Origin of the sequence: Mameliella sp. CS4 (assembly GCF_019392335.1) — a bacterium.
In the GTDB taxonomy this organism is placed as follows: Bacteria; Pseudomonadota; Alphaproteobacteria; order Rhodobacterales; family Rhodobacteraceae; genus Antarctobacter.
In genome coordinates this window covers 55,388-167,179 of sequence record NZ_JAHXRQ010000001.1, presented here as the reverse complement: position 1 = coordinate 167,179, position 111,792 = coordinate 55,388, and the positions used below count along the sequence as shown (strand labels likewise).

The window sequence follows — 111,792 nt, the reverse complement described above, 5'->3', positions numbered from 1 at the left end:
CCGCAGGATCGGCGAGGTACTGCTTGGCCTGCTCGACGGTCAGCTCGGCCTGGTAGTTCTCCAGGTCCTCGTCCTCGACCACGGTGCGGACGCGGGTAAAGGTCGCCTTGCCGGTGCGGCGGTCGATCGACACGCGGATGTCCATCTCGGCGCCGTAACGGGACTTGGCCGCCCGGGCGAGGCTTTCTTCCATCGCTTCGACGACCAGACCGGGGTCGATCATCTTCTCGCGCGCCACCGCCTCGGCGGTCTGCAGGAGTTCCAGCTGGTTTGCAGAGGTGATTGCCATTGTTATTGCTCCTCGTCCCGAGCCTGTTCGGTCTCGATCTCGTCAAACTTGGTCTCGTCCAGTGTATCGTTTCCGCCCTGGGCGTCGGCCTTTTTGCGGGCCTTCAGCATGAGGCGGATCAGGTCATCCGTCATCACCAGCTTGGCGTCGGTCAGCCAGTCGAACTGCAGCCCGATGGTGCCCTCGTCCAGGTTGATCAGTACCTCGCCGTCCTCGACCCCGGCCAGCACGCCGCGAAACCGCTTGCGCCCTTCGATCATCTCCGAGGTTTCAAGCCGGGCTTCGTAGCCTTCGTAGGTGTCGAAATCCTTGAGCCGCGTCAGCGGGCGGTCGATGCCGGGGCTGGAGACCTCCAGCGTGTAGGTGTCGATGATCGGGTCCTCGACGTCCAGCACGGCGCTGACGGCGGTCGAGATCTCGGCGCATTCATCCACCTCGATCCCGCCTTGGGGGCGTTCGGCCATGATCTGCAGGGTGGGCACCTGGCCGCCCATCAGTCGGATGCGCACCAGGTCGAATCCCATGTCCTCGATCACGGGCTGCACGATCTCCGCAAGACGCTTGTCCATGCCGGTCTTTGCGATCAGGTCGGTCATCGGTCACTTGCCTTTCGGGCACAAAAAAACGGGCCAGCGGCCCGTTGTCGAAAGAACGATGGGCGCCGGGGCTGAACCTCGGCGCGCCGCTGTTGAGGCGCGTATAGGCGAGGCGCTGGATGGACGCAAGCAGATTCGCGAATGGCCGGGACCGTGGCCGGGCAGGCCGTTTCGAAACGGCTTGGTCAAGCGGCTTCCAAGCCGCTTGCCAACGCGCTTGCAAGCGCGTTGCTCCCCGCCCGGACCGGCGCGTTCGCAGGAAATGTTAACGAAACCTTGCCGCTTTGTACAAAATGCCGGAATCGCCGTACGTTTTGTACAAAACGTACCAAACCTCCGCGTCAGGTCATCACGTCCGGGGCCTCGCGCCCGGTGCGTTCCGACAGACCGGTCAAGGCGTTCACCGCCGCCGCCAGATCCCGCAGCGCGGCCTGCGTTTCGACGTTCAGATCGCCCCCGGCCGGTTCGTAGCGTTCCAGGTAGACCCGGATCGTCGCGCCCTCGGTGCCCGTGCCCGACAGGCGGATCACCGCCCGGCTGTCGTCCTCGAAAAAGATCCGCAGGCCCTGGTTTCGGCTGACCGACCCGTCCACCGGATCGGTATAGGAAAACTGGTCGGCGCGGGCGATCACCTTGGGTGGATTACCCACCTCGGTGCCGGGAAGATCGTCCAGCCGGGCGTTCATGTCCGCCATGAGCCCCTCCGCAGCGGAGGAGTCCACCGCCTCGTAATCATGCCGCGAATAGTAGTCGCGGCCATAGCTGCGCCAGTGGTCCTGCAGGATCTCCGCCACGGAAATCTTTCGCACGGCCAATATGTTGAGCCACAGAAGCACCGCCCACAGCCCGTCTTTCTCGCGCACATGATCGCTGCCCGTGCCGGCGCTTTCCTCTCCACAAAGAGTCGCGCGGCCCGCGTCCAGCAGGTTGCCGAAGAACTTCCAGCCGGTCGGGGTCTCGAAGCTCTCGATGCCCAGTTTCGCCGCGACCCGGTCGGCGGCGCGGCTGGTCGGCATCGACCGGGCCACACCCGCCAGCCCGCGCGCATACCCCGGCGCCAGCTGCGCATTGGCCGCCAGCACCGCAAGGCTGTCCGAGGGCGTGACATAGACGCCCTTGCCCAGGATCATGTTGCGGTCTCCGTCCCCGTCCGAGGCGGCGGCGAAATCCGGCCCGTCGTCGCGCATCACCATGTCGACCAGCGGCTTGGCCCAGATCGGGTTCGGGTCCGGATGCCCCTTGCCGAAATCGACCGAGGGCACGCCGTTCAGCACCGTCCCCTCTGGTGCGCCCAGCATTCCCTCAATAATTGCAGTGGCATAGGGCCCCGTGACCGCGTGCATCGCGTCGAATTTCAGGGCAAAGCCTCCGGCGATCAGCGCCCGGATCGCGTCAAAGTCAAAGAGTTCCTGCATCAGCGCGGCATAATCGGCCACCGGGTCCAGGATCTCGACCGTCGTCTTACCCAAGGCCACCTCGCCCAGCAGCGCCAGGTCCACGTCCGGTGTCTCCAGCGTAAGATATTCCGAAACGGTCTGCGTTGCCTCGTGGATCGCGGCGGTCACGCTTTCGGGCGCCGGGCCGCCGTTGGAGATGTTGTATTTCAGCCCGAAATCCGCATCGATCCCGCCGGGATTGTGGCTGGCCGACAGGACCAGTCCGCCATCGGCGCCGCGTTTGCGGATCAGGTTCGAGGCGGCGGGCGTTGACAGCAGTCCTTCCCGCCCGACGATGCAGCGCGCGGCGCCTTGCGCTGCGGCCATGCGCAGGATCGTCTGGATCGCCTCGGCGTTGAAATAGCGCCCATCCCCGCCGACCACGAAAGTTTTGCCCGAGACACCGCCGATGGCGTTGAAGATCGACTGGATGAAGGCCTCGACATAGCCGTCCTGCATGAAGACCCGTGTCTTCTTGCGCAGGCCCGAGGTGCCGGGTTTCTGACCGTCGAAGGGCGTCAGGGGGCGGGTGATGGGCGTCATGGAAAAGGTCCTTTCTAATCGGTCCCGCTGCGGTCCGCAGGCATGAAAGCGCGAATGCGGCTGGCGGGCAATGCCTGCTTGAGTCCGTCGACCGCCACCGGCAGGCGGCGGCGCCAGTTCGGATGTTCGGTGACGGTGCCGGGCAGATTCTGCGCCTCGAGACAGCCCAGAAGATCGTCCAGTTGCAGCGCCACCAGGGTCGAGGGCGCGGTGCAAAGCCGGGCCTGGACCGCTTCGGCGATCCTGTCCGGTCCGGCCTCGGGCGGCAGGTCGCACAGCTTGCGCAGGCCCGCGCGCTGGCGGGCGCGTTCATCGTGGCGGGCGCGGGTCTGGCCGCTGGTCAGCCAGCCCATGCGCTGCCACCAGTCGATGTCCTGCCCGTACCAGAAGCCGCGCAGCGTCGGCGTGTCATGGGTGCCGAAACAGGCAAGCGAGAAGGCGCGCAGATCCTTGGGATCGCAAAGCGTGCCGTCCGCCGCCGTCTCGTATTGCCAGACGGCATAGCTCAGCAGGCCGGCGCCATTCAGGGTTTCGCGAAACCCGTCGGGCACAAGCCCCAGGTCCTCGCCCACCACAAGGCAGCGCGCCCGCGCCGCCTCGATGGCGATCACGGCCAGAAGGCTTTCGAAGGGCTGCGAGACATAGCCGCCCGGGCTGCCGTCATCGGGAATCCAGAAGCTGCGCAAGAGGCCCAGCGCGTGATCGACCCGCAGGATACCCGCCTTGGCCATCAGCTTGCGCAGCATGGCGCGCAGCGGGCGGTATTGCGCGGCACGCAGCCGCGCGGGCGCATGGGCGGCCAGGTTCCAGGATTGGCCTTCGGGGTTCAGATGGTCGGGCGGGGCGCCGATGGTGACGCCATGCGCGATGGTGTCGCGATGCATCCAGACCTCGGCGCCGCCGGGCCGCGCGCCCACGGCCAGATCCAGGTACAACCCGAAGTCCATCCCGGCCTCACACGCGGCGGCCTGCGCGGCCTCGATCTGCATCTCGGCCCGCCATTGCAACCACTGGTGGAATTCTACGTCCTCGGCGGCGGCACGTGCGGCCTCGGGGCCGGGACGGCGAAGATGGGCGGGCCAGTCGCGGAAATCCTCGCCGTGCAGGGTGCTGAGCGCCTCGAACTGGGCAAAGGTATCCAGCCGCGCGCCGCCCTCGGCCCGGAAGCGCTGAAAGGCGCGGCGTTCAGGGTCCGGCGCGGTCTCGAACCGCAGGTATTCATTGCGCAGCGCGCCGCGCTGGCGGCGGCGATAGGTGGCATAGTCGATCAACTCGGCGCGGGGCGTCGGACCCAGTCCGGCACGCGGGGCAATGTGATCGGTGCTGAAAAAGCCGCGATGCGTGGGCGAATAGGGGCTGGTCATCTCTTCGGCGGTCCAGCCCAGCGCATGGATCGGGTTAAGCCCCAGGAACTGCGCCCCCGCCTGCGCCAGTGCGCGCAGGGCGGCGGGCAGGTCGCCATAGCTGCCCAATCCGCCGTTGTGCCCGGAACGCAGGCCATAAAGCGCGCCGCAGACACCCCATCCCTTGGCCCGCCCGGTGACATCCTGGACGGTCGGTGCATGGGCGGGCGCGGCGAGCACCAGCGATTCGGTGTGCCGGTCCGGTGCGGCGACATGCAGGGTGAAATACCCCATGTCCAGCGGCCCGAGGTCGATGCTTTCCCCGGCCCGGCCCGTCTGAACCTCGGCGCCGGTCTCGTCCAGCAGCATCCAGTCGCAGGGCGCCGAAACGGGCAGCGACAGGGGCGCGCCCGCGCGGGCCAGGATCTCGGGCGGCACATGTGTCTCTTTTTGGCGGGCGCGCAGGTGGTCCAGCGCCTCGGTCACCGCAGCGGGTGAATCGGCCTCGACGCCCATGCCCCCCAGAAGCGCGCGCAGCGTTTCCGGCGCGGCGGCATGTTCGTGACCTTGCAAGTCGTGAAAGCCGAGGTGAACGCCATAGGCCTTGGCCAGGTCGCGCAGGGCCTCGTCGGCTCCGGTCATGTCGGTGTCTCCGGATGGCGGACAAAGCCCGCGACGCTGAATGCGGCGACGGTGACGGTCGCCTCGGTGATGTCCTGCGGGTGTTGGCGGGGCGCCGAGCTGTCGATTTCGCGCCGCCATGTCCCGGCGGGTGCGGGCAGTTCCAGAACCTGATCCCCACCCTCACGGTTGAAGGCCAGCAGGACCTCGCCCGAACCGTCGCAGTCCGCCGGGCCCTCGGCGCAGCAGCGCAAGAGAAGGCAGAGCGAGGACAGGCCGGGATCGCGCCAGTTGAGCGCGCTGCCGTCGAAGCCCCGCCATTCCACGTCGGGCTTGCCGTCCGCGCGCTGAACCCCGTGCAGGAACCGTCCTTGCCGCAGCACGCCATGCGCCTTGCGAAACCCGATCAGCGCCGCGACAAAGCCGATCAGCTCGTCGTCCATCGTGGCCCAGTCCAGCCAGCTGGTCTCATTATCCTGGCAATAGGCGTTGTTGTTGCCGCCTTGCGAATTGCCGCCCTCGTCGCCCGCAAGGATCATGGGCGTGCCCTGCGACAGCAGAACCGTGGCCAGCATGTTGCGGACGCGCTGGCGGCGGGCAGAGAGGATCGCCTCGTCCGAGGTCTCGCCTTCTTCGCCCAGGTTGTCCGAGTGGTTGGCGTTGTGGCCGTCGCGGTTGCCTTCGCCGTTGGCCTCATTGTGGCGTTTCGAATAGGCGGTGACATCGGCCAGCGTAAAGCCATCATGGGCGGCTGCGAAATTGACCGAGGCCCAGGCGCGCCGTCCGCGCGCGTCGAACAGGTCCGCCGTGCCCAGAAGGGCAGAGCCAAGGTCCTGCGCCGCGTGCCCGTCACCGCGCCAGAAGCGCCGGACAGTGTCGCGAAAGCGATCGTTCCACTCGGCGAATTCGGGCGGGAACTGGCCCAGTCGATAGCCCCCGTGCCCAAGGTCCCAGGGTTCGGCGATCAGCTTGACCTCGGCCAGCAGCGGGTCCTGCCTGAGCGCGTCCATAAAGCCGCCGTGCCGGTCGAACCCCTGGCGTTCGCGCCCCAGCGTCGTGGCGAGGTCAAAGCGGAACCCGTCCACGCCCATGCACTCGACCCAGAACCGCAGGGAATCCAGGATCATCCGCAGGACATAGGGATGGTCGGTGTTCAGCGTGTTCCCGGTGCCGGTGTCGTTGACATAGAACCGGGGCTGTCCCTCGACGAGGCGATAGTAGGAGGCATTGTCCAACCCCCGAAAGGAGAAGGTGGGACCAAGGTGATCGCCCTCTGCCGAGTGGTTGTAGACCACGTCGAGGATCACTTCGATCCCGGCGGCGTGGAAGCGTTCGACCATCTGGCGGAACCCGGCCACGCCTTGCGGGCCGAGGTAACGCGGTTCGGGAACAAAGAACCCGGCCGTGTTGTAGCCCCAGTAGTTCACCAGCCCGCGCCCGGTCAGCGCGTTTTCCGACCGGATCGCCTGTACCGGCAGCAGTTCGACCGTGGTGATGCCGAGACGGGTCAGGTGATCCAGCATCGGCTGGCTGGCCAGCCCCTCGACGGTGCCGCGCAGGGCCTCGGGCACCTTGGGGTGGCGCATCGTGCCGCCCCGGACGTGGGTCTCGTAGATGACCGTGTTGCTCCACCCGCGCCGTAGCCTATGGGCGCCGGTGGGGTAGTCTTCGGGGTCCCAGACCACGGATTTCGGCGTATGAGGCGCGCTGTCGGACGAGTTGAACGACAGGTCGCTGTCACCCGAACCGGGGCTGTAGCCAAAGGTGGCCGGATGTGTGCTGAACGCGCCGTGCAGGGCGCGGGTATAGGGATCGACCAACAGCTTGTTGGGATTGAAGCGGTGGCCGCGCTCGGGGGCAAAGGGGCCGTGGACGCGGTATCCGTAAAGGGCGCCGGGCTTCAGTCCCGGAACATACCCGTGCCAGACCGGGCCGCGCCGTTGGGGCAGCGAAAGGCGCTGCACCTCTGTCTTGCCGTCGGCAGAGAAGAGGCACAGCTCGACCCGCTGGGCGTGTTCCGAGAAAAGCGCGAAATTGGTGCCTTCGCCGTCAAAGAGCGCGCCCAGCCGGTTCGGCCGGCCCGCGCCGATCCCGTATGTGCCGCCCGATTTCCTGGTCATGCGCAGAGCGTCTCGTACATCCGGACATAGTCGCGGGCGGAGCTTTCCCAGCCCACGGGCTGACGCATGGCCGCTGCCTGCATCTGTTTCCAGAGGTCCCGGTCGGCATGGGCGGCGATGGCGCGGGCAATCGCCCCCTCGATCCCGGCGATTGAAACGTCGTCAAAGACAAAGCCGGTGGCCACGCCCGCCGCCAGTGCTGCATGGTTGGCGTCGATCACCGTGTCGGCCAGACCGCCGGTCCGCGCCACCACGGGCAAGGTGCCATAGCGCAGCCCGTACAGCTGGGTCAGGCCGCAGGGTTCAAAGCGCGAGGGGATCAGGATCGCGTCGGACGCACCCTGCATCAGGTGTGAGAGCGCCTCGTCATAGCCGATCTCGACCCCGATCTTGCCCGGGAACCGCGCTGCGGCGTCTCGAAAGGCCTGTTCCAGCTCCGGCTCGCCCGAACCCAAGAGCGCAAGCTGTCCGCCACCCGCGACCAGCGCGGGCAGGGCACCGGCCAGCGCGTCCAGTCCCTTTTGCAGGGTCAGGCGGCTGATGACACAGAAGAGCGGGCCGTCATGGTCCGGGTCCAGACCCAGACGTTCGGCAAGGGTGGCGCGGTTCTTGGCCTTGGCGCCCAGCCGTTTCAGCCCGTAAGTCGCCGTCAGGGCCGGGTCGCTCTTGGGGTTCCAGGCCTCCAGGTCGATGCCGTTCAGGATGCCGGTCAGGTTTGAGGCCCGGCCCGCAAGTACCCCATCCAGCCCCATGCCGAATTGCGGGGTCAGGACCTCGCGCGCGTAGGTCGGGCTGACGGTGGTGATGTGATCGGCATAGACCAGCCCCGCCTTGAGGAAACTGACGTCGCCGTAATATTCCAGCCCTCCGGGGTGGAACCAGTCGCTGCGCAACTGCAGATCGCCCATGACCTGGGGGCCGAAACGGCCCTGGAAGGCGATGTTGTGGATGGTGATGACCGACTTGGGCGGTGTGCGTCCGTCCTGTTTCAGGTAGACCGGTGCCAGCCCCGCTTGCCAGTCATGCGCGTGCAGCACGTCCGGCACCCAGCCGTCCAGACCGTCAAAGGAAACCCGCGCCGCCGCCTGCGCCAACGCGCCAAAGCGGCGGTGATTGTCGGGCCAGTCCTTGCCATCGGCGCCTGTGTAGGGCGCGCCGGGCCGGTCGAAAAGCTGCGGCGCGTCGAGCAGCAGCAGAGTCAGTCCCTCGGCCTGAACCTCGACCAGCCGTCCGGGACCACCGGGCAGGTCGCCAAAGCTGGCCACCTCCTTGCCCTTGGCCAGCAGGGGAAACAGCGCCGGGTAGGCGGGCAGGACGGTCTTGACCTCGACCCCCAGCGGCGCCAGCGCGCCCGGCAAGGCACCCGCCACGTCCGCCAGCCCCCCGGTCTTGACGAAGGGCGCGCATTCCGAGGCGACCATCAGCACCTTCATGTGATCACTCCAGTTCCTCGATCATCTTGCGGGTGATGAGGCAAATGCCGTTTTCGGTCCGGCGGAACCGTTTGGCGTCCAGCTCGGGGTCTTCGCCCACGACCAAACCCGGCGGGATTTTCACGCCACGGTCGATGATCGCGTTCTTGATATGCGCCCGCCGTCCGACCTCGGAATAGGGCAGGGCGACGACGCCTTCCATCTGTGAATAGGAATGCGTCTTGACGCCGGTAAAGAGCAGGCAGCGATAGAGCGACGAGCCCGAGATGATGCAGCCGCCCGAGACCATCGAGGACACGGCCTGCCCACGGCGGCCCTCCTCGTTGTGGATGAACTTGGCGGGGGCCGTCAGCTCGGAATAGGTCCAGATCGGCCAGTCGGTGGCGTAGATGTCCAGTTCCGGTTCAAAGTCGGTCATGTCGATATTGGCCTGCCAGTAGGCATCAAGCGTGCCGACGTCGCGCCAGTAGGGTTTCTTTTCCAACCCCGACATGACGCAGGACCGGCCAAAGGGATGGGCGACGGCATCGCCCGAGGCGACCAGCCCGGGGATGATGTCCTTGCCGAAGTCATGGCTGGAATTCGGGTCTTTCGCATCCGCCTCCAGCAGTTCGCACAGGAAATCCGTCTCGAAGACATAAATCCCCATCGAGGCCAGCGAGCGCGTCGGATCGTTCGGCATGGTGGGCGGGTCGGCGGGTTTCTCGACAAAGTCCAGGATCTTGTCGTTCTCGTCCACCGCCATGACGCCAAAGCCCTTGGCCTCTTCGCGCGGCACCTCGATACAGCCGACCGTCACCTTGGCGCCGGATTCCACATGCTGTTCGATCATGTAGGAATAGTCCTGCTTGTAGATATGGTCCCCGGCCAGGATCAGGATGTACTTTGGTTCGTACCCCTTGATGATCGAGATGTTCTGCGTGACCGCGTCGGCGGTGCCCTTGTACCAGTTTTCCTCGTCCACCTGTTGCGAGGCCGGCAGGATATCCAGCCCCTCGTTGCGCTCTGCCCGGAAGAAGGACCAGCCGCGCTGCAGGTGTCGGATCAGGCTGTGCGCCTTGTACTGGGTGGCGACGCCGATCCGGCGGATGCCGGAATTGACCGCGTTCGACAGGGCAAAGTCGATGATCCGGGTCTTGCCGCCGAAATAGACCGCGGGTTTGGCACGGATGTCGGTCATCTCTTTCAGGCGTGACCCGCGCCCGCCTGCCAGGACATAGGCCATCGTCTGCTGGGCCAGTCTGAACCTGTCGTATTCCATGTGATCCTCCCCCGTCATCAGGCGTCCGGTCACTCCCCCCCGGACAGTTGAAAGAACACCGTCGCCAGCGGCGGAACGGTGATTTCGATCGAATAGGCGCAGCCATGTGCCGAGTCCGCCGTTGCGGTCACGCCGCCCGGGTTGCCCTGGCCGCTGCCGCCATAAAGCGGCGCATCGGTGTTCAGGCGCTCGTCCCAGTGGCCCGAAAGCGGCACACCGATCCGGTAGCCATGCCGCGTGACGGGCGTGAAGTTCGACACCATCAGCACCGGTGCCTCTCCCTCTTCGCCCATGCGAACCCAGGAGAAGATCGACTCTGCCGCGTTACCGCCGTCGATCCAGCGAAAGCCCTCTGCCTTGCTATCAAGCTGATAGAGCGCGGGCGTGCCCCGGTAGAGCGTGTTGAGATCGCGGACCAGCCGCTGCATGCCCTTGTGGGACTCCTGCTCCAACAGGTGCCAGTCGAGGCTGCGGCTGTGGTTCCATTCCTCCCACTGGCCGAATTCCCCGCCCATGAACATCAGCTTCTTGCCCGGGTGGCCGTACATGAAGCCGAAATAGGCGCGCAGGTTCGCGAATTTCTGCCAGTCGTCGCCCGGCATCCGCGACAGCAAAGACCCCTTGCCATGCACTACCTCGTCATGGCTGAGCGGCAGCACGAAGTTCTCCGAAAAGGCATAATGCAGCCCGAAGGTCATCTTGTCGTGGTGGTATTTGCGGTTGATCGGGTCCTCGCCCATGTACCGCAGGGTGTCGTTCATCCACCCCATGTTCCACTTGAAGCCGAAGCCCAGCCCGCCGGTATCTGTGGGCGCGCTGACGCCAGGAAAGGCGGTGGATTCCTCGGCCACGGTCATGATGTCCGGGTGCGCGGCATAGACCTGTTCGTTCATGCGCCGCAGAAAGTCGATCGCCTCCAGATTTTCGCGCCCGCCGTGTTTGTTGGGGACCCATTCCCCGTCCTTGCGGGAATAATCGCGGTAGAGCATCGAGGCCACGGCATCGACGCGCAGCCCGTCGATGTGGAACTCTTCCAGCCAGTAACGGGCGTTGGCGATCAGGAAATTGGACACCTCGGTGCGGCCATAGTTGTAGACCAGCGTGTTCCAGTCCGGGTGATAGCCTTCCTTGGGGTCGGAATGCTCATAGAGGGCCGACCCGTCGAACCGCGCCAGCCCGTGACTGTCGGTGGGGAAATGGCCCGGCACCCAGTCGATGAGCAGGCCCAGTCCCGCGCCATGCACGGCCTCGACCAGGGCGCGGAAATCCTCTGGCGTGCCAAAGCGCGACGTGGGGGCGTAAAGGCCCACGGGCTGATAGCCCCAGGACCCGCCGAAAGGGTATTCGGAAATCGGCGTCAGCTCGATATGTGTGAACCCCATGTCGGCGGCGTAGCGCACCAGTTCCTCGGCAAGTTCGCGGTAATTCAGTGGGCGGTCGCCGTCCTCGGGCACGCGGCGCCAGCTTTCCAGGTGGACCTCGTAGATCGAAATCGGCTGGTCGATGCGATGCTTCTGCCAGCGCGTCGCCATCCAGCCGTTGTCCATCCACCAATGCTGGCCCAGGTCGCGCACGACAGAGGCGGTATTGGGCGGCAGTTCGGACCCGAAGCCCACCGGGTCGGCCTTGAGCGGCAGGAGCATCCCGTTGGCGTCCAGCAACTCGAACTTGTAAATCGCGCCCTCGGTCACGCCGGGGACGAAGATTTCCCAAATGCCAGTCGGGCCGCGGCGGCGCATGATGTGGCGGCGTCCGTCCCATTCGTTGAAGGCCCCAACCACCGACACGCGCGAGGCATTGGGCGCCCAGACGGCGAAATGCACGCCCCATGTCCCGGCGTAAGAGGTCAGATGCGCGCCCAGAGCGCGCCAGAGCTGGCCATGAGTGCCTTCGCCCAGCAGGTATTCGTCAACCTCGCCCAGCACGGTGCCAAAGGCATAGGCGTCTTCTTCTTCCCAGCTGTCGTTGCCGCGCGACAGGCGCAGGCGATAGTCATAGCGCCCGGCGATTCCCGGCAGGATGCCATCGTACAGCCCAGGCGCGCCCTCGACCGGGTCCAGCACCGCCAGCAACATGCCGCTGTCACGGGCCAGGACCTCGACCCGGTCCACGTTTGGATGGAAGACGCGCACGCACTGGCTGCCATCGGGAAGGGTGTGCTGACCCAGGACCGAGAACGGGTCGCCGTGGCGCCCTTCGACGATATCTCTTGCGGTGCGTTGGTCGAGAGGGGCTGTCATGCGCTTTGCTCCAGTTGGCCGTCAATGGCGCTATGCACGTTCCAGATGTCACGCGCATAACCCCTGATCGTTCTGTCGGAGGAAAACCAGCCGACGCTGGCGGTGTTGCTCAGCGCCATTGCCGCCCAGGTCGCCTGGTGTTTGAAGGCCTCGTCGGCGCGGCGCTGGGTGTCGAAGTAGCTGTCGAAATCGCAGGACACCAGGAAATGGTCGTGGTCCCAGAGGTTGCCGACCAGCCCGTGATACCGTCCCGGCTCCTGCGGCGAGAACCGGCCTTCGGCGATCTGGGCCAGCACCTTTTGCATCCGCGGGCTTTGTTCGATGGCGGCGCGGGCATAGCCGTGGTGGCTGCGGCGTTCGATCACTTCCTCGGCGGTCAGGCCGAAGAGAAAGAAATTCTCCGCCCCCACGTGCTCGCGGATTTCCACGTTGGCGCCGTCCAGGGTGCCGATGGTCAGCGCGCCGTTCAGGGCGAATTTCATGTTGCCGGTGCCGCTGGCCTCTTTGCCGGCGGTCGAGATCTGCTCAGACAGGTCCGCCGCCGGGATCAGCAGCTCGGCCATCGTCACGTTGTAGTTGGGCGGATAGACGATCTTCAGCAGATCCTTTGTCAGCGGATCATTGTTCACCACCGCCGCCACGTCGTTGATCAGGCGGATGATCTCCTTGGCGACGTGATACCCCGGCGCCGCCTTGCCGCCAAAGATCTTGACCCGGGGCGTCCAGTCGGCGTTCGGATTGGCATGCATCTCGTTCCAGAGCGCGATGGTTTCGAGGATGTTCATCAACTGGCGCTTGTATTCGTGGATGCGCTTGATCTGGACGTCGAACATCGCGTCCGGGTTGATGGCGAGGCCGCAGTGATCCTGCACCCAATTTGACAGACGCTCCTTGTTGGTGCGCTTGGCCGCCATGAAGGCGCGCAGGAACTCCGGGTCGCCGGTGCGCGCCCGCAGCGCGCCCAGTTGTTCCAGGTCCGCGGCCCAGCCTTCGCCGATTTCGCCGCTGATGAGCGCGCTCAGCGCCGGGTTGCAGCCGTGCAGCCAGCGGCGCGGCGTGATGCCGTTGGTCTGGTTGACGATGCGGGTGGGATGGATGCGGTGCAGGTCGGCAAAGACGGTGGATTTCACCAGGTCCGTGTGCAGCGCCGAGACGCCGTTGACCTTGTGCGCCATGATGAAGGCCAGCTCGCCCATGTTGACGTTGCCGTGGTCCAGGATGCGCGGGCTGCCGGGGTATTGCGCCTGTTGTCCGGATTCGATGGCGCGGATGATCTCCAGGTGCCGGGGCAGCACGCGCCCCAGCAGCCATTCGGGCCAGCGTTCCAGCGCCTCGGGCAAGAGCGTGTGGTTGGTGTAGCCCAGGCATTGCCGCGCGAGGTCGATGGCCTCTGTCATCTCCAGCCCATGTTCGTCGGCCAGGATGCGCACCAGCTCCGGCCCGGCAATGGCCGGGTGGGTGTCGTTGAGCTGGATCGCGGCGGCCTGGGGCAGCTGGCGGATGTCGTCGTGATCGGTGAAAAACCGGCGCAGCAGGTCCTTGATCGAGGCGGCGGTAAAGAAATACTCCTGCTTCAGGCGCAGTTCCTTGCCGCTTTCGGTGGTGTCATCCGGGTAGAGCACGCGGCAGATCGTGCGCGCCAGCGCCTCGGACCGGCTGGCGGCGAGGTAGTCGCCCCGGTTGAAGCTGGCGAGGTCGAATTCCTTTTGCGGCCGTGCCGACCACAGGCGCAGCGTGTTGCCCCAGCGGCCCTGCCAGCCGACGACAGGCGTATCAAAGGCGGTGGCGATCACCGTTTCATGCGGGTCCCATTGCGCCTTGCCCTCATGGTGGTGGACATGACCGCCGAACCCGACCTTGTAGTTGACCTCGGGGCGTTCGAATTCCCAGGCGTGGCGCTGTTGCAGCCAGGTTTCGGGCTTTTCGATCTGCTGGCCCTCGACGAAATCCTGTTCGAACAGCCCGTGTTCATAACGGATGCCATAGCCCATCGCGGGAATGCCGAGCGTGGCGAGACTGTCCATGAAGCAGGCCGCCAGACGCCCCAGCCCGCCATTGCCCAGGGCCGCGTCCGGTTCATCCTTGACCAGGAGGTCATAGTCCTGGCCCAGCTCTGCCACGGCGGCGCGGGCTTCTTCGACGAGGCCCAGGTTGGCGGCCACGTCCTCGACCAGGCGACCGATCAGGAATTCCATCGACAGGTAATAGACGCGCTTGGCGTGCCGGTCGTAGCTGGTCTTGGTGCTCTGGAACCAGGAGTCCATCATCCGGTCCCGCAAGGCCAGCGACAGCGCCATGCGCCAGTCGTAGATCGCGGCATGCCCGGCGTCCTTGCCAAGCGAGTAACGCAGATGCGCGAGGATGTCGTCTTTCATAGGATCGGTCCTGTCCTTCGGGCGGCGGTGCGCGCGCCACTTACCCGTGCCACGCCTGTTATCGCTAACGACAGTTTCCCGACATTGGCCAGACCCGACAGGGGGCAGCGTGAACCCGCGAACGCCCTGTTGCAAGCAGGTCCCAGTAAAGGGGCCGCCCCCGGCCTGTTTCGGGGGCGGCGATGCCGGGTTTATGCCGCGGCCTTGGGCACAAGCTGCTGTTCCTCGACCGGGGGCGGTTCCATCGCACCGGTCATGATGGCCACCGCTTCGGACATCGAGATCTTGGCCGGGTCGACCACCGCGTGCCGTTTGCCCAGCCGGTGGATGTGGACGCGGTCCGCCACCTCGAAGACATGCGGCATGTTGTGAGAGATCAGGATGATCGGAATACCCTTGGAACGCACGTCCTGGATCAGTTCCAGAACCCGGCGGCTTTCCTTGACCCCCAAGGCGGCGGTGGGCTCATCCATGATGATGAACTTCTTGGCGAAGGCCGCGGCGCGGGCCACGGCCACCCCCTGGCGCTGACCACCCGAGAGGGTCTCGACCGCCTGGTTGATGCTCTGCACCGTCATCAGGCCCAGTTCCGTCAGCTTGTCGCGGGCGAATTTCTCCATCGCCTTCTTGTCGAGCTGGCGAAAGACGCTGCCCATAACGCCGGGTTTGCGCAACTCGCGCCCGGCGAACATGTTGTCGGCGATCGACAGGGCGGGCGAGAGGGCGAGTTGCTGGTAGACAATTTCGATCCCCATTTCCCGCGCCTGCAGCGGCGAGGTGAAATGCACCGGTTTGCCTTCGATCTTGATCTCGCCCTCATCGGCCTGGACGGCGCCGCAGATCGCCTTGACGATCGAGGACTTGCCGGCGCCGTTGTCGCCGATCACCGCCAGCACTTCGCCGGGGTAAAGATCGAAGTCGGAGTGGTTGATCGCGGTGACGTGGCCATAACGCTTCACGATTCCGCGGCCTTGAACGATGGGTTCGATGGTCATTATGTCGAAACCTTTCTGATCCACTGGTCGACAGAGACGGCGGCGATGATCAGCACACCGATAAGCAGGTAGGTCCATTGTGCATCCGCGCCGAGCAGGCGCAGGCCCAGGGTAAAGACCCCCACGATGAGCGCCCCGAAGAGCGAGCCGAGCACCGAGCCGCGTCCGCCGAAGAGAGAGATGCCCCCGATCACCACGGCGGTGATGGATTCGATATTGGCAAGCTGGCCGGACGTGGGGGACACCGATCCGATCCGCCCGATCAGGGCCCAGCCCGCAAAGGCGCAGATCAGGCCGGAGAGCGCGTAGACCGAAACCAGGACCTTGTTGGCTTCCATGCCCGAAAGCTCGGCGGCTTCCTTGTCATCGCCGACGGCATAGACGTGTCTGCCCCAGGCGGTCTGTGTCAGCGCATAGGTCAGCACGGCGAAGAGCAGCAACATGAAGATGATGCCATAGGTCAGGCGGGCGCTGCCGATCTGGATCACGCTGCCGAAGAACTGCAGGATCGGGGCCTTCTCCGAGATCTCCTGCGAGCGGATGGTCTCGTTCGCGGAATAGAGGAAGTTGGCGGCCAGCACGATTTGCCACATGCCCAGCGTCACGATGAAGGGCGGCAGTTTCATCCGCGTGACCAGCAGCCCGTTGATGGCGCCGATGCCGGTGCCGACGGCCAGGCCGCAGACCACCGCGATTCCCGGGGGAATGCCGTAGCGAAAGGTGAACTGGCCCATGACGACCGAGCTCATGACCATGATGGCGCCGACGCTGAGGTCGATCCCCGCGGTCAGGATGACCAGCGATTGCGCGGCGGCCACGATACCGACGATCTGAACCTGTTGCAGGATCAGGGTCAGGGCGAAGGGGGAAAAGAACTTCGATCCCAACAGTACGCCGAAGACGACGATGGAGAGGACCAGCACGATCAGCGGAACAAGGGCGGGGTTCGTGTGCAAGCCATGCTGAAGCTTGTAGACAAACCCCTCACGCTTTTCGAACTCGGCCACTTGATGGGTGGCTGCGGACAACGACGACTCGTAGTCCTGCCCTTTCGAGGCAGACTCTGACATGGGGGTCCTCCCGTCTATGTGGGTGCGTTCTGATGCGCGTTTTCAACCAGCCTAGTCGATCGGGTGGCAACGCGTCCATTGGCAAGGGGGCGGGCGTCGCCCCCTTGTTCTTGTTTCACGGGTTGGGGATCAGCCCCAGCAGAGGTCCAGGCCTTCCTTGACCGAGATCGAGTCGACGCCTTCGACGGGCTCGTCCGTGACCAGGGCCACGCCGGTGTCGAAGAAGTCCTTGCCCTCGGTCGGCTCGGGCTTCACGCCTTCGTCGGCCCATTTCTTGATGGCCTCGATGCCCAGGCTGGCCATCAGCAGCGGGTACTGCTGCGAGGTGGCGCCGATCACGCCGTCCGCAATGTTCTGAACGCCGGGGCAGCCGCCGTCGACCGAGACGATCAGCACGTCATTCTCGCGCCCGATGGCCTTGAGCGCCTCGTAGGCACCGGCGGCGGCGGGTTCGTTGATGGTGTAGACCACGTTGATGAAGGGGTCCTGCGCCAGCAGGTTTTCCATCGCGCGGCGGCCGCCTTCCTCGTTGCCCTGCGTCACGTCGTTGCCGACGATGCGCGAGTCGTCCTCATCCCCCCATTTGCTGGGGTCGCCCAGGTCGATACCGAACCCCTGCAGGAAGCCTTGGTCGCGCAGGACGCCAACTGTCGGCTGCGACACGGCGAGGTCCAGCATGCCGATCTTGGCGTCGGCTGCGTCGTCGCCCAGCTTGGCTGCGGCCCACTTGCCGATCAGCTCACCGGCCAGGAAGTTGTCTGTCGCAAAGGTGGCATCCGCGGCGTCGGTCGGGCTCAGCGGTGTGTCCAGCGCGATGACCAGGATGCCCGCGTCACGCGCCTGTTGCACGGCGGGAACGATGGACGAGGTGTCCGAGGCGGTCAGCAGGATGCCTTTGGCGCCATCGGCGATGCAGGTCTCGATGGCCTGGACCTGGGTTTCATGGTCGCCGTCGATCTTGCCGGCAAAGGTCTTGAGGTCGATGCCAAGCTCTTCGGCCTTGGCGGAGGCACCTTCCTTCATCTTGACGAAGAAGGGGTTGGTGTCGGTCTTGGTGATCAGGCAGGCGCTGATCGAGTGGCTGGCGGCGCTAGCCCCGCTGGCCAGAGCGGCGGCGGTCAGGGCAATGGCCGTGCCAGTCAGAAGCTTTTTCATGGTATCCTCCCAGAGTGTCTCTCGACGTATCGCGGGGCTCCTCGCGTGGTGATCCAAGCCCGAGGGCAGGGATCGCCGGCCCCATGACCTCTAGAAAGCCGATTCGGACCGAGTCTGTCAACATTAATAAATCCACTTTATTTATTATTGACAGATGGCCGTCCAGCGTGGAGTCTTTCAGGCAGCCACTACTGGCCGGAAAACGAGAACAGATCCGATGAAACTGGACAGCACCAAGGGAGAGGGAGAGGCGGCGATGCCCGCCGATGGCGTGCGCGGCTCTAACCAGAGCGGGGTGCGGGCCCATAACGAACGCCTTGTCCTGTCGCTTGTCCGCCAGTTCGGCCCGCTGGCCAAGGCCGAGATCGCCCGGCGCACGGGTCTTTCGGCCCAGACCGTGTCCGTCATCATGCGGGCCCTCGAAAAAGAGGGGCTGCTGGAAAAGGGAGAGCCGGTGCGCGGCAAGGTCGGCCAGCCCTCGGTGCCGATGGGCCTGGCGCAAAGCGGTGCCTTTTTCCTGGGGCTGAAGGTCGGTCGCCGGTCGCTGGACCTGATCCTGACCGACTTCCACGGTCACGTCGAAGGCCGGGTGCACCTGTCGCATCGTTATCCGACGCCTGAAAGCGTGGTGACCTTTGCCAACACCGCCATTGCCCAACTGCTGGATCAGCTGACGCCGGAAAACCGCAAGAAAGTGTCCGGGCTGGGAATCGCGACGCCCTTCCGCCTCTGGGACTGGGCGCGCCCACTGGGCCTGACCAGTTCCGAAATGGAGGCCTGGCGCGAGCGCGATATCGCCGCCGAGATCGCCGACACCTGGGACTTCCCGGTCTACCTGCGCAATGACGGCTCTGCCGCCTGCGGCGCAGAGCTGGTCTTTGGCGACCAGAGCAAGCCGCGCGATTTCCTGTATTTCTTTGTCGGCTTCTTCGTCGGCGGCGGGCTGGTGATCGACAACACGGTGTTTACCGGGCGCAGCGGCAACGCGGCGGCCCTCGCCTCTATCCCCATCGGAATCAAGGGTGCGAAGGTCCGGCAACTGGTCGACGTGGCCTCGATCCACACGCTGGAGCAGATGGTGATCGAGGAAGGGGGCGACAGTCGCCTGATCTGGGACAATCCGACCGAATGGAACCTGCCGGGCAACGTGCTGTCCACCTGGGTGCAAAAGGCCGCCGATGGGCTGGCCTATGCCACCCTGTCGGCCTCTTGCCTGATTGATTTCGAATGCGTGGTGATCGACGGCTGGCTGCCCGATTCCGTCCGTACCGCCCTGGTCGACCATACCCGCCGGCGACTGAACGAGATTCGCGTCGCGGGAATCGAGGTGCCAGACCTGCGTGAAGGCAGCATCGGCCGCGACGCGCGCGCGCTGGGCGCCGCGAGTCTGCCCCTGTCAGACAAGTTCCTTGTCGATCGGAACGCGTTTCTTAAAGGTTAGGCGCGCTCCCCGGGAGTGCCAATCGTCAAGGTCGATCCCTCTGGCGGATGATCCGGCTTGATCGCCAGGGCGCAACACTGGCCAGAACCTGAACGGAATTCGCTATGATTTCCATATCTTGGGAAATGGTGCCAGGAGAGGACTCGCGAAAATGTGGCAATCGTTTGAAATCAGATAGTTAATCGCCGTGTGGTTTTACGATCTACCCCAGTGCGTACCCCAGGGACTGAAACAAATTGTGAGGTTCGAGTGCCGAACCCCGGCTTTGAGGGCGAGCGTCGCCGCAGGCGGCGCGAGGTTCACCTGCGAGAGCAGGTGAAGTCACGGTCGCAGAACAGGTGTTTTCGGTCAACTATGTTATGGGATGTTCAGGAGTATAGGTCAGTTGTATTGACATAATATGAAATTTATGATATAAAATAATGGGTTAATTCAAAAATAGTCCTTTGCTGCCCAGTGCGCCCGATCGTCGGACGTACTGATCAAACAAAGGACTATTCAGATGCAAACAATCGATCTCATAGAAGACTACCCGATGGACCGCTTTGAAAGACTTTGGGAGGAGAATGCAGAACGTATTCTGGGCAAAGGTCTCGATGGTGCGAGAAGCAAGTTTTCCAAATGTCCCGAGGCTTTCGAACTACTTTGCCGGGCCGACGAACTGAACAATGAAAACTCATCTCCGGTCGTGTTCCTGGTATTCCTCGACGGGTTGTCGAAGAAGAAGCGCAAGCAAGTTCGTGATACATGGAGATCTGTCGGCGCAGCGAATTACACAGTTCCAGAATTCTACAGCTACATCATCATCGCCGCTTTTGACAAGTTCTTCTTTTCTGAAATCTATATGAGAGAAGTTGGGAAGACCTTATCTGATGAGATAAAGATGATGTGAGGCAACTCTCTCGGAGAACACACCCCTGGCCAACGGCCCGGGGTGCTTTTTTGTCTTCAACCTCTCGGTCAAAGATGAACAAAGAGTAGGGAGAGATCGGAAGCTGAGGCCGATCGACTCCGTCGCATCGAGCGCCGCCCCCGGCGGCGCGAGGTTCACCTGCGATAGCAGGTGAAGTCACGGTCGCAGAGCAGGTGACTTCGGTCAACTATGTTCCGGCATGTTCAGCTACGTTTCCACATACATGACCCCCATACGGGTTGGGGGTGTCGTATGGGGGTCAAAGGCGGTCAAATTCCGACCATCAGGGTCATTCGCATTTCTTGAAAACGGGGTTTGCCGAGGTGCCGAGATCGAACCCGCGAGTGAGGGGCGGCGAGCGAAGGGGTGAAACCCCGTTCGCCCTCACGCGGCCTCGAGCCCCGTAGCGGCAAACCCCGTTTTCAAATCCCAAGTAGGGGTATTTTCGCCGATCTGGCGACTCCGTGCCAGACCCGCTCAGTTGCACCAGGTGCAGCTCAACCGCCCTACCGACCTGGGCCACTGATTCATACAATGGGTCGATGACACCCGACCCGTTCCTCACACGTCACCTCGAACTCTGCCAGCGCAGCTTAGAAGACATGCTGCGTGACGGTTCTTGGCCGTGGCTGGATTCGCCAAATTCTGAGGATCTGGTAGAGTCCGAGGATAACAACCGCGATGTATGAAGCCGTGTTATGGATACATCCGAGTGTCCTCCCAGAAGCAAGGCGACGGGGTGTCACTCGAAGCCCAGAAAGATGCCATCACGGAATTTGCGAGTCGCGAGAACCTCGCCATCATCAAGTGGTTTGAAGAAAAGGAAACCGCCGCCAAGGCAGGCCGCACCGTGTTCAGCCAGATGATGAAGGAGCTGAAGCGCGGCGGTGCGGCGGGTCTCATCATTCACCGGATTGACCGCTCCGCCCGGAACTTCCGGGACTGGGGTGCCATCGGCGAGCTGTCCGACGCCGGGATCGACGTGCACTTCGCCACCGAAAGCCTTGATTTCCGGTCTCGTGGTGGCCGCCTGGTTGCTGACATTCAGATGGCGGTCGCCGCCGACTACTGCCGCAATCTTTCTATCGAGGCGCGCAAGGGTATCAACGGACGCCTGAAGCAGGGTTTCTATCCGTTCTATGCGCCGATTGGCTACCTGAACCAGGGTGGTGGGCAGGTGAAGAGTCTGGACCCGGTGCGGGCGCCGCTTATCAAGCAGCTCTTCGAGCTCTACCTCACCGGCGAGCATTCGATCAGATCGTTGCACCAGGAAATGGTCGCCCGGGGTCTCACGAACCGTGGCGGCAAATCGATCTCCCGCCGCACGGTCGAGAACATCCTCCAGAACCGCTTCTACTGCGGCCTGACGCAGAACGGACGTACTGGTGAGATCTTCCAGGGCAAGCACGAACCGCTGATCTCGGTGGCGGACTTTGAGCACGTCGAGGCGATCAAGCAGGGCCGGTACACCAAGAAGAAGACCAAACATGATCACTTGCTGCGGAAGCTCTTTGCCTGTGCCTCCTGCAGCACCGTGCTGACGCCAGAGCGGCAGAAAGGTCACGTCTATTACCGGTGCCATACCGCCGGGTGTGTTGGGAAGACGGTGCGCGAGGATCAGCTGGAGATGGCTATCGTTGGACAGCTGACCCAGCTGCAGTTTGCCGAGAAGGACATCGAGAAGCTACGTCGTCAGTATGAAACGTGGAATGTGCCCGAGAAGCTACAAGACGAGCGAAAGCACCTGGAGTTGCAACTGGCGGACGTGACGGACCGCCAAGCCAGGCTGACCGACTTCCTGCTGGATGGCACGCTTGATCGCGATGCCTTCACGGCCAAGAAGCGGGCGCTCCAAGTCGACATCGCGCGACTGGAAGAGGAGCTGCGAAACTTGGACAACAAGGCGCTGTCGACGGCTGACGTCGAGAAATTCTTCGAACTCATGAAAAGCCTTGCGGGGCTTTATATTACGGCAAAACCACCGATCAAACGGGGGATCGTTGAAAACTGCTTTTCGAACCGGACGTGGACCGGGAAAAACGTTGAACTAAAGCCGTCTGATCGTCTGGTGCGGGCAAAAACTGACGTGCTTGCCCCATGTGGCGGGGGCACCCGAGACACTTTTCGAACTTTCATCCAACTCTTTGACAGCTGCGACAATTGCAAAACTCTAGCTGGCCAAGAAAATGTCTGGTAATGTTGGGTAAAGAATTGTGGGAAAATTGACATGAAAAAGCTGAAAATTAGTCTTGAAAATTGCTATGGTATTGGAAGCTTCAATCACCTTTTCGATTTCTCAAAATCATCAACGTTCATAGTGTATGCGCCAAATGGAACGATGAAGTCCTCGTTAGCTCGGACTCTTCGCTTTTTCGCCGACCGAAAGACAGATCCGCCATGCGACCGATTTTTTCCGGATCGAGTTTCCAAATTCGAATTGATCCTTGATGATCAACTGACTGAGGATAACGTCGACATCTTAGTTGTTGATCCGGAGCAACCTGATTATGATGCCGCACACAAAATAAGCTCATTCGTGGCAAGTAAGGAGCTGAAACGTGCGTACGACGCGATTTACGAAGAGCTGGAGCGGAAAAAGACTGAGTTTGTTCGCAAATTGAAAAGGGCATCACAAAGTACTGACTGTGAAAATGAATTCTTTGACGCCTTCCAAAATGATGATCAGCAGAATTTCTTCGATTTGTTGACGGTGGCCCTTCAAGCGCTCGGCGAAGATACCAGGCTTTACAAGTTCAGGTACAACGATGTTTTCGACAAGAAAGGGAACGTGAAGAAGTTCCTTGAGAAAAACCAAGAATATCTAGATCAGTACATTGACTTATATACAGGGCTGCTTCGTCAATCGACAGTGTTCAATAGTTCGGAGAGATCTTTTGGGACCTATCAAGCAGATCAGATTGTTAAGTCCATTGCCGATAACTCGTTTTTTGAGGCAGGCCACAGAATTGAACTGGCTGGAAACAAGGTCGTGAAGTCCTCTCAGAACCTGCAGGAAATTGTTGCCGAAGAGATCAATCGAATCGTTGATGACCCTGAACTAAAGGTAATATTTGACAAGGTTGACAAAGCTATCGGAGCAAACGCCGAGCTTCGCTCGTTCAAAGCACTGATTGAAAGGGAAAACCTTCTTCTTGTTGAACTCAGGGATTACGAAAAGTTCAGAAAAGATGTTTGGCTTGGTTATCTCATTGAGCTGAAATCAGATCTTCAGGAGATCTGTGAGTTCTACGAGGCTCAGAAGGAAGAACTCAAGAAGATTTTCGACGAAGCCAAGAAAGAAGTGTCGATCTGGCAGGAGCTAGTCACGACATTCAACTCTCGATTTTATGTGCCGTTTGAAGTTTCTCTCTCCAACCAAGAGGATGTAATCCTCAAGGAAGATGCGGCAAATTTGGAGTTTGCTTACTCCGATCGAAATCAAGAGTCGGTAGCCTGTGAAAGAAATGCACTTCTAAACACAATCAGCAAAGGCGAACAGCGGGCGTTCTATATTCTTCAAGTGCTGTTTGATATCGAATCGCGAAGAGGCAGCGCAGCAAGCTGTCTTATCGTATTCGACGACATTGCGGACTCTTTCGACTATAAAAACAAATACGCGATCATAGAATACATCAAGGATCTGCACGAATCTTCGGGCTTCAATATCGTAATTCTTACCCACAATTTTGATTTCTACAGGACTGTTGCGTCGCGCCTTTACTTAAGCAGACGACATGCGGTTCTTATGGGAGCGAAGGATGATGATGGCGCCGTACAACTTCTTCAGGGACAATACGTGAACGATGCTTTTGAGCATCTTTCTGGCCGAGTTTCCGAAGAAAAGGTATTTGTGACGTTGATCCCGTTCCTGAGGAATCTTGTGCAGTATTCGGGGCAAGAAGATTCTGAAGATTTTCTGAAGCTCACTAAGTGCCTTCACTTGAAGGATGGATCCGGAGCAATACTGGCTCAAGACGTTGTTCAGATTTGGCGGGATCGGTTTGGCCGATTCCAAGCCGACGACTTCGAATTTGCACAAGAACCCGTCATAGACATGATATACCGTCTAGCCGACGCGATTGTTTCGGAAGGTGACGCAGCTGACGAAATAGTCCTCGAGAACAAAGTAACACTGGCGATAGCAGTTCGACTGAAAGCGGAAGGCTTCATGATCGCATCCATTGAAGACTTAGACCTCGATAAGGTTGCTAACAATCAAACCGCCGAGTTACTAAAGCAGTACAAGGACTGCCCGTCATATGACCTTGAAGCAGGCAAAATTTTGAATAAGGTCTCCCTGATGACCCCGGAGAACATTCACCTGAACGCCTTCATGTATGAGCCACTGATTGATATGTCGGTCAGGCATTTGACCGATCTCTATGATGAGATGAAGACATTGGGAGCCTAGTGGTAAGTATATGACAAGATTGAAAAACCTATCTCATATCGACTTCGAAGAGTTATGCCGAGACATCATTGGAGCAGAAACTGGGGTGCGTTTTTCCGCATTTGGACCAGGCCCAGACGGCGGCGTTGATGGCAGGCACTCAAAAGGAGAAGAGGCCACAGTTCTCCAGTGTAAACACTATGCAGGTTCAACATTTTCAAATCTCAAGGCTTCAGTGCAAAAAGAGATTCCGAAGTTGTCGGCATTGAAGCCAAAACGATACTTGTTGTGCACATCGCACTCACTCACACCGCAAAAAAGCGATGAAATCGGTGAATTGATTGGTAAATATCTTCAGAGCCCGGAAGATGTTTGGGGACAAGAAGACCTCGAGGAGGCTATTCGACGCCACCCCGAAATTGAAAAATCTCATATGAAGCTATGGCTGTCGAGTACTGCCGTTTTGGAGCGGATTCTGCATTCCGGATTGGAAACATACACTCAAGCCACAAAGGACGAAATTCTAGGCGATCTCAAAGTTTACGTCCGCAACCCTAGTTTTGACGAGGCTGTGAAAAAACTCGAGCGCGAGAAAATCTTGATAGTCTCAGGTCCACCTGGTGTTGGTAAAACCACGTTGGCGCGGATGGTGGCCTATCACTACCTCAACGATGGCTGGAACTTTTATGCGATTAATTCACTGGAAGATGGATTCTCGAAGATCGATGACAGCAAGCCAACGATCTTCTTCTTCGACGATTTTCTAGGACGAATTGAACTGGATCGGCAGTCACTGCTTCAAAGAGACACCGCGTTGGCAACCTTCGTTCGAAGGGTAAGAAACTCAAAAAACGCTCGTTTCATCCTTACTACCCGCGCACACATTTTCGAAGAAGCACGGAACTTGTCTGATCACGTCGATGACCGAAGGCTACAACTGGCGAAATACTTGCTTGATGTAGGTACTTATACGCGGGAGATTAAGTCCTATATCCTATTTAACCACCTGTCTGTGTCCAGCCTAAGTCAGGATCATTTTTCGTCACTCCTGGAAGGCGATTGGTTGAAGAAAATAGTGGACCACAAAAACTATAACCCCCGTTTGATCGCCTCTGTATCGAGCGATTGCCTGGATGATGTTGTTGCACTCGACTACCCACAGTACATCTATCACGCACTAGAAAATCCTGGTCTAGTTTGGAGTAAGCCATACAGATCTCTAGATATGAGGTCGCAGAACCTTCTGGTAGCTCTTTTTTTTGGAAATCAGTTCGGTCAGGAAATTGACGAACTGAGGGAAAACTACTCAGAGCTACACAGAACAGTCAGCGCTTACTACTCCCAGCCAACAAAACCGGGAGATTTCGAGACGGCGCTTCGGGCGCTTGAATCAGGTTTTATCTCAATCTTTGGCAAAAGAGTGAACTTTATTAATCCGTCTGTAAGGGATTTTCTGAAAGCTTACCTGACTGAAAGAGAGTACTTGAACCTACTCCCCCAGACGGCTCGACGTGTTGACTGGGCCGCTTCGGTTTGGAGGCACGTCAAGGGCCAACTAAAAACGCACCCTCCAGAGCTTAAGCAGTTTGTACAGTTGTTTAAGGGTGTCGCCAATCGCATTGAAAAGACGCCATCACAGCGACATGTCAAATCCAGCAGCAACTTCCATTCAGTTTCGTCAGATGATCTTTCTCTTTCAGACAGAATTGAACTGCTATTTGATTGGTGGCAGCAATCCGGGGACGAGTATTTTCTCGATAGATGTCTTGAGGTTCTAGCGTCTGGGAAAGTAGAGCTGGTACCATGGCACGACGGTCGGACATTAGCTGAGTTGCACTGGCAGGTATCCAACTTTGTTGATTCCGAGATCACCCAGAAGGACAAACTCTTGAGGCTGATCGAACAGAGACTTGTTCATGCAATTGAAGGAGGGCTGCCTATTGATGAAATTATGTCGGTCGTCGAGGCGGTGGACGAATTCATGGCTGACACGGCTCCCGACGAGGTTACCGAAGCACTCGAAGGTGTCGTTGGATACGAGTTCAGTGAGACCGAAGAGGCAATAAGTCACCTCAATACGGAAAGCGAGCTTTCCGAACACATGGAACACCTTGAACAGTTGGCAAAGGTAACAGGTATTAGTCCAGATTCTGCGCTTCAGGTCGTGTCGGAGAAGCTGGTTCAGTACGAAAGGCCTGACTACGATGAGCATAAGGGAAGCTACACCCGTCCACAGCAAAGCCAGCGCGCTGAGTTCAGCGATGAGGCCTTGGTCAGTCTATTCTCGAACCTAGTTGATCGTTGAGGGCTCCAGATCCGAGTACTGTTTTTCAGAAAAGAGAAGTGTCCCAGGAGTTGTTAGACATCCGTGATTTTGAAAGCTTCGAAAAGACCCGCCCACTCCCGCATCAACTTCACCCGCTGCTCCCAGTACGTCGCCCGATTATACGTGCGCCTGATCGCGTTCTTGTCCTGATGGGCCAAGGCAGCTTCGATGACGTCTGGGTCATAACCCCGGTTGTTGAGGATGGTGCTCGCGGTTGCGCGGAAACCGTGGGCGGTCACTTCGTCTTTCGTGTATCCCATGCGACGCAGCATGGAGTTGAATGCATTCTCAGACAACCACTTCCGGTTGGAATGGATCGACGGGAACATCAGTTCGACGCCGTCGATCATCGGCCAGTTCCGCCCCACAATGGCCATGGCTGGCTCTGAGAGCGGTACGACGTGCTCACGGCGCATCTTGGTGCGTTCAGACGGGATCGTCCATGTTCGCTTGTCTCGGTCGATTTCCAGCTTCCTAGCGCCTCGCACTTCGCCGGGACGGGTCATGGTGAGGATCTGGAACAGGAGCGCGTCCTTGATCACGCCAGCGCCAGTGTATTCCTCAAGGTCGCGCAGAAACTGGCCGAAGGCCGCCTCGTCGGTGATAGCGGCCCGGTTGGTCACCTTAACCGGCAGCAAGGCTTCCTTCACCGCGTAGGTCGGATCGTTCTCGGCGCGCAGCGTAACGATCGCCAGACGAAAAACACCCGAGAGCGTGCCGCGCAATTTCTTCGCGGTCTCACGTCGTCCACTGTGTTCGACCTTCTTCAGGAGGTGCAGGATCTCTGCCGAGGTGATCTCAGCGATTGGTCGGTCATGCAGTGCCTCGGCCAGCGTGTGGATGTGCCACTGCTTCTTCTTGAGGGTGATCTCCGCCAGGTCTCGATCTTCAGCCTGCTGCAGGTACTCTTCCGCGACTAGCAGGAAGGTGGTCCGGGCCTTTGTCTCCGCCTCGATCTCATCCAAACGCTTCTGCACTGTCGGGTCAGTGCCTTCCGCCAACTGCACCCGCATGGCGTCGCGCTTCTGCCGGGCCTCGCGCAGCGACACGTCGGGGTACGATCCGTGGGCCAAGAGCCGCTCCTTGCCCCGAAACGTGTACTTCTGCCGCCAGAGCTTGGAGCCGTTTGGGTTCACTAGGACGAACAGACCGAGGGAATCGTAGAGCTTGTACGGCTTCTCGGCCGTCTTGGCCTTCCTGATTTTGAGGTCAGTGAGCGCCACTGGGGTATCACCTCCATCATTCCTGCCTGATACCCCAGAACCGTACCCCAAAGTGGTGGGGTATTGGGTGGGGTAGCATGTTCAGCTATGGACAGGATGATAGCTGCAAACCCCAAGAAAACCTAGGGTTTCTGGTCGGTTATGAGCAGCTATGAGAGGGGTAAGTGGTGCCCAGGAGAGGACTCGAACCTCCACGACCGAAGTCACTGGTACCTGAAACCAGCGCGTCTACCAATTCCGCCACCTGGGCATCAGGAGCGTGAGGCAGGCGTTTAAAGGTGGTGCGAGGGGGTGTCAACGGCCATTTTCAAGAAATCTTCGCGCGGCAATGCGGCGCCTTGCGGGCGGGCTGTCACGCCGGTATTCCTGCGGGGCAAACTGGCTACAGGAGGGCGCGCCCCATGTCCAAACTCGTCACCATCTATGGCGGCTCGGGATTCGTCGGACGCTATATCGCCCGTCGCATGGCCAGGGAGGGCTGGCGCGTCCGCGTCGCCTGCCGCCGCCCGAACGAGGCGATCTTTGTCCGCCCCTACGGCGTTGTCGGCCAAGTCGAGCCGGTGTTCTGCAACATCCGCGATGACGATAGCGTCCGCAGCGTGATGCAGGGTGCCGATGCCGTGGTGAATTGCGTCGGGACCTTCGACAAGGGCGGCAAGAACAACTTTGACGCGGTCCAGCACGAAGGCGCGGAACGCATCGCCCGCATTGCCGCCGCAGAGGGTGTGTCGCAATTGGTCCACATCTCGGCCATCGGCGCCGATCCGCTGGGCCGCAGCCTATATGCAAAGAGCAAGGGCAAGGGCGAGGAAGCTATTCTCGAACACATGCCGCAGGCCGTGATCCTGCGCCCTTCGGTGATTTTCGGCCCGGAGGACCAGTTCTTCAACCGCTTTGCCTCAATGACCCGTATGGGGCCCGTGCTGCCGGTGGTCGGCGGCGAGACGAAGTTCCAGCCGGTCTATGTCGACGATGTGGCCCAGGCCGCCGTCAAGGGCGTGCTGGGGCGGGCAGCGCCGGGCATCTACGAGCTGGGCGGCCCGGACGTGATGACCTTCCGCGAGCTGATGCAGGTGATGCTGGACGTGATCCGCCGCCGTCGCTTGGTGGCGAACATCCCCTTCCTTGCCGCAGGCGTCATCGGGGCACTGTCCGATTTCGTGCAAAGCGTTTCGCTGGGCCTGATTCCGGCGCAGATCACCGCCGACCAGGTCCGCAGCCTGCGCCAGGACAACGTCACGTCGGAGGGCACCAAGGGTTTCTCTGACCTTGGGATTTCGCCGATGTCGGTGCAGGCGGTGTTGCCGGACTATCTCTGGCGTTTCCGCCCGTCGGGCCAATACGAGGCGATCAAGGAATCGGCCCAGAACCTGCGGTCGTAAAGACATGAAAAAGGGGGCGGAAACGCCCCCTGATTTCATTTCGGCGCGGGTGCCGCCAATCCCCGCAGATGAGCGTCACTGGCGCCGCTGAAGCTCGGCCAGAAGGGGACCGTTGTAGCACCCCGGAGGCGGCGTGCCGGTCAAAGACGTCCGGCGGGACAGCCATTCCTGGCAGGCATCCACCAAGGCGCAACCCCGACAGGCGGTGACCATCGAGGCATAGGTGCCCGGTGCCAGACTGCCGTCTTTCAGCGCCTCGCTGAGGTTCAGGCCCATGACGCGGGCAACGCTGCGTGTCATGAAAAAATGCCGGTCGGGATCACCAAACGTCAGTCCCATTTTTCTCCTCCTAGGACGTGATGCTTGCCATCGCTTCCTGTAGCGCGGCAAGGCGTTTGCGGTTCAGACAATTGCCGGGAAAGCTGCGGGTGTCGTCGACGGGCCTGTCCAACCATTGGCCGCACCCTTCGGACCAGGTGCAGCCCCGGCAGCGCGTGATGAGTCCCGCCCAGTCCCCTTGGGTGAGCAGTCCTGCGTCCATCGCGCCGACCAGATCGACTCCGGTGGCCTTGGCCATGCGCTGGACCAGCCAATAATGATCGGTTTCATCCCCCAAGGGCGTGGGGCGGGTCGGGGCAGCACGCGTTCCGTCCATCGCTCAGCCCGCGTCCAGGCTGCTGAACAGGCCGGAGTTGCGGCAGAACGCAGGTGTCTCTGCCGCAGTGTCCTCGCGATTGCCCAGCCAATGCGCGCAGGTTTCCGGCGAGGTACAGGCCGTGCAGCGCAACACCGCGTCCTCCAGTTCCGAAACCGTCAATTTGCCACGCATGATCTGTTCTTCCAGGTCGATGCCCCGGGCCTGCGCCATGTCGTCGACAAGCGCTGCATGGCGTCTCAGTGTCTCTCGGCTCTGCATGGATCCATCCCCTCTGTCCTCGGTCGTCGAGTGCAACGATGGCAGAGCAGGCCGGGCGGCGCCTTGACTCAGGTCAACGCAGGGTTGACGCGGGGGGCAGGGTGCGGGCGCTGTCACTGCTGGCGCAGGGCCTTTTCCGTCTGGGCCACGATCTTCAGGCGGGCCGCATTGGGCGGGTGGCTGCCCAGGAACTTGTTGCCGGGATCGGGGATGCGCGCGAAAAATTCGGCCCCGCGCATCGGGTCGAACCCGGAGCGGAAGGTGATGATCGTGCCCAGCTGGTCCGCTTCCAGCTCGAACTCCTTGGAATACGTGCGTGCACCCACCGCCGCGCCCAGTTGCTCGGCATTGCGCACGGCCTCGGCCTCGGCGCCGCTGATGGCGGCGATCCCGGCAAAGACAACGGCGCCGATCGTGGCGCTTTGCCGGGTCTTTGCCAGGTGATCCAGGATGTGGTGCGCGGCCTCGTGCCCCATGACAAAGGCCAGTTCGTCCGCGTTCCGGACAGAGTTGATCATGCCGATGTTGAAGGCGAGGATCGGCCTTCCAAAACGGTCGACGGTCTGGAAGGCATTCGGCGGCAGCTCTGCCCGGTCGTCGATCACGATCTGGAAATCGCAATTCAGTCCCCGGGTCCGCTGGCGGCATTCACGTTCCGCCACCGGTTCGACCGTCTGCACCACCTGCACGAATTGCCGCGCGGCGCGGTTGGCGCGCTGCTGGGCCTCGGATCCGCCCAGGGCACCGGGCGCGGGCGCCGGCAGGGGCGCGGCACAGGCGGACAGCAACGCAAGGGCGATGAGCGGCAACAATCGGGTCATGGAAGGTCCGGAAAAAGATGAGCGTAGGGCGACCCTAAGCTGCCGCGACCTTCTGTTCCAGCAGATCACGATCAATTGGCAGTGTTGCGCCGGTGATCTACCTTTCAGTGCATGACCGACAAGCCAACCGTGATTTACAACGACAGTTGCCCGATCTGCTCTCGCGAGGTGGCAGGCTATCGCCGCATGGCAGAGCATGACGGCGTCGACATCGGCTTTGCCGGTCTCTCCGAGGGCGCGCATGCAGATCACGGGCTGAGCCGCGACGCGGCGGCGCGCCGGTTCCACGTGGTCAAGGACGGCACGCTTTATAGCGGTTTGCCCGCCTTCGCCGTCCTCTGGGCCGAGATGCCGCGCCTGCGCTGGCTGGCCCGGCTGGTGCGCCTGCCGGTGTTGAACCGGCTTCTGGGCCTTTTCTACGATCATCTCGCGGCCCCGGCACTATATCGCCTGCACCGGCGCCGTCAGCGCCGCGCCGAATCGGTTTCCGGCAAGGGGCGCGCAGGCTAACCTGCCCCCATGTACAGCGTAGAACATGATTTTGACGCCACCATCGTGACCCTGGTGGACGAAGGCGGCTCTCATCTGCAAGAGGATGTCGTCATCTCGGGATTCGAGGATTGCATCACGGTCGAGCAATATGACCCGCGCAGCGACAGGATGCAGCGGATCACCCTGTCGATTTCGCAGATGCAGGACCTGGTGGCGGCGGTCAACACGCCCGAGGGCGTCTATCGCCGCAAGGGCTGAGGGCCGCGTCAGTCGGCGATTCGGAACAGCTTGTCTCGGGCGGTGTCACCCCGCACCAGTTCCAGCCGGCTTTTCGGCAGTCCCAGCGCCTTGGCCAGCAGCTTGATGACCGCCGCATTCGCCTTGCCGCCTTCCGGCACCGTCGTGACCGTGATCCGCAATTTGTCCCCGTCGCGGATGATGGCGTTGCGCGATGCCTTTGGCGTCACGCGCACGGCCAGCGTGGCACCGGGGACGGCGAGGTCGGAGAGATCGGGCTGTTTCATGCCCCCCGCATACAGGCTGCGCCGTGATGCGCAATATTCCCGGTTGAAACCCGGGGCCAGCGGCCTGACATAACGGCGGACGATGACAGGAGACGCCATGCCCACCCCGAACCCCGCCGCGATGGACTTTCTGCTGAGCCGCCGGTCGCGCCCGGCCAAGACACTGAAGGCGCCGGGCCCCGACAAGGCCGCTTTGATGCCCTTGCTGACCGCGGCGGCGCGGACGCCAGACCACGGCAAGTTGGAACCCTGGCGATTCATCGTCCTGCGGGACGCCGCGATGCGTCGGCTGGCCGACGCGGTGGCCGACTGTGGCACCCGCCTGGGCAAGAGCGACGAGGACATCGCCAAGGCCCGCGACGCATGGGAGCGCAGCCCGCTGTGCGTCGCCGTGGTCGAGGTGCAGAAGGACAGCCCCAAGATCCCGGCGCTGGAACAGACTTATTCGGCGGGGGCGGTCTGTCTTGCGCTGCTGAACGCGGCGCTGGCCTCGGGCTGGGGCGCGAACTGGCTGTCCGGCTGGGCAAGCCATGATCGCGGCTTTGTCGAGGGCGCATTGGGCCTTGCCAGCCACGAAAAGATCGCCGGGTTCATCCATATCGGCACCGAAGGCGCCACGCCGCCCGAACGTCCGCGTCCGGACCTGGACCAGATCGTCAGCTGGGTGTCGGAATGATCTTCGACGCCGTCAGCCGTGCCATCGCGCAACTGCCCGATCCGCGCTTTCGCGGCGTGTTGTTGCGCGGGATCGGGATCACCCTGGGGGCGCTGATCGCCGCGGTGATCGTGGTCTTCAATGTCGTCGGCTGGATGGTGGGGGATGACGTCTCGCTGCCCTGGATCGGCACGGTGCAATGGCTGGACGACGCGGCAAGCTGGGCCTCGGTGCCGGTCATGCTGTTGCTGTCGGTTTTCCTGATGACGCCGGTGGCCTCGGCCATCATCTCGATGTTTCTCGAAGAGGTCGCGCAGGCGGTCGAGGACAGGCATTATCCCGGTCTGCCCGCCGCGACCCAGGTCAGCTTTTCAGATGGGCTGATGGATGCGCTGGGGTTTTTTGGGACGATGGTTCTGGCAAACATCCTTGCGCTGATCGTCTACCTGATCTTCATCCCCTTCGCGCCTTTCATCTTCTGGGCGCTGAACGGGTTTCTGCTGGGGCGTGAATACTTCACTCTCGCCGCGATGCGCCGCGTCGGTCGGGTCGAGGCGCGCAAGCTGCGGCGGCGTCACTTGCTGACGATCTGGGTGACGGGCGTCGTGATGGCGGTGCCGCTGACGGTGCCGATCCTGAACCTGCTGGTTCCGGTACTGGGGGCGGCGGCCTTTACCCATGTCTTTCACCGGGTGAACCGCGCCCGCTAGGGGCGCGGTCCGCGTCAGTTGACGTGCGACGTTCCATCCATCCGGTCGAACATCCAGCCGTCGATGTCGCGCACGGTGATCACTTCGAAGAGGATGATAGAGGCGATGGCAGCCCAGAGCACGAAGGCGATGCCGGTGGTGATCCAGGCCTTGCGCTTGAGGTTGTGCACCTCGGGGCTGCCGGCGTGGGTGCCGGGCACGACGTCGCCCAAGTCTCCTTGTGTCTTCAGCCGGATCGGGATGACGCAGAGAAAGGTCATGAACCAGATCACGGCAAAGAGCACGATGGCCGAGGTGATCCCCATCAGACTTGCTCCAATTCCACGAGGCAGCCGTTGAAATCCTTGGGATGCAAGAAGAGCACGGGCTTGCCATGCGCGCCGATCTTGGGCTCTCCGTTGCCCAGCACGCGGGCGCCGGTTTCCTTGAGGTGGTCGCGCGCGGCCAGGATGTCCTCGACCTCGTAGCAGACATGGTGGATCCCGCCCGAGGGGTTCTTGTCCAGGAAGCCCTGGATCGGGGAGTTCTCGCCCAGCGGATACAGCAGCTCGATCTTGGTGTTCGGCAGTTCGATGAAGATCACGGTCACGCCGTGGTCGGGTTCGTCCTGCGGCTCTCCGACCTTGGCACCCAGCGCGGTGCGGTACTGTGCGGCGGCGGCCTCTAGGTCGGGGACGGCGATGGCAACGTGATTCAGGCGTCCGATCATCTGACTCTCCATGTCTGGCGTTGGCACAGGTTATGGCGTGACGACACAGGCCGGACAAGCCGGTGCGACCCTTAACCGCTTGTTCACCTTGTCGGGGCCAATCTGGCAGGCGACTCGATGAGGAGCCCCGACATGGACGACTATGACCAACTCTCTCCGCACCTGCGTCCCACCGCGACGCGGCCCCTGCTTGGGCTGACCATCCTCGTGGTGGAGGACAGCCGGTACTCCTGCGATGCCATGCGCCTCTTGTGCCTGCGGTCCGGGGCGCGAATCCGCCGTGCCGATTGTCTGAAATCGGCGCGCCGCCACCTGCAGGTCTACCGGCCCAGCGTGGTGGTCATCGACCTCGGCCTGCCGGACGGGTCGGGCGCCGACCTGATCGCGGAACTCAGCACAACCTGTCCCCGTGTCGATGTCCTGCTGGGCACCAGCGGCGACACCTTCGCCGAAGAGGTGGCGCTGGCCGCCGGAGCCGATGGTTTCCTGGGCAAGCCGATCTCCTCCGTCGTTGCCTTTCAGAACGCCATCCTGTCGGTCCTGCCCAGCGAAAGGCGCCCCACTGGCCCGCGTCTGGTCAGCGACGAGCCCGTGGTGCCCGATCCCTTGTCCTACCGCGATGACATGGCCCACGCGGCGGACGTGCTTGGCGATGCGCGCAATCCGCAAACTCTGGCCTATCTGACGCAGTTTCTGGCCGGGGTCGCACGCAGCGCGGGCGACGGTGTCCTGCAACAGGCGGCAGAGGATCTGGCCGATGCCCGCGCCGCGGGACGCCCGGTGAAACCCGGCCTCGACCGCGTGTCGGCACTGGTCCAGGACCGCGTGGCCGACCGTATGGCGATCTGACCGCCGTCGTTACAGCAGCAAGCCCGGGTCGCTTCCCATGTCGACTCCGGGAAAGACCGTCGTTTGCAGCGTACTGCGCCCGATGCCGAATTGGCCGTGCAACAGCCAGGCCAGATGCGCCCGCAGGTCGCGGGTGGGGCGCAGGTCACGCCCCTCGTAGAGCGCTCCGTCACCCAGGCCGGGCCAGTCGGTGATCACGCGGCCCCCGCGCAGGGCGCCGCCGGCCAGCACCATCGCCCCGCCGGTGCCGTGGTCCGTGCCCTGTGTCCCGTTCCAACGCGCAGTGCGCCCGAACTCCGTCACCGCCGCCACAGTCGTTTTGGCCCAGGCCTCTGGTCCCAGCGCCTCTTGCAGGGCAAGAAGCGAGTCAGAGAGTTGTTCCAGCGAAAGTGCCAGATGACGCTCCTGCGCCTTGTGCGTGTCCCAGCCGTTCAGCGAATAACAGGCAATCCGCGCTGCATCGCGCAACTGCGCACCTGCAAATTCGGCCAGCACCCGGCCCGGCCGATGTCGGTCGCGCGGTGCCATCATGTCGTCCCGCATGGCGGCCATCATGTCGCCGGGGCTGCCGGAAAAGGCCAGCCCGTCGCCATCGCCCCCCGCCAGCGCAAAGGCACTGTCGAGCGCGGCGGCCATCAAGGGGTCGGACTGCATCACCCGTTGGGTCAGCAGTATGGCCTGCGGCGACAGGCGCAGGTCTGCCTCCGGGGTCCAGCGATTCACGGGCGCAGGCCCGGAAAGGATGCGCAGCGGTTCGCCGCCGATGGCATAGGCCGTCTCGGCGCTCGCCCCGGGCAGATGCTGGACCAGACGGTTGAGCCAGCCGTCATCGGGCAGCGGTGCGTCAGAGGCGGCGACGCCTGCCTCCAGCAGGTCCTGGCCGTCGAAATGGCTGCGCTTGTCGCGATAGGGAATCGACACCGCGTGGGCAAAACCCAGGTCGCCCGCCTGCCAGAGCGGACGCAGGGGGGCGAGAGCGCCATGCAGCGCGAAGTGTCCGTCAAGATCGAAGGCGCCGCCCTCCATGTCCGGACCGGGCCGGCCCAGAGCGTCGAAATCCGGGTCGCCGTACGGGGCCACCACGTCCAACCCGTCCATGCCGCCGCGCAGGATGATGACCACCAGCCGGGCATCGCCCGGCGTCGCGGCAAAGCTGACCGGCGTGACCAGCGGGCTGGCGGCCAGCGAACAGCCAAGGGCGGCGCTGCGGGCCAGGAAATTGCGTCTGTCCATCAGCTTACATCCTCTGAAAGGCGGGGGAGGCCAGCACCACGCCGATCCCGTCGGCGCGGGTTTCGGCGGCCCCGGCGGCGAAACGCACCTCGGCAGGGGCGCGCGACCCCAGCGCGGTTTCCACGAAATCGCGCGGGTCGGGCAGGGCGCCCAGCAGGGCCTGCGGCATCGCAAAGCCCCATTGCAGACGGGCGGCCAGCCCCTGCGGTGTCAACCAGGCGTCGTCCGCCTCGGGCAGGCCGTCAGGCCCGGGCGGCTGCTGCCAGACCTGCCCCATCAGGCGCATCGGTTGGATCAGGGCAATGCCGACGCGCTTGCGCAGCATGTCCTGCGGCACATCCAGCGCGCGGCAGGCCGAGGCGATGAAATCCAGCGGCTGCTTGGCATTGGCCGGGCGCGGATCCCAGGCGGCGGGATGGTCCAGCATGGCCCGGTAGACCGCCATCAAGTCCCCGTTCGTGTCCAGCCAGGCCGTTTCCATCGCGCTGACCAGCTCCGCCTCGGGCGTATCCGCCACGAAATGCACGGCCAGCTTGCCAGCGACATGTCGCGCTGTGACCGGGTGCCGGGCAAGGTCGCGCAGGGCGGCGTGGATGTCCTCCAGCCGGGCGGGGTGATCGCCGCCATAATTCTTGCCCAGCACCGTCTCGGCGCCGGGTTCGGCCAGCGGGCGGCGGAAGTCGGTGCCGCCTTCGGCGGTAAAGGCCAGCCCGGTCAACAGCTCTGCCAATTGGCGCACGTCGGTCTGCGTATAGGGGCCGTCCACCCCCAGCGTGTGCAGCTCCAGCACCTCGCGGGCCAGGTTCTCGTTCAGGCCCTTTTTTCCGGGGTATTTCAGCGCCTGCGGAGAGTTCGGCCCGGCCGAGGCGTGCTGGTCGAGGTAGTGCAGCATCAGCGGATGCGTTGTTACCGCGATCAACATGTCCTCGAACCGGCCGGCAAGGTGCGGACGAATGGCCGATTCGACGTAAGGAGACCCCGCCTGGATCATGACGTTGGCCTTTCCGCGCGCGGTGAAATGGTCGGCCCAAAAGCTCTCCAGCCGCTCGCGCAGGGGGGTCGCACTGTTCATTCGCCGGGCGACCTGGGCCACCAGCCATTCTGACTGCAACTTGCGGGCCCGGCGTTTCAGCCGCCGGATCTGGTCAAGCGCCAGTTCCTCGGCCTCGGTGTCGCGCGTCAGACGGCTAATGCGGCCCAGCGTATAGGCGTTGACCAACAAGTCCTTGGAAAAGCTGTCGAAGGCCATGATCGGAAAAGCCCGCGCCATGACGTCGGGCGCCGTCAGCCCGGCCAGCAGGGCCTTGGTCGAGTCGGGCGGCGCGATCCGGAGGGACCGGCCACAGCCATAGCGGATATCGGCAAGAACGGGATCGTACATCTTGGGGCCTCAACGCTGTTAAGGCCCCTATACCGCAAGCGGGGCGTGCTTGCATCGCCCCGCACGGGTTCGTGTCCGGCGCCTCGGCAAAAAGGCGCCTTTTCCGGCATCACTCCTGCGGAATAACGCGCAGGCTGAGTTCCATCAGCTGGTCCGAGGACGGTTCCGAGGGCGCGTTCATCATCAGGTCTTCGGCGCGCTGGTTCATCGGGAACATGATGACCTCACGGATGTTCGCCGTCTCGGCCAGCAGCATCACCATCCGGTCGATGCCCGCGGCGCATCCGCCGTGCGGCGGGGCGCCGAAGTGGAAGGCATTGTAGAGCGCGCCAAAGCGGGCCTTGACCTCCTCCTCGCCATAACCCGCGATTTCGAACGCCTTGAGCATGACCTCGGGCTTGTGGTTCCGGATCGCACCGGACACCAGCTCGTAACCGTTGCAGGCCAGGTCATACTGGAACCCCAGCACCTTGAGCGGATCGCCCTGCAGCGCCTCCATCCCGCCCTGCGGCATGGAAAAGGGGTTGTGCTCGAAATCGACTTCGCCGGTCTCCTCGTCCTTTTCGTAGATCGGGAAATCCACGATCCAGGCAAAGGCAAAGCGGTTGGGGTCGATCAGCTTCAGTTCCTCGCCCAGCACGTCGCGCGCCTTGCCCGCGATCCGCTGGAAGCTGGCGGGCTTGCCACCCAGGAAGAAGGCCGCGTCGCCGACGCCAAGGCCCAGCTGCTGGCGGATTGCCTCGGTGCGCTCGGGGCCGATGTTCTTGGCCAGCGGGCCGGCCGCCTCCATGCCCTCGCCCTGGTCGCGCCAGAAGATGTAGCCCATACCCGGCAGGCCCTCTTTCTGGGCCCAGGCGTTCATCCGGTCGCAGAACTTGCGCGAACCGCCACCCGGCGCCGGGATGGCGCGGATCTCGGTGCCGTCCTGTTCCAGCAGCTTGGCGAAGATCGCAAAGCCGGAGCCGGCGAAATGCTCGGACACGACCTGCATTTCGATCGGGTTGCGCAGGTCGGGCTTGTCGGTGCCGTATTTCAGCGCCGCCTCGGCATAGGGGATCTGCGGCCATGTTTCGGGCGCGTCCACGGTCTTGCCCTCGCCGAATTCCTCGAAGACGCCCGCGATCACCGGCGCCACCGTGTCGAACACGTCCTGTTGCTCGACAAAGCTCATTTCCAGGTCGAGCTGGTAGAAATCGGTGGGCGACCGGTCGGCGCGCGGGTCCTCGTCGCGGAAACAGGGCGCGATCTGGAAATACTTGTCAAAGCCCGAGACCATGATCAGCTGCTTGAACTGCTGGGGGGCTTGCGGCAGCGCGTAGAACTTGCCCGGGTGCAGGCGCGAGGGCACCAGAAAGTCGCGCGCGCCCTCGGGCGAGGAGGCGGTGATGATCGGCGTCTGATACTCGCGAAAGCCCTTGTCCCACATACGCCGCCGGATGCTGGCCACCACGTCGGACCGCAGGGTCATCGAGGTCTGCATCGCCTCGCGGCGCAGGTCGAGATAGCGGTACTTCAGGCGGGTTTCCTCGGGATATTCCTGGTCGCCGAAGACGATCAGGGGCAGTTCCTGCGCCTCGCCCAGCACCTCGATGTCACGGATGTAGACCTCGATCTCTCCGGTGGGCAGCTTGGGGTTCACCAGGCTTTCGGCGCGTGCCTTCACGTTGCCGTCGATGCGGATGCACCATTCGCTGCGCACCTTCTCGACCTGGCTGAAGACCGGGCTGTCGGGATCGCACAGCACCTGTGTCACGCCGTAGTGGTCGCGCAGGTCGATGAACAGCACGCCGCCGTGGTCGCGGATGCGGTGCACCCAGCCGGCCAGCCGGACGGTATCACCCACCTGGTCCTTGGTCAGATCGGCACAGGTATGGCTGCGATAGGCGTGCATGTCGGGCCCCTTTGATATGCGCAAAAGTCAGGCGCCGATACATCCCGAGGGGCGGGGGAAGTCAAGGGAGACGGCTTTATTTGGTGAGAATCACCTGAGTCTGCTAATCATCAATGCCGGAGGACGCGCCAAAACGTCGCAAGGAGGTTTGCCATGTGGGAGTCTCTGTTTCGAAACATGATGCGCCGGATGCTGCGGCACGGGCAGTTGACCGTGACCATGCCCGACGGACAATCGGAAACCTACGGGCCGGGCGGTGGCCCCGAGGCCCATATCATCCTGACCGAACCGGACACGGTGCGCCGGTTGCTGATGCGGCCCGGCCTCGCGCTGGGAGAATGCTATGCCGAGGGCACGCTGCGGGTCGAAGGGGATGACCTGCCTGGGCTGCTGGGGCTTTTTGTGCCCAGCGGAAATATCGCCGAACTGCCGCCCTGGTACGAACTGCCGCGCAAGCTGCAAGGCGCGCTGCGCGGGTTCCTGCAGCGCAACACGCCGTTCACGGCCCGGCGCAATGTCGCCCATCACTACGATCTTTCGGACGATCTCTATCGTCTCTTCCTGGATGCGGACATGCAGTACTCCTGCGCCTACTGGCCCAGGGCCGGCATGACCCTTGAAGAGGCGCAGGAGGCCAAGAAGGCGCATATCGCGGACAAGCTGCTGATCAAGCCGGGGATGCGGGTGCTGGACATCGGCTGCGGCTGGGGCGGCATGGCGCTGACGCTGGCGCGCGACTACGGCGCGCAGGTGACGGGGGTGACGCTGTCGGAAAACCAGCTGGCCACGGCGCAGGCGCGGGCGCAAGTCGAGGGGCTGGAGGACCGGGTGCGCTTTCTGCTTCTGGATTACCGCAAGCTGGAAGAGCGATTCGACCGGGTCGTCAGTGTCGGCATGCTGGAACATGTCGGCGCGCCGCATTACCGCGAGTATTTCGGCAAGGTGCGCGACCTGATGGCCGACGATGGCGTGGCGCTGATCCATTCCATCGTCAAGAACGGCCCGCCGCGACCCAACAACGCCTGGATCGACAAGTACATCTTTCCCGGCAGTTACGCGCCCTCCGCCTCCGAGGTCTATCGCGCGATCGAGGACAACTGGCTGCACCAGAGTGACGACGAGGCGCTGCGCATCCATTACGCCATGACCTTGCAGGCCTGGCGCGAACGGCTGGAAGAGAATCGGGACCGGGTGGTCGAGATGTTCGACGAACAGTTCCTGCGTATGTGGCGCTTTTACCTGGTCTCGATGGAGGTCTCATTCCGGCAGGGCAACCTGCATGTCCAGCAGTGGCAACTGGCCAAGTCCATGTCCGCGGTGCCGATCACTCGCGATTACCTGTACCCGTCCGCACAGGGTGACTGGATGCGCGCGGCGGAATGACTGACGGCGCCCCGGGCTTGACCCGGGGCCTCTGTCCGGTCGGGTGGCGGCGGGGCAATCCCGTGACGGGCGCCGCCTAGAAGGGCCTGACCACGTTGCCCGAGTAAAAGAACACACCCAGCCCCAGTGCAAACAGGATCACCCCGGCGATGGCATGCAGCACCACCGCCTCGGCGAAACTGCCGCGCCGCTCATAGGCCCAGGCAAAGGCAAGGCCGCCGAAAAAGGTCATGCCGGCGACGATCCAGCTCCAGTACATCAGGTGGGCAAAGGAAAAGAGCGTGGCGTTCAGCACCAGCGGCGGCCATGTCCCGCCCGGCAAGAGGCCGCCGTACCGGCGAAAGAACAGCGGGCGAAAGACCAGCTCTTGCGGCAGGGCCGACAGGAAGGGGTAGAGCGCCGCGATCATCAGCATCAGCGCCGGGTTGAGGCGGATCAGCGCAAAGGCGGCCTCTGGCGCGGTCATCTGTACCACTGCGTAGCCGGTGACCGCCGTCACCGCCGCAAAGCCCGCCACCAGCCGCCAGTCGACCCGGGCCGCGCCGATCCCCAGCGAGCGCCAGTCGAACCCCGGCGTGATATGCAGCAGCACGACCCCCAGCGCGGTAAAGCCGAACAGCAGCGGAAACATCATGTCCGGCGGAAAGGCCAGCGCGATGACGGCCGGGATCACGGCAAAGAAACAGGCGAACTCGACCCAGAGCCAGACGCGCCGCGCCTCTGCCTTGTCGTCTTCCGGCAAAATGGCCATACACGCCGCTCCCTTGTCCTGACCCTTGCTGTCAGATAGGCGCTCTGTGTTGCCGTACCACCCCGTTCGAGGCTTGCGCTTGAACCCGCGCTGCGTATAACGCCGACAATTTGCCAACAGTGTCCCCCGGCACGCGTCATGCCGGGGCCCAGACGGAGCTGCCCGATGCCCAAGCGTACCGACATCCAGTCCATCATGATCATCGGAGCGGGGCCCATCATCATCGGCCAAGCCTGCGAGTTCGACTATTCCGGCGCCCAGGCCTGCAAGGCGCTGCGCGAAGAGGGCTACCGGGTCATCCTGGTGAACTCGAACCCGGCCACGATCATGACCGATCCGGGGCTGGCCGATGCCACCTACATCGAGCCGATCACCCCCGAGGTCGTCGCCCGGATCATCGAGAAGGAGCGCCCCGACGCGCTCTTGCCGACGATGGGCGGGCAGACCGGCCTGAACACCTCTTTGGCGCTGGAAGAGATGGGTGTGCTGGAAAAATTCGGTGTCGAGATGATCGGCGCCAAGCGCGAGGCCATCGAGATGGCCGAGGATCGCAAGCTGTTCCGCGAGGCGATGGACCGGATCGGCCTTGAAAACCCCAAGGCCACCATCATCACCGCGCCGAAAAAGGACAACGGCAAGCGCGACCTCGATGCAGGCGTCGCCCTTGCGCTGGAAGAGCTCGAAGAGATCGGCCTGCCCGCCATCATCCGTCCGGCCTATACGCTGGGCGGCACCGGCGGCGGCGTGGCCTACAACCGCGAGGATTACATCCACTATTGCCGTTCGGGCATGGATGCCTCGCCCGTGGGTCAGATCCTTGTCGACGAAAGCCTGCTGGGCTGGAAAGAGTATGAGATGGAGGTCGTCCGCGACAAGGCGGACAACGCGATCATCGTCTGTTCCATCGAGAACGTCGACCCGATGGGTGTGCACACGGGCGATTCGATCACCGTGGCCCCGGCGCTGACACTGACCGACAAGGAATACCAGATCATGCGCAACGGCAGCATCGCCGTGCTGCGTGAGATCGGTGTCGAGACCGGCGGCTCGAACGTGCAATGGGCGGTGAATCCCGACAACGGACGCATGGTCGTGATCGAGATGAACCCGCGCGTCTCGCGGTCCTCGGCGCTGGCTTCCAAGGCGACGGGTTTCCCGATTGCCAAGATCGCCGCCAAGCTGGCTGTCGGCTATACGCTCGACGAGCTCGACAACGACATCACCAAGGTGACGCCCGCCAGCTTTGAGCCGACCATTGACTATGTCGTCACCAAGATCCCGAAATTCGCCTTCGAGAAATTCCCCGGCTCCGAGCCCTACCTGACCACCGCCATGAAGTCGGTGGGCGAGGCGATGTCCATCGGACGCACCATCCACGAGTCGCTGCAAAAGGCGCTCGCCTCGATGGAATCCGGCCTGACCGGCTTTGACGAGGTCGAGATTCCCGGTGTCAGTGTCGATCCCTGGTCGAACGCCCCTGAAAAGGCCGCCGTCATCAAGGCGATCAGCGAACAGACGCCGGACCGGATGCGCACCATCGCTCAGGCCATGCGCCACGGGCTGACGGATGACGAAATCCACGGCACCACCATGTTCGATCCCTGGTTCCTGGCCCGCATCCGCGAGATCGTCGGGACCGAGGCCGAGGTTCGCGCCAATGGGCTGCCACAGGATGCAGATGCGATGCGGGCGCTCAAGATGATGGGCTTTACCGATGCGCGCCTGGCGAAGCTCACCGGGTTTGCCGAAAAGGACGTGCGCGCACGGCGGCAGGCGCTGGGCGTGACCGCCGTCTTCAAGCGTATCGACACCTGCGCCGCCGAGTTCGAGGCCCAGACCCCCTACATGTATTCCACCTACGAAGAGCCCCTCATGGGCGAAGTGGAATGCGAGGCGCGCCCGAGCGACCGCAAGAAGGTGGTCATCCTCGGCGGTGGCCCGAATCGGATCGGGCAGGGGATCGAGTTCGACTATTGCTGCTGCCACGCTTGTTTCGCGCTGACCGACGCGGGCTATGAGACCATCATGGTCAACTGCAACCCCGAGACCGTCAGCACCGACTACGACACCTCGGACCGCCTGTATTTTGAGCCGCTGACCTTTGAACATGTCATGGAAATCCTGACGAAAGAGCAGGAAAACGGCACGCTGCACGGTGTCATCGTCCAGTTCGGCGGCCAGACTCCCTTGAAGCTGGCCAATTCGCTGGAGGCCGAGGGCATTCCGATCCTGGGCACCACACCCGACGCCATCGACCTGGCCGAAGACCGCGAGCGGTTCCAGGCGCTGGTCAACCAGCTGGGGCTGAAACAGCCCAAGAACGGCATCGCCTCGACCGACGCACAGGCACTGGACATCGCCGAGGAGATCGGCTTTCCGCTGGTGATCCGCCCGTCCTACGTTCTGGGTGGCCGGGCGATGGAAATCGTGCGCGACATGGATCACCTGCGCCGCTACATCAAGGAAGCGGTCGTGGTCTCCGGCGACAGCCCGGTGCTGCTCGACAGCTATCTGTCGGGCGCGACAGAGCTGGACGTGGACGCGCTGTGTGACGGCGAAAACGTCCATGTCGCCGGCATCATGCAGCACATCGAAGAGGCCGGCGTGCACTCGGGCGACAGCGCCTGTTCGCTGCCGCCCTACTCGCTGGATGCCGAGGTGCTGGCCGAAATCGAACGCCAGACCCATGCCTTGGCCAAGGCGCTGAACGTGGTCGGCCTGATGAACGTGCAGTTCGCGATCAAGGCCAATCCCGCGGGCGAAAACGAGGTCTACCTGATCGAGGTGAACCCGCGTGCCAGCCGCACGGTGCCTTTCGTCGCCAAGGCGACCGACAGCGCCATTGCCAGCATCGCCGCCCGCATCATGGCCGGTGAACCGCTCTCGGCCTTCCCCAAACGTGCCGGTTACGAGGCCAGCATCGACTACGACACCGATGTGCCGATGGCCGATCCGATGACGTTGGCCGACCCGAACATGCCCTGGTTCTCGGTCAAGGAAGCGGTGCTGCCCTTTGCCCGCTTCCCCGGCGTGGACACGATCCTTGGCCCGGAAATGCGCTCGACCGGTGAGGTCATGGGCTGGGACAAGTCCTTTGCCCGTGCCTTCCTCAAGGCGCAGCTGGGCGCAGGTACGCATCTGCCGACCGAGGGCACGGTCTTTTTCTCGATCAAGGACGAGGACAAGACGCACCAGCTGATCGAGACCGCGCGCATTCTCGTGGACCTCGGCTTTACCATCGTTGCGACCTCGGGCACGGCCTCTTTCCTGGCCGCGCATGACATCGCCTGCGAGCTGGTGAAAAAGGTCTACGAAGGCCGCCCGAACATTGTCGACCTGATGAAGGACGGCAAGGTGCACCTGGTGATGAACACCACCGAAGGCTCGGCAGCGGTCGAAGACAGCCGCGAGATCCGGTCCGTCGCTTTGTATGACAAGATCCCCTACTACACGACCGCCGCCGGGGCCCACGCCGCCGCGATGGCCATGAAGGCACGGGAAGAAGGGGAACTGGTGGTGAAGTCGTTGCAGGGGTGACTGCTTGATTGACGAGTGAAACTTCTCGTGATTCACTGAGGTGGCATGAGTGGAGGGCGAGATGGACAAACTTGACATTTTGTCGTTGCAGAAAGTTCAGTATGCTCACGACAAACGCAACCACAGCGACATTCTGTCCCTGCACAAAAACGACCGCTCAAAACACTACGGCCTGCACTTTGCAAAATATTCGGCAAGGTTGGCCACAGGATACTGCAAAAAGAAATCCACCCTCGATACGGCCGTGGATTCGATATTGGTATCGCTGAGCTCAGCAAACACCTTGATGCTGGAGCTTGATTTTTCAAATTGTTCAGGATTTGATTGGGCGGACTTAATCCGCCAATACACAATCGAAATGGCGAAGTATTGCGATGGCTGCGAGAAAATTGACCACGCTGAAGAGTTTTGGCCACTTCTTCGCGAAGCTAATTTAAACATCTTCTCAATTTCATTTGAGATGGCTTCTCGCAACTCTAATAATGTTCTAGGGGACCTCGCTCACCGCAGACATGCCTTGGCAAAGCGGCAATTTTATATAGGCGCAGAATGACTTTTTGGGGAAGAAATGAATGGCTATCTACTAGAGATTGCGACTTTCCTGTTGAGCCGAGAGACCACTCAAAAGTAGAAGAGGCTGGATACAAGCTCAGTGTTGGGGATCAAATTTACCTTACAGAGAAAAACGGAGCAAAGGTAAGAAACCTTGCCCCCGGAGAGACCTTTTTCATCTCCCCTGGTCAATTTGCCTATATATTGACAGAGGAACGGGTGAAGATCCCCTTGGACATGATTGGATTTATTTCGGTTCGGGCAAGCATCAAGTTTTATGGTCTCGTCAACGTTTCGGGCTTCCATGTCGACCCCGGGTACAAAGGAAAACTGATATTCGCCGTATTCAATTCCGGTCCGTCTCGCATCAACCTGCAAAGAGGGCAAAGCATCTTCTCTCTGTGGGTTGCGAGTCTTGCCAGCCCTATTTCTACCAAAGATGCACCAAAGAAATCGTATGATGAGCTGTCTCCCGATGTAATAAACAAGATTGATGGACAACATCTGACCGCATATCAAGTGCACGACAATATCGAAGACGTGAGGAAAATTGCAGAGGAAAACAAGGACGATCTAAGAAAAATTAAACTATATTTTTGGCTCGCGGTTCTTGTCCTCGGCATCATTGTTTTCCCTATCGCTCGACACCAAGTGACGCAAGCTTGGAAGTCTGGCGTTGCTCAGGATTTCCTCGAGGGCGTGGATCCTGCGACCAGACAGCCGACGAACCCATAACTACTCTATTGTCCATAACAAAATCGAGAAGCTGCTTATTTATGGAAGAATGTGGCGAGAAAGCATTTTCCGAAGTTTTGCTTCAACCCGCCGCCCGCCCAAACCTCTGAACACCCCAGATTAACCCAAGGGTCAACAGCCCGAACCCCGCTGGCGGCAACAGCATTGCCGCCATGCCCAGCGGCAGGCTCACCCAGCCTAGGTGCGGCAAGGCCCAGGCCTCGACGGCGTAGCGCAGCCAGATCGACAGGGTGAAAAACGACCCCAGCGCGCAGAGCATCAGCAGGACAGAGACAACCCGCACCCAGCGCGGCAGAGGCCCGGCCTTGGGGCGACGGCGGGCCACTTGCGCGCGCTCGTCCCGGACCTGATCCGGGACCTCGCCGGCAGGCACGCGCCGCGCCCGCCAACGCCGGATCAGCGGCCAGATCAGGCAGCCAGCGAAGAACATCAGGAACATCCAGGCCAGCGCCATGCCCCGGCTCTCGAACAGCGGGTCGACCAGCACCGTTTCGGGGGCGCCGCGCAGGTAACGCACCTGCACCTCCGCCCCCGGCTCATGAGCGCGCAGGAAATCCAGAGTTACCTGTGCCTCACTCGTGATGACCTGTCCGTTCACCGCAAAGCGGACCGTTGCATAATGGCGATAGCGTGGCGGTTTTTCGGGCTGGCTCTGTGTGCGCTGTGTGCGGACAGAGACAAGGATCGCCGTCGTCTCGACCCCGTCGCGGTCAAACCGCGCCGCGCGGGACGAGGCGCTGTAGACGAGGGCAACGAGCACGACGAAGAGGAACGCCATCAATCCGGTGACAAACAGGGGGATCGGGTTTCGGGCACTCATCCTGTTCGCCTGGTTCCTTGACTTCGCGGGCGGGGGTTTCACCCCCATTCCCTCGCATCTTATCACGAGATCCGGGCGCGGGAATGCGGGGCATGACCCGGTCCCGAAGCCCCGGACGGGCAGAAATTCCGCACCCCGATCCCGGCGTCAACCCGCCCAAGGGCCGTGCCGACGTGGCCGGACAACCGTAACCTCTTGATTCCGTGTCGCCAGCGGGACAGCCAAGCCTGCGTTTGCCACAGGTATACCCCCTCCACATCCCGGTTCGCCCCTGTTAAACCGCTGGGGAACAATCCTCGGAGGGCATTGCCGATGAAACCCGTCATTCTCACGATCCTCGACGGTTGGGGCCTGCGCGAGGAGGAGGCGAACAACGCCCCCAAACTGGCCAATACCCCCACGATGGACCGGCTGATGGCCACCTGTCCCCATGCGACGCTGATCACCCACGGCCCCGACGTCGGCCTGCCGACCGGGCAGATGGGCAATTCCGAGGTGGGACACACCAATATCGGCGCCGGCCGGGTGGTGGCGATGGACCTTGGCCAGATCGACCTGGCCATCGAGGACGGGTCTTTCTACGACAATGACGCCATCCTGAACTTTGCCGCCACGGTCAAGGATGCCGGGGGCACAGCGCATCTCATGGGGCTGACCTCGGACGGGGGTGTGCACGCGCATACCGATCACCTGCTGGCGGCGGCGAAGGTTCTGACCGATCAGGGGCTCAAGGTCCTCATCCATGTCATCACCGACGGGCGTGACGTGGCGCCGACCTCGGCCGCGAAGCAGGTGCAGGCCTTCGACATTGCCTTGCCCGAAGGCGCGCGCATCGCCACGGTCAGTGGCCGCTACTACGCGATGGACCGTGACAACCGCTGGGAACGCGTGGAAAAGGCCTATCGCGCCGTGGTCGAGGGCAAGGGGGACGCCTTGGAAGATCCGTCCGAGGGCATCGTCACCTGCTACGATCTGGACCAGACGGATGAGTTCATCGAACCCTTCATCATCACGGGCTACAAGGGCATGGAGAAAGGCGACGGGCTGTTCTTCATCAACTTCCGGGGCGACCGCGCGCGAGAGATCCTGTCTGCCATCGGGGACCCGGAGTTCGACGGGTTCAAACGCGACAAACCCGAATTGTCGGCCCTGCTGGGCATGGTCGAATACTCCGACCGGCACAACGCCTACATGACCACCGCCTATCCCAAGAGGAAGATCGTCAACACGCTGGGCGAATGGGTGGCGAAACAGGGCAAGACGCAATTTCGCCTCGCGGAAACCGAGAAGTACCCGCATGTGACCTTCTTCCTCAACGGTGGCAAGGAAACGCCCGAGCCGCAGGAGGACCGGTTCATGCCCAAGTCGCCCAAGGTGGCGACCTATGACCTGCAACCGGAGATGTCCGAACCGGAAGTCACCGAGAAGTTCCTTGAGGCGATCGACAAGGGCTATGACCTGATCGTGGTGAACTTTGCCAACCCCGACATGGTGGGCCATACCGGCGACCTGCAGGCGGCGATGAAGGCCTGCGAGGCCGTGGATGACGGGCTGGGCCAGGTCGTCGACAAGCTGGAACAGACCGGCGGCGCGCTGCTGGTGATCGCCGACCACGGCAACTGCGAAACGATGGTGGACCCGGAAACCGGTGGTCCGCACACGGCACATACGACGAACCTTGTGCCGGTGATCCTCTATGGTGCGCCCGGTGTCGAAAAGCTGCGCGACGGTCGGCTTGCGGATGTGGCGCCGACCCTGCTGCAACTGATGGACCTGCCGCAGCCCGAGGAAATGACCGGGGAAAGCCTGATCGCGTGAAACCGCTGGCGCTGATCCTTTGCCTTGTTGCCACGCCGCTGGCCGCGCAGGACGCGGGGGAGAAGGCGCGCGCTGCCGCCGAGGCGCTGGAGGCGGCCTCTGTCCTCTTGGACACCGCCGACGAGGCGCAGGACCGGGTGGCCGCCCTGACCGACACGGTGCGCGCCTACGAGGACGGGCTGACCGCCATGCGCGAAGGGCTGCGCGCCGCGACCATCCGGGAAACGGAACTCAGCCGCAAGCTGTCCGCGCAAGAGGCCGAGGTGGCCCGCCTGTTGGGGGCGCTGATGGCGGTGGGGGACCGCGCCGCGCCGCGCACGCTGGTGCATCCGGGCGGTCCGCTGGATGCGGCCCGGTCGGGGATGCTGGTCGCGGCCCTGACACCGGGACTGGCCGCCCAGGCGGCCGAGCTGCGCGCCGATCTCGAAGAGGTTACGGCCCTGCGGTCCTTGCAACAGAACGCCGCCGACACCCTGCAAGAGGGGCTGAGCGGCGTGCAGGCGGCGCGCACCGCGCTCAGCCAGGCCATCGCCGACCGCACCGATCTGCCGCGCCGCTTTACCGAGGACCCGATCCGGACCGAACTGCTGATCGCCTCGACCGAGACGCTGCAGGGCTTTGCCTCGGGCCTGGCAAAGATCGCCGAGGATGAGACCGGCCCGCCGCTGCCGCCGATTGCCGATCGCAAGGGCAGTCTGCCCTTGCCGGTGCGCGGCGTGGTTCTGCACGGGGCCGGGGATCGTGACGCGGCGGGCGTGTCCCGCCCCGGCATCGTCCTTGCCACCCGCCCCGGTGCGCTGGTGACAACCCCCGCCGCCGCCACGATCCGCTATGCCGGACCGCTGCTGGACTACGGCCTGGTGGTGATCCTGGAACCGCAGGCGGACCTGATGTTCGTGCTGGCGGGGATGGACACGGTGTTCGGTGAGACTGGACAGGTCCTGGCCGCCGGGGCGCCCGTGGGGCTGATGGGTGGGCCTGCCGGCAATAATATGTCACCTTCGGGTGAGGGGGCTGGCGGAGGCCGTTCGGAAACGCTCTATATAGAGGTCAGAGAGGGCGACGTGCCCGAGGACCCACTTCGGTGGTTCACAACCGACAAGGGATGATTGAGGTATGAAGAAATTCGTGATGGCCGCCGTCGGCGGCACCCTGGCGTCCATCGTGGCGACGACCCAATTGGTGGGTCCGCTGCTGGCGCAAGAGGGCAGCCGTCCGGAAAGCGTCTATGAGCAGCTCGACCTTTTCGGCGACATCTTTGAACGCATCCGCGCGCAATACGTCGAGGAAGTCGACGAAAAGGACCTGATCGAGGCAGCGATCAACGGCATGCTGACCTCGCTCGACCCGCATTCCAGCTATCTTGCCCCCGACGATGCTGCCGACATGCGCGTGCAGACGCGTGGTGAATTCGGCGGCCTGGGGATCGAGGTCACGCAGGAAGACGGCTTCGTCAAGGTGGTCTCTCCCATGGACGGCACCCCGGCAATGGAAGAGGGGATCGAGGCCGGTGACTTCATCACCCATGTCGACGGCGAAAGCCTCCTGGGCCTGACCCTGGACGAGGCGGTCGAAATGATGCGCGGGCCGGTCGGCTCGGAAATCGTGATCACCGTGGTCCGCGAAGGTGTCGAGGAACCCTTTGATGTCTCGATCATACGCGACACGATCAAGCTGACCGCCGTGCGGTCGCGCACCGAAGGCGAAACCGTGGTGCTGCGCATCACCACCTTCAACGACCAGACCTTCCCGAACCTCGCCGACGGCATCGCCAAGCAAGTCGAAGATGCGGGCGGTATCGACAAGGTGAACGGCTTTGTCGTCGACCTGCGCAACAACCCCGGTGGCCTGCTGAACCAGGCGATCATGGTGGCCGATGCCTTCCTCGACAAAGGCGAAATCGTCTCGACCCGGGGCCGCGATCCGGCTGATGGTGACCGTTACAACGCCCAGCCCGGCGACCTGGCCGAGGGTAAACCGCTGGTCGTTCTGATCAACGGCGGCTCTGCCTCCGCCTCGGAAATCGTGGCGGGTGCGCTGCAGGATCACCGCCGCGCCATCGTCGTCGGCACCAAGAGCTTTGGCAAGGGATCGGTCCAGACCGTCATGCCGCTGCGCGGCAACGGCGCGATGCGCCTGACCACCTCGCGCTATTACACGCCCTCGGGTCGGTCGATCCAGGCGCTGGGCGTTTCGCCCGATATCGTGGTCGCGCAGCCGCGCCGCGATCCCAATGCGGAACCCGCGGAGGAGCCGGCAGCCAATCCCTTCACCCGCTCCGAGGCCGACCTGCGTGGCCGCCTGGACAACGACTCGCTGACGCCCGAGGAAATCGAGCAGATCGAGCGTGACCGGGCCAAGGCCGAGGCCGCTGCCCGCCTGCGCGAAGAGGATTACCAGCTGGCCTATGCCATCGACATCCTCAAGGGCCTGTCGGCACTGGGCCCCAAGGACTGAGGCTGTCCTGATTGAGAAAAGAGCACACCGGCGGCCACCTGGCCGCCGGTTTTCGTTTCGAATGCCGCGCAAGCTGTGCGCCCCGTGGCTTTGAAAACGCGCCCGGCTGGTGTATGCGCGACGGGGCAGGAGTTGCTGCGGATCCTGTACGGTTCGTACAAAACGTACGCGGTTTCCGGCAAAACGTACAAAGAGGCCCAAGGTGAGCAAGACCCGCCCCATGACCCCCGATGACATCGCCGCCCTTCCCTACCGCCGCAACGTCGGCGTGATGCTGGTCAATGCGCAGGGCCATGCCTTTGTCGGCCAGCGCATAGACCGCCAGCCGCATGAGCCGCCCGCCTGGCAGATGCCGCAGGGCGGCATCGACAAGGGTGAGGACCCGCGCGAGGCGGCGTTGCGCGAACTGGAAGAGGAAACCGGCGTGACCCGCGACCTGGTCACCGTCGAGGCGGAAACCGAGGGCTGGATCGCCTACGACCTGCCGCATGACATCGTGCCGAGGATCTGGAAGGGCCGCTACAAGGGGCAGGAGCAAAAATGGTTCCTGCTGCGCTTTCACGGCACCGATGACCAGGTGCGGCTGGACGCGGACGATCACCAGGAATTCTCGGAATGGCGTTGGCTGTCCGCCAATGAGGTCGTGGAACAGATCGTGCCGTTCAAGCGCCCGGTCTACGAACAGGTCGTCGACGCTTTCCGGGCGCACCTGTGATGCGGTGGCTGGCCCTCTCGCTGTCTCTGCTGGCGGCCTCCCCGGCGTTGGCCTTGTCCTGCCGCCCGGCGGACCCGGTGCGCGATTTCAAGGCCGCCGAGGAGTCGGGCGATCGCTGGGGCATTGCCGTCGGTCGGCTCGATTTCGACGAGGGGCGCCTGCCCAAGGTCGACTGGGGCCGGCAGGACCGGGTCCCGCCTCAAACCGATCTGCGCGCCCAGTTCATCGGCCATTCCCTGGACATGAACGGATTTGACACCGTGTTCCAGGCGAATGTCATCCTGCGGGTGCTCTGTTTCGGTCCCTGGTGCGCGCATCCGAAAAGCGGCGCCCGCTACCTGGCCTTCATCAAGCATGAAAACGGCAAGCGGGTGCTGCAGGCAGACCCCTGCGGCAGCTGGCTCTACCCGAACCCGCACCGGCGTGAGCTGGACCGGGTCCACAGCTGTTTCGCCGGTGGCCCCTGCGAGGAACGCGGGTTCTGAAGCAGGCACACTATCTCAGGCGCTTTAGCACCGCCAGCGAGGCATAACCGTCGGGCACCAGCCCCTGTGACTTCTGGTACTGGCGCACGGCCTCGACCGTCAGCGGGCCGATCTTGGCGTCGATGCCCTCGGTGTCGAACCCGGCGGCGGTCAGCCTTTGTTGCAGCTCTATGCGTTCCTTGAAGGTCAGAGCGCGGTCGCCCCGGGGCCATTTGCCCTGGATCGGTTTGCCGCCCGAAATTCGGTCGGCCAGGTGGCCGACGCCGATCACGTAGGCGTCGGCGGTGTTGTAGGTCTCGATCACCTCGAAATTGTCGAAGACAAGAAAGGCCGCGCCCAAATGGCCAGCGGGCAGCAGCACCGAGGCAGGCCCGAAATCCCCGACAGCTTTGCCATCCGTATCGAGCACACCCAGGTCTGCCCATTCCGAGGGCAGGCGCGTAACCTCGCGCTTGGCCTGCATATAGTCGAAACCCTTGGGCAGCTGGACCTCGACGCCCCAGGGCACGCCGGTCTTCCAGCCGTTGGATTTCAGGTAATTGGCGGTCGAGGCCAGCGCGTCGGCGGGATCGTCGCCCCAGATGTCGCGCTTGCCGTCGCCGTCGTGATCCACCGAAAGGCGCTGAAAGGACCCGGGCATGAACTGGGTGTGTCCCATCGCCCCGGCCCAGGAGCCGCGCAGGTTCTTTTGCGTCGTGTGCCCGTCCTGCAGGATCTTCAGCGCGTCGATCAGCTCACCCTCGAAGAACTCGGCGCGGCGGGCATCATAGGCCAGGCTGGCCATCGCCTCGATCACCGGGGTGCTGCCACGAAAGGTGCCATAGGCGGATTCCAGCCCCCAGATCGCCACGACGACCTCTTTCTGCACGCCGTAGTCCGCCTCGATCTTTTCCAGCAGCTTTCGGTGTTTTTTCAGGGCCGCCTTGCCGTTGCGGATGCGTGTCGCCGAGGCGGCGCTGTCGAGGTAGTCCCAGATCGTCTTGGTGAACTCGGACTGGTTGCGGTCGCGTTCCACCACCTTGCGGTCGAACTCTGTCCCCTTGAAGGCGGCGTCAAAGACCGCGGGTTCGATCCCCTGTTCCAGCGCGCGGGGGCGGAAATCGCGCACCCAGGCGCGAAACCCGGCCTGCGTGCCGGTGATCCGGGCGGAATGGGCGGCCAATGTTTCCAGCGCCGCTGGCCTCAGGACGGGGCGCAGCGAGCCGGACGGGGCCAGCAGGCTGGGGGGCAGCGTGGCGGCGCGGCTGACGACCTCAAGTTCATCCTCGGGCACGCCGTTGACGATCAGCGGGCGGTCCTCGACCTCGGGGGCCTCGCCACGACCCACGGGCCGGGGAGAGTCGGGAATGGCGCGGTCGGTCACGCGGGTCACAAGCTCTCCTCGGGCGACGGGGCGCAGCGACACGTCGACCGCCTCTGCCGCCACCAGCGGGGCCGACAGGGTCAGGGCGATCAGCCCGGTTGTTGCACGCCACATCATGGGTCGGGTCCTGCTGCTCTTTGGTTTTACAAGAGATTAGCGTGCCCGGGCCCGATTGCGAAGCCATCCGCGACACGGCATGCAATTTCCCGCCGTCTCCGCGGTGCGTTTTTCGAACATGATGGATTGCGGCAAGGCGATGATCCTCTTGCAGATGTCAGGTCAGGCCTGGCGGCCCGAATGGCACCCTGACCCGTGCAAGGCCCCGCTGGGCAGACTGCCGGCCTTGCGCACGCCCGACGGTATCGTCCCCGACAGCACCCTGATCCTGCGCTGGCTGATCCTGATGAGCGCCGACCTGGACGCTCTGACGGTACAGCTGGGCGAGAGGGACTGGCTGTTCGGCGATGGCCCTTCGGCGGCGGATGCATGCACGTTGCCGGTGCCGAGCATGATCGACCACCTGCCGGTACAGACACCGCTGCGCGCCAACCTGCGGGCGCGCGAGAGCCTTATGGGCTACGTCGCCCGGGGGCGAGAGCGGCTCTACGCCGGGTTGCCGCTGGCGCTCTAGTCCTTTGAGCGGCGTTTGCGTGTCACCTTGCGCTTTGTCTTGGCGTCCTTGGTCTTGGCCTTGGCCGCCTTGCGGCGCGGGTTCGGGCCGGGCTTGCCGCGCCCGCGCCCCTTGCCACGGGAAAAGCGCCCGCCCTGGCGGCTTTCGTATTCCTCGTCGTCCAGTTCCAGCAGTTCAAAGGCGATGCCGCCAGTGACGGGCGCCGCCTCGACCAGCTTGACCCGCGCGCGCATTCCCAGCCCGATGACCCGGCCGGTGTCGCCCCCCATCAGGGTGCCGGCGTCCCGGTCGAAATGGAAATACTCGTTGCCCAGCGTGCCGATGGGCACCAGCCCGTCGGCGCCGGTTTCGTCCAGTTTGACGAAGAGGCCGAACTTGGCAATGCCGGACACGCGACCGGTGAATTCCGCCCCCAGCCGGTCGGACAGGTAGGCCGCAAGGTAGCGGTCGGTGGTGTCGCGCTCAGCCATCATCGAGCGGCGTTCGGTGTCGGAAATCTGCTGGCCCGTGGCCTCCAGCTTTTCGATGTCCTGCTGGTTGAGCCCGTCATCGCCCCACTTGTGGGCGGTGATCAGGGCGCGGTGCACGATCAGGTCCGAATAGCGCCGGATGGGCGAGGTGAAATGCGCGTAGTTCTGCAGCGCCAGCCCAAAGTGCCCGAAGTTCTTGGGGCTGTAATAGGCCTGCGTCATCGACCGCAGCGTGGCGAGGTTGATCAGTTCGGCCTCGCCGGTCTTGGCGGCCTGGTGCAGCAACTGGTTGAGGTGGCGCGTTTTCAGCACCTGCCCCTTGGCCAGGGTCAGCCCGGCGGCCTCGGCCGTGTCGCGCAGGGACTCCAGCTTGTCCTGGGGCGGTTCCTCGTGGACGCGGAACAGCAGCGGCGTGTCCTTGGCAATCAGGGTTTCGGCGGCGGCCACATTGGCCAGCACCATGAATTCCTCGATCAGCTTGTGAGCGTCCAGCCGGTCGGCGAAATCGACCGAGGTCACCTTGCCGTCGTCATCCAACCGGATCTTGCGTTCCGGCAGGTCGAGGTCCAGCGGCTGGCGGCGTTCGCGAGCGGCGCGCAGGGCGGCATAGGCGGCGTAGAGCGGCTTCAGCACCGGGTCCAGCAGAGGGCCGCATTTGTCGTTGGCCTGACCGTCGATGGCGGCCTGCACCTCTTGGTAACTCAGCGAGGCGGGCGAGCGCATGAGGGCGCGGTAGAACTTTTGCCCCAGCTTGTTGCCGGTCGCGTCGATGCGGATACGCGCGGCGATACAGGCGCGCGGCACGCCCTCGTGCAGCGAGCAGAGATCGCCGGACAGCCGGTCGGGCAGCATAGGAACCACACGGTCGGGAAAATACGAGGAGTTGCCGCGCATCTTGGCCTCGCGGTCCAGCGCGGACCCGGGCGTGACGTAATGGGCCACGTCGGCGATGGCGACCCAGAGGACATGTCCGCCCTCGTTCTGCGGGTCCTCGTCCGGTTCGGCAAAGACCGCGTCGTCATGGTCGCGCGCATCGGAAGGGTCGATGGTGATCAGCGGCAGGTCGCGCAGGTCGGTCCGGCCCTTGAGGCCGACGGGCTTCATGCTGTCGGCCTCGGCGAGGACATTCTCGGGGAAATCGTCGGGAATGCCGTGCTGGTGGATCGCGATCAGGGACACGGCGCGGGGCGCGGTGGGATCGCCCAGCCGCAGCACGATGCGGGCCTTGGGCAGGCCCATGCGGCCCTTGGGCCCGGCCTGTTCCGCCTCGACCAGCTCTCCGTCCTGGGCACCGCCCGAGGCGTCGGGCGCCACCGTCCACTCCTTGTCCGAGCCTTTGTCGATGGGCAGGATGCGCCCGCCCTCGGCGCCTTTGCGGAAGATGCCCACCACCTTGCGGGGCGAGGTGCCGATGCGGCGGATCAGGCGGGCCTCGTAGTTGTGATCTGCATGGTGCACCACCTGCAGCCGGGCCAGGATGCGGTCACCTTCGCCAAGGGCCGGGTCATTGGCGCGGGCGATGATGAGGACCGTGGGTTCCACACCTTCGCCATGCCATTCCAGGGGCCGGGCAAAGAGATCACCGTTCTCGTCCGGGGCCTTGACCTGCAGCACGCTGACGGGGGGCAGGCGGTCGGGATCGCGGTAGGTCTTGTGGCGTTTTTCAAGGTGCCCCTCGTCCTCCAGCTCGCGCAGGATGCGCTTGAGGTCGATCCGGTCAGCCCCCTTGATGCCAAAGGCCTTGGCGATGTCGCGTTTCGAGGTGAGGGTCGGATTGGCGGAGATCCAGTCGAGGACATCCGCCTTGGTGGGCAGCTTGCTCATGGGAATGGCGTAGCATGGCCGCAAGGCGGCGTCATGTCGATTTAATGCGCGGCCCGGATGCCGTGGCCTGCGCCTTCATCCCGAGGATCCAGAGGCCGGCGGGTCTTGCGAGCTTATTCCGTTCTGAACCGAGGCCCAGTCGCGCGTGATCCGGGCCAGAATGAGAGCAAGGCTTGGCGAGCAGAAGATCAGCAGGCGCCCGATGTTGTTCCCCACCTCGGCGGCGAGCCCGGCAACCAGCACCAGGGCAAAGGTTACGCCGAAGTCGATGACGGAGGTGCCGCCGGTGCGTGGCGCCCTCCCGGTCGCAAGCCGGAACATGATCCACGCCAGGGCGACGATAAAGGCGAAGTTCTGCGTCAGGACAACCTGGAAGATGAAGGCCCTGTCCGGCGGCGACAGGCCCGACAAGGCCTCGATCAGCGCGGTTGGTGACACCCGGCTGGTCTGCGCTCCGCCCGAGAGGATCAGGCGCAGGGCGACGTTCGTGGCGAGGCTGATAGTGGCGCAGACCAGAACTCCCAGCCTGGCTTGTCTGGCGCTCTGCGCGCCGGGGCGCAGCAGATCTACGGCGACGAGGCCCAGAAGGATCAGCGGGATAAGCTCGCGTTGAAAGGCCGCCACCAGAACGACAAGGGAAGTGGTTCGGAAGTGTCCGGCGCGGTAGCCCAGGTAGGCGACGGTGAACATCAGCAGCGACAGCCCCTCGGTCAGGCCAGAGAAGGCGAAAAAGACCAGGCTGAAATTGAACCCCATCACGACGGGCAGGCCCCAGGACACCAGATCGGCCTTGCCGGCCCGGCGTTCCATGAACCGCCCCAGGAGAGCCGCCGACAGGACCACCGACAGGGAATTGACCACGAGGGCCGAGAAAAAGATACTGCGGTCGTACCCCGCCCTGTCGAAGGCGATTTCTGTCTCGTAGTCGGCGCCCAACTGGTAGAGCGCATTGACGATCAGCGCCTGGACCTGGCGCAGGACCCAGGGTTCCTGGGTGGCCCGCAAGTCCAAGGGGTGCAGGTACATCTCGTAGTATCTGAAATAGTCGTTGCCGCCGAAATCGGGGACGTGGAACTTGTAGGCGAGATAGAACAGCGGGAAGAAGGCGAAGAGATAAACCAGGCTGCGTGATCCGAGCGAAATCAAGCCTCTTGTCATGTCTGGCCCTTTGCAATGTCTTGCCGGACAAGGCGTTTGTCGCTGGCGATACCCGGGACGGTTTTGCCGTCACGCCCTACGCACTAGGGCATCTAGGCCGATGATCCTGCCTTTCGCAACCAGTTCGGGCCGGGCTTCAGGGGCGCATTGCGGTCAGATCGGCCAGCGTGTCCACGTCGGACAGCTTGTCGATGCGGGCGATGCGGCAACCCGCCACGGAATATTCCGTATCGGCAAGGGCGTGTTCGCTGGACCAGCGGACGCCTTCGAAGAGCCGTTGCGGCACCTGACGGGCGTTGCGCACGCCGACCAGCCAATACCCGCCATCCTCTGCAGGGCCAAAGACCACCTCCGCCCCGCCCAGGGCGCGGAAGGCCCGCCAGATCGCGGCGCGCGTGATGCCGGGAATATCGGCGCCGATCACGCAGACCGGGCCGGGGGGCGCGGCGCGCATGGCCCGGGCCATGCGGTCGCCGATATCGCCACTGCCCTGTGGCAGGCGGGCGAGGTCCTCGGGCCAGCAACGCGAGGCCATGCCGTCGCTGTCAGGCGAGACCGCCAGCATGATCCGCCAGCGCGGATCGCGCAGGCGCCGCAACAGGCGGGCGCATTGGTGCCGGAACCACCAGGCGGCGGCCACACTGCCGATCTCGCGCGCCAGCCGGGTCTTGACCCGCCCGGGGCGCGGTTCCTTGACCATGACGATCAGGGTGCGTTGCATGGCGGCGGTCAGGCGAAGTAGTCGCGCAGCATCCGGGTGTAGATCGCCTTGAGCTGGTGCACATGGGCGATTTCGACCCGTTCGTCGACCGCGTGCATGGTCTTACCCACCAGCCCGAATTCCACCACCGGGCAGTGATCCTTGACGAAACGCGCGTCCGAGGTGCCGCCGGTGGTGGACATCTCTGGCGTGATATTGGTCTCGACCGCCACGGCACGCGAGACGAGGTCCGACAGCGGTCCTGGTGGGGTGAGAAAGCTCTCACCCGAGATCTTGATGTCGACCTCGGTGGAGGTGCCGAATTCGGCATCCACCTTGGCGGCCTCGTGCCTTAGCCAATCCGACAGCGTGGCGCCGGTGTGGGTGTCGTTGAAGCGGATGTTGACCGTGCCCCGGGTCTGCGCCGGGATCACGTTGGTGGCCGGGTTGCCGGTGTCGACGGTGACGACGGCCAGCGTCGAGGGATCGAAATGCTCTGTCCCCCGGTCCAGTTCATGCGAGGCCAGCCGATCTATCAGCCGCGCCATCGCGTGCATCGGGTTCACTGCGCGATGCGGATAGGCGGAATGGCCCTGCTTGCCGGTGACGGTGAACCAGGCGCTCATCGAGCCGCGCCGCCCGATCTTCATCATCTGGCCCATGTGGTCGGGGCAGGTGGGTTCGCCGACGATGCAGACGCTCATCTTTTCGTTGTTGTCGGACATCCAGTCGAGCAGGGCGGTGGTTCCGTCCACGGCATCGCCCTCTTCATCGCCGGTGATGGCCAGGATCAGGGCGCCGTCCGGCGGGGTGTCGGTGACATAGTCGATGGCGGCGGCGGCAAAGGCGGCGACGCCGGATTTCATGTCCGTGGCGCCCCGGCCAAAGAGGAACCCGTCCTCGATCTCGGCGCCGAAAGGGGCGTGGGTCCAGTCGTCGGGGTTGCCGATGGGCACCACGTCGGTATGCCCGTTAAAGCCGAAACTGCGGGCGTGGCTCTTGTCGCCCCAGCGGGCAAAGAGATTGGATACGCCGCCGCGATCGACACGGGTGCAGGCAAAGCCCGCGCCTTCCAGCAGGTCCTGCAACAGGACAAGGGCGCCGCCCTCTTCCGGCGTGACAGAGGGGCATTGCACGAGGCGGGCGGTGAGATCGACCGGATCGGTGGTCATCGGCGGCTCCTTGGTGTGACGTGGCACAGGGCTACCCCGCCCTGCGGCGCTTGGCAAATGGCGCGGGAGGGGTGGGCGTGCTAGGGCATGATCCATGCGGGGAAAAGAGAGGCAGCATGGGCTGGATTGCTGTGGCGGATAAAGGTGGGCGCTGGCTGCGGCCCAACTGGGCAGACAGCGCGCCCGGGCGCCTGGTGCCGCGCGGGACACTGATGGTCGAGATCCCGGTCACGGGCGCGACCCGGCCCGAGCGGCTGCTGACGCTGGAGCGCGAGACGCCCTGGCCGGGGAGCCTGTCGCTGACGGCCCTGCCGGGCGAGGGACTGGCGCTGGTGGTGACGCAGGGGGCGCGGGTTGTGCAGGCGGTGCTGCCAGTGGACCTGGACCGCCGCGAAGGCAGCCTGCGGATCACCTATGCTTGGGACAGCCCGGCGCGGCGCGGGCGGTTTGCGGCGGAGCGCACGGACGGAACGCTGCTGGCGCTGCGCGAGGTTGCGGCGCCGCCGCCGTTGCTGGCGGCAGATGCGCAGGCCCTGAATGGTCAAGGGCTGCCGCTCTGCGCGTTCAGCGAGGCGGTCGAACCGCTGGGGCCGATGCCGACGCTGGATGCGGCGACACTGGTCGAGACGCCGCAGGGCGCGCGGCCCGTATCGGACCTGCGTTGTGGAGACACGGTGCTGACGCGGGGCGGGGCGGTGGTGCCGGTGCTGGCGCATCTGGCGCGCAACGTTCCGGCGCGGGGCTCGTTCCGCCCGGTGCGCCTGCGGGCGCCTTGTTTCGGGCTGCGCGCGGATCTGGTTGTGGCGCCGGGCCAGAGCCTGGTCGTTTCTGGCGCGGATGTTGCCTATCTCTTTGGCTGCGAAGCGGTGCTTGTGCCCGCCTCGGCGCTGGTGAACGGGCGTGCGGCTGTCTTCGAGGACATGGGGCCGCTGGTCACATGGCACCAGCTGCTGTTGCCGGGAGCCGAGGCGCTGGTCTCCGAGGGCGGGGGGATCGAGAGCCTCTACATCGGGAGGCTGCGGCGGCACCGCGCGGTTCTAAGCGAAACCCTGCTGGCGGAGGTGCCGCCGGGGCTGATGCCGGAACATGGCGGCAGAGCGCTGAAAGTGCTGGCGCCTTTCGAGGCGATCACACTGGCCGAGGCACGCGCGGCCTGAACCGAGGGTGTTCAAGGCCCTTCGAAGGGCCTTGTGAACGCGCCGTGCGGCGCGTTTCAAGCGGCTTCAAAGCCGCTTGCCCTAGTCGAAGAAGGGCGAGACCTGCGCCACGATCACCGCGTTTTCCGCCAGCGCGCGATCCATCAGTGCCGCTTCGTCGTCGTCGATCTCGTGGCCCTGCGCCTCGCGTTCCTCGCGGGTGCCGTAGCCGGTGACGTCCAGCGGCGCCATGTCCGCTTGTTTCAGGATGGCGACGGTCTCACGCACGGCCTCGGCCTCGTCCACGCCGGAGGCATAGCACATGAGCGCCGCGCCTGTGGCCTTGCCGGGCAGCCCGTCGCCGGACTTGCGGCCGACCTCGACCAGCAGGGTGTAGACCAGTTGCGGTTTCTTGCCCGCCATTTCCGCGCTCCTTCGTGCCGTCACGCGCCGTGGGATGTGCCTTTGCGGGCGGGCTGTCAAGGTGAGGCGTGTGGCATTCCGGCCACGGCGGCCCGGGGCGTCAGGAAAACCTCACTTGGCCCGAATCGCGGGGCGGCGGTATCAGGGCGCATCCGAAACACCTCGACGGAAAGGAGGGCGCCTGTGACAATCGACATGCCAGACGCCCTCACGGGCCAGATCCTTTAAGACCCGAATGCCCCTGCGCGGGGCTGATTTTCCAAGAGCGGCGTGTATTGCGCCGATGATCCAATGGACAATTTCCTGACAGAGATGCTCACCCGGGCGGTGGGCAGCGATTTCTTTGCCGGTGGCCTGGCGCTGGGCGCCTTCGGGGCCGCGATCGGCATCCTGCGCATGGTCTATGGCATGGCCCGCGCGCAGGCGCGGCGCCGCTGGGCGGTGTCGCTGACCGTCGACAACCGGTCCGAGGCCTACCGGCATCTCTATGTCTGGCTGGACCGCAAGGGCGTGCTGCGGCGCATCCGGCAGGTGCAGGCGACAGGTGTCCGCGCGGGCCGGGCCGAGATATTTGCCCCTGCGGAAGGGCGCCACTGGTTCCTGCATGGCGGGCGGCTGTGTTCGTTCGAGCGGTCCCTGCGTGAAAAGACCCGTGTCGGTGGCGATGGCGGCCCGATGGAGGTCCTGACCGTGACCATGCTGTTCGGGCGCTCCGAGGTGCTGCGCGGCTGGGTCGATGAAGGGGCCGCGATGTGCGCTGCCGAGGAAGAGCGCGCGCCGATCCTGCATGTTCTGCGTGGCGACTGGTGGGACCATGTCTGCGAGATGCCGCGCCGGGCGCTGGAGACGATCCTGGCCGAGGACGACCGGATCGAGCGGCTGCGCGACGACATGGCCTGGTTCTATGAAAACGAGGACTGGTACCGGACGCGTGGCGTGCCCTGGCGGCGGGGTTACCTGCTGTACGGTCCGCCGGGCACGGGCAAGTCCAGCGTGATTCGGGCGCTGGCCAGTGACCTGGGCAAGGACCTTGCCAGCGTGAGCCTGGCCAGCGCGGGATTGACCGACGAGGACCTGCGCAGCGGGTTGGCCTCGGCCCCCAAGGGCGCTTTTCTGGTGCTGGAGGACATCGACGCCAGCTTTGCCGGACGCGGGCAGGGCGAGGCGCGTTCGGGCATCAGCTTTTCCGGGCTTCTGAACGCCATCGACGGGGTGGCGGCACAGGAAGGGCGGGTGCTGGTCATGACCACCAACCACCCCGAGCGGCTGGACCCGGCGCTGATCCGGCCGGGGCGGGCGGATGTGCACCTTGAACTGGGGCCGGTTCCGGCCTCGGTGGCGGCTGACCTGTTCCGTCGGTTCTTTCCCGGCGAAGAGGCACTAGCAGAGCGGTTTGCCGATGCGCTGGGCACGCGCCGGGTGACGCCGGCGGCCTTGCAGGGCTGGCTGTTGAGCCACGCACAGGACCCGGTCGCGGCCTCTTCGGCGAAAGGGCTGCTGGCGGCGCCGGGGGCGGAGCGGCTGGCGGCGGAGTGAGGGCAGGGGCGCGGGATGCGCCCTTGCCTGGAACAGATTGGATACTCCCTTTGGGGCAACAGGGATGAACCGTGCATAGGCGACGCGCGGCGGCCTTTGGCCTTGATTGCGCGTAGGCGACAGGCTCCGATGTATTTTCCTGTGACCCTTTCGGCCAAGCCAAAGCCTCAACCGCTGACCACCGCCAGCGCCACCGCCCCGCCATAGATCAGGATCAGCAGAAGGCTCTCCAACCCGATCCGTGCCGGGCCGTGACGTTGCCGCAGGATCAACCCGGCCAGCAGGACGGCGGTCATCATCTGCCCCGTCACCAGCCAGTAGAGATCCTGCGTCCCCACCGCGTGATAAAGCGATCCCTCTCGGTAGGCCGTATCGGCAAAGACCAGGAACAGGGTGTCGAAGGTGTTGCCCCCGATGATCCCGCCAACGGCCAGTTGCAGCGCCCCGCGCCGGGTGGCGGCCAGCGTCGTGACCAGTTCCGGCATCGAGGTGACAACGGCGGTGACCAGCGCCCCCACCAACGTGGACCCAAGCCCGAAGCGCGAGATCAGCGTCCCGCCGACCTGGCTGATGACCCAGCCACAGAGCCCCATGACCGCGACAAGCAGCGCAAAACCCAGGGCCGGTCTCAGGGCCGATCGGTGCGGTTCGCTGGTGTCCTCAGGCGTGTCGGTGCGGGTTTCGGGGGTCTGGACCGGCTGCCACATGGGCTTTTGGCGCAGGCGCGTCGTCAGGTGCAGCCCGCCGAGGTAGACCATGACCAGCAGGGGCGAGGCCGGGTGGATGCCCCAAAAGCTGATATCCGGTCCGGCGATGGCGGCCAGCGGCAGGCAGAGCAGCAGGATCAGCAGCACCGACTGGAACAGGTTGGCCGGTTCGGCGGCGGCATGTTCGAGGTTGGCCTTGCGATAGGTTGCGTCGGCCAGCGCAAGGAACAGTGTCTGCGCCGCGATTCCGCCGACGGCATTGGAAAAGGCGAATGAGGCATCGCCCGAGGCGGCCGCGTTGATCGAGACGATGGTGCCCGCCAGAGAGGTGGCCGCGCCAAGCAGGACCGCGCCCACCAGCGCCTCGCCCATGCGGGTACGGTCGGCCAGGATGTCGGCCAGGTCCGTTGCGCGGATGGCGGTGATCACGAGGACCGCCGCCGCCCCGGCAAAGACCGCCAGCAGCGGCAGGAGAGAGAGGCTGGCGATCATGCCGGGCGGGGGACTGGCGTAGAGGTCATGCGTCTGGAACCCGCCCGGCTGTTCGAAGTTCCGCGATCAGTCGCGGAGCAGTTCGTTGATGCCTGTCTTGGAGCGTGTCCGCTCGTCGACGCGCTTCACGATCACGGCGCAGTAGAGGTTGAGGTTGTTCTTGGTCGGCATCGAGCCGGCGACCACCACCGAATAGGGCGGCACCTCACCCATGAAGACCTCGCCCGTTTCGCGGTCGACGATCTTGGTGGACTGGCCGATGAAGACGCCCATGCCCAGGACCGATCCTTCGCGGACGATGCAGCCTTCGACCACCTCGGAGCGCGCGCCGATAAAGCAGTTGTCCTCGATGATGGTGGGGCCGGCCTGCATCGGTTCCAGCACGCCACCGATACCGACGCCGCCCGACAGGTGCACGTTCTTGCCGATCTGCGCGCAAGAGCCGACGGTGGCCCAGGTGTCGACCATCGTGCCCTCATCGACATAGGCGCCGAGGTTCACGAAAGAGGGCATCAGCACCACGCCGGGCGCGATGAAGGCGGACTTGCGGACAATGGCATTGGGGACCGCGCGGAAGCCGCCGGCTTTCCATTCGTTGTCGCCCCAGCCCTTGAACTTGCTGTCGACCTTGTCCCACCAGTGACCGCCCTGCGGACCGCCGTCCTGCTGTTCCATGTCCTTGAGGCGGAAGCCCAGCAGCACGGCCTTCTTGGCCCATTGGTTGACGTGCCAGTCGCCATTGTCCTGGCGTTCGGCGACGCGCAGGCGGCCCGAGTCGAGCGCGTTCAGCGTGTCCTCGATCGCCTCGCGGGTTTCGCCGCCGGTCGAGGGCGTGATCTCGGCCCGGTTTTCCCAGGCTGCCTCGATGGCCGTTTCAAGTTGTGCGTTGGACATGCGGTCCTCTCCCCACGTAATATTGTTCCGAAGCCCTATAGCGGCCTTGCCCGGGTGGGACAATCCTAACTGCTGCCGCAAGGGCAGGGCGGTGCGATGCCTGGTCAGCCCAGCGGGTCGGGCGCGATGTTGCCGCCGCAGAGCAGCACCGCCACCCGTTCGCCCGGTTCCGGCACATAGGCACCGCAACGCAGGGCGGCGAGTGCCGTGGCGCCGGCCGGTTCCACCAGCAGGCGGTGCGCCTGCCAGAGCGCGGCTTGGGAGTCGAGAATGGCGGCATCGGGGACGGTGACGACGGGTGTGTCGAACTGTTGGACGAGGTCGAAACAGATTTCGCCGATACGCCGCGCGCCCAGCGCGTTGGCCGCGACACCGGACACCGCCACGTCCACGGGGTGGCCCGCTTTCCGCGCGGCCTCCAGCGCATTGCAGGGCACGGGTTCCACCGCAACGATCTTGCGGGCGCCCTGTGCCCAGGCCAGTGCGCCCGCAATCAGCCCGCCACCGCCGACGGCGATCAGAACCGTGTCGGCCTCCAGCCCCTGCGCCTCCCACTCTCGCAATAGCGTGCCCTGGCCCGCAACGGTCAGCGGCGCGTCGTAGGCGTGGATCTGCATGGCGCCCTGTTCCGCCTCATAGCGGCGCGCCATGTCCAGCGCGTCGGCGTATTCGCCGGGCACCACGGTCAGCTCGGCGCCGGTGCGCTCGATCAGGGCGATCTTGGCCGGACCGGCGATTTCGGGGACGAAGATGCGCGCCCGATGGCCCAGCCTATGCGCCGCAAAGGCCACCGCCGCGCCGTGGTTGCCGCCCGAGGCCGCAACGACCCCGCCCGACGGCACATCCGAGGCGCGCAGGGTGTTGAACGCACCGCGCGCCTTGAAACTGCCGGTGTGCTGGCACTGTTCCAGTTTCAGGCCAATGTCGCGATCCCACAGGGCGTCGCTGTGCATGACCGGGGTCCGGACCGCGTAGCCCGCGATCCTGCCGGCGGCGTTTTCGATTTCCGATGTCCAGTCCATGTGCGGTCTCCTGCGGCAGTGCGCGTCGCCGGGCCACCCGGGCACGCGGCAACTGGCGCTTCGGTCGCGCAGGCTATAGTCCTGAGAAGAGGCGAACAAGGAGCCGCGACATGAAAGAAGACCGCCGCAGCCCGCTGCGCGACGCCAACCTCGACCGGAGCGCGGCCGAGCACGTCCCGCAGACCCCGCAGACGCAATCGCCCAGCTACCGGCTGGCCTTTGCGGACGTGGATTTCATGGGCCAGGAGGAATTGCGCCCCGTGCGTCTGCAACTGGAACTGCTGAAGTTCGAGATGCTGATGGATCAGTACCAGATCGACTCGACCGTGGTGCTGTTCGGCGGTGCGCGCATCCCGGCGCCCGCGGACAAGGACAAGGCGCGCACGCAGACATTGGCGGACCTGTCCCGCTTTTACGACGAGGCGCGCGAGTTTTCGCGGCTGATGACGCGCAAGTCCAAGGCCAGCGGCAACCGCGAATACGTCGTCTGCACCGGCGGCGGGCCCGGCGTGATGGAGGCGGGCAACCTGGGCGCCCATGAAGAGGGCGGCGTTTCCGTCGGGCTTAACATCGTGCTGCCGCACGAGCAGGCGCCGAACCCCTATGTCACGCCAGAGCTGGCCTTCAATTTTCACTATTTCGCCATCCGCAAGATGCACTTCCTGATGCGGGCCAAGGCGATCTGCGTCTTTCCCGGCGGCTTTGGCACGCTGGACGAGCTGTTCGAGACCCTGACCCTGATCCAGACGGGACGGATGCAACGAGTGCCGATGCTGCTCTTCGGGCGCGAGTTCTGGGAACGGATCATCAACTGGGACGCGCTGGCCGATGCCGGCACGATCAGTCGCGAGGACCTGGACCTGTTCCGCTACGTCGAGAGTGCCGCCGAAGCGATGGAGATCGTCGAGACCTGGGGGCCGTTGGACGCGCGGACGGGCATTCCGGACCGCTGAAGTGAACGGGACGGGGCGGACCTGACAGCCCCTCCCGGACCGCTCAGACCGACTGTGCGGCTTCGTCCAGCTCTGCCTGTTCCACCCAGCGCAGGATGACAGCGCGGGCGGCGTTTTCGTCGTAGGACTCGATGGCCTGGCGCAGGTCCTTGAGCGCGGTGGCCATCTCGAATTCCGAGAGAAAGCTTTCCTGCGCGCGCAGGATCTTGGTGTGCGGCGTGGTCAGCATGTCGGGCGAGATCAGCAGCTCTTCGTGCAGTTTCTCACCCGGGCGCAGGCCGGTGATCTTGATTTCGATGTCGCCATTTGGGTTGGCCTCGTCGCGCACGGAGAACCCGGCGCCTTCGATCATCTGTTGCGCCAGTTTGCGGATCGGGACGGGATCGCCCATATCCAGAACGAAGACGTCGCCACCGCGGGCAAAGGACCCGGCCAGAAGGACAAGGCGCGCGGCTTCGGAGATCGTCATGAAGTAGCGCGTCACCTGCGGATCGGTCAGGGTCAAGGGGCCGCCGCGGGCAATCTGTTCCTCGAACAGCGGGATGACGGACCCCGAGGACCCCAGCACGTTTCCGAAGCGCACCATCGAGAAGCGGGTGCCGGGGGTGCGGGCGGCCAAATCCTGGATGACCAGTTCGGCCAACCGCTTGGACGCGCCCATGACGTTGGTGGGACGCACGGCCTTGTCGGTCGAGACCAGGATGAACCGGTCGACCCCGGCAGCGCGCGATGCCTCTGCCAGCACCTTGGTGCCCAGCACGTTGTTGCGCAGCCCCGCCATGACGTTCTTTTCCACCAGCGGCAGATGTTTGTAGGCGGCGGCGTGCAGGACCACGTCGATGTCGTGTTCGATCAGGACGTCGCGCATCAGCTGTTCGTCCAGCACCGAGGCCAGAACGGGGACGATGTGCATCCCGTCGCCAATGTCGCGCAGTTCCTTGTCGATGTTGTAGAGCGCCAGTTCCGAGTGATCGACCAGCACCACGCAGGCCGGTTTGCAGGCGATCAACTGGCGGCACAGCTCGGACCCGATCGAGCCGCCCGCGCCGGAGACCAGGATGCGGCGGCCGGAATAAACATGGCTGACGCCGGGCAGTTCGCTTTCCAGCCGGCTGCGGCCCAGCAGGTCCTGGATCGAGACCGGGCTGACCTGCTTGCGGATCTCGCCCTCGCCGACCATCGCGGCAAAGGACGGCAGGGCGTGCACCTCGCAGCCGATGTGGCGCAGTTTATGTGCGATGCGGGCGATGGCGGGCTGGCTGATCGAGGGCATGGCCAGCACGACGCGGTCGATGTCCTTTTCCAGCACCAGCTTCTTGAGGCTGGAGGGGGCGTGCACGCGCAGGCCCGAGACCATGAGGCTTTGCAGGGTCGGATTGTCGTCGATGAAGGCGACCGGCAGGATCGCCTCGTCGTGGCGTAGCGCGGCAACCAGTTGCTGCCCGGTCTGCCCGGCGCCGTAGATCAGCACCCGCATCCGGTCCTTGCCGTGGCGATAGACGTGCAGCGTGAACTGGCGCAGGGCAATGCGCCATGTGGCCGACATGACCAGAAGCAGCAGGCCGAAGATGACGAAGGCGCCCAGGGGCAGGCCGGTGCCCATCGCGGCGTTCAGGACAAGGCCCAGGGTGGCCAGCAGGCCGGCGTAGGTCGCGGTGCGGATGACGCCACGCATTTCATAGGCATTGAGGGTGATCCGCGTCAGCCCCAGCCACCAGCCCAGGCCCACGGCCGTGACATTCAGGATCAGCACCGACGGCAAGAGGGCCGAGACAGTCGTACTGTCGGGAGTGACGGTTGCGGCCAGGACCAGGGCGGCGAACATGGCAAGCGGGACGACAATCGCATCCATCAGGATGAAGAGCGCCTGCTTTTGCGCCCGGGACAATGCCGTCACGATCTTGTAGAACATTCAGCCCTGTCCCTCGCTGATGGCCGTGTGAAGCTTATACCCTAGCGGCGACCGGAAATCGACGTGTGTCGCGGTGGGCCGTTTCGCCTGCTGCGAGTGCTCCGTTTTTTCAACTCTTAGGTTACGGAACGCCAAACAGGCAAGCTGCTTATTTCTGCAGTTGCGAGTACCGGCGGATTATCTCCTGTCCCGCTTGCCGAATTATTGGGCGCGTTCCGGCCGGTTTGGCGGTCCTTTGCGCGGTTCTGTGGCGTTTGTGACGCCAATGGGGCTTTCGTCCATGCTGCACCTGCGATAAGTACCGCGCCAGTCCGCCGGCGGGGCATTCCGCCTGTTTCCGGCGGCGCAGATCCATAGGAGGGCCAGATGGGCTACCGTATTGTCGTCGTAGGCGCCACGGGTAACGTGGGCCGCGAGATGCTCAACATCCTCGCCGAACGGGCGTTTCCCGTCGACGAGATCGCCGTGCTTGCGTCGCGAAAATCGCTGGGCACAGAAGTGAGCTTTGGCGACAAGACCCTCAAGACCCAGGACCTTGCCACCTTCGATTTCACCGGCTGGGACATGGCGCTTTTCGCCGTGGGCTCGGGCCCGACCAAGGAGTTCGCGCCCAAGGCGGCGGCGGCGGGCTGCGTGGTGATCGACAACTCGTCGCTCTATCGCTACGACCCGGACGTTCCGCTGGTCGTGCCCGAGGTGAACGCCGACGCGGTCATGGGCTATACCAAGAAGAACATCATCGCGAACCCGAACTGTTCGACCGCGCAGATGGTCGTGGCGCTCAAGCCGCTGCATGATCGCGCCAAGATCAAGCGCGTTGTCGTCTCGACCTACCAGTCGGTGTCCGGGTCGGGCAAGGAAGGCATGGATGAGCTTTGGAACCAGACCAAGGCCGTCTACAATCCCACCGACGAGGTTCCGCCCTCTATCTATCCCAAGCAGATCGCCTTCAACGTGATCCCGCATATCGACGTCTTCCTGGAAGATGGCTCGACCAAGGAAGAGTGGAAGATGGTCGCCGAGACCAAGAAGATCGTCGATCCGTCGATCAAGGTCACGGCCACCTGCGTGCGGGTTCCGGTCTTTGTCGGCCATGCCGAGGCGATCAACCTGGAGTTCGAAGACCATCTGGACGAGGACGAGGCGCGTGACATCCTGCGCGAGGCCCCCGGCATCATGGTGATCGACAAGCGCGAGGACGGCGGCTACGTCACGCCGGTGGAATGCGTTGGCGATTTCGCCACCTTCATCAGCCGCATCCGCCAGGATTCGACGATCGACAACGGTCTGAACCTCTGGTGTGTCAGCGACAACCTGCGCAAGGGCGCGGCGCTGAACGCCGTGCAGATTGCCGAGGTGCTGGGCCAGAAGGCGCTGAAGAAAGGGTGATCTGACGGTCCGCGCACAGCGCGGCGAACCCCCCGGTAGAGGTGGTGGTCAGATCCCGGGCCGTGTCCCGGCCCGACAGAGATCACAGAACCCGCGCCACGTGCGCGGGTTCTTTTGTGTCAGCGGCTATCCCGTGGGTCGCAGGGCGTCCTTTTCCGCAGGTGGCGCCGCACGCGGGATCCAGCTGCGTGCATGGGCGGGAAAGGCGCGGCCAAACCTCCTGCTCAGTGCCTCGGGGCATTGGCCAAGGGCCGAGAGTGTGCAAATTCGCTGGTCCCCCGGATGGTGGTAAAGGGCAAGCCCCTCGACCGACTGGCGCAGGCGGGAACCCTTGAGCAGCAGCCGGCCCTGAAGCTCGGGCCAGCTGCGCGCCTGGTCAAAATCCGGGATCAGCCTGTTCCGGAGGGCCGCCGTCAGCGCGGGTGCCGCCGTATCCCCTGCCGCCTCCCGCATCGTGCGGGACAACGCCTCTTGCAGGAGATGGCCCAGCGTCGTGCCGCGCCGGGCCGACAGGTGGGACGCCGCATCGTGCAGGGCGCGGGGCAAGCGCAGGGTGATTTCGGTCTCTTCCATGTCCTTACCTTGCCGCACGCATGGTTAATGCTCGGTTTGCCTTTCGCGGCAAATCCTTGGCAAGTGGCCGCTGCTGCCCAAGTTTTGCCGCAATTCGGTGCCACGCTTTCTTGATCGGCAAGGAGACGTAGGATGTTTCACACTGCCATACCGCAGGCCAATTGGCCGACCGTCCCCCGGACATCCGGCCTGCCAAGGCCTCTGGACAGTGAGGCCTTGTCGCTGCTCCGATTGTTCCTGACGCCGATCCTGGAGCGCGCCGCCAGTTGGCAGACCCTTCATGAACAGCTTTGCGCCAAGGGATTCCGGCTGGTCTTTCGCCGGGGCCACATGGTCATCGTGAACGACACGGGTGAGGGGATGTGCACCGGCAGCGACCTTGGCGTTCCGCTGGCCCAGCTTTCGGCCCGGATCGGACGGCCCTGTGTGCGGGCGCATCGCACCGGAGAGACCGGGGAGCTGGACTTGCCGCGCGTCGCGGCGCGCTCTGCCACGGCGCGCTCTGCCACCGCCTGAGGGGCGGCAGACACGAAAAGGCCCGGAGGCGAGAACGCGACCGGGCCGAAAGTCAGTCTTCACATTCGGGTTCAGACCGGGACGAACTGCCCGGACTTGCCGTCGAGGTTCTTCAACTCGCCGCTACCGATATCGACCCAGAGACCGTGCAGGCCCAGCTTGCCGGCCTCGACTGCCTCGCGCACGAAGGGGAAGGTCATGAGGTTGCGCAGCGATACGGCGACGGCCTCACGTTCCAGCGCGTGGGGCATGTCCGTATCCCCCTTTACCGCCTCGTAGCCCGGGCGCAGGATATCCATCCAGCGCCCGACAAAGCTGGCGGTTTCCTCCAGATCCGGCGCGCGCCCCTCGCACATGTCCAGGCACCCCTGCACACCGCCGCAGTTGGAATGCCCCAGAACGATCAGATGCGCGACCTTCAGCGCCGAGACCGCATATTCCACCGCCGCCGATGTGCCGTGGTGCTGGCCGTCGGGTTCGTAAACGGGCACCAGGTTGGCAATGTTGCGGTGGATAAAGAACTCGCCCTGATCCGCGCCGAAGATCGACGTCACATGGACCCGCGAATCGCAGCAGGAAATCACCATCGCGCGCGGCCGCTGACCCTCGTCGGCAAGACGGCGGTACCAAGCGCTGTTTTCCGCATGAGTGGTGGCTTTCCAGCCATGATAACGCTGCAGAAGAAATCCTGGCAGGGGGCGTGCGAATTCCATGAAATCCTCCGGTCGTCGAATTTGCCTGGTCCAACTACGATGAATTCAGGGGAAATTCGAGCGAAAACACATCTCTGGGATAACCTTTTGGGAACCTCGCAGAGGGCATGTTGCGCCTCGCGTGGGGCACTTGAATGGGGTGAGATGTGAAAGAGGTTACCTATCTGGCACCGGCGGAACGGCCCGCCGTTGATCCGGCCCAGATCGAGACGTTGTGCACCGATCTGGGCAGACCGGCGGCCGAGGACGTGGTTTGCCGTGCGATGGAGGAACTGGCGCAGCGCATGTGCCAGATCCAGACGCAGGCCCTGAAGGGCCCGCGCGAGGACATGCACAAGGGGCTGCGCGGGCTTGCCGCGATCGCCGACCAGATCGGCCTGTGCTCGCTGAGCGAGGTGGCTCATGACGTCATGGCCTGTATCGAACTGGGCGACGCCGTGGCCGAGGCGGCGACACTGGCCCGGCTGGCGCGGGTGGGCGAACGCTCATTGACGGCACTCTGGGATCTCAATGAGTTCACCGTCTGAACGGGGTGGACCCCGGGTGTGAAATCCGCTTGCGGCGGGCGGCGCAGGCAATAGGCTGGCGGCACCTTGTTACAGGAGCCTCCATGCCCGTGTCCTTTGCCACGCCCGATACCGCCACCCTGCCGCTCTACTTGATCGAAGCCGATGCCTTGCCGGCCTGGCTGGACGGACAGGATGCGCCGACGCGCGCCTGGGTCGAGGCCAACGGCTTTGCCGGCGGGCTTGGCACGGCGCTGATGCTGCCGGGGGCGGACGGTGTGCCGGTCGGGGCGCTTGCGGGCTACGGCAGTGCCGATGCGCGCGCGCGCCAGCGCTTCCCGCTGGCCGGTGCCCTCCCGGGGCTGGCGCCGGGCAGTTACCGGATTGCCTCCGGCCTGCCGCCGGAACGCGCGGCGACCGAGGCTCTGGGCTGGCTGCTGTCGGGCTATTCCTTTGGGCGGTACCGCGAACAGGGCGCGCGCGAACGGACTCTCGTTGCGCCCGAAGGGGTCGATCCCCGCCGGATCCAGATCCTGGCGGAGGCCGAGGCGCGCACCCGCGACCTGGTGAATACCCCGGCCTCGGATATGGGGCCAGAGGCGCTGGAGGCCGAGGTGCGGGATCTGGCAACCCGCTTCGGTGCCGAGGTCGCGGTCATCGCGGGCGACGATCTGCTGTCCGCAAAGACCTATTTCCCGATGATCCACGCGGTGGGCCGCGCCGCGCAGCAGGCGCCGCGGCTGATCGACATGCGTTGGGGCACCACGGGGCCGCTGCTGACGCTGGTCGGCAAAGGGGTCTGTTTCGACACCGGGGGGCTGAACCTGAAACCCGGCGGTTCGATGGGGCTGATGAAAAAGGACATGGGCGGCGCGGCAAATACCATCGGGCTGGCGCAGGCGATCATGGCGCTGGACCTGCCCGTGCGCCTGCGCCTGCTGATCCCGGCGGTGGAAAACAGCGTGTCAGGCCACAGCTTTCGCCCCGGCGACATCCTGCACTCGCGCAAGGGGCTGACGGTCGAGATCAACAACACCGATGCCGAAGGACGGCTGGTGCTGGCCGATGCGCTGACCTACGGCGACGAGGAAAAGCCCGACCTGATGATCTCGATGGCGACGCTGACCGGCGCGGCGCGGGTGGCGGTCGGGCCGGACCTGGCCCCCTTCTACACCGATGCCGAGGATTTCGCCGGCGCGCTGAGTGCCGCCGCGCCCGGCGCCGCCGACCCGGTCTGGCGGATGCCCTTCCATGCGCCCTACGAGGCGATGATCGAACCGGGCATCGCCGACCTCGACAACGCGCCTTCGGGCGGATTTGCCGGGTCGATCACTGCCGCGCTTTTCCTGCGCCGCTTCACCGGACAGGCCGCGCGCTATGCCCATTTCGACATCTATTCCTGGCAGCCAAAGCCCGAGCCGGGGCGTGCCAAGGGCGGGCTGATGCAGGGGCCACGCGCCATCATCGACGCGCTGCCGCAGGTGCTGGGCCTCTGATGGACCGCCGTCTGACGCCTTTCAATAACCGGGTGGCCCATGTCTCGCTGCATGGCCAAGTCGAGGCGGAGCGCTTTGTCGAAGGCGAGGTGCACCCCGTCACGACTCCTGTCGCCGACCTGCTGGCGGGGATCGGCGGTGCGCGGGACCGGCAGCTCTTGCGCGGTGACCTGTTTCGGGTGCTTGAACTGCACGAAGGCCGGGCCTTCGGCATGGCCGAAAAGGATGGCTATGTCGGCTGGATGGACCCGGTGGATCTGGTCGGTGCTCCGACCGAGGAACCGACGCATCGGGTTGCCGCCGCGCGCAGCTACGGCAAGTCTACTCCGGGCCTGAAACAGATGGGACTGATCACGTCGTTGTCGCTTGGCGCGCGCCTGCCGGTCCTGGGGGAACAGGACGGCTGGGCGCGTGTGGCCTGGTCGCGCGGAACCGTGCCCCGGGATCTGTACATTCCCGTGCAGCATCTCGCGCCGGTGGACAGGCTTGAACCCGATCCCGTCGCCGTGGCCGAACGCCTGCTGGGGACTCCCTACCTCTGGGGGGGCAATAGCGCCTTCGGCATCGACTGTTCCGGCCTCGTCCAGATCGCCCTGCACGCCTGCGGGCGGGACTGCCCCGGCGACAGCGACATGCAAGAGGCATTGGGCCGCGCGCTGCCCCCAGGCACGCCCCCCGAACGCGGCGACCTGATGTTCTGGAAGGGCCACGTGGCCTGGGTCTCGGACCCCGACAGGCTGATCCACGCCAATGCCTTTCACATGGCGGTCGCCTACGAGCCGATCACACAGGCCATTGTCCGCATCCAGCAGCAAGGCGATGGCCCTGTCACCCGCCACGCCCGCTTGACCACCTGACCGCGCCCCTGTCTTCTTCTCTCTGAAAATACCTCCGGGGAGCGCGAGGGGCTGGCCCCTCGCCCCCGCAACCGCAGGAGCCCGCCTTTGTCCGACCAATTCTTTCACCCCGTCTCCGGTTTCGACCTGCCACGGTTCGCCGGCGTTCCCACCTTCATGCGCCTGCCGCACCTGACGCCGGATCACCCCCGGTTCCAGGATGTGCAGGTCGGGTTTGTCGGCGTGCCCTGGGACAGCGGCACCACCAATCGGCCAGGCCCGCGCCACGGGCCGCGCCAGTTGCGCGATGCTTCGACCATGATCCGTGCCCAGCACGCGGCTACGGGCATGCGCCCCTTCGAGGCGGCCAATTGCGCCGACCTTGGCGATGTCGGGCCGAACCCGGCGGACATCCCCGACAGCATGGCGCGCATCACCGCCTTTTACACGCAGTTGCAGCAGGCGGGCATCCGGCCGCTGACGGCGGGGGGTGATCACCTGACCTCGCTGCCCGTCCTGCGGGCGCTGGCCAAGGACGGGCCGCTGGGCATGGTGCATTTCGACAGCCACACGGACCTGTTCCACAGCTATTTCGGCGGCACGATGTACACGCATGGCACGCCGTTCCGCCGCGCCGTCGAGGAGGGGTTGCTGGACCCCAAGCGGATCATCCAGATCGGCATCCGGGGCACGATGTACGATTCCGAGGACCGGGATTTCGCCGCCGCCAACGGCATTCGCATCGTCACCATCGAAGAGTTCTTTGCCCGGGGCGTCGCCGAGGTCATGGAAGAGGCGCGCGCCACCGTGGGCAGCGCGCCCTGCTACGTCAGCTATGACATCGACTTTGTCGATCCGACATTCGCTCCCGGCACCGGCACGCCGGAGGTGGGCGGGCCGAACAGCTATCAGGCGTTGCAGGTCTGCCGCGAACTGGAGGGGCTGGACATCGTCGGCGCGGACCTTGTCGAGGTCTCGCCGCCCTTTGACCAGGCTGGCGGGACCGCCTTCCTGGGCGTGTCGATCATGTTCGAGCTGCTTTGCGCGATGCTGGCCAAGTGACGACCGGCGGCAGGTGCCGGCAGGGGCCGGCGCCTGTCCCTAGTCGACCGGGCGGATCAGCTTGCGTTCCAGCACGCGCAGCACGGTCTTCAGGTCGTGGCCGCGCTTGAGCACCTGCCCCTCCATCCCGTAGACCGCGTATTCGCCCTGTTTGTTGCGCAGCTTTGGGCGTTTCTCGATCCGGTAGAGCGGATGTTCGGCGGTGCGGCGAAAGACCGAAAAGACGGCCACCTCGCGCAGGCTGGAAATCCCGTAGTCGCGCCATTCGCCGGCGGCGACCATGCGTCCATAAAGCGATAGGATGACGTTGAGCTCGGCCCGCTGAAAGGCGACCACCTCATGTGCGGACCCCTGGCCGGGGAAGGGCGTCAAGCTGTTCATACCCCCAGAGTTGCGCCCTTCGGGCAATAAATCAAGGGGGTGGATGGTGGCTCAGAAATTACTTGACCGCGCGGTCGGTTTTGGGCAGTGTCGCGCCACCGAGGGAGGAGCGAGATGACACCGCAGCAACGTGCCGAGCGTGCGGCCGAGGCCATGTATGCCAAGGATACCGCGGCGCAGGAGATGAAGATGCAGATCGAGGCGGTGGGCCCCGGTCGGGCCGTGCTCTCGATGGAGGTGCAGCCGGCGCATCTGAACGGCCACCGCATCTGCCACGGCGGGATCATCTTTACCCTGGCCGACACCGCCTTTGCCTATGCTTGCAACAGCTACAACACCCTGACCGTCGCGCAGGAAAACCAGATCACCTTCCTGGCTCCGGGCCAGCTGGGCGAACGGTTGACCGCCACGGCCGAGGAACAGGCGCAGGCGGGCCGGTCGGGCGTCTACGACGTGACCGTGACCGGCGCGGACGGTCGCAAGGTGGCGCTGATGCGTGGCCTGTCGCGCACCGTGAAGGGCCAGCATTTCCCCGAAGAGGAATTAACCCAGGAAGATCGCGCCTGACGCGCCAGCACCGCCGGAGGAGACCCGATGGAAGACCTCACCCCGTCCAAGGACAGCCTTGACCCGATTGAGATCGCCTCGCGCGATGAAATCGCCGCCTTGCAGCTGGACCGCATGAAATGGTCGCTGCGCCATGCCTACGAAAACGTGCCGTTTTACAGGCAGAGTTTCGATGCGGCGGGCGTGCATCCCGATGACCTGACCTCGCTGGCGGACCTGGCCAAGTTCCCCTTCACGGTAAAGACCGACCTGCGCGACAACTATCCCTTCGGCATGTTCGCCGTGCCGCGGGAAAAAGTCCGGCGCATCCATGCTTCGTCCGGGACCACGGGCCAGCCGACAGTGGTGGGCTATACCGACAATGACCTCGATGCCTGGGGCACAGTGGTGGCGCGCAGCCTGCGGGCGGCCGGCCTGAAACCGGGGGACGTGCTGCACAACGCCTATGGCTACGGTCTGTTCACCGGGGGGCTGGGCATTCATCTGGGCGCCGACAAGCTTGGCCTGTCCACTGTGCCGATTTCCGGTGGCATGACCCAGCGCCAGGTGCGCCTGATCGAGGATTTTCAGGCCACCGGGATCACGGTCACGCCCTCTTACGCGCTGTCCATCATCGACGAATATGCCGCCCAGGGCCGCGACCCGCGCAAGTCGCCGCTGAAGGTGGGGATCTTTGGCGCCGAACCCTGGACCAACGCGATGCGGCTGGAGATCGAGGAAGCCTTCGACATGCATGCGGTCGACATCTATGGCCTGTCCGAGGTCATGGGGCCGGGCGTGGCGAATGAATGCGTCGAGACCAAGGATGGCCTGCACATCTGGGAGGACCACTTCTACCCCGAGATCATCGACCCGGAAACGGGTGAGGTGCTGCCGGACGGCGAGTTGGGTGAACTGGTCTTTACCTCATTGACCAAGGAGGCCTTTCCGGTGATCCGCTACCGGACGCGCGACCTGACGCGCCTTCTGCCCGGCACGGCGCGGTCGATGCGGCGGATGGAAAAGGTGACGGGGCGCAGCGATGACATGATCATCCTGCGCGGCGTCAACGTCTTCCCGACCCAGATCGAGGAACAGTTGATGACGGTCAAGGCGCTGGCGCCGCATTTCCAGCTGGAACTGGACCGGGTCGACCACAAGGACGTCATGAAGGTCGTCGTCGAACCCTGGCCGCACGCGGTGGCCGAAGGCTCGGAGGCCGCGCGCGAACTGTCCGCCAAGGTCAAGCAGGTGGTCGGCGTGACCGTCAAGGTCGAGGTTGCCGACCCCGGCGGCGTGGCGCGCAGCCAGGGCAAGGCGGTGCGGATTGTCGACAACCGGCCCAAGATCTGAGGGCCGCCGGGCGACGCTCGCCGTCCCTTGAAAGGCGCCTTCGGGCGCCTTTTGCCGTTTCCGGGTCCAAGCCGTCAGAGTTTCCGATTGGCGTCAGAGGGGCTGCCGTCCGGCCCGAAATCCGACCCAATAGATGCAAAAACCGACTTGCCGAGTCTCTGGCCCTGCCGTAGACGCACTCGTGGGACACCCCTCCCCAACGAGGGGCATCTATCTGGAAGGTTAGCTCAGCTATGGCACCCCAAGCACCGGCAACGCGGCCGGCTAATCCGCGTTTTTCTTCTGGCCCCTGCGCCAAGATCCCCACATTCTCTCTGGACAAGCTGTCCGACGCGGCCCTCGGCCGGTCGCACCGCGCAAAGGTCGGCAAGGACAAGCTGCTGGCCGCCATCGAAGGCACGCGCGAAATCCTGGGTATCCCGGCAGACTACAAGATCGGTATCGTTCCCGCCTCGGACACCGGCGCGGTTGAAATGGCCATGTGGTCGATGCTGGGCGCACGCAAGGCGACGATGGTCGCCTGGGAAAGCTTTGGCGCGGGCTGGGTGTCCGACGTGGTCAAGCAACTCAAGATCGACGCCGAAGTCAAAGAGGCCAGCTATGGTGAGATCGTCGATTTCGCGACCATTGATTTCGACACCGATGTCGTTTTCACCTGGAACGGCACCACCTCCGGTGTGCGCGTGCCCAATGGCGATGCCATCCCGGCGGATCGCGAAGGACTGACCATCTGCGACGCCACTTCGGCGGCCTTTGCGCAGGACCTGCCCTGGGACAAGCTGGATGTGACCACCTTCTCCTGGCAGAAGGTCATGGGCGGCGAGGCCGCGCACGGGATGCTGATCCTCAGCCCCCGCGCCGTCGAACGCCTTGAAAACTACACACCCGCATGGCCGCTGCCCAAGATCTTTCGCCTGACCAAAGGCGGCAAGCTGATCGACGGCATCTTTACCGGCGCAACGATCAACACGCCGTCGATGCTGGCGGTCGAGGACTACCTTGTCGCGCTGGACTGGGCGCGCGAGATCGGCGGGCTGAACGCACTGATGGCCCGCGCCGACGCCAATGCCAAGGTGATCTGGGATTTCTGCGACACGCATGACTGGATCGCCAACCTGGCAGAGGACCCGGCCACGCGGTCGAACACCAGCGTCTGCCTGAAGTTCACCGATGACCGCATCAAGGACGGGGCAGCCTTTGCCAAGGCCGTGGCCAAGCGGCTGGAGGCCGAGGGCGTGGCGCTGGACATCGGCGCCTATCGTGACGCGCCCGCAGGCCTGCGCATCTGGTGCGGCGCCACGGTGGAAACCTCGGACATCGAGGCCCTGATGCCTTGGCTGGAACATGCCTTCGCGGCAGAGGTCGCGGCGCAAGCGCAAGCCGCCTGAGACAACGCGCGCCCCGGGCCTGACCCGGGGCCTCTCCCCCATATCCTCTCAACAGGAGGCCCCGGATCAGGTCCGGGGCGTGTATCCCATGACTGCACCCAAAGTTCTCGTCTCCGACAAGCTCTCGGAAACCGCTGTCCAGATCTTTCGCGATCGCGGCATCGACGTCGATTTCCTGCCCGACGTGGGCAAGGACAAGGAAAAGCTGGCCGAGATCATCGGCGAGTATGACGGCCTTGCCATCCGGTCCGCGACCAAGGTGACGCCTTCGATCCTGGAACATGCCCACAAGCTGAAGGTGGTGGGCCGCGCCGGGATCGGCACCGACAACGTCGACAAGGAAGCGGCGTCGAAGAAAGGCGTGATCGTGATGAACACGCCCTTCGGCAACATGATCACCACCGCCGAACATGCCATCGCCATGATGTTCGCCTGTGCCCGCCAGATCCCCGAGGCCAGCGCCTCGACCCATGCGGGCAAGTGGGAGAAATCCAAGTTCATGGGGGTCGAACTGACCGGCAAGACCCTGGGCGTGATCGGCGCCGGCAACATCGGCGGCATCGTCTGCGACCGCGCCCGCGGCCTGAAAATGAAGGTCGTGGCCTACGATCCTTTCCTGTCGGAAGAGAAAGCCGGCAAGATGCAGGTGGAAAAGGTCGAGGACCTGGATGACCTGCTGAAGCGCGCCGATTTCATCACGCTGCACGTGCCGCTGACCGACCAGACCCGCAATATCCTGTCCAAGGAGAACCTGGCCAAGACCAAGAAGGGCGTGCGCATCATCAACTGTGCCCGTGGCGGCCTGGTCGACGAAGCGGCGCTTGCCGAACTGATCAAGTCCGGCCATGTGGCCGGCGCGGCCTTTGACGTCTTCGCCGAGGAACCGGCCAAGGAGAACCCGCTGTTCGACCTGCCCAACGTGGTCTGCACGCCGCACCTGGGCGCCTCGACCAGCGAAGCGCAGGAAAACGTGGCCCTGCAGGTGGCCGAGCAGATGTCGGACTACCTGCTGACCGGCGCGGTGCAGAACGCGCTGAACATGCCCAGCGTCACCGCCGAAGAGGCCAAGGTCATGGGCCCCTGGATCAAGCTGGCCGATCATCTGGGCAGCTTCATTGGCCAGATGACCGACGAGGCGATCAAGGCGATCAATATCCTCTATGACGGCGAAGCGGCGACCATGAACCTGGAGGCGCTGAACTGTTCGCTGATCGCGGGCATCATGAAATCGGTGAACCCCGAGGTGAACATGGTTTCGGCGCCGATGGTGGCGCGCGAGCGCGGCATCAAGATCTCGACCACCAACCAGGAACAGTCGGGTGCCTTCGAAGGTTACATCAAGGTGACGGTCGTGACCGAAAAGCGCGAGCGGTCGATTGCCGGGACGGTCTTCAGCGATGGCAAGCCGCGCTTCATCCAGATCAAGGGCATCAACATCGACGCCGAAGTGGGCGCGCATATGCTCTACACCACCAACAACGACGAGCCGGGAATCATCGGCGCGCTGGGCAACACGATGGGCCGCAATGGCGTGAACATCGCCAACTTTACCCTGGGCCGCAAGGACGCGGGTGGCGAGGCCATCGCGCTGCTTTACGTCGATGAGCCGGTGTCGGCAGAGGCCCGCGCGCAGCTGGCCGAAACGGGTCTGTTCAACCAGATCAAGCCGCTGCAATTCGACGTGGCCTGAGCGGGACCCAAGCGCCGACAGCTTTGACCCTCTCCCGCGCGCCGGGGGAGGGTCTTTTCTTGCCGGGCGTCAGCCCTGCGCCTGGTATTCCGCGATCAGCTCTTCGAACCTGTCCATCGGTGGCCATTCCTCATAGCTGTGCCGCGCCGGGGTCATGGCCCAGGGCAGGCGGGCGCGGGTCATGGTCTCGATGAAGGGGGAAAACCAGCCGGTGTCGTCGAACATGGTCGGACGGACGTTCACGAATGTGTCGATCCCGGTGATGCGCGTGAACATCCAGCTCATGCAATGGGGACAGGCCATGTGGTCCTGATCCGGTCCGTGGGAGCCGCATTCGAGCGGTTCGCCTTTTGTCACCTCCAACCCGTCCGCCGGGACGATGACGGTCAGGGAAAAGGCGCTGGAGGACATTTTCTGGCAGCCCCGGCAATGGCAGGCGGCGGTCATCAGGGGCGGCTTGGTGATCCGGATGTGGACCTGGCCACAACGGCAGGACCCGTCGAGCGGCAGGGAAGGTGTCGGCATGGTGGTTCCTTGGCTGGTGTCTGGCGGCACCCTAGGCGCAACCGGCGATCCCGGCCAGAGGTCCGGCGCAACTGGCCCGGCCCGGGGGAACATGCTAGGCGGCAGGCATGAGTGACACGATCTACGCCATTGGCGACATTCACGGCCAGCTTGCCATGCTGGAAACCGCGCTGGACCGGATCGAAGAGGACGGTGGGCCGGACGCGCGGGTGATCTTCCTGGGCGATTACGTCGACCGCGGGCCGAACTCGCGCGGGGTGATCGAGCGGTTGAGCAGCGGTCTGGCCGAGGGGCGCAACTGGGTTTGCCTGAAAGGCAATCACGACCGCCTGTTCGAGTGGTTCATCGCCCCGCCCGCGCCGCGTCAGGATCCCTACCTGCTGTTGGGCTACGACTGGTTCCATGAGCGGATCGGCGGGTTGGAGACGGCCGAGTCCTACGGCGTCGACGTGCCCAAGCGGATCCGGCGCAAGGACCTGGCCGCCGAATTCCGGGCCGCCGTGCCGCCGGAACACCTGGCCTTCTTGCAGGGGCTAAAGCTGATGCACCGCGAGGCGGGCAAGGTCTTTGTCCATGCGGGCATCCGCCCCGGCGTGCCGCTTGACCAGCAGGACGAGGAAGACCTGCTGTGGATTCGGCACGAATTCCATGAAGACACGCGCGACCACGGGGCACTGATCGTGCACGGACATACACCGGTGGAGGCGCCCGAACTGACGAGCAACCGGCTGAACCTGGATACCGGGGCGGGCTATGGGCGCCCGCCCGGGGTTGCCGTCCTTGAAGAGAGCGGCGCGATCTTTACGCTGGAGGCGTCAGGCCGCGTCTATCTCGGAGGCTGAACCTTTTTCCGGCTTGGGGGAGGGCTCTTGCAGGGCCAGCCAGGCGTCGAACTGCGACAGGAAGACCTTGCCGGTTAGGTCGTCGAGGAAATGCGACCGTTTCAGCCTGTCCATCACCGGCCCCTTGACCTCGGACAGGTGCAGCTTGATCCCCATTTCCGACAGGCGCCGGTTCAGCTCCTCCAGCGTTTCCAGCGCGCTCATGTCGACCTCGTTCACAGCCGGGAACATCAGCACGACGTGTTCGATTGGCTCGTCGCAGGTGACGCGGCCCAGGACGTAATCCTCGAGGAAGCGCGCGTTGGCGAAATAGAGGCTTTCATCCACCCGCAGCGTGACAAGGTGCGGCAGCGTATCGACCCGGTGACGTTTGATGTTCCGGAAATGGTGGGTCTCCGGCACCAGCCCGACCTCTGCCACATGCGGGCGCGAGGTCTTGTAGAGGTGCAGCCCGATCGAGATCAGCACACCCGCCGAGACGCCCAGTTCCACGCCAAACCCTAGCGTCAGGACGATGGTGGCAAAGACGGCGGCGAAATCGACCTTGGAATAGCTCCAGCTTTTCTTGAGGATCGAGAAATCGACAAGGCTGAGGACGGCGACGATGATCGTCGCGGCCAACGTTGCCTTGGGCAGGAAGAACAGCAGCGGTGTCAGCAGCAGCGTCGCGATGGCGATGCCCACGGCGGTATAGGCGCCCGCCGCCGGGGTCGCGGCGCCTGCGTCGAAGTTGACCACAGAGCGCGAGAAACCACCGGTGACCGGGAAACCGCCCGAGACCGCCGAGGCGATGTTCGAGGTGCCCAGGCCGATCAGTTCCTGGTCCGGCGAGATGCGCTGGCGCCGCTTGGCCGCCAGTGTCTGCGCGACTGAGACGGATTCGACAAACCCGATGATCGAGATCAGCAGCGCGGACATGAAGAGTTCATTCCAGAGGCTGGGCGAAAAGCTGGGCGCGGTCAGCGGCGGCAGACCCATCGGGATCTCGCCGACGATCCTGACCCCGGCATTCGACAGGCCAAAGACCCATGTGACCAGCGTGGTGACGACGACGGCGGCCACCGGCCCGGCCTTGGTCAGCACGTCGGCCAGTTTTGGCGGAACGCCGCGTTTCAGCAGCAGCGGTTTCAATCCCTTGCGGACCCAGAACAGGAAGGCCAGCGCCGAGACGCCAAGGACAAGCGTGAAGATGTTGATCTCACCCAGGTGCGCAAACATGGTACGGATCAGCTCGGTCAGGGTGTGACCGTGCATGTCGATGCCGAAGATATGCTTCAGCTGCGAGGCGGCGATCAGAACGCCCGAGGCGGTGATGAACCCGGCAATGACGGGGTGGGACAGGAAGTTGGCCAGGAACCCCAGACGGAACAGCCCCAGAAGCGACAGGATCACGCCCGAGATGAAGGCCAGCGTCCCGGCGGCCATGGCGATGTCCAGCGGGTCCGACAGTCCAAGATTGCCGATGGCGGCGGCGGTCATCAGCGAGACAACGGCCACCGGGCCCACCGCCAGCGCGCGGCTGGTGCCGAAAATCGCATAGGCCACCAGCGGCAGGATCGAGGCGTAAAGGCCCATCTCGGCAGGCAGGCCCGCCAGCAGCGCGTAGGCCAGCGATTGCGGGATCAGCATGATTGTCACGATCACCGCCGCCAGCCCATCGGCAGAGGCGGTTTCGCGGTCGTAGGTCCGCGCCCAGTCGAGAATGGGCAGGTAACGGGTCAGGTGGGGTGAGAGTTTCATGGCGAATCCTGCTTTCGGGTCGGGTTCAGGCCCCGAGTCGCGTTTGGAGACCGTATATATATTCAGGAATCAGAATTTAAAAGGGGTGCAGGCCGCTTTGGTCCGAAACCAAAAGGCCGGGGCACATGGCCCCGGCCCTTTGTAACACTCGCCCTATCCGGCTGAAATGCTTTCCGGTTTGGCCATCCATTCCTTCCCGCGCAGCATGGCCTTCCAGTAGATCGGCGGCAGGATCTGTTCCTTGAGCAGCCAGGCGGCGCGCGTCGGCTTGGTGCCGTCGATCATCCACTTGGGGAAGGAGGGCAGGAGCGCGCCGCCATAGCCGAACTCGGCCAGGACGATCTTGCCCTTTTCCACCGTCAGCGGGCAGGACCCGTAGCCGTTGTAGACCGCATGCGGGCTGAGGCCGCGGGTGTCTGCCACCACGTTTTCTGCCACCACCGGAGCCTGCATCCGCGCGGCGGCTGCGGTCTTGGCGTTGGGCGCATTCATCACGTCCCCAAGGGACCAGATGTTGTCATAGGTCTTGTGTCGCAGCGTAGCCTGATCGACATCGATCCAGCCAGCGGCATCGGCCAGCGGCGAGACGCGGATGAAATCCGGCGCGGTCTGCGGCGGGCAGACATGTATCATGTCGAAGTCGACCGTGACCTCTGTCGGTTCTTCGTCGGGCTTGGCGACCTTGAAGGTCGCCTTCTTCGCCGGGCCGTCGACGGCCACGAGGTTGTGGAAGAAGTTCAGCGAGGCGTCGTATTTCTTGACGTACTCCATCAGCGCCGGGACATAGTCCTTGACCCCGAAGAGCACGCCGCCCGCGTTCATGAACTGGATGTCGATGTTCTTGAGCCGCCCGGTGCGGAACCAATGGTCGCCCGAGAGATACATCGCCTTTTGCGGTGCACCGGCGCATTTGATCGGCATTGGCGGCTGAGTGAACAGCGCGCGGCCTTCGCGCATCTTGCTGACCAGTTCCCAGGTGTAGGGCGCCAGGTCGTAGCGATAGTTCGAGGTCACGCCGTTCTTGCCCAGGGTGTCCACCAGGCCATCGACCTTGTGCCAGTCCAGTTTCAGGCCCGGACAGACGATCAGCCGGTCGTATTTCACCACGCGGCAGCCATCCAGCACCACGGCATTGTTCTGCGGTTCAAAGGCCGCCACGGCGGATTTGATCCAGTGTACACCCTGCGGGATCAGGCTGCCCATCGTGCGCGCGGTGGTCGCGGCCTCGAAGATGCCGCCGCCGACCATTGTCCAGCCGGGCTGGTAGTAGTGCACATCGGCCGGGTCCAGGATGGCGATGTCCAGCCCCGGCTTGCGCGCCTTGAGGCTGGAGGCCACGGCGATGCCCGCCGCGCCGCCACCCACGATCACGACATCAAACTTGGCGTCGCCCTCGTCGGTGGGGGTCTTGCCGCCGTTCACGATGCGGCGCACGACACCGGCCATGTCATAGCCAGCCCCCTTGGTCGCGGCGAGGATCGTCGCCGGGGCCTGTGTCTTGGCCTGGCTGAGCGACCAGAGCGTCGCGGACCGCGTGCCGGTGCGGCAATAGGCAAAGACCGGGCCGGGCAGCTCGCGCAGCAGCTGGCCAAAGGCCTCGGCGTCCTCGTCCATGACCTTTCCCGAGGTCACGGGCTGATAGCGTGCCTCCAGTCCCTTGGCCTTGGCCGCGGCGGCGATTTCGTCAAAGGTCGGCTGATCGGCGCCCTCGCCGTCCGGGCGGTTGCAGATGACGGCGCGATAGCCCGCGTCGGCGATCTCTTGCAGGTGATCTGCGGTGATCTGGGGAGAGACGGTGATATCGTCGGTGATCTTGCGGAATTCCAAGGCCTGCACCTCCTGCATGCGGGGAATCGGGTTATGCGAAGGTATACATTCATTTCTGCGAATGCATCATGAGCGAAACCGTCGCAGGTCTTGCGCGCAAAATCGGACTCCGCTGCGCACAAAAAGCGGGAGATGCTTCGCCCCAGGCGGAAAAATTTGGATAATTCGGTCGAACCGGCATGCGTTTGGCATATTTTCGGGAAAATCCCCTGTCACAGCGTTGTTACTCTGGACACAGCCATAAGGCGAAAAAAACGGAACAGGGACAATCAAGATGAACGATAAGTTTGTCGTCGGATTTGACGGCAGCGAGGCGGCGCGTCGTGCGCTGGATTTCGCGATGGATCGCGCCACGGCGCAGGGGGCGACCGTTGTGATCGCCCATGTGTTGGAATGGTCGCCTTACTCCTTCCTGACGCCCACCGAGCTCGAAGAGCGGCACATGCGCCGCAAGGAAGAGCTGAACCGGGCCGAGACATCGATCATCACGCCCGCCAAGGCATCGGTCGAGGGCAAGGGTGTGCCGGTCGAGACGGTGCTGCGCTATGGCCATATCGCGGACACGCTGTGCGAGGTCGCCGAGAAGATGGAAGCGACCCAGATCTTCATCGGACGCAACGGGCACTCGCGGTTCGGCAGCCGGGTTTTCGGCTCTGTGGCCGGAAATCTGGTCCAGACCGCTCCGGTGCCCTGCACCATCGTCCCCTGAAGCGCCGTAGAACAGGACAACCGACATGAACAGATTGACACAACGTGCGGTGCTTGCCGCCACGGCTTTTCTGCTCTTTGCGGGCGCTGCCGCCGCGCAGGAACAGACCATCGACGACAGGATCAACGAAATATTCAGCGGCGCGACCGGCTGGTTCGTGACCTTAATCTTCAGCCCCTTTCCCGGCACCAGCTTTCCCTGGATCGTCGCCTGGCTGGTGATCGCGGCGACCGTGTTCACCATCTACTTCGGCTTCATCCAGTTCCGCGCCTTTCCGCATTCCATCGCGCTGGTGAAAGGCGACTATTCAGATCCCAATGACGCGGGCGAGGTCAGCCACTTCCAGGCGCTGGCCACGGCGCTTTCGGGCACGGTCGGCCTGGGTAACATCGCGGGCGTCGCGGTGGCCGTGGGCATCGGCGGACCGGGGGCGACCTTCTGGATGATCCTCGCCGGCCTGATGGGCATGGCGTCGAAATTCACCGAATGTACGCTGGGCGTGAAATACCGCAACGAGTTCGAGGACGGCCATGTCTCGGGCGGCCCGATGTACTATCTGACCAAGGGCTTTGCCGAACGCGGCCTGCCCGGCGGCGGCATCCTGGCCGTGCTCTTTTCGATCTTCTGTATCCTGGGCTCTCTGGGCGGCGGCAACATGTTCCAGGCCAACCAGGCGCACCAGGCGCTGACCGGCGTTCTGGGGGATTTCCCGGGCTTCGTCACCGGGCTGATCTTTGCCGGGATCGTCTTTATCGTCATCGTCGGCGGGTTGAAATCCATCGCCTCGGTGACGGAAAAGGTCGTGCCCTTGATGGCCGTGATCTATGTCGGTACGGCGCTGATCATCCTGATCATGAACGCCGACATGATCGGTTGGGCCTTCGGCCAGATCTTTGCCGGTGCCTTTACCGGGCTGGGTGTCGCGGGCGGCATGGTCGGCGCGCTGATCCAGGGCTTCAAGCGGGCGGCCTTCTCGAACGAGGCGGGCGTCGGCTCGGCGGCCATCGCCCACTCTGCGGTGCGGACCAAGGAACCGATCACCGAGGGTTTCGTGTCCTTGCTTGAACCCTTCATCGACACGGTGGTGATCTGCACCATGACGGCGCTGGTGATCATTATCACCCAGCAGCTGATGATCGACGAGGCGACGGGCACTTACATGCTGAACGAGGCCGGGACCGCGATCAAAACGGTCGGCGATACCTCGGGCGTGGGCCTGACGGCGGCGGCCTTCGGCAGCACCTTCAGCTGGTTCCCGACGATCCTGGCCATTGCCGTGATCCTCTTTGCCTTCTCGACCATGATCAGCTGGTCCTACTACGGCCTGAAGGCCTGGACCTTCCTGTTCGGTGAGGGAAAGACCAAGGAACTGGTGTTCAAGGTGATCTTCTGCATCTTTGTCGTGATCGGTGCCTCGGCCAGCCTGGGCCCGGTGATCGACTTCTCGGATGCGGCGATCTTTGCGATGGCCGTGGTCAACATCCTCGGCCTCTACTTCCTGATGCCGATCGTCAAGCGCGAGGTGAACAGCTATCTCGACCGCCTGAAATCGGGTGAGATCAAGAAGTTCAAGCACTGAGGCTTGAAAACGGACACAGGCAGGGGGCCGGGATCGGCCCCCTGCCGCATCGGTCGGTCACCGGCCGAACCAGGTAGCACGCCGGACAAGAGGTCGGCGGTCTGCCGCGAGAGAGGCCGGCGAACCGGGTCAGGCGCGGGCGACGACGACATGCGACGCATGTGGAAATGTCATGGAGGTCCCGTCGAAACACTCCTCCAACCCATCCAGAAAGATCCCCACGGCGCGCGCAACGCCATCCCTTGCCAGGGAGGACAGCTTGTTCCCCGTGTGCATGCCGCCCATCGCACCGATTGCAAAGGCGCGGGCATCCGGGTGGTGCAGTGTCAGGGTAACGGGCTCGACCTCGATGTCCCGGAAACCCGCCGCATCGAACAACTGCCTCAGCTCATCGCCCTCCGGCAGGCCGCAGATAGCGCGGACGGCATCCCCGGCTTTGCTACCGACACAGGCGTCCAGCGCGGCGGCCTGCGCCCGAAGCATCGGGTTGACGTCCAGCTCGCGCTGAACGCAGAAGATAACCCGCCCGCCCGGTTTCATGACGCGGTGCAGATCGCTCAGGGCGGCGGGTTTGTCCGGGAAGAACTGCAATGCTTGCTGGCAGAATGCGAGATCGAAGCGATTGTCCGGGAAGGGCAGGTGCGCCGCATCCGCTTCGACCCATTCGGCGTCCGGAGCGGCCTCGTCGGCGAGGGTCCGTGCGACGCGCAACATGTCAGGGCTGTGATCGCAGCCTGTGAGACTGCCGGGGTGGGGGGCCAGGGAAGAGATCAGCCTCGTGACCACGCCTGTTCCGCAGGCAAGATCAAGGATATGCTCCCCCGCCCCAGGTTCGGCACGGCGGACGAGTTCCTCTGCCCAGGGCCGGAAGATCACCGGCACCAGGACTGACTGGTAACGGTCGGCAAAGCTCAGGTCTGTCGGCATGTCTGCACCCACCGGTTTGCGCATATCGCCAGGCAGGATCACGCGCCTTGCACCGGCACAGCGTCATTGATGCTGGACCAATCGTATCACGGATGCGGCAATGCCCATATGTCAAACTGCCGGGTGCCCGGACCACGCGGCCCTGCACCTGCGGGCCGTGACGTGTTTGGCAGGTGACGCGCAACGTCGATCAGGCTGGTGAGGGGGCATGCGGTTACATAGCCCCCGATCCGCTGTCACGCCGCGGCAAAGCCCTTGTCCAGGGCGTTCAGGATCGTGTCGATCTCGCCTTCGGTGATGGTCAGAGGCGGCGACATCAGGATATTGTGCATGCCCAGCCGGACCATCGTGCCCGCTTCGTAGGCCGTCTGATGGATACGCTTCATGGTTTCGCCGTCCATCGGGGTCTTGGCCGCGCGGTCGCTGACGATCTCGATCCCGGTCATCAGCCCGTGGCCGCCGCGCACGTCGCCGATGATGTCATAGCGTTCGGCCAGCTTGCAGACACCGTCGTACAGCTGTTTGCCCCGGGCGGCGGCGTTGGTTTTCGTGTCCAGGCGCAGGGTCTCTTCGAGGCAGGCGATGACCGCCGCCGCGCCAACCGGGTGCGCCGAATAGGTGTAGCCGTGGTAGATGCCGCCATCGGCGCCCGCGCTTTCAAAGACCTCGGCCACCTTGCCCGACATCAGCGCCGCACCCACCGGGAAATAGCCCGAGGTGATGCCCTTGGCGGTGCTCATCATGTCGGGCTGTACGCCCCAGTGCCGCGCCCCGGACCAGTCGCCGGTGCGGCCAAAGCCGGTGATGACCTCGTCCGAGATCAAGAGGATACCGTGCCGGTCGCAGATCTCGCGCATCAGCGGCATGAAGCTGGAGTGCGGCACGATCACGCCTCCGGCGCCCTGGATCGGCTCCATGATGAAGGCGGCGATGGTATTCGCGCCCTGGAACTGGATCTCGTCCTCCATCGCCATAGCGATGAGTTGTGCCAGTTTCGCCGGGTCCGTCTCGTTGAACGGGTTGCGATAGGGATAGGGCGACGGCAGGTGGAAGCAGCCCGGCAGGAGCGGCTCGTAGTTGATGCGGAACCGGTTGTTGCCGTTCACGCTGGCGCCGCCGAAATGGGTGCCGTGATAGCCCTTTTTCAGGCTCAGGAACTTGGTCCGCGTGGGTTCGCCGCGCAGTCGGTGATACTGCCGCGCCAGCCGCAGGCAGGTTTCCACCGAATCCGACCCGCCCGAGGTGAAGAACACCCGTTCCATCCCGTCGGGGGCAAAGAACTCCTGCACCGCGTAGGCCGCTTCGATGGCGGGCGGGTTCGAGGTGCCCGCAAAGGCCGAGTAGTAGGGCAGGTCAAAAAGCTGGTCCGCGATGGCCTGTTTTATTCGGTCGTTGGAATAGCCAAGGTTCACGCACCACAGGCCCCCCACGGCGTCCACGGTCGAGTGTCCGTCGATGTCGGTGATGCTGCTGCCCTCGGCGCCCTTGATGATCTTGGGCGGGTTGACCTGTGCATCGCCCGGGGCGCCCATCGGGTGCCAGAGCTGGCGGGCGTTGTTTTCCTTGAGAAAGTTCTCGTCCTTCATGGCGGCGACTCCGGCTGCGGGTTTTGATCAAATTGGCAGGGGCGGAAAGTCCTGTCCAGTGGGCGGCGCGCCTTCGTGGGGGTGCGTGCAACGGGCACATGGCCCGGGGTGGGCAAGAACCTGCCGGGTCCGGGTGAGGGATAACAGACTGCCGCGACACAACCGGAACGCGTAGATTTGACCTGCGGGGCACGCCTTGCCCCGAATTTGATAAAGGAGATTACAATGCGTATCGCTTTGCTTTCGATGACAACCCTTGTTGCCCTGGCCAATGTCGCTGCGGCGGAAACCCCGCCCTGCATGCCCAAGGTCAGCCCCGGACAACCGAAATGGACCACCTGCGTGCCGGATGAGTTGCACGCCCCCAGCGCCCCCAAGATCGTGTCCGGCATGGGGCTGAGCGTCAAGAATTGACGGTTCGACCGGCCGTTTGAGGCCCGTACAACGAAAAACGCCGCCCCGAGGGGCGGCGTCCTGTTCCGAAAGGCGAAAGGCTCAGAAGCCCAGGCCTTCGTATTTCTTCTTGAACTTCGACACGCGGCCGCCCTGGTCGAGCATGCGGCCCGTACCACCGGTCCAGGCCGGGTGCACGGTGGGGTCGATGTCGAGGACGAGCGTGTCGCCCTCTTTGCCCCAGGTCGAACGAGTCTGATACTCGGTTCCGTCGGTCATCTTGACGGTGATCAGGTGATAGTCGGGGTGCAGGTTCTTTTTCATATCGCGGGCTCCTTACGCGTCAGCGCCAGCGCTCTTACCCTTGAGCGGCTTGTAGGTGGTGTCCTCTGCGATACGGGCCGACTTGCCGCGGCGTGCACGCAGGTAATACATCTTGGCGCGACGGACGCGGCCACGACGGACAACTTCGATCGACTCGATGTTGGTCGAAAACAGCGGGAACACACGTTCCACGCCTTCACCGAAGGAGATCTTGCGAACGGTGAACGAAGCCGCGATGCCCTTGCCGTTCTTGCGGCTGATGCAGACGCCTTCGTAGTTCTGCACACGGGTACGGGTACCTTCGGTCACCTTGTAGCCGACGCGCACGGTGTCGCCGGGCTTGAAATCGGGAATGCTCTTCCCGAGCGAGGCAATCTGTTCTGCCTCGAGTTGTGCGATCAGATCCATCTGACCTACTCCTATGTTCGTCGCGGTTTTCCCGCGGAGATGTCTGGGCAGTGCTTTCCCCCTGTCGGGATAAAGATGACCAGCTGTTCTTTGTTCGGGTGCCGCCCGTTTCCGGACAACAAAACCAATCGGTGCCGAGTCGCCCCGGCACCGAAAGATGCGTGTCCTTACATGCGTGCCAGAGCTAAATCAAGGACCAAGACCCGCAGCCTGCAAGCGCCGGTGCGATCAGGCGCTCTGCGCAAAATCCGCGTGCCGCGGGGCATTGTCGTCCAGCCGGGCGCGGATGCTGTCGGGCAGGAAGCGGCGGCTGGAAATCCGGGGCAGGGCCATCTCGCGGATGAGCCGGTCTGCGCCGTTCAGTTCCAGGTATTCCTGGTAGTTGGCAAAGGCGCCACGCGCGGCGTAATCGACATAGGTTTCTGCCGGAGCGCCTTCGGCCAGCAGCGCCTCGTGGGTCTCAGTCTCGACATGGTAGACGGTGACGGTCTGGGGCATCTGCGCCGGGTCGGCCCAGGTGATCCCGCGCCCGTTTATCAGGACAGAGGCGTTGACGACATGCCCGTCCAGAACCATTCCGTGATCGCCGGTGACGACCAGGTCGCGCAGAGGCAGCCCCTCACCCAGGGCCCCGGCGCGGATCACGACAAGGTGGCCGTCGGCGGGGCGCACCGCCTGATGGCCGACCCAGCGCACCCGCGAAGTGCCGCCATCGGCCCGCAGGATCTCCTGACCGGCCGTCAGTGTTTCGACGGCGACATCGCCGGTCGCGGTCGCGATCCGGGTGCCTGCTGCAAAGCAGTTGATCGTGCTGGCGGACGCCGTGGGCGAGGAAATTGGCTGCGTGACGGAGGTGCCGTGCAGCGACGAGAGGTCATCGATGCTGGAATCGAAGGGAATGTAGAAATCCCGGTCGTCCTGGAAAATGGCATATTCGTTGCCGTTGATCGTGATGGTGAAGGTGCTGAAGGAGAGCGTGTTGCTGCCCCACTGAAGGTAGTCGAAGCCAATGTCGACCTCGCCGTCATTGTTGCCGTCCACCACGGTCGTGTCTGAGGTGTAGAGCAGGTAATTCCCGGTTGGGGTCAGGGTCGAACCGGTGTCCGAGCCTCGGAAATACAGCATGTCGGTCGCTTGGAAGTTGGGCATTGGGGTACACTCATCTTTGGTTCAATCTCTCTGGCGCAATGGCCTGTATGATGCGTTCGAAAGGGCGCCCGCAGTGGGCGCCACAAAGCGCGCAAACCGGGGCTCACGCGCTGGGTGGTTTGATGTGCCGACGTTCTGTCAGGTGGGGGAAGGGCATGCGCAGATGTGCGGTATGCCGTCCGTGTCCGTCAGGGCCGACGCGCTGGGCGCGTCATTGGCTCCCTTGCGGCCCTCTCAGCGGCGCATGTCCCATGTGTGGGGAACAGGCTGTCCGGGCGCTTGGTCTTGCTGTGCGGCCAGGCGATACCGGGCCGATGGGATTGGGGCAGAAAACCCCTCCGCAGTGGTCAATGGTGGACATGGTTATTCCGAAACAATCAAGTTTTCAGCAAGATAGCCAGAAGTCCCCGGAAGGGAATGCCAAAAAATCCTGCCGTTTCGTCAACGCAGGGGCGGCCTTGCTAGCGCGTCGAACATTGCACCAGCGTGGTGCCGTTCATGGTCTGCGCGTTGAGGTTCGCGGTCAGGACGACAGTCACGAAAGGATTGCCCTGGGCATAGGACAGCGTGTCGGCACATTCGCCCAGCCCGTTGTCGGCCTCGATCGTGACAACGGTGTCGCCGTAGTGCTGGTGGGACAGCGAAACCTCCAGCCTCACCGGGTCCTCGTCGAAGTCTGGGGTTATGACCCGAAAGCTCGCGATCTCGGGTCCCTGGAACCGCCATTCCACCGTGTGTTCCCAGGCCAGGGCCGGGCACGCGAGAAGGCAAAGGGCAAGAGAGGGGACAAGTCGCATGAGGGCTCTCCAAGGCTGGACCGGGGCAGGCTGGCACGGGCCGTCCGACCTGTAAAGCCGGTCAGAGCGCCAGCTTGAAGCCGGTATGGCTGCCGGTGAAGCCGAGGCTTTCGTAGAACCGATGGGCTTCGGGGCGGGTCATGTCAGAAGTCAGCTGCACCAGGGTGCAGCCGCGCGCACGGCAGGTTTCGATTGCCCAGTCGAACATCTGCCGGCCAAGCCCGTCGCCCCGCGCCGCGCGGGCGATGCGCACGGATTCGATCTGGCCGCGCCAGGCGCCCTTGCGCGACAGGCCGGGCAGAAAGGTGATCTGCAGGCAGCCCAGGATCTCGTCCTCGCGGACGGCCACGGCCAGCAACTGGTTCGGGTCCGCGTCGATCCCCGCGAAGGCCGACACATAGGCCTGGTTCAGCGGCAGAGAGGCATCCTCGCGCGCCGCCCCCAGGTCATCGTCGGCCAGCAGGGCGACAATGGCGGGCAGGTCCTCGGCGGTGGCGCGGCGAAAGCGGATCATCGGGTCAGTCCTCTGTCCCAAGATGCGCCTGCCAGAGATCGGGCCGGCGTTCCTGCGTCAGTTTCTCGGACTCCGCGCGGCGCCAGTCCTCGACCGCGCCGTGGTTGCCGGACAGCAGAACCGGCGGGATCGCCCGGCCCTGCCATTCGGCGGGACGGGTGTATTGCGGATGTTCCAGCAGTCCGTCGGAAAAGCTTTCTTCCTCGGCGGACTCGGCGTTGCCCAGGACGCCGGGCAAGAGGCGTACAATGGCATCCAGCATGACCTGCGCGGCGATTTCTCCGCCGGTCAGGACGTAGTCACCGATGGACACCTCGGCGATGTTGAAATGGTCGATCACGCGCTGGTCGAGACCCTCGAACCGGCCGCAGATCAGCGTGATCCCGGGACGCGTGGCAAGGTCACGCGCCATGCCTTGTGTAAAGGGCCGCCCGCGCGGCGAGAGGTAGACCAGCGGTGCCCCGGCGTGTTGCTGGGCGCGTGCCGTCTCGATTGCCGCGCCCATGACGTCGGGGCGCAGGACCATGCCGGCCCCACCGCCCGCCGGCGTATCATCGACGTTTCGGTGCTTGCCCTCACCGAAGGCGCGCAGCGGGACGGTATTCAACTGCCAGAGCCCGTCCTTCAGCGCCTTGCCGGTCAGGGACAGGCCAAGCGTCCCGGGAAAGGCCTCGGGGAAAAGTGTGATGACCTGCGCGCGCCAGGCGCGGGCCAGCTCTGCCTCCGGGTCCATCAACTCGCGGGGTTTGAGCGTGGGGCGGATCGTCTTGCGCCCGTGGGATCGGGATGGGGGAGACTTCTTTGTCATGGGTAAGGGCGTCCTGCTTTGACGCGCCCTTTAGCCCGAGCCGGGGGCAGGGGGCAAGGATGTGCCCCTCCCTCAGAGATAGTCGGCCCGGTTCGGCGCGGCGACAAGGCGGCCCAGGGCAATGTCCCAGGCCGGTCGCGGGCGGGGGTCGCGGCCTTCGTACAGGACAAAGAGACATTGCGGGTCCGGCCAGCGGGGCTCACGATTCAGAACGGCAAGCCCGTCCAGTTCGCGCGCAAGCGCCGCGGCGCTGCCGCTGTCCGGCGAATAGGCCAGTTCCTGCTTGCGGTAGATCCCGGCGTTGCAGTTGTCGATGATGCGGCGCACCTGCCCCAGAAACCCGAGGTCGCCGTCGATCTCGGCGTTCTGCAACTGCGCCTCCTCCGGCAGGCTGGACAGGTAGGCGGCGACCGTCGCGCGATCGCATTCCGGTTGGCTCACGCACCACAGGGCGGCGCTGCGCTGGGCCGGGTCGGTTGGATCGTGTTCCAGCACGATGCGGTGCCACAGATCCCTGTCCACCGTGCCGAGGCTTTGCAGCGCCTCGGTCAGATTGCCGGGCTTCGGGCTGGCGGCGTACATCAGGCGGGTGGCCTGAAAGGCGGCAAAGGCCCGGTCGTAGGTGGCGCGCGCCTCGGCGATCTTTTCGATCTCGTCGCGCAGGCTCAGCACCACGTCGGGACGTTGGAACATCTGCGCGATGCGGCCGGCCTCGCCGGGATCTGCCTTCAGCAGGCGTTCCAGTTGGGTCAATGCAATCGTCAGATCGGGCGGCAGCTCTGCAAGATCCGTGACCTTCCAGCTGTCCAGAATGCGCCCGAGAATGCGCGCGATGGCGGTTTCGCGGGTCGGCGGCGCCTCGGGTTCGGCGCGCAGGTCGACGGCGGCGGCCAGCGCATCGGCCAGGGCCAGGCGTTGATCGGTGGTCGAGGGCAGGGTGTTGTCGCGTCTGCGCAGCGAAGCGCGCCGCAGAAGCACGGGACCGGCCGGACGCGGGCGCGCCTTGCGTCCGCGCAGCGAGGTCATGAGCGCATAGAGACTGCCCATCCCGCCGATGGCCAGGGCGATCGGCACGCCGATGGCAGGGGCAGGCAGCAGTGCGGCCAGGAAGGCCGGTCCGATAGCCACCCCTGTCAGTGCGAGTCGATACACGAAAGCGTCCACGTCAGCCCCTCAAACCCATGTCGAATGCGGTTAAAATTGGCCGAAAATTGCGGCTTGAACGTGGCGCGAGACGGGCCAAATTGGCGGGCTGTGTTTCGCAGGGGGCGACACTGACCGTCTTTGCAGGGGGTTGTTTTCTGTAGCGGTAAAATACCGCGGGGCCGGGTCGGTATCTGGCGAAAATCCGGATGAAACCCGGGCCAAAGCGAGTCGCGGGCACAGGCTGTCGTGGCGCGTGCAGCGTCACCTATGGCGCGAAGTGCGCACCCGGAACGGGCCGGTCGGTCAGTCGAACAGGCCCTCGGGCGGGTCGGCCACGATGCGGCCCGCGGTCAGGTCGACAGTCGGCACCGCCGCCAGCGTGAAGGGCAGGAGGACCGTACTGGATTTACCGGGAACCTGGAGTTCCAGAAGGTCGGTCGCGCCGTGGTTCTGCACCGCGCGGACCTTGCCCAGTTCGACCCCGCCAGAGTCGAAGACGGGCAGGCCTATCAGGTCGGCGTGGTAATATTCGTCGTCGGGCAGGTTGGGCAGCCGGTCACGCGGGGCATAAAGGCGGGTGCCCTTGAGGGCGTCGGCCTCTTCCTTTGTCCGGACACCGGACAGATGGGCGGCAAAGCCGTTGTTGATCTCACGGGTGATCTCGATCTCGAAGAGGCGGGTGCCGTCTTCTGTGCTCAGCGGCGCATAGTCAGCCACCGCCAGCGGATCAGATGTGAAACTCTTGAGGCGCACCTCGCCATGAACGCCAAAGGCGCCCGCGATCGCACCGACGCAGATCGTGTCAGTCATTGCGATATTCCGAAACAGACTCCACCACGGGCCTCGCCTCCCTTGTCCACACAGCGATCATGCCATGTCAATTCGGAATAGAAAAACCCGGCGGTGAAGGCGATCACCAACAGAAAGAAACTGCGTATCAGACGAAACATGGGGAAAGGGAGGGGACGACAGGCGCGGCCTGCCGTCCCGCTCCGCAGGTCTTATTCCGCGTCGGCGCCAGCCGCTGCGGCAGCCTTTTCGGCTTTCTCTTCGGCGCGTTCCTGGGCTTTCTTGCCCGGGGTGCCCTTCTTGGGGTTGTTGCGCTCTTTCTTCTCGATCACGCCAGCGGTTTCGAGGAAGCGCGACACGCGGTCGGTGGCCTGCGCGCCTTCGCCCAGCCAGTACTGGATGCGTTCGACGTCCATCTTGACGCGGTCTTCGCTGTCCTTGGGCAGGAGCGGGTTGTAGGTGCCGAGCTTCTCGATGAAGCGGCCGTCGCGCGGCATGCGCGAGTCCGCGGCCACGATGCGGTAGAAGGGACGCTTTTTCGAGCCGCCACGGGCGAGACGAATCTTGACTGCCATTTGTTTTCTCCTTTGTCGAATGGCTGAAGACGGACAGGGCCGTCTTAGGTCTGGTGTTGCTTGTGGTGCTGGATGACTTCCTGAATGACGAAGTTCAGGAATTTCTTGGCGAATTCCGGGTCGAGGTCGGCCTGGGTCGCAAGATCCTGGAGCCGCGCGATCTGTTTTTCCTCACGCGCGGGGTCGGATGGGGGAAGGTCGTGCTGCGCCTTGAGGACGCCCACGGCCTGGGTGTGCTTGAACCGTTCGGCCAGCGTGAAGACAAGGATCGCGTCCAGCCGGTCGATGCTTTCGCGATGTTCCTTCAGCAGATCCGCGGCGCGGATGACGGGATCGGTCATGAGGCGGTCCTTTCGGGCGAAACGGTGCGGGGGATGTCAGTCAACGGCCCAGCCTTTCGGTTTGAACAGCGGGTCCTGGCAATGCGCGATTTCCATCGCGACCCCGTGCCCGACCTGTCCGCGCAGATCCTCTGGCGAGGGATGGCGATAGACCGCGTCACTGCCGTCGATCGAGGGCGCGGTCGCGTCCTTCTTGCAGCCCAGGCGTTCGGCAAGCCGGATCGAATCCAGGTTCTTGGGGTCGATGTAGCTGACGGCGCTGTCCCACCCGAGGTCATCGTAGACGTGCCGCCGAACCCGGTCGGTCGCTTCCAGCGCATAGCCCTTGCCGGCCTGGTCCGGCCAGATGATCCAGGCGATCTCGCGCTCGGGCCATTTTGCCGGGAACCAGCCGCCGGCCATGCCGACGGTTTCATCGGTGTCGCGCAGGTGGATCATCCACATGCCGAAACCGCGGATTTCCCAGTGGCCGATTTCTGCGGCATAGAGCATCCAGGTCTCGTAGGCATTCAGCGGACCACCCATGAAGCGCGACCGGTACGAGGCGAAAGTGGCTTTGAAGTCCGGGTAGTCCTGGGGTTCCGGGCCGCGCAGGATCAACCGTTTGGTCTCCAGGACAGGGATGTCACGATGACCCATCAGGCGGCCTCCCTGTGGTGGCGGAAAACAAGGGTGTCGTCGGTAAGTGCGGCCTCGGCCTCGGCGTCGCGGCGAGCGCCAAGCCGGGTCATCAGGGCAATGCAACGGCCGTTCTTTGGCGCGACATAGGACACGACGCTGTCCCACTTCAGTGTTTCGAAGGCGTGGCCGCGCACCGCCTCGACCGCCTCTGTCGCATATCCCTTGCCCTCGGCCTCGGTGGTCAGGAAGATGCCTAGCTCCGGCTCGGGGTCTTCGTATGCGTAGCCGATCAGCGCGAACCCCGCCGAGGGCGTGGTGCTGGCGTCGATGGTCCAGAGCCCGAACCCGTGCAGCAGCCAGCAGGCGCAGTAATTGGTGAAATCCGCCCAGGCGGCCGCGCGGGTCATCGGGCCGCCCATGTGGAGCGCGCGATCGGAACAGAAGATCGTCGCATAGGCATCGAAATCATAGATCCGTGGGCCGCGCAGTTGCAGACGCCGGGTGTCGAGCACCGGCAGCCGACCGCCCAACCGGGCGGCGACGCGGGCGCCGGGGCCCGGGATATGGCGTTCGCAGGGTGCGGTCATGCCCGCTCCCCGATGTGGCGCCAGACCTGGGCGGGATGGCCCAGCAGGTTTGTGTCACGCTCGAAATGCGCGTCCAACCGTTCAGCGACCCTGCGGGAGGGCGCGTTGTCGGGGTGGATGTAGGAAATTAGCGGGCCAAGGCCGCGCTCCGCGCTGGCCCAGTCCCGGATGCGGGCGGCGGCCTCTGTGGCAAAGCCCTGCCCTTCGAAACCGTCGAAGATGTGCCAGCCCAGTTCGGGCTCGTCCCACATGACATGGTTGACGACGCCCACGCGCCCGACCTTTTGGCCGTCGTGGAGAACCATGAAAAAGCCATAACCGCGCAGCGCCCAGTGGCCGAAGCCAGCCAGGAAGCCACGCCACTGGTCGAATTCATCCGTCACCGGCCCGCCGACAAAGCGGGCGCGCTCCGAGGCCATGAAGGCGGACACGACCGGAAAATCCTCTTCCAGCGGGGTGCGCAGGGTCAGGCGGTCGCTGGTCACGGTGATCTGAGGGATCATGCCAGCGCCTCCGGACCGGGATGGCGCCAGAGTTCGTCCTCGCCCATGTTCTCGTTGTGATAGGTGCGCTCGTAGGCGGCCCCAAGGCGCCGGGCCAGGGCTTTGGACCGTTCGTTGCTTGGTACGATATTCGAGGTCAGCGTGGTAAAGCCCAGATCCTCGTAGGCCCAGCGGCGGGCGCGCTGTGCGGCCTCATAGGCGATGCCCTTGCCCTCGTAGCCCTCGAAGACGACCCAGCCTACCTCGGGTTCGGGCCAGCTTTCGGGGTTCCAGATGCCGGAGATCCCGGCAGCCTCGCCGGTCTCCTTCATCTCGATGACAAAATACCCGTAGCCGTGCCAATGCCAGTGGCCGACGTTCAGCGAAAACCAGCGCCAGGCATCGCCGCGAGTGGGAGAGGCGCCAAAGCCGGCGGCGCGCTCCTGGTCCAGCAGAAAGGCGATGACTGCTTCGGCGTCGCGCTTTTCCGGGCCGCGCAGGATCAGGCGTTCGGTTTCCAGGCGGGGGGCTTGAGTCAGGCTCATGCGTAGGCCTCCGGGCTGCCGTCCGCGTCGGGGCTGTGGCGATAGACCAGCGTTTCCCGCGCCGTTTCACCGTCGGGCAGCTGCGCGTCGGGGTCGTGTACCGCGCCCAGCCGGGTGGCCAGCGCGATGGAGCGGGCGTTGTCGGGGTGGATGTAGCTGACCAGCGTGGTCCAGCCCTGCGCCCAGGCCCAGTGCAGCGCGGCGGTGGCGGCCTCGGTGGCATAGCCCTTGCCCTCGAATCCGTCGAAGAAGATCCAGCCGATCTCGCGCTCGGGGAACATCGGGGGACGGGTGATGGCGACCTGACCGATGACCTGGCCCCCCTTGAGGTCGACAGCCCAGCTGCCGTGCCCCAGGAGGTCCCAGCTGCCGACCTCGGAGGCGAAGCCGAGCCATTGATGCGTCAGGGTCTTCGGGCGCCAGACATAGGCGGCCCGGTCGCTCTGGTGGAAGTCCCAGAACGGGGTCATGTCGGTTTCGACATGGGCGCGCAGCGTCAGGCGCGGGGTATGCAGCGTGGGGGCGGGCATGGGCGAGTCAACGTGGACGGTGGTTCCTGTGGTGAAGGCGGGTGCCTCCGGCGGGAGGTATTTTCAGCCCAAAGAAACACCGGGTCTGTCTGTCCTTTCGTTACTTCTTCTTGCCGAGACCGGAGAGGCCGGGGGGCAGGGCGCCGCCGCCGAGGCCGGGCATGCCGGTTTTGCCGCCCATCTGTTTGGCTGCGGCCTCAATCGCCTTGGGGTCCATGCCCTGGGCCATTTCCGGGGGCAGGCCGCCCTTGCCGCCGAACATGCCGCGCATGGCCTGTTTCAGCGCGCCGCCTTTGCCCATCTTGCCCATCTTCTTCATCATGTCGGACATCTGGCGCTGCATCTTGAGCAGCTTGTTGAGGTCGGCGACCTCCATGCCCGAGCCTTTGGCGATGCGCTTCTTGCGGCTGGCCTGCAGGATCTGCGGGTTGGCGCGTTCCTTCTTGGTCATCGACTGGATCAGGGCGATCTGCTGGCGCAGCATCTTGTCGTCGATGCCGGCACCGTCCATCTGCTTGGCCATCTTGCCCATGCCGGGCATCATGGACATCATGCCCTCCATGCCGCCCATCTTGATCATCTGTTCGAGCTGCATCTTGAGGTCGTTCATGTTGAACTGACCCTTCTGGAAGCGCTTCATCATCCGCTCGGCCTGTTCGGCCTCCAGCGTCTGTTGCGCCTTCTCGACGAGGGCCACGATGTCGCCCATGCCGAGGATGCGGCCCGCGACGCGGTCCGGCTCGAAGGTTTCGAGCGCGTCCATCTTTTCGCCGAGGCCGACGAACTTGATCGGCTTGCCGGTGACGGCGCGCATCGACAGGGCGGCGCCGCCGCGGCCGTCGCCGTCCATCCGGGTCAGCACGACGCCGGAGATGCCGATGCGGTTGTCGAAATTCTCGGCCGTGTGGACCGCGTCCTGGCCGGTCAGGCCGTCGACCACGAGGATGGTTTCGCGCGGGTTGGCGACGTCACGGACGGCTTCGACCTGTGCCATCAACTCTTCGTCGATCGAGAGGCGCCCGGCGGTGTCGAGCATGTAGACGTCATAGCCGCCCAGGCCCGCCTGGGTCTTGGCGCGTTTCGCGATGGTAACCGGGTCTTCGCCCTTGACGATGGGCAGCGTGTCGACGCCGATCTGGGTGCCGAGGATGGCGAGCTGTTCCATCGCCGCCGGGCGGTTGACGTCGAGCGAGGCCATCAGGACTTTCTTGCCGTCACGTTCCTTCAGGCGCTTGGCCAGCTTGGCGGTGGTGGTGGTCTTGCCGCCGCCCTGCAGGCCGACCATCAGGATCGGCGCGGGCGGGCTGTCGATGCGCAGCTTGCCGGGTTCGCCATCCTCGCCGGCGAGAACCGCGATCAACTCGTCATGGACGATCTTGACAACCTGCTGGCCGGGGGTGACGGATTTCGTGACGGCGGCACCGGTGGCCTTTTTTTCGACCGCCTTGATGAACTGGCGCGCCACGGGCAGTGAGACGTCGGCCTCGAGCAGGGCCACGCGGACCTCGCGCAGGGCGGTGCGGACGTCATCCTCGGACAGGGCGCCCTGCTTGGTCAGACGGTCGAAGACGCCGCCGAGGCGTTCGGAGAGATTTTCGAACATGGGGCGCAGGGCCTCCTTTTCCTTCGTATTGCGCCCTCAAGGTAAGGGCGCGCGGCGTGCATCACAATCGGACGGGTCAAAGCGCGAGAGCCCCCGTGGGCGCAACGCGCTGACGGAGGGCGATCCCGGGCATAGCCCAAGGGACCGGAAGGCCAGAGGACTCCCGGAGATGGGAAGCTGTTAGGGGAACGGGAGGCGCGAGTCAAGATCGCGCAAGTCAGGGGCCAACTGGTCGCCTTGCCGGAGGGGCAGGGACTGTGGCAAGGACCGCGGAACGCCGCCCGCAGCCAAAAGAAACCCGGTCCGACATGCCTGCCACCTTCCAGGTCTATCCTCACCTGAACATCGTTCTGGTCCTGTTCAGGGACGACATCACCGTGGAGCAGAACATAGAAACCTTCCTGCGCTACCGGTCGGATTCGTTGTTCGACGGCGGGCAGCACATTCTGCTGGATGTGATGGACTGCAGGTTTCCCGAGGGCTTCTTTGCGGAAACCGCGCGTCTGGCGCATCGTCTGAGCGCCTATCACGAGGCGCGCGACCCGCGGGCGCGCACCTCGATCTTTGCTCCCGGCAAGGTGAACCATGGCATCTGCCGCCTGTACCGGGATGCGGTCCGGGCGAGGGGGCCCTATCCGCTGGAGGTGTTCCGCGATCCCGCGGAGGCCCTGCTTTATGCGGAGCTTGATCCGCGGGATCGCGAGGTGCGGGGGCTGCTGGGACGGATCGGGCCGAGGGCCGCGTCGCCCTGATCAGGCCGCGAGGCGTGACAGGTCTTCCTTGGCGCGCGCCTTGGAGGCTTCGGCATCGACCATTTGCCGGTCGGAACGGACCACCTGGATGTCGGTGATGCCGATAAAGCCCAGCACATGGCGCAGCCACGGGGTCGCAAAGTCGATCGGGCCGTCGACCTCGGTGCCGCCCGAAGCGACGGTAATGATGGCGCGCTTGCCGGTCATCAGGCCTTCGGGGCCTTCCTCGGTATAGCGGAAGGTGATGCCGGCGCGGGCGATCTGGTCAAACCAGGCCTTGACGCCCGACGGCACGCCGAAGTTGTAGATCGGCAGCGCGATCACCAGAGTGTCGGCGGCGCGGACCTCCTCGATCAGCGCGTCGGACAGGGCCAGGCGTTCGCGCTGGTCCGGGGTGCGGTCGGACTCGGGCGTAACATTGGCTTCCAGCCAGTGGGTGTCGATCTGGGGCGGGGTTTCCGCCAGGTCGCGCGAAACCACGGTGGCGGGGTTGAGGCGCGAGATCACCTCGTCGGCAAGCTGGCGGCTGACGGATTCGGTGCCGCGGGCAGAGGCGTCGATGCGCAGAACGGTATTGGTCATGTGTCGGGTCCTTTCCAGGAGTGATCCATTCGATGCCCCCAACTTGACCATTGCATTTGTGAACTCAATATCGCATTAAGCGCAGGTACTGTGCGCATATGCGCAGACGGCCAAGCGAGGGGCACATGGACAACTGGGATGAGATCCGCACGGCCTACCAGGTGGCCCGGCTGGGCACGGTCAGCGGTGCGGCAGAGGTGCTGGGCGTGCACCACGCGACGGTGATCCGCCATATCGACGCTCTGGAAGGGCGGCTGGGTGTCAAGCTGTTCCAACGGCACGCGCGCGGCTATACCGCAACAGAGGCGGGCCATGACCTGATGCGCGTGGCCCAGACCACGGACGACCAGTTGCAGCAGCTCGAAGGCCGCATCAAGGGACGCGGCAACGAGGTGGCGGGCGATCTGCTGGTCACGTCCCTGGTGGCTTTCGCGCCACTGCTGGTCCCGGCATTGACCAGTTTCCGTGCTCAGTACCCGGACGTGATCGTGCGTTTCCTGACCGATGACCGGGTGTTCCGGCTGGAATACGGCGAGGCGCATGTGGCGCTGCGCGCCGGTCCCGCCCCTCAGGAACCCGATAACGTGGTGCAGGGCTTTGCCCGTCAGGACATCGCGCTGTACGCCCATCGCGACTATATCTCCCGGCACGGGATGCCCGAGGGTGAAGACGACCTGGCGGCCCATTTCTTCGTCTCTCACGACGATCCCGAAAGCCGCGCGCCCTTTTCGCGCTGGCTGCGGTCGCGGGTCCCTGCGGACCATGTCGTTTTTCGCAGCACGGATTCGCGCGTATTGGAGGCTGCGGTCACAGAGGGGGCCGGGATCGGGTTCATGGGCTGCCGCGAAGCGGCGCTGCACCCGGAGCTGGTGCAGGTCATGCCCCCGCGCGACGACTGGGCCTCGCCGCTCTGGCTGGTGACCCATGTCGATCTGCATCGGACGGCCAAGGTCCAGGCCTTCCTGTCGCATCTCAAGGCGTTCGCCGGGGAAGGATCGGCCCGATGAGCGAGGCAGGGCGCGGGCACCTGGCCATGCTGGGGTTTGCCATGCTGGTCTCTGGGTCGTTTTCGCTGGGTGCCATGGCGGCGCCGCATATCGAACCCGAGGTGCTGAACGCGGTGCGGTTCCTGCTGGCGGGCGCGGTGCTCTGGGGCTGGGCGCTGGCCACGGGCAAGGTAACGCGCGCGGTCTTTGATGCGCCCTGGCGGTACTTTGTCCTTGCGGGGCTCTTTGTGTTCTATTTCGTCACCATGTTCGAGGGGCTCAAGACGGCGGCCCCGGTCAGCATGGCGGCGGTCTTCACGCTGAACCCGGCGCTGACGGCGGTGTTCGGCTATCTGGTCGTGCGTCAGGTCACGACACCCCGCATGGCCCTGGCCATCGTCGTGGGCGGGGTGGGCGCGCTCTGGGTGATCTTTGACGCCGACCTGGCGGCCCTGTTGCGGTTCGAGATCGGTCGCGGCGAGGCGATCTATTTCTGGGGCTGCGTGGCGCATGCGCTTTATGCCCCGATGCTGCGCAAGCTGAGCCGGGGGGAATCCGGCATCGCCTTCAACGCGGGCATCCTGACGGCTGGCTCGGTGATCCTGTGCATCTGGGCGGGGCCGGGCCTGGTGGCGATGGACTGGGGCGCGCTGCCAATGATCGTCTGGTGGACGATCCTCTATGTCGCTTTGGCGGCGACCGGCGTGACCTTCGTGATCCTGCGCTACGCGACGCTGCGGCTGCCGGCGGCCAAGGTCATGGCTTATACCTATATCGTGCCGTCCTGCGTGATCCTGTGGGAACTGGTGCTGGGGCAGGGCGTGCCGACCGCGATGATCCTGCCGGGGGTGGCGCTGACCGCCTTTTCGTTGCTTCTGCTGCTCAAGGACGAAGAAAAGCCCAAGGAAGTGCCAGCCTCCTGACGTGGAAGGATCGCAGAGAGGTCAGGGCTTGTCCTCGGGCGCCGGGGCCAGTTCCTGTTCCAGGAAGCGTTCAAAGCCGTCGAGGTCGAACTGGTCGAACTGCCCGAAGGCCTGCATCCAGATGCTGGCCTCGCGCAGGGCGTCGGGTTCCAGCTTGCACCATTTCACGCGGCCGCGCTTTTCCTGGCTGATAAGGCCCGCGCGGGTCAGGATGACGAGGTGCTTGGAGATGGCCGCCAGCGACATTTCGAACGGGTGGGCGACGTCGGTCACGGCCATATCGTCCTCCAGCAGCATCGACAGGATGCGGCGGCGCGTCGGATCGGCGAGCGCGGCAAAGACGGTGTCGAGACGGTCGCTCATCTTGCACTGGCGCGGAAAGCGGTGGCCGCGGGCGGCTGTCGGCGGCAATGGGCGGGGCGGGGGAACATGGGGCGATCCTGAGCGGTTTAGGCTGGTTTGGGCGGGTCCCGGGGAAAACTCAACCGAAAAGTTGAATGTGCATTTGCAGCATGGTTGGCGCCCAAACGGGCTGCGGCGGAATGACCGATGCTTTGGCGTGGCCGAAATAAGCGTTTAATTACAGCATCTTGAGTTGCAAATTTTCGGCCTGCCATGCGTGTTGACTCGATGCGCCCCCCGGCTTAGCACCATGCCAACCCTGACCGGAGCCATCTGCACCGTGAGCGACCCTGACCCCAAGCGAAAGCTGGACGACCTGGACGCCAAGCTGAACGCCTACAAGGCGGGACGCAAAGTGGAGAAGGCCCATCAGGAAGAACACTACTCACAGGCCAATATCGCTTGGCGGATGGTGACGGAAATGGTGGCCGGTCTGGGGATCGGGTTCGGGATCGGATACGGACTCGACGTTCTCTTGGGCACCAAGCCGTTGCTGATGGTGGTGTTTGCATTGCTGGGCATCGCCGCGGGCATCAACGTGATGCTGCGGACGGCGAAAGAGGTCCAGGCGAAACAGGGTTCCGGACCACAGTCCGGAACAGGCCCCGAACGGGCCAAGGCGGACCGCCCCGACGGGGGCACGAACGACAGCGCCCGGTTGACCGGAGCGGATGAGGGGAAAAGAGATGGCGACTGAGACGCACGGCGCAGAACCCGTAGCAGAGAGCGGCGGCCTGGTGTTCCACCCGATGGACCAGTTCATCGTCAAGCCGCTGTTCGGCCACGGTGAAGTGGGCATGTTCACCATCACCAACGTGACGCTCTGGCTGTTCCTGGCCATTGTCGCCGTTGTCCTGATGATGGTTCTCGGCACCTCGAAGCGCGCCATCGTGCCGTCGCGGTCGCAGTCGGTGGCCGAACTGGCCTACGGTTTCGTCTACAAGATGGTGGAGGACGTGACCGGCAAGGACGGGCTGAAGTATTTCCCCTACATCATGACCCTGTTCATGTTCATCGTCTTTGCCAACTTCCTTGGTCTGCTTCCGATGAGCTTTACCACGACCTCGCATTTCGCCGTCACTGTGGTGCTGGCGCTGGCGGTCTTCCTGACCGTGACGATCCTGGGTTTCGTCAAGAACGGCGCAAGCTTCCTGGGTCTTTTCTGGGTCTCCAGCGCGCCGCTGGCGCTGCGCCCGGTCCTGGCCCTGATCGAACTGATCTCGTACTTCGTGCGTCCGGTCAGCCACTCCATTCGTCTTGCGGGCAACGTCATGGCGGGCCACGCCGTGATCAAGGTTTTTGCCGGGTTCGCCGCCATCGCCGCCATCTCGCCGATCTCGGTCCTGGCGATCACCGCGATGTACGGGCTGGAGGTCCTGGTGGCCTTCATCCAGGCCTATGTCTTCACGATCCTGACCTGCGTCTACCTCAAGGACGCATTGCACCCGCATCACTAATGCCAGCGGCGGGGTGAACCCCGCCCTACGCAAAGAACACCACGATACAGAAACTTCCAATCGTAAGGAGATACACAATGGAAGGTCTCAACTTCATCGGCGCCGGTCTCGCAGCAATCGGTTCGGGCGCAGCCGCCATCGGTGTGGGCAACGTTGCCGGCAACTTCCTGGCAGGCGCCCTGCGCAACCCCTCGGCTGCTGCTTCGCAGACCGCCACCCTCTTCATCGGCATCGCATTCGCGGAAGCACTGGGCATCTTCTCGTTCCTGGTCTCCCTGCTGCTGATGTTCGCCGTCTGATCCACGGAACTTAACGATCCTTACGCGCGGGCGGTCAGGCGTGCCTGACCGCCCGATGTAGAGACAAGTTCCGACGGAGGACAACATGGCGACCGAAACTCACGGGGCCGAAGCCGTCAGCACCTGCGTTGACTCGCACGGCTCTGCCGTCGGGATGCCGCAGCTTTGCGGCGACTGGATCGGCAACCAGGTCTTCTGGCTGGTGATCACGCTGGTCGTGATCTACTTTGTTCTGGCCCGCATCGCCCTGCCGCGCATCGCGGCCGTTCTGGCGGAACGCCAGGGGACGATCACCAACGACATCGCCGCCGCCGAAGATCTCAAGCGCAAGGCCCAGGACGCCGAAGCCGCTTATGACAAGGCGCTCGCCGATGCACGGGCCGAGGCCCAGACCATCGCGCAAAAGGCGCGTGACGACATCAAGGCCGACCTAGACGTCGCGCTGGAAAAGGCCGACGCGGAAATCGCGGCCAAGGCTGCCGAGTCGGAGAAGGCCATCGCCGAGATCCGCGACAGCGCAATGGCCAATGTCGAAGTCGTTGCCAAGGACACCGCAGGCGCCATCGTGGCCGCCCTGGGGGCATCCGCCGACGACGCCAAGATCGCATCCGCGGTCGATGCGCAGCTGAAAGGGTAAGGTCATGAAGAAACTCTTCCTTCCCGTGATCGCAGCGCTGGCCGCGACACCGGCTGCCGCCGCAAGCGGCCCGTTCTTTTCGCTGGGCAACACCGACTTCGTGGTGCTGCTTGGCTTCATCGTCTTCATCCTGGTCCTGATCTATTTCAAGGTGCCGGGCCTGCTGATGGGCCTGCTGGACAAGCGGGCCGAGGGCATCCAGGACGAACTGGACGAGGCACGCAAGCTGCGTGAAGAAGCCCAGTCGCTGCTGGCCAGCTACGAGCGCAAGCAACGCGAAGTGCAGGGTCAGGCCGACCGTATCGTCGCCCACGCCAAGCAGGAGGCCGAACTGGCCGCCGAGCAGGCCAAGGCCGACATCCAGGCTTCGATCGCCCGCCGTCTGCAGGCTGCCGAAGGCCAGATCGCCTCGGCCGAGGCCGCAGCGGTCAAGGAAGTGCGCGACCGTGCCGCCGCCGTGGCCGTCGCCGCAGCGCGCAACGTGGTGGCCGAGCAGATGACCGCCGACAGCGCGGGCAAGCTGATCGACGACGCGATCGCAGACGTGAGCGCCAAGCTCCACTGACCGCGTCCCGAGGGACAGTGACGAGGCCCGGCCAGAGTGCCGGGCCTTGCGCGTTGCAGACCCCAAGAGGGTCCAATCGCCGGAACAGGCGGCAAGACCGGATCGCGAGAGACATCGCGGCCGAACCAGGACAGAGGTTGAGGCGTGGCACATATCATCGTTGTGGGGAACGAAAAGGGGGGCGCGGGCAAGTCGACCATCGCGATGCATGTCGCGACGGCACTTGCGCGCATGGAGCACCGGGTCTGGACACTGGACCTTGACCTGCGCCAGCAGAGCCTTGGGCGCTACCTGGCCAATCGCCGCGCCTGGCTGAAAAAGGAAGAGCGCGACCTGCCGGTGCCGGGCTACATGGCGCTGCCAGAGGCCGATCCGGCCGCCCTCGCGGCGGGCGAACAGGCCGCCGACAACCGTCTCAGCCGCGCCGTGGCCGAGCTGGAGGCCAAGTCGGATTTCATCCTCATCGACTGCCCCGGGGCCTATACACGCCTGGCGCAGGTCGCGCATTCGCTGGCCGATACGCTGGTGACCCCCCTGAACGACAGTTTCGTCGATTTTGACCTGCTCGCCCGGATCGAAGGCGACGGCGAGACCATCGCCGGGCCGTCGGTCTATGCCGAGATGGTCTGGTCGTCGCGGCAGCTGCGCGCGCAGGCCGGGCTGCAGCCGATGGACTGGATCGTGCTGCGCAACCGGATCGGCGCCCAGCAGATGATCAACAAGGCCAAGATGGAAAAGGCGGTCGCCACCCTGTCAAAACGGATCGGCTTTCGCGTGGCGCCCGGCTTTTCAGAGCGGGTCGTGTTCCGGGAGCTGTTCCCGCGCGGCCTGACCCTGCTCGATCTGCGCGATATCGGCGTGCGCAGCATGAGCCTGTCGAACATCGCCGCAAGGCAAGAGGTCCGCGACCTCATCAAGTCGCTGAAGCTGCCGGGGGTCACCGTCAATTTCTAGTCGCGCCGCGCGTGGCCTCGGCGCTTCCCATGTTTCTTTGGGCTGAAAATACTTCGGGGGTCCGGGGGCAGAGCCCCCGGCGCCGCCTTGGCGGCAAGAAAAAGGACCGGACCCGAAGGTCCGGCCCAGGATCCGGCCAAGGATTTGGAGGAGTCGTTACTCGGCCGGAACCGCTGCGGGGGCTGCCTTGGCGAAGTGCTGGCGGTTCAGGCGCAGCACCAGGGCGATAGCGACGACTTGCGACGCGATGGCCAATCCGGTGACCCCCCAGTAGGCGAGGTCGAACTTGTCCACGACACCCGCCGCGACCAACCCCTTGTTGGCAAAGAAGTGGATCATCACCGCAAGCGCCACGAAGGGGCAGACCAGGGCATAGGATCCGGGCGAGGTCTTGGACCCCATCACGAAGTCGTTGAAGTAGCCCTGCGCCTTGAGCACCACCGCTCCGAGGCCGAGGAAGGCCAGCTGGATACCCAGCAGGCGGGCCAGGAAGACCATCGTTTCACCGGCGTTGCCATGCGCGTCAAAGCTGGTGTGCAGCCCATGTGCCTGGCGGAGGAACATTATGCCCAGCACGGTGACGATCGGAACGATGATCATCAGGGTCGGACCGGCTTCGCGGGCGGTGCCATGCTGCAACATCGAGCCGAAGGCCGTGATGCTGGCAAAACCGGCGTAAAGCACCGCGATGGTCCCCAGGATGGTCGAGATCACCAGGGCGACACCGACGGTCGTGGCACTTGTGCTCATGGCGGCGGGGGCGGCAAAACCGACCGCGATCATGGACAGGGCAAAGGCCGGGGTGAGCTGCGCGAAGGAGTTATGCGCGGTCACGTCGAACAGCCCGCCCTTGGCCAGCACGCGGCCCAGGAAATCCCCGATCAGGCGAAAGGCCAGCACGGCGATCAGGCCGAAGGCCACCATTGCCATCGGAAAGAGGTATTCCACCACGCTCCAGAGCTGGGGCACGAAGACAAGCCCGATGATGAAGCCGACGTTCACCGACATGGCCAGCGCCAGAGGCATCGCCAGCAAGGTGGATTCGGCATTGGAGTTGCGCAGTTCCTCATAGGCCGGGGTCTTTTTGAAGGCGCTGTAGGACATCAGGTTCCAGATCAGCGACTTGATGTTGAGAAAGGCAAAACCGGCGATCCCGGCCATTGCGATCACGATCGCGGCCTGCACGTAGGGGCCACCGCTGGCCCAGGCGGCCATGATGTCCTCGAACACCGGAACGGGATGGCCGGGATGGGGCACCCAGAACATGAGGAACATGAAGAAACTGACAGCGATGCCGCCGGCGCCCAGCGAGGCGAGGAAGTAGATCGGGGAATAGCTGTCTGCGGGTCTATGTGCTGCGTTGGCCATGAGGGCCTCCTGTGACAGGCAGGGAAACATTCATTAGATGGAATGTAATATACATTCTGAAATCCGAATGT

Annotated in this window: 109 protein-coding genes and 1 tRNA gene (1 of these 110 running past the window's edge); 47 read left to right on the top strand and 63 right to left on the bottom strand. The window is 64.1% G+C overall.

Going from position 1 to position 111,792, the window contains the following annotated elements:
* From nusA to KZZ07_RS00770, 12 genes are all read right to left on the bottom strand, one after another.
* Positions 1-289, bottom strand: the beginning of a protein-coding gene (gene nusA / locus KZZ07_RS00825) for a transcription termination factor NusA (RefSeq protein ID WP_219510586.1). It extends 1,346 nt beyond the left edge of the window; 289 of the gene's 1,635 nt are visible here — the first part of the coding sequence; it begins with the start codon at positions 287-289; the stop codon falls past the left edge of the window.
* Between the two features lie 2 nt (positions 290-291).
* On the bottom strand, positions 292-885 hold the full coding sequence (gene rimP / locus KZZ07_RS00820) for a ribosome maturation factor RimP (RefSeq protein WP_219510577.1): 594 nt from the start codon (positions 883-885) through the stop codon (positions 292-294).
* Between the two features lie 341 nt (positions 886-1,226).
* Positions 1,227-2,864 carry an alpha-D-glucose phosphate-specific phosphoglucomutase gene (locus tag KZZ07_RS00815; protein WP_219510567.1) on the bottom strand — a complete coding sequence of 546 codons (1,638 nt, stop codon included), beginning with the start codon at positions 2,862-2,864 and terminating at the stop codon, positions 1,227-1,229.
* Positions 2,865-2,878: 14 nt separating this feature from the next.
* Complete coding sequence (gene malQ, locus KZZ07_RS00810; protein ID WP_219510557.1) at positions 2,879-4,849, bottom strand: 4-alpha-glucanotransferase; 1,971 nt, start codon at positions 4,847-4,849, stop codon at positions 2,879-2,881.
* Positions 4,846-6,948 carry a glycogen debranching protein GlgX gene (gene glgX, locus KZZ07_RS00805; protein WP_219510555.1) on the bottom strand — a complete coding sequence of 701 codons (2,103 nt, stop codon included), beginning with the start codon at positions 6,946-6,948 and terminating at the stop codon, positions 4,846-4,848. Before glgX ends, malQ begins: the two co-directional genes overlap by 4 nt.
* Complete coding sequence (glgA, locus tag KZZ07_RS00800; protein WP_219510540.1) at positions 6,945-8,381, bottom strand: glycogen synthase GlgA; 1,437 nt, start codon at positions 8,379-8,381, stop codon at positions 6,945-6,947. Before glgA ends, glgX begins: the two co-directional genes overlap by 4 nt.
* Positions 8,382-8,385: 4 nt before the next feature.
* The gene (gene glgC / locus KZZ07_RS00795) at positions 8,386-9,642 is read right to left on the bottom strand and encodes a glucose-1-phosphate adenylyltransferase (protein ID WP_219510524.1); all 1,257 of its coding nucleotides are present in this window, start codon (positions 9,640-9,642) and stop codon (positions 8,386-8,388) included.
* 29 nt (positions 9,643-9,671) lie between these two features.
* Positions 9,672-11,882, bottom strand: coding sequence for a 1,4-alpha-glucan branching protein GlgB (gene glgB, locus KZZ07_RS00790; protein WP_219510515.1), 2,211 nt, complete (start codon positions 11,880-11,882; stop codon positions 9,672-9,674).
* Positions 11,879-14,257: a glycogen/starch/alpha-glucan phosphorylase gene (locus KZZ07_RS00785; RefSeq protein WP_219510497.1), complete on the bottom strand. Its 2,379-nt coding sequence runs from the start codon at positions 14,255-14,257 to the stop codon at positions 11,879-11,881. Before KZZ07_RS00785 ends, glgB begins: the two co-directional genes overlap by 4 nt.
* Before the next feature lie 191 nt (positions 14,258-14,448).
* Positions 14,449-15,252 (bottom strand): ATP-binding cassette domain-containing protein, encoded by an 804-nt coding sequence (locus tag KZZ07_RS00780; RefSeq protein ID WP_219510494.1) that lies wholly within the window; start codon positions 15,250-15,252, stop codon positions 14,449-14,451.
* Positions 15,252-16,322 carry an ABC transporter permease gene (locus KZZ07_RS00775; protein ID WP_219510484.1) on the bottom strand — a complete coding sequence of 357 codons (1,071 nt, stop codon included), beginning with the start codon at positions 16,320-16,322 and terminating at the stop codon, positions 15,252-15,254. The genes KZZ07_RS00780 and KZZ07_RS00775 overlap by 1 nt, the downstream gene beginning before the upstream one ends.
* A gap of 129 nt (positions 16,323-16,451) precedes the next feature.
* Positions 16,452-17,477 carry a sugar ABC transporter substrate-binding protein gene (locus KZZ07_RS00770; RefSeq protein WP_219510482.1) on the bottom strand — a complete coding sequence of 342 codons (1,026 nt, stop codon included), beginning with the start codon at positions 17,475-17,477 and terminating at the stop codon, positions 16,452-16,454.
* A 217-nt stretch (positions 17,478-17,694) separates the two neighbouring features.
* Between KZZ07_RS00770 and KZZ07_RS00765 the strand changes: the two genes are divergently transcribed.
* From KZZ07_RS00765 to KZZ07_RS00745, 5 genes are all read left to right on the top strand, one after another.
* Positions 17,695-18,918: an ROK family transcriptional regulator gene (locus KZZ07_RS00765; protein WP_255564087.1), complete on the top strand. Its 1,224-nt coding sequence runs from the start codon at positions 17,695-17,697 to the stop codon at positions 18,916-18,918.
* Positions 18,919-19,420: 502 nt separating this feature from the next.
* Positions 19,421-19,810 (top strand): hypothetical protein, encoded by a 390-nt coding sequence (locus KZZ07_RS00760; protein WP_219510480.1) that lies wholly within the window; start codon positions 19,421-19,423, stop codon positions 19,808-19,810.
* A 706-nt stretch (positions 19,811-20,516) separates the two neighbouring features.
* Positions 20,517-22,028 carry a recombinase family protein gene (locus tag KZZ07_RS00755; protein WP_255564086.1) on the top strand — a complete coding sequence of 504 codons (1,512 nt, stop codon included), beginning with the start codon at positions 20,517-20,519 and terminating at the stop codon, positions 22,026-22,028.
* Positions 22,029-22,058: 30 nt separating this feature from the next.
* Complete coding sequence (locus KZZ07_RS00750; RefSeq protein ID WP_219510462.1) at positions 22,059-24,242, top strand: ATP-binding protein; 2,184 nt, start codon at positions 22,059-22,061, stop codon at positions 24,240-24,242.
* A gap of 10 nt (positions 24,243-24,252) precedes the next feature.
* Positions 24,253-26,526 (top strand): ATP-binding protein, encoded by a 2,274-nt coding sequence (locus tag KZZ07_RS00745; protein WP_219510460.1) that lies wholly within the window; start codon positions 24,253-24,255, stop codon positions 26,524-26,526.
* Between the two features lie 53 nt (positions 26,527-26,579).
* On the opposite strand, the gene KZZ07_RS00740 is transcribed toward KZZ07_RS00745, so the two are convergent.
* Both KZZ07_RS00740 and KZZ07_RS00735 read right to left on the bottom strand, forming a co-directional pair.
* Positions 26,580-27,770, bottom strand: a complete 1,191-nt coding sequence (locus KZZ07_RS00740) for a tyrosine-type recombinase/integrase (protein WP_219510452.1) — start codon at positions 27,768-27,770, stop codon at positions 26,580-26,582.
* Between the two features lie 165 nt (positions 27,771-27,935).
* A tRNA-Leu gene (locus tag KZZ07_RS00735) sits at positions 27,936-28,020 on the bottom strand.
* A gap of 151 nt (positions 28,021-28,171) precedes the next feature.
* On the opposite strand from KZZ07_RS00735, the gene KZZ07_RS00730 reads away from it, so the two are divergent.
* Positions 28,172-29,152, top strand: coding sequence for a complex I NDUFA9 subunit family protein (locus KZZ07_RS00730; RefSeq protein ID WP_219510445.1), 981 nt, complete (start codon positions 28,172-28,174; stop codon positions 29,150-29,152).
* A 75-nt stretch (positions 29,153-29,227) separates the two neighbouring features.
* Here the strand turns inward: KZZ07_RS00730 and KZZ07_RS00725 are convergent, their stop codons facing one another.
* From KZZ07_RS00725 to KZZ07_RS00710, 4 genes are all read right to left on the bottom strand, one after another.
* Positions 29,228-29,491 (bottom strand): DUF6455 family protein, encoded by a 264-nt coding sequence (locus KZZ07_RS00725; protein ID WP_219510443.1) that lies wholly within the window; start codon positions 29,489-29,491, stop codon positions 29,228-29,230.
* Positions 29,492-29,501: 10 nt separating this feature from the next.
* Positions 29,502-29,807, bottom strand: a complete 306-nt coding sequence (locus tag KZZ07_RS00720) for a DUF6455 family protein (RefSeq protein WP_219510441.1) — start codon at positions 29,805-29,807, stop codon at positions 29,502-29,504.
* Between the two features lie 3 nt (positions 29,808-29,810).
* The gene (locus KZZ07_RS00715; protein ID WP_219510439.1) at positions 29,811-30,068 is read right to left on the bottom strand and encodes a DUF6455 family protein; all 258 of its coding nucleotides are present in this window, start codon (positions 30,066-30,068) and stop codon (positions 29,811-29,813) included.
* Positions 30,069-30,181: 113 nt separating this feature from the next.
* Positions 30,182-30,889 carry a M48 family metallopeptidase gene (locus tag KZZ07_RS00710; protein WP_219510437.1) on the bottom strand — a complete coding sequence of 236 codons (708 nt, stop codon included), beginning with the start codon at positions 30,887-30,889 and terminating at the stop codon, positions 30,182-30,184.
* Positions 30,890-31,000: 111 nt separating this feature from the next.
* Here KZZ07_RS00710 and KZZ07_RS00705 point away from each other — a divergent pair, with 111 nt between their 5' ends.
* Both KZZ07_RS00705 and KZZ07_RS00700 read left to right on the top strand, forming a co-directional pair.
* A complete protein-coding gene (locus KZZ07_RS00705; RefSeq protein ID WP_219510427.1) occupies positions 31,001-31,399 on the top strand; it encodes a thiol-disulfide oxidoreductase DCC family protein in 399 nt (132 codons plus the stop codon).
* Between the two features lie 9 nt (positions 31,400-31,408).
* Positions 31,409-31,639, top strand: a complete 231-nt coding sequence (locus KZZ07_RS00700; protein ID WP_219510425.1) for a DUF8831 family protein — start codon at positions 31,409-31,411, stop codon at positions 31,637-31,639.
* Between the two features lie 8 nt (positions 31,640-31,647).
* On the opposite strand, the gene KZZ07_RS00695 is transcribed toward KZZ07_RS00700, so the two are convergent.
* Positions 31,648-31,905, bottom strand: coding sequence for a DUF167 domain-containing protein (locus KZZ07_RS00695; RefSeq protein WP_219510423.1), 258 nt, complete (start codon positions 31,903-31,905; stop codon positions 31,648-31,650).
* 97 nt (positions 31,906-32,002) lie between these two features.
* Here KZZ07_RS00695 and KZZ07_RS00690 point away from each other — a divergent pair, with 97 nt between their 5' ends.
* A complete protein-coding gene (locus tag KZZ07_RS00690; protein WP_219510421.1) occupies positions 32,003-32,581 on the top strand; it encodes a nitroreductase family protein in 579 nt (192 codons plus the stop codon).
* Positions 32,578-33,270 (top strand): EI24 domain-containing protein, encoded by a 693-nt coding sequence (locus KZZ07_RS00685; RefSeq protein ID WP_219510404.1) that lies wholly within the window; start codon positions 32,578-32,580, stop codon positions 33,268-33,270. The genes KZZ07_RS00690 and KZZ07_RS00685 overlap by 4 nt, the downstream gene beginning before the upstream one ends.
* Positions 33,271-33,284: 14 nt before the next feature.
* On the opposite strand, the gene KZZ07_RS00680 is transcribed toward KZZ07_RS00685, so the two are convergent.
* Complete coding sequence (locus KZZ07_RS00680) at positions 33,285-33,575, bottom strand: DUF1467 family protein (RefSeq protein ID WP_219510391.1); 291 nt, start codon at positions 33,573-33,575, stop codon at positions 33,285-33,287.
* Positions 33,575-33,979 (bottom strand): methylmalonyl-CoA epimerase, encoded by a 405-nt coding sequence (gene mce, locus KZZ07_RS00675; protein ID WP_219510389.1) that lies wholly within the window; start codon positions 33,977-33,979, stop codon positions 33,575-33,577. The genes KZZ07_RS00680 and mce overlap by 1 nt, the downstream gene beginning before the upstream one ends.
* Before the next feature lie 132 nt (positions 33,980-34,111).
* Between mce and KZZ07_RS00670 the strand changes: the two genes are divergently transcribed.
* Complete coding sequence (locus KZZ07_RS00670) at positions 34,112-34,828, top strand: response regulator (protein ID WP_219510381.1); 717 nt, start codon at positions 34,112-34,114, stop codon at positions 34,826-34,828.
* A 9-nt stretch (positions 34,829-34,837) separates the two neighbouring features.
* Here the strand turns inward: KZZ07_RS00670 and KZZ07_RS00665 are convergent, their stop codons facing one another.
* From KZZ07_RS00665 to aspS, 3 genes are all read right to left on the bottom strand, one after another.
* Entirely contained in the window at positions 34,838-36,061 is a 1,224-nt protein-coding gene (locus KZZ07_RS00665; RefSeq protein ID WP_219510379.1) for a DUF1501 domain-containing protein, read from the bottom strand.
* 4 nt (positions 36,062-36,065) lie between these two features.
* Positions 36,066-37,442, bottom strand: a complete 1,377-nt coding sequence (locus KZZ07_RS00660; RefSeq protein WP_219510370.1) for a DUF1800 domain-containing protein — start codon at positions 37,440-37,442, stop codon at positions 36,066-36,068.
* A gap of 109 nt (positions 37,443-37,551) precedes the next feature.
* Entirely contained in the window at positions 37,552-39,333 is a 1,782-nt protein-coding gene (gene aspS / locus KZZ07_RS00655; RefSeq protein WP_219510368.1) for an aspartate--tRNA ligase, read from the bottom strand.
* Positions 39,334-39,486: 153 nt separating this feature from the next.
* On the opposite strand from aspS, the gene KZZ07_RS00650 reads away from it, so the two are divergent.
* Entirely contained in the window at positions 39,487-40,716 is a 1,230-nt protein-coding gene (locus KZZ07_RS00650; RefSeq protein WP_219510359.1) for an SAM-dependent methyltransferase, read from the top strand.
* Between the two features lie 76 nt (positions 40,717-40,792).
* On the opposite strand, the gene KZZ07_RS00645 is transcribed toward KZZ07_RS00650, so the two are convergent.
* Positions 40,793-41,467: a CPBP family intramembrane glutamic endopeptidase gene (locus tag KZZ07_RS00645; RefSeq protein WP_219510356.1), complete on the bottom strand. Its 675-nt coding sequence runs from the start codon at positions 41,465-41,467 to the stop codon at positions 40,793-40,795.
* A gap of 165 nt (positions 41,468-41,632) precedes the next feature.
* On the opposite strand from KZZ07_RS00645, the gene carB reads away from it, so the two are divergent.
* The 3 genes from carB (at position 41,633) to KZZ07_RS00630 (ending at position 46,291) form a co-directional block, all read left to right on the top strand.
* Complete coding sequence (gene carB, locus KZZ07_RS00640) at positions 41,633-45,004, top strand: carbamoyl-phosphate synthase large subunit (RefSeq protein ID WP_219510347.1); 3,372 nt, start codon at positions 41,633-41,635, stop codon at positions 45,002-45,004.
* 61 nt (positions 45,005-45,065) lie between these two features.
* A complete protein-coding gene (locus KZZ07_RS00635; RefSeq protein ID WP_219510333.1) occupies positions 45,066-45,557 on the top strand; it encodes a hypothetical protein in 492 nt (163 codons plus the stop codon).
* Positions 45,554-46,291 (top strand): dCTP deaminase domain-containing protein, encoded by a 738-nt coding sequence (locus tag KZZ07_RS00630; RefSeq protein ID WP_219510331.1) that lies wholly within the window; start codon positions 45,554-45,556, stop codon positions 46,289-46,291. Before KZZ07_RS00635 ends, KZZ07_RS00630 begins: the two co-directional genes overlap by 4 nt.
* Before the next feature lie 82 nt (positions 46,292-46,373).
* On the opposite strand, the gene KZZ07_RS00625 is transcribed toward KZZ07_RS00630, so the two are convergent.
* Complete coding sequence (locus KZZ07_RS00625) at positions 46,374-47,132, bottom strand: DUF3592 domain-containing protein (protein WP_219510329.1); 759 nt, start codon at positions 47,130-47,132, stop codon at positions 46,374-46,376.
* Between the two features lie 312 nt (positions 47,133-47,444).
* Here KZZ07_RS00625 and gpmI point away from each other — a divergent pair, with 312 nt between their 5' ends.
* From gpmI to KZZ07_RS00600, 5 genes are all read left to right on the top strand, one after another.
* Entirely contained in the window at positions 47,445-48,950 is a 1,506-nt protein-coding gene (gpmI, locus tag KZZ07_RS00620; protein ID WP_219510327.1) for a 2,3-bisphosphoglycerate-independent phosphoglycerate mutase, read from the top strand.
* Positions 48,947-50,059 (top strand): murein hydrolase activator EnvC family protein, encoded by a 1,113-nt coding sequence (locus KZZ07_RS00615; RefSeq protein ID WP_219510324.1) that lies wholly within the window; start codon positions 48,947-48,949, stop codon positions 50,057-50,059. Before gpmI ends, KZZ07_RS00615 begins: the two co-directional genes overlap by 4 nt.
* A gap of 7 nt (positions 50,060-50,066) precedes the next feature.
* Complete coding sequence (locus KZZ07_RS00610; RefSeq protein ID WP_219510322.1) at positions 50,067-51,407, top strand: S41 family peptidase; 1,341 nt, start codon at positions 50,067-50,069, stop codon at positions 51,405-51,407.
* Between the two features lie 220 nt (positions 51,408-51,627).
* Positions 51,628-52,122: an RNA pyrophosphohydrolase gene (locus KZZ07_RS00605; protein WP_219512225.1), complete on the top strand. Its 495-nt coding sequence runs from the start codon at positions 51,628-51,630 to the stop codon at positions 52,120-52,122.
* The gene (locus KZZ07_RS00600) at positions 52,122-52,607 is read left to right on the top strand and encodes a hypothetical protein (RefSeq protein ID WP_219510320.1); all 486 of its coding nucleotides are present in this window, start codon (positions 52,122-52,124) and stop codon (positions 52,605-52,607) included. Before KZZ07_RS00605 ends, KZZ07_RS00600 begins: the two co-directional genes overlap by 1 nt.
* 10 nt (positions 52,608-52,617) lie before the next feature.
* Here KZZ07_RS00600 and KZZ07_RS00595 read toward each other — a convergent pair whose 3' ends face one another.
* On the bottom strand, positions 52,618-54,087 hold the full coding sequence (locus KZZ07_RS00595) for a lytic murein transglycosylase (RefSeq protein ID WP_255564084.1): 1,470 nt from the start codon (positions 54,085-54,087) through the stop codon (positions 52,618-52,620).
* Positions 54,088-54,166: 79 nt separating this feature from the next.
* On the opposite strand from KZZ07_RS00595, the gene KZZ07_RS00590 reads away from it, so the two are divergent.
* Positions 54,167-54,601 (top strand): glutathione S-transferase family protein, encoded by a 435-nt coding sequence (locus KZZ07_RS00590; RefSeq protein ID WP_219510318.1) that lies wholly within the window; start codon positions 54,167-54,169, stop codon positions 54,599-54,601.
* On the opposite strand, the gene rnr is transcribed toward KZZ07_RS00590, so the two are convergent.
* From rnr to dapE, 4 genes are all read right to left on the bottom strand, one after another.
* Positions 54,598-56,895: a ribonuclease R gene (gene rnr, locus KZZ07_RS00585; RefSeq protein WP_219510316.1), complete on the bottom strand. Its 2,298-nt coding sequence runs from the start codon at positions 56,893-56,895 to the stop codon at positions 54,598-54,600. The two genes, KZZ07_RS00590 and rnr, sit on opposite strands and share 4 nt — an antisense overlap.
* A gap of 75 nt (positions 56,896-56,970) precedes the next feature.
* Entirely contained in the window at positions 56,971-58,053 is a 1,083-nt protein-coding gene (locus tag KZZ07_RS00580; protein ID WP_219510301.1) for a hypothetical protein, read from the bottom strand.
* Between the two features lie 136 nt (positions 58,054-58,189).
* A complete protein-coding gene (locus KZZ07_RS00575) occupies positions 58,190-58,774 on the bottom strand; it encodes a TIGR04282 family arsenosugar biosynthesis glycosyltransferase (protein ID WP_219510299.1) in 585 nt (194 codons plus the stop codon).
* Between the two features lie 8 nt (positions 58,775-58,782).
* Complete coding sequence (gene dapE / locus KZZ07_RS00570; RefSeq protein ID WP_219510291.1) at positions 58,783-59,925, bottom strand: succinyl-diaminopimelate desuccinylase; 1,143 nt, start codon at positions 59,923-59,925, stop codon at positions 58,783-58,785.
* A 116-nt stretch (positions 59,926-60,041) separates the two neighbouring features.
* Between dapE and KZZ07_RS00565 the strand changes: the two genes are divergently transcribed.
* A complete protein-coding gene (locus tag KZZ07_RS00565) occupies positions 60,042-61,082 on the top strand; it encodes a Hint domain-containing protein (protein WP_219510260.1) in 1,041 nt (346 codons plus the stop codon).
* Between the two features lie 81 nt (positions 61,083-61,163).
* On the opposite strand, the gene KZZ07_RS00560 is transcribed toward KZZ07_RS00565, so the two are convergent.
* Positions 61,164-61,484 (bottom strand): DUF8846 family protein, encoded by a 321-nt coding sequence (locus KZZ07_RS00560; protein WP_219510258.1) that lies wholly within the window; start codon positions 61,482-61,484, stop codon positions 61,164-61,166.
* 291 nt (positions 61,485-61,775) lie between these two features.
* Here KZZ07_RS00560 and KZZ07_RS00555 point away from each other — a divergent pair, with 291 nt between their 5' ends.
* Positions 61,776-63,020 (top strand): AAA family ATPase, encoded by a 1,245-nt coding sequence (locus KZZ07_RS00555; protein WP_219510256.1) that lies wholly within the window; start codon positions 61,776-61,778, stop codon positions 63,018-63,020.
* Between the two features lie 167 nt (positions 63,021-63,187).
* On the opposite strand, the gene KZZ07_RS00550 is transcribed toward KZZ07_RS00555, so the two are convergent.
* From KZZ07_RS00550 to KZZ07_RS00540, 3 genes are all read right to left on the bottom strand, one after another.
* A complete protein-coding gene (locus KZZ07_RS00550; protein ID WP_219510247.1) occupies positions 63,188-64,219 on the bottom strand; it encodes a sodium:calcium antiporter in 1,032 nt (343 codons plus the stop codon).
* 66 nt (positions 64,220-64,285) lie between these two features.
* Positions 64,286-65,113 (bottom strand): 2,3,4,5-tetrahydropyridine-2,6-dicarboxylate N-succinyltransferase, encoded by an 828-nt coding sequence (gene dapD, locus KZZ07_RS00545; RefSeq protein ID WP_219510231.1) that lies wholly within the window; start codon positions 65,111-65,113, stop codon positions 64,286-64,288.
* A 104-nt stretch (positions 65,114-65,217) separates the two neighbouring features.
* Positions 65,218-66,135: a threonine/serine dehydratase gene (locus KZZ07_RS00540; protein ID WP_219510206.1), complete on the bottom strand. Its 918-nt coding sequence runs from the start codon at positions 66,133-66,135 to the stop codon at positions 65,218-65,220.
* A gap of 110 nt (positions 66,136-66,245) precedes the next feature.
* Between KZZ07_RS00540 and KZZ07_RS00535 the strand changes: the two genes are divergently transcribed.
* Complete coding sequence (locus tag KZZ07_RS00535) at positions 66,246-67,088, top strand: LOG family protein (protein WP_219510197.1); 843 nt, start codon at positions 66,246-66,248, stop codon at positions 67,086-67,088.
* A gap of 43 nt (positions 67,089-67,131) precedes the next feature.
* On the opposite strand, the gene KZZ07_RS00530 is transcribed toward KZZ07_RS00535, so the two are convergent.
* Positions 67,132-69,000, bottom strand: coding sequence for a nucleoside-diphosphate sugar epimerase/dehydratase (locus KZZ07_RS00530; protein ID WP_219510184.1), 1,869 nt, complete (start codon positions 68,998-69,000; stop codon positions 67,132-67,134).
* A 366-nt stretch (positions 69,001-69,366) separates the two neighbouring features.
* On the opposite strand from KZZ07_RS00530, the gene KZZ07_RS00525 reads away from it, so the two are divergent.
* Positions 69,367-70,389 carry an aspartate-semialdehyde dehydrogenase gene (locus KZZ07_RS00525; protein WP_219510182.1) on the top strand — a complete coding sequence of 341 codons (1,023 nt, stop codon included), beginning with the start codon at positions 69,367-69,369 and terminating at the stop codon, positions 70,387-70,389.
* Between the two features lie 126 nt (positions 70,390-70,515).
* On the opposite strand, the gene KZZ07_RS00520 is transcribed toward KZZ07_RS00525, so the two are convergent.
* On the bottom strand, positions 70,516-70,962 hold the full coding sequence (locus KZZ07_RS00520) for a hypothetical protein (protein WP_219510173.1): 447 nt from the start codon (positions 70,960-70,962) through the stop codon (positions 70,516-70,518).
* Between the two features lie 132 nt (positions 70,963-71,094).
* Here KZZ07_RS00520 and KZZ07_RS00515 point away from each other — a divergent pair, with 132 nt between their 5' ends.
* Positions 71,095-71,478 carry a hypothetical protein gene (locus tag KZZ07_RS00515; RefSeq protein ID WP_255564083.1) on the top strand — a complete coding sequence of 128 codons (384 nt, stop codon included), beginning with the start codon at positions 71,095-71,097 and terminating at the stop codon, positions 71,476-71,478.
* A 71-nt stretch (positions 71,479-71,549) separates the two neighbouring features.
* Here the strand turns inward: KZZ07_RS00515 and KZZ07_RS00510 are convergent, their stop codons facing one another.
* Positions 71,550-72,191, bottom strand: coding sequence for a carbonic anhydrase (locus KZZ07_RS00510; protein WP_219510171.1), 642 nt, complete (start codon positions 72,189-72,191; stop codon positions 71,550-71,552).
* Between the two features lie 146 nt (positions 72,192-72,337).
* On the opposite strand from KZZ07_RS00510, the gene KZZ07_RS00505 reads away from it, so the two are divergent.
* From KZZ07_RS00505 to speB, 4 genes are all read left to right on the top strand, one after another.
* Positions 72,338-72,718 (top strand): hypothetical protein, encoded by a 381-nt coding sequence (locus KZZ07_RS00505; protein ID WP_300434992.1) that lies wholly within the window; start codon positions 72,338-72,340, stop codon positions 72,716-72,718.
* 83 nt (positions 72,719-72,801) lie between these two features.
* Positions 72,802-74,193 carry a leucyl aminopeptidase family protein gene (locus KZZ07_RS00500; protein ID WP_219510169.1) on the top strand — a complete coding sequence of 464 codons (1,392 nt, stop codon included), beginning with the start codon at positions 72,802-72,804 and terminating at the stop codon, positions 74,191-74,193.
* A complete protein-coding gene (locus KZZ07_RS00495; protein ID WP_219510167.1) occupies positions 74,193-75,050 on the top strand; it encodes a C40 family peptidase in 858 nt (285 codons plus the stop codon). Before KZZ07_RS00500 ends, KZZ07_RS00495 begins: the two co-directional genes overlap by 1 nt.
* Positions 75,051-75,137: 87 nt before the next feature.
* The gene (gene speB / locus KZZ07_RS00490; RefSeq protein WP_219510165.1) at positions 75,138-76,091 is read left to right on the top strand and encodes an agmatinase; all 954 of its coding nucleotides are present in this window, start codon (positions 75,138-75,140) and stop codon (positions 76,089-76,091) included.
* Between the two features lie 39 nt (positions 76,092-76,130).
* Here the strand turns inward: speB and KZZ07_RS00485 are convergent, their stop codons facing one another.
* A complete protein-coding gene (locus KZZ07_RS00485; protein ID WP_219510148.1) occupies positions 76,131-76,472 on the bottom strand; it encodes a DUF2794 domain-containing protein in 342 nt (113 codons plus the stop codon).
* Between the two features lie 114 nt (positions 76,473-76,586).
* Here KZZ07_RS00485 and paaI point away from each other — a divergent pair, with 114 nt between their 5' ends.
* The 4 genes from paaI to serA all read left to right on the top strand — a co-directional run bounded on the left by paaI (position 76,587) and on the right by serA (position 81,449).
* On the top strand, positions 76,587-77,039 hold the full coding sequence (gene paaI, locus KZZ07_RS00480; RefSeq protein ID WP_219510141.1) for a hydroxyphenylacetyl-CoA thioesterase PaaI: 453 nt from the start codon (positions 76,587-76,589) through the stop codon (positions 77,037-77,039).
* A gap of 27 nt (positions 77,040-77,066) precedes the next feature.
* Positions 77,067-78,371 carry a phenylacetate--CoA ligase PaaK gene (gene paaK, locus KZZ07_RS00475; protein ID WP_219510132.1) on the top strand — a complete coding sequence of 435 codons (1,305 nt, stop codon included), beginning with the start codon at positions 77,067-77,069 and terminating at the stop codon, positions 78,369-78,371.
* Between the two features lie 233 nt (positions 78,372-78,604).
* A complete protein-coding gene (locus KZZ07_RS00470; RefSeq protein WP_219510112.1) occupies positions 78,605-79,759 on the top strand; it encodes a phosphoserine transaminase in 1,155 nt (384 codons plus the stop codon).
* 88 nt (positions 79,760-79,847) lie between these two features.
* Positions 79,848-81,449, top strand: coding sequence for a phosphoglycerate dehydrogenase (serA, locus tag KZZ07_RS00465; protein WP_219510111.1), 1,602 nt, complete (start codon positions 79,848-79,850; stop codon positions 81,447-81,449).
* 69 nt (positions 81,450-81,518) lie between these two features.
* Here the strand turns inward: serA and KZZ07_RS00460 are convergent, their stop codons facing one another.
* Positions 81,519-81,974, bottom strand: a complete 456-nt coding sequence (locus KZZ07_RS00460; RefSeq protein WP_219510102.1) for a GFA family protein — start codon at positions 81,972-81,974, stop codon at positions 81,519-81,521.
* A 107-nt stretch (positions 81,975-82,081) separates the two neighbouring features.
* Here KZZ07_RS00460 and KZZ07_RS00455 point away from each other — a divergent pair, with 107 nt between their 5' ends.
* Complete coding sequence (locus KZZ07_RS00455; RefSeq protein WP_219510100.1) at positions 82,082-82,816, top strand: metallophosphoesterase family protein; 735 nt, start codon at positions 82,082-82,084, stop codon at positions 82,814-82,816.
* Here KZZ07_RS00455 and KZZ07_RS00450 read toward each other — a convergent pair.
* Positions 82,790-84,556: a SulP family inorganic anion transporter gene (locus tag KZZ07_RS00450; RefSeq protein WP_219510098.1), complete on the bottom strand. Its 1,767-nt coding sequence runs from the start codon at positions 84,554-84,556 to the stop codon at positions 82,790-82,792. The genes KZZ07_RS00455 and KZZ07_RS00450 overlap by 27 nt on opposite strands.
* Before the next feature lie 153 nt (positions 84,557-84,709).
* Entirely contained in the window at positions 84,710-86,383 is a 1,674-nt protein-coding gene (locus KZZ07_RS00445; RefSeq protein ID WP_219510096.1) for a bifunctional protein tyrosine phosphatase family protein/NAD(P)/FAD-dependent oxidoreductase, read from the bottom strand.
* A 274-nt stretch (positions 86,384-86,657) separates the two neighbouring features.
* Here KZZ07_RS00445 and KZZ07_RS00440 point away from each other — a divergent pair, with 274 nt between their 5' ends.
* Together KZZ07_RS00440 and KZZ07_RS00435 are read left to right on the top strand one after the other, a co-directional pair.
* On the top strand, positions 86,658-87,092 hold the full coding sequence (locus KZZ07_RS00440) for a universal stress protein (RefSeq protein ID WP_219510087.1): 435 nt from the start codon (positions 86,658-86,660) through the stop codon (positions 87,090-87,092).
* Between the two features lie 25 nt (positions 87,093-87,117).
* Positions 87,118-88,671 carry an alanine/glycine:cation symporter family protein gene (locus KZZ07_RS00435; protein ID WP_219510085.1) on the top strand — a complete coding sequence of 518 codons (1,554 nt, stop codon included), beginning with the start codon at positions 87,118-87,120 and terminating at the stop codon, positions 88,669-88,671.
* Positions 88,672-88,800: 129 nt separating this feature from the next.
* Here the strand turns inward: KZZ07_RS00435 and KZZ07_RS00430 are convergent, their stop codons facing one another.
* Together KZZ07_RS00430 and KZZ07_RS00425 are read right to left on the bottom strand one after the other, a co-directional pair.
* Positions 88,801-89,598, bottom strand: a complete 798-nt coding sequence (locus KZZ07_RS00430) for a methyltransferase domain-containing protein (RefSeq protein ID WP_219510083.1) — start codon at positions 89,596-89,598, stop codon at positions 88,801-88,803.
* A 236-nt stretch (positions 89,599-89,834) separates the two neighbouring features.
* A complete protein-coding gene (locus KZZ07_RS00425; protein ID WP_219510081.1) occupies positions 89,835-91,184 on the bottom strand; it encodes an aminotransferase class III-fold pyridoxal phosphate-dependent enzyme in 1,350 nt (449 codons plus the stop codon).
* Between the two features lie 225 nt (positions 91,185-91,409).
* Here KZZ07_RS00425 and KZZ07_RS00420 point away from each other — a divergent pair, with 225 nt between their 5' ends.
* Positions 91,410-91,598: a hypothetical protein gene (locus tag KZZ07_RS00420; protein WP_219510065.1), complete on the top strand. Its 189-nt coding sequence runs from the start codon at positions 91,410-91,412 to the stop codon at positions 91,596-91,598.
* A gap of 81 nt (positions 91,599-91,679) precedes the next feature.
* Here the strand turns inward: KZZ07_RS00420 and rpmE are convergent, their stop codons facing one another.
* From rpmE to ffh, 16 genes are all read right to left on the bottom strand, one after another.
* A complete protein-coding gene (gene rpmE / locus KZZ07_RS00415) occupies positions 91,680-91,901 on the bottom strand; it encodes a 50S ribosomal protein L31 (RefSeq protein ID WP_043140792.1) in 222 nt (73 codons plus the stop codon).
* A 12-nt stretch (positions 91,902-91,913) separates the two neighbouring features.
* Positions 91,914-92,309 (bottom strand): 50S ribosomal protein L19, encoded by a 396-nt coding sequence (gene rplS, locus KZZ07_RS00410; protein WP_219510063.1) that lies wholly within the window; start codon positions 92,307-92,309, stop codon positions 91,914-91,916.
* Between the two features lie 228 nt (positions 92,310-92,537).
* Positions 92,538-93,458, bottom strand: coding sequence for a Hint domain-containing protein (locus KZZ07_RS00405; RefSeq protein WP_219510061.1), 921 nt, complete (start codon positions 93,456-93,458; stop codon positions 92,538-92,540).
* Positions 93,459-93,919: 461 nt separating this feature from the next.
* Complete coding sequence (locus KZZ07_RS00400) at positions 93,920-94,255, bottom strand: hypothetical protein (protein ID WP_219510054.1); 336 nt, start codon at positions 94,253-94,255, stop codon at positions 93,920-93,922.
* A gap of 61 nt (positions 94,256-94,316) precedes the next feature.
* A complete protein-coding gene (locus KZZ07_RS00395; protein WP_219510052.1) occupies positions 94,317-94,769 on the bottom strand; it encodes a GNAT family N-acetyltransferase in 453 nt (150 codons plus the stop codon).
* A 4-nt stretch (positions 94,770-94,773) separates the two neighbouring features.
* The gene (gene trmD / locus KZZ07_RS00390) at positions 94,774-95,577 is read right to left on the bottom strand and encodes a tRNA (guanosine(37)-N1)-methyltransferase TrmD (RefSeq protein ID WP_219510044.1); all 804 of its coding nucleotides are present in this window, start codon (positions 95,575-95,577) and stop codon (positions 94,774-94,776) included.
* Positions 95,578-95,649: 72 nt separating this feature from the next.
* Complete coding sequence (locus KZZ07_RS00385; RefSeq protein WP_219510034.1) at positions 95,650-96,729, bottom strand: hypothetical protein; 1,080 nt, start codon at positions 96,727-96,729, stop codon at positions 95,650-95,652.
* Positions 96,730-97,026: 297 nt separating this feature from the next.
* Entirely contained in the window at positions 97,027-97,533 is a 507-nt protein-coding gene (gene rimM, locus KZZ07_RS00380) for a ribosome maturation factor RimM (RefSeq protein ID WP_219510031.1), read from the bottom strand.
* A gap of 191 nt (positions 97,534-97,724) precedes the next feature.
* Positions 97,725-98,087, bottom strand: coding sequence for a 30S ribosomal protein S16 (rpsP, locus tag KZZ07_RS00375; RefSeq protein WP_219510023.1), 363 nt, complete (start codon positions 98,085-98,087; stop codon positions 97,725-97,727).
* A gap of 44 nt (positions 98,088-98,131) precedes the next feature.
* On the bottom strand, positions 98,132-98,428 hold the full coding sequence (locus KZZ07_RS00370) for a chorismate mutase (protein WP_219510021.1): 297 nt from the start codon (positions 98,426-98,428) through the stop codon (positions 98,132-98,134).
* A gap of 36 nt (positions 98,429-98,464) precedes the next feature.
* Positions 98,465-99,067 (bottom strand): GNAT family N-acetyltransferase, encoded by a 603-nt coding sequence (locus tag KZZ07_RS00365; RefSeq protein WP_219510019.1) that lies wholly within the window; start codon positions 99,065-99,067, stop codon positions 98,465-98,467.
* The gene (locus KZZ07_RS00360) at positions 99,067-99,636 is read right to left on the bottom strand and encodes a GNAT family N-acetyltransferase (protein ID WP_219510016.1); all 570 of its coding nucleotides are present in this window, start codon (positions 99,634-99,636) and stop codon (positions 99,067-99,069) included. The genes KZZ07_RS00365 and KZZ07_RS00360 overlap by 1 nt, the downstream gene beginning before the upstream one ends.
* Entirely contained in the window at positions 99,633-100,139 is a 507-nt protein-coding gene (locus KZZ07_RS00355; protein ID WP_219510014.1) for a GNAT family N-acetyltransferase, read from the bottom strand. Before KZZ07_RS00355 ends, KZZ07_RS00360 begins: the two co-directional genes overlap by 4 nt.
* Complete coding sequence (locus tag KZZ07_RS00350) at positions 100,136-100,663, bottom strand: GNAT family N-acetyltransferase (protein ID WP_219510012.1); 528 nt, start codon at positions 100,661-100,663, stop codon at positions 100,136-100,138. Before KZZ07_RS00350 ends, KZZ07_RS00355 begins: the two co-directional genes overlap by 4 nt.
* Entirely contained in the window at positions 100,660-101,193 is a 534-nt protein-coding gene (locus tag KZZ07_RS00345; RefSeq protein ID WP_219510009.1) for a GNAT family N-acetyltransferase, read from the bottom strand. The genes KZZ07_RS00350 and KZZ07_RS00345 overlap by 4 nt, the downstream gene beginning before the upstream one ends.
* A gap of 100 nt (positions 101,194-101,293) precedes the next feature.
* Entirely contained in the window at positions 101,294-102,796 is a 1,503-nt protein-coding gene (ffh, locus tag KZZ07_RS00340) for a signal recognition particle protein (protein WP_219510007.1), read from the bottom strand.
* A gap of 308 nt (positions 102,797-103,104) precedes the next feature.
* On the opposite strand from ffh, the gene KZZ07_RS00335 reads away from it, so the two are divergent.
* The gene (locus KZZ07_RS00335; RefSeq protein WP_219509990.1) at positions 103,105-103,548 is read left to right on the top strand and encodes a hypothetical protein; all 444 of its coding nucleotides are present in this window, start codon (positions 103,105-103,107) and stop codon (positions 103,546-103,548) included.
* On the opposite strand, the gene KZZ07_RS00330 is transcribed toward KZZ07_RS00335, so the two are convergent.
* Positions 103,549-104,130 (bottom strand): FMN-dependent NADH-azoreductase, encoded by a 582-nt coding sequence (locus tag KZZ07_RS00330; protein ID WP_219509980.1) that lies wholly within the window; start codon positions 104,128-104,130, stop codon positions 103,549-103,551.
* 125 nt (positions 104,131-104,255) lie between these two features.
* On the opposite strand from KZZ07_RS00330, the gene KZZ07_RS00325 reads away from it, so the two are divergent.
* Both KZZ07_RS00325 and KZZ07_RS00320 read left to right on the top strand, forming a co-directional pair.
* The gene (locus tag KZZ07_RS00325; protein WP_219509972.1) at positions 104,256-105,137 is read left to right on the top strand and encodes a LysR family transcriptional regulator; all 882 of its coding nucleotides are present in this window, start codon (positions 104,256-104,258) and stop codon (positions 105,135-105,137) included.
* Positions 105,134-106,039 carry a DMT family transporter gene (locus tag KZZ07_RS00320; RefSeq protein ID WP_255564082.1) on the top strand — a complete coding sequence of 302 codons (906 nt, stop codon included), beginning with the start codon at positions 105,134-105,136 and terminating at the stop codon, positions 106,037-106,039. Before KZZ07_RS00325 ends, KZZ07_RS00320 begins: the two co-directional genes overlap by 4 nt.
* 21 nt (positions 106,040-106,060) lie before the next feature.
* On the opposite strand, the gene KZZ07_RS00315 is transcribed toward KZZ07_RS00320, so the two are convergent.
* Positions 106,061-106,402, bottom strand: a complete 342-nt coding sequence (locus tag KZZ07_RS00315) for an ArsR/SmtB family transcription factor (RefSeq protein ID WP_074621872.1) — start codon at positions 106,400-106,402, stop codon at positions 106,061-106,063.
* 319 nt (positions 106,403-106,721) lie between these two features.
* On the opposite strand from KZZ07_RS00315, the gene KZZ07_RS00310 reads away from it, so the two are divergent.
* From KZZ07_RS00310 to KZZ07_RS00285, 6 genes are all read left to right on the top strand, one after another.
* On the top strand, positions 106,722-107,138 hold the full coding sequence (locus KZZ07_RS00310) for an AtpZ/AtpI family protein (protein WP_219509965.1): 417 nt from the start codon (positions 106,722-106,724) through the stop codon (positions 107,136-107,138).
* Positions 107,128-107,898: a F0F1 ATP synthase subunit A gene (locus tag KZZ07_RS00305; protein ID WP_219509964.1), complete on the top strand. Its 771-nt coding sequence runs from the start codon at positions 107,128-107,130 to the stop codon at positions 107,896-107,898. Before KZZ07_RS00310 ends, KZZ07_RS00305 begins: the two co-directional genes overlap by 11 nt.
* 77 nt (positions 107,899-107,975) lie before the next feature.
* A complete protein-coding gene (locus KZZ07_RS00300; RefSeq protein WP_043140840.1) occupies positions 107,976-108,197 on the top strand; it encodes a F0F1 ATP synthase subunit C in 222 nt (73 codons plus the stop codon).
* A gap of 85 nt (positions 108,198-108,282) precedes the next feature.
* On the top strand, positions 108,283-108,834 hold the full coding sequence (locus tag KZZ07_RS00295; RefSeq protein ID WP_219509962.1) for a F0F1 ATP synthase subunit B': 552 nt from the start codon (positions 108,283-108,285) through the stop codon (positions 108,832-108,834).
* Between the two features lie 4 nt (positions 108,835-108,838).
* Positions 108,839-109,399 carry a F0F1 ATP synthase subunit B gene (locus tag KZZ07_RS00290; RefSeq protein WP_219509960.1) on the top strand — a complete coding sequence of 187 codons (561 nt, stop codon included), beginning with the start codon at positions 108,839-108,841 and terminating at the stop codon, positions 109,397-109,399.
* Positions 109,400-109,543: 144 nt separating this feature from the next.
* Complete coding sequence (locus KZZ07_RS00285) at positions 109,544-110,353, top strand: division plane positioning ATPase MipZ (protein ID WP_219509958.1); 810 nt, start codon at positions 109,544-109,546, stop codon at positions 110,351-110,353.
* A 156-nt stretch (positions 110,354-110,509) separates the two neighbouring features.
* Here the strand turns inward: KZZ07_RS00285 and KZZ07_RS00280 are convergent, their stop codons facing one another.
* A complete protein-coding gene (locus tag KZZ07_RS00280; RefSeq protein WP_219509956.1) occupies positions 110,510-111,721 on the bottom strand; it encodes a TsoY family (seleno)protein in 1,212 nt (403 codons plus the stop codon).
* Between the last annotated feature and the right edge of the window lie 71 nt (positions 111,722-111,792).

Bases quoted from the DNA above. Each gene is read 5' to 3' on its own strand.
- rimP (WP_219510577.1), bottom strand. From the start codon at position 885: ATGACCGACCTGATCGCAAAGACCGGCATGGACAAGCGTCTTGCGGAG.
- KZZ07_RS00815 (WP_219510567.1), bottom strand. From the start codon at position 2,864: ATGACGCCCATCACCCGCCCCCTGACGCCCTTCGACGGTCAGAAACCC.
- malQ (WP_219510557.1), bottom strand. From the start codon at position 4,849: ATGACCGGAGCCGACGAGGCCCTGCGCGACCTGGCCAAGGCCTATGGC.
- glgX (WP_219510555.1), bottom strand. From the start codon at position 6,948: ATGACCAGGAAATCGGGCGGCACATACGGGATCGGCGCGGGCCGGCCG.
- glgA (WP_219510540.1), bottom strand. From the start codon at position 8,381: ATGAAGGTGCTGATGGTCGCCTCGGAATGCGCGCCCTTCGTCAAGACC.
- glgC (WP_219510524.1), bottom strand. From the start codon at position 9,642: ATGGAATACGACAGGTTCAGACTGGCCCAGCAGACGATGGCCTATGTC.
- glgB (WP_219510515.1), bottom strand. From the start codon at position 11,882: ATGACAGCCCCTCTCGACCAACGCACCGCAAGAGATATCGTCGAAGGG.
- KZZ07_RS00785 (WP_219510497.1), bottom strand. From the start codon at position 14,257: ATGAAAGACGACATCCTCGCGCATCTGCGTTACTCGCTTGGCAAGGAC.
- KZZ07_RS00780 (WP_219510494.1), bottom strand. From the start codon at position 15,252: ATGACCATCGAACCCATCGTTCAAGGCCGCGGAATCGTGAAGCGTTAT.
- KZZ07_RS00775 (WP_219510484.1), bottom strand. From the start codon at position 16,322: ATGTCAGAGTCTGCCTCGAAAGGGCAGGACTACGAGTCGTCGTTGTCC.
- KZZ07_RS00770 (WP_219510482.1), bottom strand. From the start codon at position 17,477: ATGAAAAAGCTTCTGACTGGCACGGCCATTGCCCTGACCGCCGCCGCT.
- KZZ07_RS00765 (WP_255564087.1), top strand. From the start codon at position 17,695: ATGAAACTGGACAGCACCAAGGGAGAGGGAGAGGCGGCGATGCCCGCC.
- KZZ07_RS00760 (WP_219510480.1), top strand. From the start codon at position 19,421: ATGCAAACAATCGATCTCATAGAAGACTACCCGATGGACCGCTTTGAA.
- KZZ07_RS00755 (WP_255564086.1), top strand. From the start codon at position 20,517: ATGAAGCCGTGTTATGGATACATCCGAGTGTCCTCCCAGAAGCAAGGC.
- KZZ07_RS00750 (WP_219510462.1), top strand. From the start codon at position 22,059: ATGAAAAAGCTGAAAATTAGTCTTGAAAATTGCTATGGTATTGGAAGC.
- KZZ07_RS00745 (WP_219510460.1), top strand. From the start codon at position 24,253: ATGACAAGATTGAAAAACCTATCTCATATCGACTTCGAAGAGTTATGC.
- KZZ07_RS00730 (WP_219510445.1), top strand. From the start codon at position 28,172: ATGTCCAAACTCGTCACCATCTATGGCGGCTCGGGATTCGTCGGACGC.
- KZZ07_RS00725 (WP_219510443.1), bottom strand. From the start codon at position 29,491: ATGGGACTGACGTTTGGTGATCCCGACCGGCATTTTTTCATGACACGC.
- KZZ07_RS00720 (WP_219510441.1), bottom strand. From the start codon at position 29,807: ATGGACGGAACGCGTGCTGCCCCGACCCGCCCCACGCCCTTGGGGGAT.
- KZZ07_RS00715 (WP_219510439.1), bottom strand. From the start codon at position 30,068: ATGCAGAGCCGAGAGACACTGAGACGCCATGCAGCGCTTGTCGACGAC.
- KZZ07_RS00710 (WP_219510437.1), bottom strand. From the start codon at position 30,889: ATGACCCGATTGTTGCCGCTCATCGCCCTTGCGTTGCTGTCCGCCTGT.
- KZZ07_RS00705 (WP_219510427.1), top strand. From the start codon at position 31,001: ATGACCGACAAGCCAACCGTGATTTACAACGACAGTTGCCCGATCTGC.
- KZZ07_RS00700 (WP_219510425.1), top strand. From the start codon at position 31,409: ATGTACAGCGTAGAACATGATTTTGACGCCACCATCGTGACCCTGGTG.
- KZZ07_RS00695 (WP_219510423.1), bottom strand. From the start codon at position 31,905: ATGAAACAGCCCGATCTCTCCGACCTCGCCGTCCCCGGTGCCACGCTG.
- KZZ07_RS00690 (WP_219510421.1), top strand. From the start codon at position 32,003: ATGCCCACCCCGAACCCCGCCGCGATGGACTTTCTGCTGAGCCGCCGG.
- KZZ07_RS00685 (WP_219510404.1), top strand. From the start codon at position 32,578: ATGATCTTCGACGCCGTCAGCCGTGCCATCGCGCAACTGCCCGATCCG.
- KZZ07_RS00680 (WP_219510391.1), bottom strand. From the start codon at position 33,575: ATGGGGATCACCTCGGCCATCGTGCTCTTTGCCGTGATCTGGTTCATG.
- mce (WP_219510389.1), bottom strand. From the start codon at position 33,979: ATGATCGGACGCCTGAATCACGTTGCCATCGCCGTCCCCGACCTAGAG.
- KZZ07_RS00670 (WP_219510381.1), top strand. From the start codon at position 34,112: ATGGACGACTATGACCAACTCTCTCCGCACCTGCGTCCCACCGCGACG.
- KZZ07_RS00665 (WP_219510379.1), bottom strand. From the start codon at position 36,061: ATGGACAGACGCAATTTCCTGGCCCGCAGCGCCGCCCTTGGCTGTTCG.
- KZZ07_RS00660 (WP_219510370.1), bottom strand. From the start codon at position 37,442: ATGTACGATCCCGTTCTTGCCGATATCCGCTATGGCTGTGGCCGGTCC.
- aspS (WP_219510368.1), bottom strand. From the start codon at position 39,333: ATGCACGCCTATCGCAGCCATACCTGTGCCGATCTGACCAAGGACCAG.
- KZZ07_RS00650 (WP_219510359.1), top strand. From the start codon at position 39,487: ATGTGGGAGTCTCTGTTTCGAAACATGATGCGCCGGATGCTGCGGCAC.
- KZZ07_RS00645 (WP_219510356.1), bottom strand. From the start codon at position 41,467: ATGGCCATTTTGCCGGAAGACGACAAGGCAGAGGCGCGGCGCGTCTGG.
- carB (WP_219510347.1), top strand. From the start codon at position 41,633: ATGCCCAAGCGTACCGACATCCAGTCCATCATGATCATCGGAGCGGGG.
- KZZ07_RS00635 (WP_219510333.1), top strand. From the start codon at position 45,066: ATGGACAAACTTGACATTTTGTCGTTGCAGAAAGTTCAGTATGCTCAC.
- KZZ07_RS00630 (WP_219510331.1), top strand. From the start codon at position 45,554: ATGACTTTTTGGGGAAGAAATGAATGGCTATCTACTAGAGATTGCGAC.
- KZZ07_RS00625 (WP_219510329.1), bottom strand. From the start codon at position 47,132: ATGAGTGCCCGAAACCCGATCCCCCTGTTTGTCACCGGATTGATGGCG.
- gpmI (WP_219510327.1), top strand. From the start codon at position 47,445: ATGAAACCCGTCATTCTCACGATCCTCGACGGTTGGGGCCTGCGCGAG.
- KZZ07_RS00610 (WP_219510322.1), top strand. From the start codon at position 50,067: ATGAAGAAATTCGTGATGGCCGCCGTCGGCGGCACCCTGGCGTCCATC.
- KZZ07_RS00605 (WP_219512225.1), top strand. From the start codon at position 51,628: ATGACCCCCGATGACATCGCCGCCCTTCCCTACCGCCGCAACGTCGGC.
- KZZ07_RS00600 (WP_219510320.1), top strand. From the start codon at position 52,122: ATGCGGTGGCTGGCCCTCTCGCTGTCTCTGCTGGCGGCCTCCCCGGCG.
- KZZ07_RS00595 (WP_255564084.1), bottom strand. From the start codon at position 54,087: ATGATGTGGCGTGCAACAACCGGGCTGATCGCCCTGACCCTGTCGGCC.
- KZZ07_RS00590 (WP_219510318.1), top strand. From the start codon at position 54,167: ATGCAATTTCCCGCCGTCTCCGCGGTGCGTTTTTCGAACATGATGGAT.
- rnr (WP_219510316.1), bottom strand. From the start codon at position 56,895: ATGAGCAAGCTGCCCACCAAGGCGGATGTCCTCGACTGGATCTCCGCC.
- KZZ07_RS00580 (WP_219510301.1), bottom strand. From the start codon at position 58,053: ATGACAAGAGGCTTGATTTCGCTCGGATCACGCAGCCTGGTTTATCTC.
- KZZ07_RS00575 (WP_219510299.1), bottom strand. From the start codon at position 58,774: ATGCAACGCACCCTGATCGTCATGGTCAAGGAACCGCGCCCCGGGCGG.
- dapE (WP_219510291.1), bottom strand. From the start codon at position 59,925: ATGACCACCGATCCGGTCGATCTCACCGCCCGCCTCGTGCAATGCCCC.
- KZZ07_RS00565 (WP_219510260.1), top strand. From the start codon at position 60,042: ATGGGCTGGATTGCTGTGGCGGATAAAGGTGGGCGCTGGCTGCGGCCC.
- KZZ07_RS00560 (WP_219510258.1), bottom strand. From the start codon at position 61,484: ATGGCGGGCAAGAAACCGCAACTGGTCTACACCCTGCTGGTCGAGGTC.
- KZZ07_RS00555 (WP_219510256.1), top strand. From the start codon at position 61,776: ATGGACAATTTCCTGACAGAGATGCTCACCCGGGCGGTGGGCAGCGAT.
- KZZ07_RS00550 (WP_219510247.1), bottom strand. From the start codon at position 64,219: ATGATCGCCAGCCTCTCTCTCCTGCCGCTGCTGGCGGTCTTTGCCGGG.
- dapD (WP_219510231.1), bottom strand. From the start codon at position 65,113: ATGTCCAACGCACAACTTGAAACGGCCATCGAGGCAGCCTGGGAAAAC.
- KZZ07_RS00540 (WP_219510206.1), bottom strand. From the start codon at position 66,135: ATGGACTGGACATCGGAAATCGAAAACGCCGCCGGCAGGATCGCGGGC.
- KZZ07_RS00535 (WP_219510197.1), top strand. From the start codon at position 66,246: ATGAAAGAAGACCGCCGCAGCCCGCTGCGCGACGCCAACCTCGACCGG.
- KZZ07_RS00530 (WP_219510184.1), bottom strand. From the start codon at position 69,000: ATGTTCTACAAGATCGTGACGGCATTGTCCCGGGCGCAAAAGCAGGCG.
- KZZ07_RS00525 (WP_219510182.1), top strand. From the start codon at position 69,367: ATGGGCTACCGTATTGTCGTCGTAGGCGCCACGGGTAACGTGGGCCGC.
- KZZ07_RS00520 (WP_219510173.1), bottom strand. From the start codon at position 70,962: ATGGAAGAGACCGAAATCACCCTGCGCTTGCCCCGCGCCCTGCACGAT.
- KZZ07_RS00515 (WP_255564083.1), top strand. From the start codon at position 71,095: ATGTTTCACACTGCCATACCGCAGGCCAATTGGCCGACCGTCCCCCGG.
- KZZ07_RS00510 (WP_219510171.1), bottom strand. From the start codon at position 72,191: ATGGAATTCGCACGCCCCCTGCCAGGATTTCTTCTGCAGCGTTATCAT.
- KZZ07_RS00500 (WP_219510169.1), top strand. From the start codon at position 72,802: ATGCCCGTGTCCTTTGCCACGCCCGATACCGCCACCCTGCCGCTCTAC.
- KZZ07_RS00495 (WP_219510167.1), top strand. From the start codon at position 74,193: ATGGACCGCCGTCTGACGCCTTTCAATAACCGGGTGGCCCATGTCTCG.
- KZZ07_RS00485 (WP_219510148.1), bottom strand. From the start codon at position 76,472: ATGAACAGCTTGACGCCCTTCCCCGGCCAGGGGTCCGCACATGAGGTG.
- paaI (WP_219510141.1), top strand. From the start codon at position 76,587: ATGACACCGCAGCAACGTGCCGAGCGTGCGGCCGAGGCCATGTATGCC.
- paaK (WP_219510132.1), top strand. From the start codon at position 77,067: ATGGAAGACCTCACCCCGTCCAAGGACAGCCTTGACCCGATTGAGATC.
- KZZ07_RS00470 (WP_219510112.1), top strand. From the start codon at position 78,605: ATGGCACCCCAAGCACCGGCAACGCGGCCGGCTAATCCGCGTTTTTCT.
- serA (WP_219510111.1), top strand. From the start codon at position 79,848: ATGACTGCACCCAAAGTTCTCGTCTCCGACAAGCTCTCGGAAACCGCT.
- KZZ07_RS00460 (WP_219510102.1), bottom strand. From the start codon at position 81,974: ATGCCGACACCTTCCCTGCCGCTCGACGGGTCCTGCCGTTGTGGCCAG.
- KZZ07_RS00455 (WP_219510100.1), top strand. From the start codon at position 82,082: ATGAGTGACACGATCTACGCCATTGGCGACATTCACGGCCAGCTTGCC.
- KZZ07_RS00450 (WP_219510098.1), bottom strand. From the start codon at position 84,556: ATGAAACTCTCACCCCACCTGACCCGTTACCTGCCCATTCTCGACTGG.
- KZZ07_RS00440 (WP_219510087.1), top strand. From the start codon at position 86,658: ATGAACGATAAGTTTGTCGTCGGATTTGACGGCAGCGAGGCGGCGCGT.
- KZZ07_RS00435 (WP_219510085.1), top strand. From the start codon at position 87,118: ATGAACAGATTGACACAACGTGCGGTGCTTGCCGCCACGGCTTTTCTG.
- KZZ07_RS00430 (WP_219510083.1), bottom strand. From the start codon at position 89,598: ATGCCGACAGACCTGAGCTTTGCCGACCGTTACCAGTCAGTCCTGGTG.
- KZZ07_RS00425 (WP_219510081.1), bottom strand. From the start codon at position 91,184: ATGAAGGACGAGAACTTTCTCAAGGAAAACAACGCCCGCCAGCTCTGG.
- KZZ07_RS00420 (WP_219510065.1), top strand. From the start codon at position 91,410: ATGCGTATCGCTTTGCTTTCGATGACAACCCTTGTTGCCCTGGCCAAT.
- rpmE (WP_043140792.1), bottom strand. From the start codon at position 91,901: ATGAAAAAGAACCTGCACCCCGACTATCACCTGATCACCGTCAAGATG.
- rplS (WP_219510063.1), bottom strand. From the start codon at position 92,309: ATGGATCTGATCGCACAACTCGAGGCAGAACAGATTGCCTCGCTCGGG.
- KZZ07_RS00405 (WP_219510061.1), bottom strand. From the start codon at position 93,458: ATGCCCAACTTCCAAGCGACCGACATGCTGTATTTCCGAGGCTCGGAC.
- KZZ07_RS00400 (WP_219510054.1), bottom strand. From the start codon at position 94,255: ATGCGACTTGTCCCCTCTCTTGCCCTTTGCCTTCTCGCGTGCCCGGCC.
- KZZ07_RS00395 (WP_219510052.1), bottom strand. From the start codon at position 94,769: ATGATCCGCTTTCGCCGCGCCACCGCCGAGGACCTGCCCGCCATTGTC.
- trmD (WP_219510044.1), bottom strand. From the start codon at position 95,577: ATGACAAAGAAGTCTCCCCCATCCCGATCCCACGGGCGCAAGACGATC.
- rimM (WP_219510031.1), bottom strand. From the start codon at position 97,533: ATGACTGACACGATCTGCGTCGGTGCGATCGCGGGCGCCTTTGGCGTT.
- rpsP (WP_219510023.1), bottom strand. From the start codon at position 98,087: ATGGCAGTCAAGATTCGTCTCGCCCGTGGCGGCTCGAAAAAGCGTCCC.
- KZZ07_RS00370 (WP_219510021.1), bottom strand. From the start codon at position 98,428: ATGACCGATCCCGTCATCCGCGCCGCGGATCTGCTGAAGGAACATCGC.
- KZZ07_RS00365 (WP_219510019.1), bottom strand. From the start codon at position 99,067: ATGGGTCATCGTGACATCCCTGTCCTGGAGACCAAACGGTTGATCCTG.
- KZZ07_RS00360 (WP_219510016.1), bottom strand. From the start codon at position 99,636: ATGACCGCACCCTGCGAACGCCATATCCCGGGCCCCGGCGCCCGCGTC.
- KZZ07_RS00355 (WP_219510014.1), bottom strand. From the start codon at position 100,139: ATGATCCCTCAGATCACCGTGACCAGCGACCGCCTGACCCTGCGCACC.
- KZZ07_RS00350 (WP_219510012.1), bottom strand. From the start codon at position 100,663: ATGAGCCTGACTCAAGCCCCCCGCCTGGAAACCGAACGCCTGATCCTG.
- KZZ07_RS00345 (WP_219510009.1), bottom strand. From the start codon at position 101,193: ATGCCCGCCCCCACGCTGCATACCCCGCGCCTGACGCTGCGCGCCCAT.
- ffh (WP_219510007.1), bottom strand. From the start codon at position 102,796: ATGTTCGAAAATCTCTCCGAACGCCTCGGCGGCGTCTTCGACCGTCTG.
- KZZ07_RS00335 (WP_219509990.1), top strand. From the start codon at position 103,105: ATGCCTGCCACCTTCCAGGTCTATCCTCACCTGAACATCGTTCTGGTC.
- KZZ07_RS00330 (WP_219509980.1), bottom strand. From the start codon at position 104,130: ATGACCAATACCGTTCTGCGCATCGACGCCTCTGCCCGCGGCACCGAA.
- KZZ07_RS00325 (WP_219509972.1), top strand. From the start codon at position 104,256: ATGGACAACTGGGATGAGATCCGCACGGCCTACCAGGTGGCCCGGCTG.
- KZZ07_RS00320 (WP_255564082.1), top strand. From the start codon at position 105,134: ATGAGCGAGGCAGGGCGCGGGCACCTGGCCATGCTGGGGTTTGCCATG.
- KZZ07_RS00315 (WP_074621872.1), bottom strand. From the start codon at position 106,402: ATGAGCGACCGTCTCGACACCGTCTTTGCCGCGCTCGCCGATCCGACG.
- KZZ07_RS00305 (WP_219509964.1), top strand. From the start codon at position 107,128: ATGGCGACTGAGACGCACGGCGCAGAACCCGTAGCAGAGAGCGGCGGC.
- KZZ07_RS00300 (WP_043140840.1), top strand. From the start codon at position 107,976: ATGGAAGGTCTCAACTTCATCGGCGCCGGTCTCGCAGCAATCGGTTCG.
- KZZ07_RS00295 (WP_219509962.1), top strand. From the start codon at position 108,283: ATGGCGACCGAAACTCACGGGGCCGAAGCCGTCAGCACCTGCGTTGAC.
- KZZ07_RS00290 (WP_219509960.1), top strand. From the start codon at position 108,839: ATGAAGAAACTCTTCCTTCCCGTGATCGCAGCGCTGGCCGCGACACCG.
- KZZ07_RS00280 (WP_219509956.1), bottom strand. From the start codon at position 111,721: ATGGCCAACGCAGCACATAGACCCGCAGACAGCTATTCCCCGATCTAC.